Here is a 110,041-nt window from a genome sequence, read left to right on the forward strand (position 1 = left end):
TGATTGCCGACGTGGCCGATTACTCCGAGTGGAAAAATAATCGCCGCGCAACTGCAATTGTATTTTCAGCCATGATCCTCGGCTTAAAAGCCGGTTTAACCATCGGCGGCTCACTGGTTGCAGGTTTGCTCGCGCACTATGGTTATGAGGCATCGCTTACCGTACAAAACGATGCAACCATCGAAGGCATCAAAACTGCTGTCAGTATTTTTGCATCCTTACCGTTTTTTGCTGCTGTTGCCTGTATGTTTTTCTACGCGATTAATAAGCAACAAGAATTACTTATCGAGGCGGATTTAAACAGCCGTCGCCGAGCAGCGAACCAATAGTCGCAGTTATTTTTTAACACTTTTTGTATAGCAGTAGTGAGACATAGTTATGGCAGAAGAAGAGTTAGCACCCGCGGTTATCGCCGACTTAAAAGCGCGCGCGATTTCCCAACCGCTGGTTGAACACATCTACACCGCCGACCCGTCGGCGCATGTGTTTAACGGCAAGATTTACATTTATCCATCGCACGATATTGAAGCGGGCATTCCGTTTAACGACAACGGCGATCATTTCGGCATGGAGGATTACCACGTAATCTCCCTCGACTCGCCCGATAGCCCCGCTGTTGATAACGGCGTGGCTCTGCATGTAAAAGATGTGCCCTGGGCCAAACGCCAAATGTGGGCGCCCGATGCTGCGCATAAGAATGGCAAATATTATTTATATTTCCCGGCAAAACGCGCGGATGATATTTTCCAAATTGGTGTCGCAGTAGGCGATTCACCCATCGGCCCATTCAAAGCCGAACCCGAAGCGATCAAAGGCAGCTACACAATCGATCCGGCGGTATTTGAAGATACAGATGGCGAGTACTACATGTACTTCGGTGGTATCTGGGGCGGCCAGTTGCAGAATTATCGCGACAATCAATACGACGCAAATCGCGGCGAACCCGCAGATAACGAGCCAGCACTCGGCCCAATCGTTGCGCGCATGAGCGATGACATGTTGCAGTTCGCCGAAACACCGCGCGAAATTAAAATCCTCGATGAAAACGGTCAGCCAATCTTGGCCGGCGATCACGACCGCCGCTTCTTTGAAGCTTCGTGGATGCACAAATACAACGGCAAATATTATTTCTCTTACTCCACCGGTAACACCCACTTTTTGTGTTACGCAACCGGTGACAACCCCTACGGCCCGTTCACCTATCAAGGCCGTATTTTGGAGCCAGTAATCGGTTGGACTACCCATCACTCAATTGCCGAATATCAAGGCCAGTGGTATTTGTTCTATCACGATTCAGTATTGTCCAAAGGCATCACTCACTTGCGCTCGGTGAAAATGGCTCCGCTTAATTACAATGCAGATGGCACAATTCAGACGATTACACCCTATCGCGACAAATAAAATTGAATAGATCTATTTGTTGAGTACCAAATAAAAAAGCTGGCGAATTTGCCAGCTTTTTTATTGTTACTACATCTGCGCCACAGCGTTATTGCATCGGGTGTTTAATCAAAATATTGTCTACATTAAACCCTGCTTGCAACGCAGGGGAAACAGCCGTTGCGTTAACGCGCATCGCCACGTACTTCCAATTGCCATAGGTTGCAGCAGATAAAGGAACTGAAATTTTATTCCACTCGTCCGGCTTCATATTGGCAACAGAAAATGTCGCGCCGGAAATATCTGTCCAGCCCCAATCCCTATCCACAAAGGTGAGAGTGAAAGTCATATTGCCATCCGCTACCAACGCCGCCGGAGTATAAATTTCCAATGACAGCGTACCCGCAGCAGAACAATCCGGTAGGGTAAATGGATCGAGCAAGTCGCCAGTTTGATAATTCATCGCACCGGAGAACATATAGAGCCACTCATTGTTGAGCAAACTCCAATTTGGCGTAGTGGTAACCCAAGGGATTACACCTTGTGTTAGGGTCATCAATGCATCAACTGGAATAGGCTGACTGAGCCCCGTTACCGAAACACCAACACCACTTACACCGCTATTCCAAGGTGTATCAAAGAAATTTGAATAGCAGATATATTCGCGCTTCGCCGGCGCATCGCCTTTTACCCAGCGAATATTATCCACCTGATAATGTGCACCAGCCTGTTTCGCCCAGGTAGGCAGCAACATAAAACCCATGGAGGTGCGTTTGATATCCAACCCGCGATCAATCATTTCCGCCACCGAAAACTCGTAAGTTTTCCACTCATTCAATACGTCAGCACGAATAAATTTAGGCGTACTGGTGCAAGGCCAACTGCAATCCAAATTAAATTCCAGCGGCGCATTAGCAGTACCATGGCTAATGACTTTTAAATCAAAAATGATTTTGCCATTCGCGTAGTCGCTCATATCCAAAGCATTGTTTTCTGACTCAGGCACACGAATCCGCACCGCACTGAAAAATTCAGGCGCAGCAAGATATTCAATATCCAACACCTGGCTGCGGCCAGCATCAGACGATTGGATAATATTGAAACGCGCCCCACCACCAGCATTGCCATCAGTAATTTCATAGGCATTTGTGTAGTCAGCATAATTTTGTTCATAGGCTGACACCGGGCGCCAAGGTGCGCATACTTCATCAAAGAAAACATCGCCAGGCTGTTCTCCGCAGGCAACGGCGGGCACAGAGGAAGAGCTACTGGATGATGAACTGCTCGATGACGAATTGCTGGAGTTTGATTTGTCTACCACTTTGTATTTCACCGTGATAGTCGCCGGGCTGCCTTGATATTGCGTAGAACAATCCGGGCTAGTGCACGCCTTGACCAATAATGTTCCAGTATTTTTACCCGCTGGTAACTTGGCAGCGACCTGGGGGTTTAAAAATATCTGTGCACTGCTTTTGCCTGTCGTGCTGATACTAGTGGACTTGATCAGTGACGTATTGGATTCGACTACAAAATACACTTTCGACTTGGCATTTTTCACATCAGCGGTAATCACTACCGGAGCCGGCGCAGGAGCGCCCACTTTACTGGTGAAATCCACCTTCTTGTGACTAAGGGAAAGGCTTTCTTTCTTATTCTGCGCATTGGCGCCACTCGCAGCAATTGCGAAGACGGCTCCCAACACCCACACACATTGATTAAACATCCTCATTTTGTACTCCGGGATAAATTAAAAGTCCGATTAAGTCCCGATAGATTCCTACATACACCAAGGTTCCATCGCGCTCGCATTCTTCCATAAGTTCAAGACAATAGCCGCTAATCAAAACCCGGTTTTATAAAAAATTACCTTTTCCTGCGCCCCCCCCCAGCGCGTTAATACCTGAAAAATCAAATTAAAGGATGACTAGACGAGATCATCGCCTTACAATAGCCCCACTCGCCCCTTGACGTGGGAAGATCGCAAGAACAACCCTTCAGGTCAGGCGATTGGGGTCGATTTGGATTCGACGCTGGTAACAAAGTCTTAGGTGCATGTCGTGAGGGTAGCCAATCACGTAAATCCAAAGCTGCAAACTTACAGTTGCCAATGATGACAACTACGGTGCCCAATTAGCTGCGTAAGCAGCTTTTGAAAGCACCATTTAGCGGTTCGCCGCTAACGGTCTTTAACAAGGTGCCAGTACCGCGTTAACGCCCGTCATATAGAACTGGATCGCAGTGAAGCCTGCCTGGGGTGGATCAGCTAAAACTTATCAGGATCGCGTTTTACGTCCCGCCCGCTGGGCTGTAAAGCGTTAAATCAATAGGCGGTTCTAAACATGTAGAGCCGAGGATGGAGTGCTGGCGGACGGGGGTTCAAATCCCCCCGGCTCCACCACATAACGAACCCCAACATATTGATTATGTTGGGGTTTTTTATTTTACAAATATCATAAATTGAAAAATGCCTACAGTTTACCTACTTGACGCTGCTTCCCAAATATAAAGCCAGCATTTATAGTCATTTAAAATACAACTAGTGAGAAAACAATATGGAAAGCACCGAAGAAAGAGAAAGCTTTGCAAGTGTGAGTCTCGTGAGACAGGGCGATCATAAATTCTATTCTTTGACATTACCGAGCGATCTACTTGCAGAGACCTGTTTTGTTGTCAGTAGAGACGAAGATCCGGTCAAAGGTTTTCAGCGTGTACTGGACGAAAAGCGAGCCAAAGAAATTGCTGCTTACATTGATAGTGGACTCGGGACGATTCCCAGCTCGATTGTTTTGTCTGCCCAGGAAGACGCCGATTTGGCTTACTCAAGCAGTAAAAAATCAATTAGTTTTAAAAAAATAAGAAAAGCGTTCATGATTATCGATGGACAGCACCGAGTGTACGGATTCAGCTTAGCTAAAAAAGCATTTCGTGTACCTGTAGTCATCTACTCTGGCCTGTCAAAACGCGATGAAACAAGATTGTTTATCGATATAAATTCCAAGCAAAAAGGTGTCCCTCCTGAGCTTTTGCTAGACATAAAAAAATTAGCTGATTATGAAAATTCTCAGGAAGAATTTCTTCGAGGAATATTTGATCTATTTTTAGAAGAAACAGGTAGTGCACTTTACGGAAAACTTTCACCATCCAGCAAAATTAAAGGAAAGATAACTCGAAGCACATTCAACACCGCGATAAAACCCTTAGCAAAAATTTTTGGCGGGAAAAGTGAAAGCGAGATCTACGGAATTTTAAATAATTATTTTATAGCATTCAGCGAAGCAATCCTGACAAAGCATGACGCCACAGAATACCTATATTCTGCCACCTTTTTTAAAGGTGTATGTGGCTTTTTCCCTATAGTCGCAGAAAAGGTTAAGGATAGATTTGGTGCAATATACAACGCAGATAATTTTTTTCATTTTTTGGAAAAAGTAGGTAGAAACATCAAAGCATCAAAATTAAAAATATCAGGGTCTGCACATGTGCCTTTAGTAGCCATTTTGGAGTCATGCCTCAAAGACGAGTTTAAGCTCTGATGAACGCAATCCTTAATGTACTGACTCAACATTCAAGGCTCAAAGTATTCGAAGAAAAATCACACTCGCAAATAGATGTGAAAGGTTGGCTGGCAAATCAAGGCTACTATGTTGACGAAAACATTGAACAAAAAGAGTTTTCATTAAGACCTGCGAATCCCACGCTGCTAATCAATGCAATGACGAATGAATGCAATAGAATGTCTATTGCAGCGATTGAAAGTATCATTGGTGTTTATTCAGACTCAGGACTCAAGAAAAGTGGTGCCTGGGGCATAATTAGATGCTATTACGCTGCTTTCTTTGCCGCACATTCTATACTCAGAATGTTTGGATATTCATTTACGCAGCTAGATCCGCAACACACCCAAAAAATATATGAGCTTGCAGCATTGTTTGAAAAAGCTGGTGATATAACTAGGATTGATAAAGGCTTCTATTTGGTTTCGACAAATAATACTTTTACAGATGTAAAAGTAAAAAAGCTGTCTGATAGTCATGCCGATCTGTGGGCATCTTTTCTTAAACTTATAAATTCACTCATAGAATCAACACATGCAACGGAAACTTTGTCTAAGTTCAAACTAGAAACATTAGAAATTTTGGAATCTATAAAGACAGGAATAACTTACTCGAGATGCACTGAGAAGGGAAACTGGCTTTCATCAATTAGAAATGATGTCAACTACAAGCATACACATGGGGTTTGGTATCCGCACGATGTCAACGTGGATATAGAAAGACGATTGTCGAAAATATCCACTGACTGGGAAAAGTATCCTATCGAATTCACATCACTAAAACCTCCAAGCTCTGATGTAGATTATTTTTTTAATGTTTCTTTATCTATCATGTCACTTTTCAGGGAGCTGCTAATTTCCTCCGCCAAAAAAACAAAGAAATTAAATGATCCGTTTAAAAACGGAAGCATACGTATTTTAAATTCATATAAAGTAAACTAAAAAGCTATTGCATTTTTAAGGACTGCATCACTCAAATGCTCCACAGACAAATGTGAATACCTCATAGTAACCGCTATAGTCGAATGCCTCCACTTAGGGAGGCGTTTTAGCATTACAACTCATAACATGTTTATCGCAAAGGAAGAGCAACAATCGAACTAAGCAACTGTTCCGCACGCCGATTATTTAACTCAGCAACACAAGCGAATCGTCTTACATCAAGCGCATTACCAATTGCCCCACCGCCAAGCGACAAGGCAAATTGACACTGCGCCTCTCTGTACTTAATAAACTCTTCATTAGCACTTTTAAACTTGGCTTTTGCAGCACTAATATATTCAGGATCTTCATCCCATTTTTCCAAGGATTGACTCACTTTGCCTTCGGCACTTTTTAGATTAAGTTCGCTCGACTTCAATTTTTTCTGTAGACATTCACGAATGCCAACTGGGTCATATGAGCACTCATCACGAAGCTCAAATTCACTTTTGATTTCACTGTTAGCTAAGGACGAATGACTTAATGACAACAAAATCCCAAGCCAAAATATAATTACTAATTTGCGCATACAGCTGCTTTTCCTTTGCGTATTAGGGATAAGGCGTAGTCTAGTTTTTTAGCGTAGTTGGGGTCGCCGCCGCCGTTATAGCGCTGGGCAATGGCTTGGGTTGATATTGGCCTCCAGCCAACGATAACTCTTTTTACAGATGCCTTTTGATACTTCAGCACCTGTCCTTTCTGTAGCAAAATAGCGGAGGGATTGTGGTTGGTTAATACTTCAATTGTAGTGCCATGAGCTTTGGCAATTTTATCGAAACTATCCCCAGCCTTTACAGTGACTTCATAAATGTTTGTATCTGTATCAGCCACACTACGATATTCATAAGTAGCAAGTTTCATCAACAGATAACCAATACCAGCGCGAATGTTATGGACAGGATTAACTCTGACCGAACTAAGCGTGAGTCTACCCCTCCATGCTTGTGGCAGTATTAAATTACCGCCCTCATTACCGGAAAGAAAAGAGGTTAGTCCGGGGTCGCTATATACCCCAATTCTCATAGGCTTGATATTCCACTCAGAAGACCCGGCACCAGTCTCCGTCCAGAGCATGGCCTTAATGAATAACCAATCAAGGGATCTATATCCTGCTACGCCCGATAAATGCCGATTGTATTCATTTACCGCTATTTGAATTTCACAATCCCAAGCATTCCACCGCGCATCACCAACAGCTTTTTTTAGCCCGTCCTGCCACTTTTCAAAGCCACTTTTGGGGGGAGTTAATACAGTCATATGCAGTCCTTTTTGTTATGCGCCCATCAGTATTTATTAGCGCACGCGAAGGATAGCGAAACAGCATTTTTAAAAAGTATCGATTTTTCACAAATAGAAAATGTGGCATCTATTACCGCATAAAAGGATCGCAATTCTAACCACAAAAACCATGTTCGCTTTTTATGAATCACCCGAGAGAAAAGAATCAGAACGACAGCCATTTTGAACCCAGCTTCAAATCCTCCCGCACCTTATTTATGGATGCCGGTTCAACTCCTCATTTTTTATATAAACCACCCCAAATGACCCACAAATTTGGCACGCCAACGCAATCTACAAGGGTGCTGAAGGCTTAAAAATCAATGAGTTAGGTGTATCCGGGAGCAAATCCCCCCGGCTCCACCACATAACGAACCCCAACATATTGATTATGTTGGGGTTTTTTATTTACTCATCCAGTTACAATTTGGTATTGCCTACAATTTGCCCACTCGATAATTAACCCCCAAATAAAAACCCCGATCAGTAATGACCGGGGCTTTTGTCGTTTGGTCAATATCTACCGAAGGCAGGGCGCCTCCTGTGGATGTTGTTTGCACTTACTGCGGATTAGTCAGAATCAACGAGTACATCTCCAAGGTTGAGCTATCCCAAGTTGTGGCATAGCGACCTTCGGCGAAGTTTTTCGCAACGCATACAGAGTTGGTGTTGCCTAAATAATCGACTTTCGAACAGGTTTGAATATACAAGCCAGCTTTGTAGTAGCAAGAACCTGAAACACCGACCATTGCAATATCTTTACCTGTTGCAGGGTTGCGGGTGTCTTTGGTTGCACCTGTGCGGAGATTTTTGTAAACAACACGCATGCCTGATGGCGTAGTGGTTACATCAATAGTGTGCTCATCACCCAGCTTGTAAGCAGTATCCAATACTACGGTAGTTGTATCGTTATTGAAGCGGGCTTCCATTACTCCGGTATCGGAGACGCCATTGGCTCCAGTGGCTGGACCAAAATATTTCACCATCAGATTGTCGTTAGACGCATCGTGAATTTGCGCCACAGTTGCGTTAGGCGAGTCAGTTTTGGTGGTGGTTAACAATTTTTGACGAACGCTCATGCCATTACTCGTGCCAGTACAATTCCACGCAGCATTGGTAGTGCCGTCGCTTTGCATTTCGCGTAATTCAGAGCGCGCATAAGCGGTGCCAGTACTGGTGCGGGCGCCACCGGCGATGGACTTAAACACAATGCTGGTGCCATTGGCGCCAAGTGTGAAGTAATCCGGATGACTGTAGGTTTTCAGGGTGGGATGCTTGATTTCACCGGCTTTATTGGAGTCATTAGTGAAGCTGATCGGCAAGGTGATTTTCCAATTTTTCAGGAATTGCACATCGGAAAGATCAGCCGGTACACCATTGGGATTGGCGGAGCTGGATGCAACTGAAGAAGCCTGGCTCGATGAACTGCTGCTAACTGCTACGGATGATTTAGATGAGCTGGCAACAGAAACCACGCTTGAGGCTGCACTAGAAGCCACGATGCTAGACGCTGCGCTCGACGCCACTACGCCACCGCCAACCAATGCAAAGCTGTCAAAGCGACCTTCGCCACCATTGTATGCACCTGCAATAGTCACTGAAGTTGCAGAACCAGTACTGAAGGTAAGGCTTTGCTTGGCCCAGCTGCTGGTATCGCCAGCCTGTGTGTAAGTGGTGCCATTAAGGGTTGCAGTCAGCTTGCCCTTGCCCAGCAAATAGGCGCTCAGGGTGTAAGTGGTGTTAGCAGAAACACTTAAAGAGCGGGAGAAAATACCGCTGGATCCATCGATTTTTGCCGACTTTGCGCCTTCATAAACATCGCTGGTTGAAATGGCGGCGCTGCCACTGCTGGTCCAATCGGCCCAGCTGCTTTCAAAGCCAGGGTTGGTAAAGGTTTGCGCTGCCGCTGCGGAAGAGGCTGCACTTGAGGCAACAGAAGTCGCTACCGATGATGCCACCGAAGAAGAGGCAACGCTGGTTGAATCCAGAGTGAACGCATCGAAACGACCTTCACCACTGTTATAGGTGCCGGAAATAGTAATACTAGTGGCAGAACCAGAGTTAAAGGTCACCGTTTTTTTAGTCCAGCTGCTGCCGCTATGAGAGGCAGTATAAGTAGTGCCATTAACCACGGCATTCAGCTTACCCTTACCCAAAATATACGCGCTCAGGCTGTAATTGGTGTTGGCCGATACACTAACCACACGCGAAAAAGTGCCTGAAGAGGAAGACAATTTTGCCGATTTACTACCTGCGTAAGCATCGCTAGTAGAGATGGCCGCACCACTGCTACTAACAGTCCAGCCAGTCCAACTGCTTTCAAAGCCATCATTACTAAGCGATACAGAAGCTGCATGAGACAAAGACGCAGGGAGAATGCAAATGCCGAGTGCGGCAATTGCGTGTTTATAGTTCAACATAGATAGTTACCTGTGATTTATTAGAAATTATTGTGGGTTGCCTTTAATCCATCAGTAGGTGTTCGACCACTTCAGTTGTGTTCGTCAACAATATTAAACATCGCCCACAACAAAAACCAGACTCATTGGTAATTCTTATTTTCATAAATTGGTATTACCAAACAGAGGAGCTTGTCGAAAAACACAAAAAAGTGGGTGCCGCTTTTCCAGATCAGTATTCTTTTTGGATTTTTTATTTCGCCGTAAAGGCATTGTAATTACTTGTAAAATATAACTTTTTATTAATTAATAACTTCTTTCAAACAAAAAAACCGGACTTGTATTTCAACCATATTGATGTTTTATGGCACGATTTTCTGAGTGTAAGAAATGTGAAAAATTCCCCTAAATTTTTTAAATAGTAAAATTGGTAATAACAATAAATGTGTACTTTAGTAACCATGGCAGGGATAAACAATAGAAAATTGGAATGACCAACAAATTAAATGGTATTACCAACAAAAAGGAGACAATAAGCTGCGCGATAAAAATATAGGCTGGGGAATAAAGTGAGGGGGTACAATGCCCAACCTCCCAACCCCTCTGGGATTAGAGGCGATCAAACGCCCCCACTGAGACAGTATCCAGACCATGTCCTCCTACACCATCCTCGCCGACGCAATCGAATCTGCCACTGAAGAAAAGAACAGCGATTTTTTAACCTTTCTTCATCCCGTGACTTCACGCGAAGAAGCGATTGCACATGTTGATGCCTACCGCAGACAGTATCCCGATGCCAACCATGTGTGCTGGGCTTATGTGATTGGCAATACGCGGCAGCCACAAACCCAGGCCTTTAGCGATGACGGTGAGCCATCCGGCACGGCGGGAAAACCTATGCTGCACGTGCTGACTGAGCGGGAGGTAGGCAATTCGCTCGCCGTAGTGGTGCGCTATTTTGGTGGAGTGAAGTTGGGCGCGGGTGGTTTGGTGCGCGCTTATTCGAGCGCGGTGTCTGCGGCGGTCAATGCGGCGCAATTAGTTGCAGTAACACCGAGTGTACATATGCAAGTGGCGGTGGATTTTGCGCGGGAAACAAAAATCCGCCACCTTGTTGCGCTCTATCAAGGGCAAATTTTACAGGTGGATTACGCCACCCAAGTCACCTTGGAAATAAACTTGGCGGCAGCACAAGCAGAACGATTTGCGCAGCAAGTTATTAATGAAACGGCTGGAGATGCAGTTGTCGATTTCCCCGATACTCATTCGACTAGGGGATAGCAACAACCAATCCCGATCCTTAACGCTAGCCTATAAAGGAAATCCAATATGAAAGTGATGGTCATGGTAAAAGCATCCCCGGGTTCAGAAGCGGGGAAAATGCCGACGGAAGCATTAATGACAGCGATGATGAATTTTAATGCGGAGCTGGTGAAAGCCGGCATTATGGAGTCCGGCGACGGACTAAAACCCAGCAGCCAAGGTGTGCGCGTGCGCTTCAGTGGCGATAAACGCCTAGTGACCACTGGCCCATTTACCGAGACCAATGAATTAATCGCCGGCTACTGGATTTGGAATGTAAAGTCGATGGAAGAAGCGGTCGAATGGGTGAAGAAGTGCCCCAATCCTATGGACGACGAAGATTCCGATATCGAAATCCGCAGTTTTTATGAGATGGACGATTTTGCCGCTGCAGACCCGGATGGCCAAGCTCGCGAAAAAGAAAACGCGTTACGCCAGGCGATTGCAATGCAAAAAGTAGAGGTGAATAACTATTTATTTTTCTCAGGCCGCTGCGACGAAGCGCTGGCGTTTTATCAACAACATTTGAGTGCCGAGATTAAGTTTTTAATTCGCTTTAATGAATCGCCCGAGCCAATGCCGGAAGGTATATTACAGCCAGGCTTTGAAAACAAAGTGATGCACGCAGAAATTAGCCTTGGCAACGTGCGGATGATGGTGTCGGATGGCTGTAATGACGCAGACAAATTCAGCGGTTTCCGCATCGCATTAAATGTACCCAGCGCAGATGAAGCCCAGCGCATTTTTACCGCACTGGCGAGCAATGGCGGCAAGGTCGATATGCCGTTAAGCAAAACCTTTTGGTCGCCGCTTTACGGCCAGGTAACAGATCAATTTGGAGTGGGCTGGATGGTGATGTTACCGGGTGATGAACCGGCACAATGAGTTAAGCCTAGCAAAATGGCAGTCGCATGATGCGCATAAACGGTATCGCGTGACTGTCATTTTTTGTGCAAATTACTGGGTTTAGTTTCCCTTCTTCAAGTGGGTGAGCCGCCACCAAGTGAGCAGTGCCGCCGCCGCAGGAACAGTAAAGACCAACAAAAAAACAGGCAATTCTTCAATAAAGGTGTAACCCGCACGGTTGATACCGAACCACATATTGACTGCAGTAATCACCAGCCAGAGTGGGATAAAAAACAGCTCTGCTTTGGCCATAGGTTTTACCCCGGCACCCGCAAAGACTCGCGCGAGCAACTGGCAAAAAAACAGCAAAACAAAACCGCCAACCAAAACCATGAGTGTGTGCATAGCAACTCCTACTTTCTTAGTTATGTTGTAGATTTAACCCCAGTGTAACCAATTCCACCATGGCAACCAATTCCTTGCTTAGTTTATCAACCGATGCCTGATGCCATCCACCTGCATGTAATTCTTGCTCCAGGTTAAATGCACAAATTTCCAACTGATTCATGCCCAAGCTACCGGCAAGGGATTTTAACGAGTGCACCTGATTGAGCGCCTCCGCTACATTGTTTGCTAACAATAGCGGTAACTGCGCTGGAAATTCGGCGCGCTCCCGCGCAAAACGCTCCAGTAAGCGGCGGTACAGTGCTTCATTGCTCATTAAATTATGCAGTGCACGCGCTGTATCAATTCCACCATTGTGCAAAAACTCGAAGCTATTGGCCTTGGGTACCAGATCATCGGCCACACGACACACATTCCCCCACTGTTCCAAGATACGATGCAGCTGCCTGGGATCAATAGGTTTGGACAAATAATCATCCATACCTGCGGCCAAATAGGTTTCTTTGTCGCCCGGCAAGGCATTGGCGGTCACTGCAACAATCGGCAGGCGCTTCCCTTCGGGCAAGGCGCGAATGCGCGCCGTGGCTTCAACACCATCCATACAAGGCAGCTGAATATCCATTAATACCAAATCAAATGCCTGCTGTTGGATGATGGCAATCGCTTCCGCGCCGGAGCCGACACAAGTAGCAGTTGCATCCATAGACTCCAGCAGCGATAAAATAATTTCCTGATTCAGCAGATTATCTTCCACCACCAAAATGCGGCAATCGCTTAACGCTAATTTTTTAGGCTTGGGATCAATCTGCAATAGATCCGGCGCAGAGGTGTGATGATATTTTTCCAACTTCACCCGCAAGCGAAAACAACTGCCCTGCCCCGCGGTACTTTTGACATCGATGCGCGCCTGCATCAAATCGGCAAGGTTTTTACAAATCGACAAACCCAAGCCGGTGCCTTCAAAGCGGCGCGCACTGGAGGCATCTACTTGTTGGAATGGCTGAAATAAATTTTTCATTTTTTCAGTGTCGATACCAATGCCGGTATCTTCTACTTCAAATAACAATTCGACTCGCTCCTGCCAATCGCGCACTTTGGTGACACGAATACTGATGCTGCCCTGATCGGTAAATTTCACCGCGTTGGCGCAAAAGTTAATCAGGATTTGCCCCAACCTGAGCGCATCACCCAACAGCAACTTGGGGATTTTAGGGTCGATATCCACATTCACTTGCAAGCCTTTTTCCGAGGCTTTATCCCACACCAAATCCACCGCTTTATCGACCAACTGATCGATGGAAAACTCACTGTGATCCAGCGTAAGCTTGCCTGCTTCCATGCGTGAAAAATTTAAAATATCGTTAATGATTTGTAATAGATGTTCACCTGAATCGCGCATTTTTTCCAAATAGGTGCGCTGTTTAAGTTCAGACTTGTTGGCCAGAGCGATATGCGCGAGGCCGATAATGGCATTGAGTGGTGTGCGAATTTCATGGCTCATATTGGCGAGAAATTCGGCCTTGCTTTGAGACGCGGCAAGCGCCGCATCTTTAGCAGACATAAGTTCATGGGTGCGCTCAGTGACCATCTGTTCCAGATTTTGATTGACCTCTTCCAGCCGCTGGTTGGCCACAACCCGCTCGGTGACATCCACCCAAATTCCCGCAAACGCCTGTGGCTCTTGTCCCTGGGTATAGGTCACCGGGAAACGTGCAATGCGAAAATAACAGGGAGTGCCGTCGGGCATGCGCAGCTCGGTAATGTAATCTTTCCGGTATGACTCGGCACCCACACGCTCTTCCGCTTGTAGCAGCGGTTTAAGCCACACCGGCAAGGGCAATTCATATAGCGATCGCCCCAACAACTCATGCTCAGCCATTTGTACAATTTCGCAAAAAGCAGGATTAACCACGGTTAAGACATGATCGAGCGAGGTCATATGAATGGGCGCGGGCAAATTATCCAGCAGCGAGTGAAAGCGACCTTCACGCATCAGCGCATTGCGACGGTTAATAATTGCAGTCATGGTCAGCAACACAATTAACAGAATCGCCGCCGCACTCAATCCGACAATAATATTGCGCGAGGCTATGTAGGGCTCCATCGCTTCATCTACATCCTGTTCGATGATCACCCCCAACGCCATCTCATCAATCCAGCGGCCCGCCCCCACAACGGCAACCCCGCGATAATCCGGATAGCCCACTTTGATCGATTCGCTTTGGTGATGAATTAAAAAGTCCACCATTTCGGTGAAGGATCCCGCTTGCCCACGGGTACGCGGGCGCCGTACTTCTGTGCCTATCCGGGTCATTTGCGGCTGCAACGCACCCGCTGCGCGCTTGGAATCTGCCAGTGGAAAACGTGCGGGAGTTATAAATCGGCCTCGATTATCAATGGCATAAATTTCCCCTGAGCGCCCGGTACGAGCGTTAAAAAAGATGGGGAAAAAACTCGACTGGGTATTAAAACGCAAACAAAAATACCCTGGCTCCGCCCCGTCTGATTCAAGTAATACACACATGTTTTGCATGAGGGTGCCCGCCGGTTGCAGGCCGCGCGGGCCATCCAATGGGTAGATTGCCATTACCGGGCGGGAGATAGCCGGGCGATTAGCTAAAGCCTTATCCAATACCTCACGGGTTTCCGCCAACCGCACCGGCTGTTTTATGTAATTTTGGGTACTGGCCGCTACCAGCGTACGCTGGTGATCAATCACCGAAAAACCATCAAAGCCCATCGCCATCAACGCCGGATACAACCATTCGCGCAGTGCGGTATGTGTAGCCAGATTATCACCCTGCTCCTGCAGCACTTGCCGCAATAAAATTTTGCCCTGTGCCGAATTGGCCAGCATTTGAATCGCTGCAAGATTTTGCTGCTGCCAGAACTGGATAAATTCACTAAATGAATTGAGCGAGGTTTGCAGATGCTCCCGTGCAATCTGCTCCTGACTGGCGTGGATATGGCGCAATGCGAGGCTGGTGAAAAAAAACAGCAGCACTATAGCGAGTGCTGCTGACAACAGGGTGGGATTAACCAGCGAGAGAAAGTGAACGTATTTGTTTACCCGAGACTTTTTTGACATATGGTTTGTTTAGGTTGCAACTCTTGTTCGATCCAGCCCATCAGCTCGCGCCCAGGCATGGGCCGCGCCAGCAGGAAGCCCTGCGCCTGTTTACAGCCCAGGCTTTTAAGCAAGTGTAGCTCGGCTTCGGTCTCTACACCTTCTGCAACCGTAGTAATGCCTAATCGCTGACCCATTTCGATGGCAGATTTCAAGATATTGCGAATATATTGCCGCCCAGGTGCGCCCTGAATAAATGAGCGGTCGATTTTTAGCTCTGAAAAGGGAAAACGCGACAGCTGTTGCATGGATGAAAAACCGGTGCCGTAATCGTCGATGGAAATGCCAAAGCCTTTTAACCGCAAACGGCTGATAGTGGCGAGCGCGGATGGCAAATCCATCACCAAGGCACTCTCGGTGATTTCAAACGTCAGAAAATTCGCGGGAATTCCCTGGCGAATCACGCGCTGGATAATCTCGTTAGCGAGGTTAAATTCCGCCAGGGATTTGGCCGAGAGGTTAATGGCCACTGGAACATACTGCCCCTGCTCCCACCAGCCATTCATATCCTGCAATACTTGCTCAAGCACCGACAGGGTTAAGTCGCCAATTAGACCATGCTCTTCTGCCAGAGGAATAAATACGCTCGGTGGAATCCAATCGCCCTGCTGATTTTTCCATCGCGCGAGCGCTTCAACACCGGCGATTTTCATCGATTCAAGATCAATTTTAGGCTGGTAATAAACTTGAATAGTGGCGCGATCCAAAGCGATTTTTAATTGCTCGGCATCCGTATCTATCGGACGATTAAAGTGAGTGAGCGGACCGCCGCCGGTATTGTAGCTATTCAGTGCATCCGCCAAATCTACCGGGTTAACTGGCTTGCGAAATGCGCCCAGTAAACTAATGCCCAGCGCCTCGGCCATAGTCGCCACCGCGCTAATTAAGACTTCGTCGGAACTGCTGGCCAATACCACAGCGGGTTTATGCTGCAATTGTGCAAGTTGTTGCAATACCTCAATGCCATCCATCACCGGCATTTCCAAATCCAACAACATCACGGCAGGCATTTGCGTTAATTGCGCGAGCTGCTCTATGGCCAATTTACCATTGGCCGCTTCGTACACCTGATTGATCCCGAAGGTGCGCAAGCAGAGGTGTGCGCTGTACCTGTGCATACTACTATCATCTACAACCATCACCCCCTGCTGCTGAATATCGCTGTGCAAATTGAGTAGCGGTGTTTCATTGATCGAAGTATTAAGTGAAATCATATATCGCTCACAGGCTCCGGAAGACTGATAAAACTACAGGTTAAGCGCGTGCGCCGACTCACCCTTAACTCGCGATACGCCGAAATTCTGGCACTACCGCTGCTGGCTTGCGGTAAATTGATGGGCTCACAGTTTTTATTCCAAAATTCAACCCCTGCAAACTCTCACAGTGACCCAAAATCAACCAGCCACCTGGGCGCAGTGAACGCAACATATTTGTGATCACTTTTTGTTTGGTCTCGTTATCAAAATAAATCAGCACATTGCGCAAAAAAATCACATCAAATTGTTCATTGGTAGTGCGCGGATGCAAAAGATTGTGCTGTTCAAAGGTAATGCGTGAGCGCAGCGACGGCACTACCGCCAACATGCCTTCATATTCACCAATCCCGCGGCGACAGTAATTTTTTAAATAATCAGCGGGAATGTGATTGATGCGCTCTGCGCGATACACGCCGGTACGCGCATGATCCAATACTTTGCCAGAAATATCGGTGGCCAAAATATCCCAATCGCATTTACCCAAGGTATCAGCCAACACCATTGCAATGCTGTGCGGTTCTTCACCGGTAGAGGAAGCAGCGCACCACACACGCATTTTGTGATGCCCCTGCTGCGGAATAATTACATCGCGCAGAAAATCAAAATGCGCGGGTTCGCGAAAAAAATAGGTTTCGTTCGTGGTGAGCAAATCGAGCATAGTGCTGCGCTCTTGTGCACCCGCAGGGCTGCAAACATAAGCAAAATAGGTTTCGTAATCTTTGTGCCCCAACAACTCCAACCGGCGCCACAACCGGCCTGTGACCATCGCCGTTTTTTCCTCACCAATAACAATGCCAGCAGTGCGATACACGTAATCGCGGATTTTATGGAAGGCAAATTGGCTAATGTTGGAATGTGTACTCATAATCCTGGCCGCTACTGGGTTCGTCATGGTGGGCACTCGGTGCCGTTATGGTGAAAATATCCTTGATGACACAGTCTGGTGATTTGCCTTGGCAAAGCACCGTCATTGGTTCCCAGTGTGCGGGTTTGGCAAAAAAGTGGTGAGAGTAAAAATACTCAGGCGGGGTGAGGGAGAATACCTAAGGGGATGGAATACAAACCATTAGACTAGCCGATGATAGCCAAGGCTAACGCCTGGCTGCTGGCAGCATAAAATCACGCATTAGCTCCATGGCAGAATTGACGCGCAGCTTTTCCATAATGCGCGCGCGGTGGTTCTCTACCGTGCGCACGCTCAGGTTAAGTTTGCTGGCGATATCTTTACTGGGCAAGCCATCGAGCACCGCTTGCAGCACTTCTTGCTCTTTGGGTGTTAACAGCGCAATACGCGCCTCGCGGGTGGCTAGCTGCAAACGCTGCTGATGCAGCTGGCGGCTCAGTGCAAGCGCGGCCTGTAACTTTTCCAAAAACTGATGGCCATTAATAGGCTTCTCAACAAAATCGAATGCGCCCTGTTTCATCGCCTCTACCGCAGCGCTGACTTCAGCATATCCAGTCACAATAATCAGCGGCGGCGGCACTGGATAGCGTTGCTGCAACACCTTATGCAACTGCAGGCCACTCACTCCGGGCATGCGCATATCGGTAATCACACATTCGCAGGGGCGCGGGGAATATGACTCAAGGAAAGCTTCAGCACTGGTAAAACACACAGGCTCCACCCCTATGGGCTCCACGATACCGCTCATTAACTCAAGGGTAATGCTGTCATCATCGATAAGATATGCGGTTGCTATAGCCATTCTATTCATTGAGCACTCGTCATTAAACACGCTTAATTGATTCCTTGATGCCATTTGAGTGTAGCAGAGCGCGCCAAATTTACCTTTTTGCGGCCTTGCACTCAGGCCGTATCTCCGCTAAAAAGCGCCCTCCTTGCCTCATACCATTTTTTTACGACATTTAGCTTATGACCAGATCAATAACCCCCGACTACTTACAGCGCTTTAGCGGCCTCGCCCGGCTCTATGGGCAGGATGCGCTCGCGGCACTGACCAATGCCCACTTTGTGGTGATAGGTTTGGGTGGTGTGGGGACTTGGGTGGCTGAGGCGCTGGCTCGTTCCGGTGTCGGTGAACTGACGCTAATCGAGATGGATGAGGTGTGTGTAACCAATACCAATCGCCAGTCCCATGCGCTGAAATCCAATATTGGTCGCTCAAAAAATCAGGTGATCAGCGAGCGCTTGCGCGATATCAACCCCGAGTTGATTATTCATTCTATCGACGATTTTATCGACGAACACAATATGAAAACGCTGGTGGGAAAACAGCATCACGTGGTGATCGATGCGATTGATGCCGCGCATTTGAAAGCGCGGTTAGTCGCCTATTGTTTGGCGATCAAAGTGCGTTTGATTACCGTGGGCTCATCGGGCGGTAAACGCAACCCGCAAGCGGTAACGGTAGATGATTTAGGCCGTTCAATCAGCGACCCCATGCTCGCCAAGGTTCGCACCCAGTTATATCGCCACCACAATTTTGCGCGCGATAAAAACCGCAAATTCCGCGTCGATGCCGTTTATTCAACCGAGCAGATGGTTTACCCACAACCTGACGGCTCCGTGTGTATGGATAAACAAACACTGACCGATGGAGTGAAATTAGATTGTGCCGGAGGTTTTGGTTCAAGTGTGATGGTGACCGGCACCTTTGGCTTTATTGCCGCAACAAAAGCGATTGAGCGCTATTTGAATAAACAAAAAAACGCAGCTGAACAATAACAGCCTAATCAGTAGCCAGCGCTAAAGCTCGCTCCATAATCCGTTTAAAACCATTATTGCGCGACGGTGTAAGGTGTTTATCAAAACCCAACTCAGCCAGTGTGGAGGGTAAATCCAGCAGCGCAATCTGCGCCGACGATTTGCCATTGAGCTGCACCAACAACAGCGCCGTCAACCCATTCATCACACTGCTTTCAGAATCAAACGCAAAATAGTGTTGCTCGCCCTCTTGCTCATGCACCAACCACACCGGCAGTTCGCAACCTTTAATCAGATTTTCAGGCACCCGTATTGCCGGTTTTGGCTGGATTAATTTGCCCCACTGAATAATCAGTCGATACTGCTGCTGCCAATTGTTTGCAGCCATTAATTCAGCAAGGATTACACCACCAAGATCATCGCGACTTATCACACCGACATACCCGAATACAGAAAGAGATTGCAATTATAGGGGCAAGTGTAAACTTTAAAAATCTTTACCCGCATACAACCACTTATCTGGTAAACCTGAGGTTAGAATAGAATCACACACAATAATTGCTGCACGACAGCAAAACGCGCTTACCACGCCTCCCAGCTCTCGCGAATGATAAATAATGAATTTGTCCACCGAGGGATGTTTATGAAACTGTTTATCTCCATCTTTAGCACAGTTATTTTTGCTATTCTGCTCAGCGCGTGCAGTGCACCGCAAACCGCACAATCGTCTATTGAAGAAAATAGATCATCCAGCAAAATTATTGCCTACTATATGGGCGATGGCTCGGATTTACAGCGCTATAACTTCAACCAAATGACGCATATCATTTATAGTTTTTTGCATTTGAATGGCAATGAATTATCGTTTGATGGCGACCAAGACAAGCAAGCGCTACAGCGTTTAGTCGCGTTAAAACAACAATACCCTCATTTAAAAGTTATGCTGTCGCTCGGTGGCTGGGGCGGTTGTGAGACTTGCTCTGACATTTTTAATACTGCGGAAAATCGCCAGGCTTTTGCCAAATCTACACTTGCGATTATCAAAGAGTACCAAGCGGATGGTATAGATCTGGATTGGGAATACCCCACCATTGCCGGTTTTCCCGGCCATAAATTCGCACCGCACGACCGAGCCAACTTCACCGCGCTGATTCAGGAATTGCGCACAACATTTGGCAATCAATACGAATTAAGTTTTGCTGCAGGCGGTTTCGATACGTTTTTAGAAACGGCAGTTGACTGGGATGCGATCATGCCGCTGCTGGATAATGTCAACCTGATGACCTACGACATAGTCAATGGCGCAACGCCGCACACCGGCCACCACACCGCACTCTATTCCACTGCAGAACAAAAAGATTCCACCGATAACGCTGTGCAATTTTTATTGCGCAAAGGTGTAGCGCCAGAAAAAATTATTATCGGCACCGCGTTTTATGCACGGGTATGGGAGCAGGTTGCTGCGACTAATCATGGTTTGTATCAACCCGGTGTACATATCGAGGGCGCTGGTTTCAAAGAATTTTCCACCCGCTTTAATCCCGCAGATGGTTATATCTACCACTGGGATGACGTAGCAAAAGCACCCAGCGCTTACAATCCAAAAACTAACGTATTTGCCACCTTTGATGACCAGCGCTCGCTCGGTGAAAAAGCTCGCTATGTGCAAATGCACAAGCTGGGCGGCATGATGTTTTGGCAGCTACCGCACGATACCGACAGCGATGGACTAGTCGATAGCATTTATAAAAACCTGAGCAATAAAGTCAAATAGACAAAATGAAACTCTGTTTTACTGCAAGTTTTCTTCTGGGTTTGCAGTAAAACCCCTTTAAAAGTTATAAGCACAACAAGAGTTCCACAAGTTTCTGTTAGCCAAACAAAAACTGTGCTTTACTTACGGTGACTTAACAAATCAACCGCACCTATCATGACTATCCAGCACGATATTTTAAAAGCAAGGCTGCTTGGATTACTCATTATTATTACCTTTGTAGCCCTCGCTTTTCAGGCGTATGGGCCGCAAAAAGTATTGTCATTAGAACCTGGAACTGACTATCACGTAGAAGTCATTGATGACCGGGGCAATGGTGGAAAATCCGTTGCCACATTAACTCAAGATGCCGAAAAATTTATCCTTAATTGCGACATGATTCAATCCGACTACCCTTGGCCTTACTGTGAAATCAGCTTTATTCTGATTGATGACAAGGGCAACGGAAAGGATATGAGCAATTATCACCAAGCCACGCTCTGGGCCAAATACAGCACACCACAACACTTTGGCATACGCTTTCAGCTAATTAATTTTAACCCGGCCTACTCAACAGCAGATGATCCAAACACCCTCAAATATAACGCAATTGAATTATTTGATACTCACGAGCGCTTTCCGCAAATCATCCAAATGCACCATATGCAAGTACCCACCTGGTGGCTGAGCCAAGGGAAAATTGCGCCCGATTACTGGGGGCCAGAATTTAATAATGTGCGCGGGGTACAAATATCTACCGGTGAAGGAGCCAAGCCGGGGAAATACCAAATGATTATTGATCGGGTAGAAATCAGCGGTAAATATATTAATGACCGTACATTGTATTTTGGCCTCTTATGTATTTGGACTTTATTGGCGGCCGCATTTTTAATAGATACATTGCTTAAAACCAAAAAAGAGCTCAACACCAATTTGCAGCGTCAAAAACAATTGGAAGCCCTTAACGCCCTACTCAACAAAGAGCATCGCCAATTGGAAGATCGTTTGACCCGCGACCCGCTGACAGGCGTATTAAATCGCGATGGTTTGGCACCGATTTTTAAACAAAATTGGAGTACAGATTCAACACCTTTGCTGTCGCTTATTTTTATTGATATCGATCACTTTAAAAAAATTAACGATACCTACGGCCACAATGTTGGCGATCAAGTGTTACTGGCGTTTGCGCAAACCCTTAGTGAAAACACGCGCTCACAGGATTTACTGGCGCGCTGGGGTGGTGAAGAGTTTGTTTTGGCTTGCCCTGATACGACGCTGGAAAAAGCATCGGGTTTGGCGGAAAAGTTACGCCGCTGCATCGAGGAAAATGAGTGGCCTAAAGCATTGCAAGTTACCGCCAGTTTTGGCGTTGCGCAAATGTTACAACAAGAATCACCTACAGATTTTATCGCGCGCGCCGACAAAGCGCTCTATGTGGCAAAAGCCCAAGGGCGCAATTGTGTGCGCGTCTCTAATCAACCCCCTGCCGTTTTAACTGCGGTGAAATAAACCCATCGCATTGCAGCTAGTAGCTACCGCAATCTCATCAATACTAGTACCACGCAGATCTGCCAATACCTGCGCCACCTGTGGAATATATTCAGGACTATTGCGCCGCCCTTGTTTTCCCTGCAACGGCATATCTGGCGCATCGGTTTCCAACAGTAAATATTCCAGGGGGATTTTTGTTACCGCTGCACGGGTTTTTTGCGCGCGTTCATAGGTAATTGTGCCCCCCACACCAAGATAGAACCCCAACCCAACATACTGCTGCGCAATGTCATAACTGCCGCTAAACCCATGAATCACCCCGCCCGCTTGCGGTTTATTTTTTTTGAGCAAAGCGATCATTTCATTGTGCGCGTGAACACAGTGAACAATCAGCGGTTTATCGCATTGATTTGCCATATCAATATGGATATTGAGTAGTTGCTCTTGCAAGGCCATAGGTGTGGCGATGCGTTTATCCAACCCGCACTCACCAATCGCTACACAATGTGTTTTGCCTTCGCGATAGGATTGCAGCAACGCCTCATGCATGAGGGTAATAATTTTTTCCTGCATCGGCATATCGAGTAAACCTGCCGCATTTCTTGCAAACCACAGCTGTTGCTCAATCCAATGTGGATGTATGCCCACCGCATAATACAATCCCTCATATTGGCCACATAGTTGCGCTGCAGTATGCCATTGCTCAGGCGCCACGCCGGGCATTACCAAATGAGTCACCCCCAAATCCCGGCAAGCATGCCAGAGCGACGCTCGATCTGCGTTAAACTCCGCAAAATCAAAATGGCAGTGACTGTCGAAAAAGCGCATGGCGTTTCCTTGAATTAGTATTGCGCAAAACCGCCAATTAACGGCTATGCTGTGAACTATAAAAAGCGGTGCCGGTTGAGTACTGTAAAAAAATTGAAACGGGAGAATTCGCCGGCATTATGCTGACCGACTTAAAAAACAAGTTCCAGCGTGGAATGGTATATCTATTTGCTATTCTCGCCAGCCTGCTGATCGCGCCTTTTTGTGTGATCCGCTACCTTAATGGCGAGGTAGCCAATGCGATAGTGGACTTGGCTATAGTAATCGCTGCACTAAGCAGTGCTATTTATACCTACAGACGCGGCCAAGCGACACAGCTAATCTCCAATATCACCGCCCTGCTTTACTCCTCAGGTGCGGTTGCAGTGGCCCACCTGAATGAACCTATCTTCGTGTTTTGGCTTTTTCCGGCACTAATCGCCAACTTTTTTTTACTGAGCGCCAAGGCAGCTTTAATTGCCAACCTATTGACCATAGCCGCCATTCTGCCAATTGCATTGCATCTGAAAACCATGACCGAGGCCTTTGCCATGATCGCCTCTTTGTTAATGTGCGGCAGCATGGCCTATGTGTTCGCCTTACTTACTCACAAACAGCAGTTACTACTGCAGGGTTACGCCACACAAGATGCGCTCACCGGGCTGGGTAACCGCCGCGCAATGGATGAAGAGATGCGCTTGAGCATGGCGGACTTTGCCCGTAAACAAACCCCTGTCACCTTGATACTGCTGGATCTCGATTTCTTCAAAATGGTGAATGATAAATTTGGCCACAATACGGGCGATGTGGTTCTGGTAGAGCTAGCTAATTTGCTCAGTAAACGTATACGCAAAACTGATCGGGTCTTTCGCTTTGGGGGCGAGGAGTTTGTGGTGATTGCACGCAATACCGCGATGGCCGACGCACTAATCATTGCCGAACAGTTGCGCGTACAGATTGAAGTCGAACTAAGCGATCCAGACGGTGCACTAACCGCCTCCTTTGGCTGCGCCGAACTACTTCCCGATGAAACATTGGAGGAATGGTTTATCCGCGCGGATAAAGCGGTTTACCAAGCCAAACAGCAAGGGCGCAATTGTGTAGTGGCGGCCGATTAACACGCCACCGCAAGCGAACTGGCGCTGACTTTGCGATTCTTAATCCCCGCTCAATATTCCTCTGCGTTATGCTCCCAGCTGAACTTATCGATTATCAGGGTTATCCATGCAGTCACTGATTAACACCATCATTGAACAAGTCGATCAAATTGTTTTAGGTAAAGATCAGCAAGTGCGTCTGTCGCTTGCCTGCCTGTTCGCCGAAGGCCATCTGCTTATTGAGGATCTGCCCGGCATGGGCAAAACCACCCTCGCCCACTGCCTCGCCAAGGTGCTCGGTTTGAAATTTGAGCGGGTGCAGTTCACCAGCGATTTACTGCCCGCCGATATTCTCGGTGTAGCGATTTTTGAACGCGAACAGGGGGTGTTTAAATTCCACCCCGGCCCGGTATTTACCCAAGTGTTATTGGCCGATGAAATCAACCGCAGCTCGCCCAAAACCCAAAGCGCCCTATTAGAGGCGATGGAAGAAGGGCAAGTGACGATTGAAGGTAAAAGCCGCCCACTGCCCAAGCCGTTTTTTGTGATCGCCACGCAAAACCCTTTATCCCAAAGCGGGACGTTTCCGCTGCCGGAATCGCAACTCGACCGCTTTTTAATGCGCATCTCCCTCGGCTACCCCAGCCCTGCATCCGAACGCATGCTGTTTGAAGGTGTCGATCCGCGCGCGCGCATTCGCCAGCTCACACCCATGGTTACCCATGAACAGCTGGCCAGCATTCAAGCCGCCGTACACAAGGTTAAAGCCAGCGATGCATTGCTCGATTATGTACAGCGCCTGATCGCCTTTACCCGCAGCGATAGCCAGTTTGCCTATGGCTTATCGCCCCGTGGCGCCCTGGCATTGTTGCGCGCGGCCAAAGCCTGGGCATTGATCCACAACCGCGAGTATCTGGTGCCGGAAGATGTGCAAACCGTACTGCCCGCCGTAGTCGGCCACCGGGTGCGTGGCCGCGGGCACAATCAGGATTGGGAGCCGCTGGTAAAACACCTGCGCGACAGTGTAAACGTCTTGGGCTAAGCCATGAGCAGCTATCTCGCGGGCTGGCGTGCAAACTGGGAGCGACGTTTTTATCGTTGGATCGACCAGCGATCGCCACGCGCACGCCAAGTGCAACTCACCCGCAAAAATCTCTATACCTTCCCCAACTTCACCGGCCTGTTGTATTTGGGGGTCACCCTGGTGATTTGGCTACTGGGCACCAACTACCAGAACAACCTGATTCTGGGGTTGAGCTATTTGTTGGTCAGCATTTTTGTGGTCAGTATTCTCCACGCCTTTGCCAATCTCGCCGGTATCACGGTCCGCTTTGTGGGCGCGCGCCCGGCGTTTGCCGGTGATCCAGCCAGTTTCATTCTGGAACTCAACTGCACCCACAAATCCGGTTGCGACAATCTGGAACTGCGCTGGCCGGGCGGTGAAACCCAAGTCATCACCCTCAATCAGGCTGAGCCGCAGCAGGTCATAGTGCGGGCGCAAAGTGAGCAGCGCGGCTATTTACGGCCGGGGCGATTGCTGGTGCAGAGCCGTTTTCCCCTCGGCATTATCCGCTGCTGGACCTGGCTCAATCTGGAGGCAACCGCACTTATCTACCCAGCCCCCATCAGTTGCGATGAACCCCAAGCCCAAGCCAGCGATGGCCACGAAGAGGGCGGCACCAGTCAGCGCGGCGGCGATGACTTTAGCGGCCTGCGCGACTATCAAGCGGGCGACCCGATCAAACACATCGCCTGGAAACAATTCGCGCAGGACAAAGGTCTGTTTACCAAAGAGTACGAAGCCTACTTTTCAGCAGAAAAATGGCTCGACTGGAACGGCCTCAACCAAACACAAGAGCTGCGTTTGTCTGGCCTGTGTTACTGGGCGCTGGAATACGAGCGGCGGCAAATTCCCTACGGCTTGCGCCTGCCCGGGCTGGAGCTCGCACCAGCATTAGGTGAACACCACCAGCAAGCGGTATTGGCGGCACTGGCCGAATTTAATCTGCCGCGCGATCAGCGCCGGGAGCAGAGCCATGTTCGCTAAACGGTTCAAAACCCATCCCCTGCGCAAACCGCAGACCGAATACCTCGCGCGGGACAAACTCGCCTGGCTGTTGGTCATGCAAGCCCTGCTAATTTTGCCCCTGCTGTTCAGCCTGCCCTTCTGGCTCTGGCTGGTGTGGGCGATCACTGCCCTGTGGCGCACACAGATGTTTCGCGGCCGCTGGGGGGCGCCCGGCAGCTTGGTTAAAACCCTGTTAGCACTGATTTGCGCGGGCGGCTTGTTCGCCAGCTATGCGGGCAAAACCGGCACCGAAGCCATGGTGGGTTTGCTGGTCTGCGCCTTCTCGCTCAAGCTGCTGGAAGTCAACTCCGCGCGTGACGCCCAATTGCTGGTGTTTATCGGCTTTATCATCACCGCCACCCAATTTCTGTTTAACCAAAGCCCGCAAGCTGCTGCTTACGCGATTCTTTGCGTGGTACTGTTGCTCGCCAGTTGGCGCTCGCTCTACCTCACCCATACACAAACTACCGGTCTGCGCCTTAAACGCGGGGCAATGATCCTGTTACACGCACTGCCGATCATGCTGGTGCTATTTGTGGTGATTCCACGCCTTGGACCCCTGTGGGCGATCCCCACCCAACAAACAGCCAAAACCGGTTTTAGCGATAGCCTCTCCCCCGGCGATTTAGGCAATCTCGCGCTCAACCGCGCACCGGCATTTCGGGTGGAGTTTAGTGACCAACCACCCGCCCCGAGCCAGCTTTACTGGCGCGGCCTGGTATTGGATAGCTTTGATGGCCGCACCTGGCGTATGCGCGATAGTTGGGGGGTACAACCGCGCAACTCAGATGAAACCAGCATCAAACGCGAAAAAACCAATTACAGCGTGATCGTTGAACCTCACGGCCAACCCTGGCTCTTCAGTTTGATGACCCCGCAGCGCGTGAACAACCCCAGCAACTCCATCCTCATCACCGCTGACTCTCTATTGATGAACCAGATTCCCGTCGCCCAGCGGATGCGCTATGAAGTGACCTCGGCACTGCAAATCGACTGGCCAGAGCCACCGCAACTCCACAAAATGCAGCGCGACTTTTACACCCGCCTGCCGCGCGACAGCAATCCGCAAACTCGCGCACTGGCCGACAGTTGGCGCAGCCAAAATCTGGGTGATGAGCAAATAGTTGCTCGAGCCTTAGCGCTGTTTAATCGCGAATTTACCTACACCTTGCAACCGCCACTGCTGGGCGAACACTCGGTCGATGAGTTTTTACTGGTCAGCAAACGTGGCTTCTGCGAGCACTTTGCCAGCAGCTTTAGCTTTTTGCTGCGTGCGGCAGGCATACCGGCGCGGGTAGTCGTTGGCTATCAGGGTGGGCGCTGGAATCCGGTAGAAAACTACCTGCTGGTCAGTCAATCCGATGCCCATGCCTGGACTGAAGTGTGGATTGAGGGCAAAGGCTGGCAGATGATCGACCCCACCGCCGCCGTTGCGCCCAACCGTATCGAACAAGGCATGAATGAAGCATTAGGAGAAAGTGATCAGGAGTTAATTGCCAATGCCTGGCAATCATCGCAGCTGCTATACCAACTGCAGCTGCGCTGGGACGCAGCCAACTACACCTGGCAGCGCTGGGTATTGAATTACGACACCGACGCGCAAGAGGGTTTGTTATCGCGCCTGCTCGGTGGCAGCGAACCCTGGCGCCTCACCCTCTGGCTGATTGGTTTGGGGTTAGCCGGCGCGGCACTATTTGCGTGGGCATTACTGCACAACAACCAAAGCACCGAGCTGCGCCCGGAAACTCGCGCCGTTAAAAAACTGGAACACAAACTCACCCAGTTGGGTTACCAACGCAAACCCGGCGAAACACTGCGCGATTTTATCCAGCGCGTGCTCTACAGCGAACCGCAATTCAAAACCGGGTTGACCAACATCGCCCAGTTGTTCGAACAGGTTGCATATCAAAATCGCACGGAACAGTTGGTGTTTTTGGAGCAGGCGATAAAACAATTTCCGCGTTGATTTTATTTACCTTAATTTCCTCTTAAGTTTCATTTTCTAGTCTGCATGCTAAGAAATCCCATTCTGAGGATGCAGCAATGAAACACCTGTCCACGGCCCTGCCCGACACCTCTGCTAATAGCTGGCATATGCCGCGCTTACCGCAGATTCGAATTCCCCGTTTTGGCTTGCAAACAACCGGCTCGCAAGAGCGCGCGGCGGTTGAGGCTTATATCCAACAACGCTTCGCAGCAGTGCATAAAGCGCAGGTCAATCATTTCCTGCCCAACATTATCAGCCTGCGCTGCGGCGGCGAATATTCTGCAGCGGTGGGTTTGGCGCCGGCCAGTAATGCCCAGGTATTTGCCGAGCAATATCTGTATGCACCGGTTGAGCAGGTCATAAGCGAAAAACTAAACCTGCAGGTAGCGCGCGACCAAATTGTCGAGATTGGTAATCTGGTATCCACTTGGAAAGGCAGCAGCTTGTTATTGTTTATCGTGATTGGCGAAGTAATGGAGCGCCTGGGTTATCACTACGTGATGTTTACCGGCACCCGCGAAGTAAAAGCCCTGCTCGCTCGCTTGCGCTATTCACCCATAGTACTGGCCGATGCCGACCCAGCGAGATTAGCCGACGGCGGCGCAAGTTGGGGCAGTTATTACCAGAACAAACCACAAGTCATGTTTGGCGATAACCGCCCCGCTATGGCTGCGGCACGCAAGAATCCCATGTATCGCGCAACCGTGGCAGCGATCAACCGCCCGATTGAAAAAATCTGCACCCAACTGCGTGCGAGCAATCAGCCTACCACCCTGCCGCAGGAATAAGATGATGAATAAAATTCTCACGGCGATTTATCAACACGCGCTTACCACCCCAGAAAAAATTGCCCTCTCTGGCCAGACAAAACAGCTGACTTACGCGCAACTTGTTACCCAGATTGAGCAGTTAGCCGATTGGTTGATGGCGCAACATATTGGGCGCGCCGGCTTGTGGGGCGAAAATTCAATCGAGTGGATTGTGGCTGACCTCGCGGCCTGGAAAGCCGGCATCACACTGGTACCACTGCCACGCTTTTTTTCCCGCGCGCAATTGCAACATGTGATTGCCCAAGCGCAATTGCCCTGTTTATTAGTCTGTGGCGACATGGAACAAGTCGCCGCTATAAGCGAACGAAAAATATCGCCCATCGCCACGATTTTTCTCGATCAATTAATCGCTAATGAAAACACTAGCGCCATTGATTCAGTAGCCAAAATCACCTTTACCTCGGGCACTACCGGTACACCGAAAGGTGTGTGTTTATCCACCACTGCGTTAGAAAAAGTCACTCTCGCATTGGCTGAACGAATTTATCTCGCCATTAATTCCGTCACTGACACCACTCGCGACATTAATAGCCATTTAAATTTATTGCCATTAAGCACACTGCTGGAAAATGTTGCCGGTGTTTATGTACCGCTTTATCTCGGCAAACGCGTCATCGTATTGGCTGGTGCATCATTGGGTTTAACCGGCAGCTCACAATTATCGCTGCCAACACTGTTGCAAGCGCTGCATCAACACCAACCCAACAGCCTGATAGTCCTGCCACAAATTCTGCAAGGTTTTGTTGCGGCGAGCGCGCAGGGTTTTCACTTGCCCGCTTCAATAAAATTTATCGCGTTGGGCGGCGCGCGCACACCAGCGGTATTAATTGAGCAAGCGCGGGCGATGGGCATTGCGGTTTACGAAGGTTATGGGTTATCTGAATGCGCATCGGTGGTGAGTTTGAATGCGCCCCTTGCCGATAAAATTGGCAGCGTCGGCCAAGCACTTGAGCACGTCGAGATAAAAATTGCGGACGGTGTTATTAATGTGCGCGGCAATGTATTTAGCGGTTATCTAGGCCAAACTACAAACCAGCAGAATGAATGGTTGGACACAGGTGATTTGGGTTATATCGACGACGAGGGATTTGTTTTTATCACTGGCCGCAAAAAAAATCTGTTGATCAGCAGCTTCGGGCGCAATATTTCTCCCGAGTGGATTGAAGCAGAGCTATGCCTGTGCCGCGCGATTGCACAGGTGATGGTTATCGGAGACTCACAGCCGTTTTGCAGCGCAATTGTCGTTCCTGCGTCGGCGCAGATTACGGCTGAGCAAATTGCGCACGAGATTCGCGCCATCAATCAACACCTGCCCGATTATGCGCAAATACAAAAATGTATTATTGCGGCAGAACCTTTTACGCCCGCCAATCAATTGCTAACCGATAATGGGCGTCTGCGCCGCGCTGCAATTTTCGAGCGCTACGGCGATGCAATCACCGCGCTTTATTCTGCCGCTAACGCTCACTCATCCAACCTATCCTCAGCCATGCAATATGCAGGAGTTGTGTATGACATTTTTTGATCGCTTACAAACCGAAACCCAAGTAGAACGCAATTACTTATTAAGTGCGCCGATCATTCAACGCTGCATTGGTCTCGGCGAATTTAGCTTGGATGAATACCGCGAATTTTTAACTCAAGCCTATCACCACGTAAAACATACAGTTCCACTGTTGATGGCCGTAGGCAGCCGTTTGCCCGCAGAGAAAGAATATTATCGCGAAGCAATCGCCGAATATATTGAAGAAGAATTAGGCCACCAAGAATGGATTTTAAATGACATAGCCGCCTGCGATGCCGACAAAGAAGCCGTGCGCAATGGTCGCCCGAATCAGGCAACTGAACTCATGGTCGCTTACGCTTACGATACAGTGATGCGCAACAACCCTATGGCGTTTTTTGGCATGGTGTTTGTGCTGGAAGGCACCAGCATTAATTTAGCAAGCCAAGCGGCAGACATTATTCAACAGCACCTGGGTTTGCCCAATAAAGCCTTTTCTTATTTGCGCTCACACGGCAGTTTGGATTTGGAACACATGGTATTTTTTGAAAAACTCATGAATAGTCTTTCCGAACAAAAAGATCAGGACGATATAGTGCACGCAGCCAAAATGTTCTTCACTCTCTATGGCAATATTTTCCGCTCGATTGCACCGCATTCCATCGCGCAGGCAGCATAATGAAAAATCCACTCACCTTGAGGGGGGCAAGATGAAACTCAACGGAAAACTGATTTTATTAACCGGCGCCAGTGGCGGCATTGGTCAAGCAATTGCACGGCGCCTTGCGGCGCAGGGTGCACGGCTTATTTTAGTGGGCAGATCAACACCACAACTCAACGCATTGGCGAGCGAATTACATTTATTGGCCAATAAGGGATTTATTTTGCAAGCCGATATAGCCAGCGCCAGTGGCCGCAATACCATTCGCACCGCGCTGATCGCATTGCAGGAACCATTAGATGCGTTAATTAACTGCGCAGGAATCAATCTGTTTGGCATGTTGGCAGAGAATGACCCCCAAGCGATTGAAAAATTAATAACAACCAATATCACCGCAACCATTTTATTAACCCAATTAACGCTACCGTTTTTAAACAACAGCAGCGGTCGCATCATCAATATAGGTTCAAGTTTTGGTGGCTTAGGCTACCCTGGTTTTAGCGCTTACTGCGCGAGTAAATTTGCACTGCGCGGCTTTAGTGAGGCGCTGCGGCGCGAACTGAGCGACGGTGCCATTCAGGTTGCCCACCTCGCACCGCGCGCCACGAACACCAGCCTCAATAGTGACGCGGTGTGCGCAATGAACCGAGAATTGGGAACCGCAATGGATGAACCCGAGGTTGTCGCTCTCCAACTGGAATTAATGTTGACGGCAAAACACATGCGCGACCGCAACATCGGTTGGCCTGAGCGTTTATTTTTGCGCATCAACAGTATTTTTCCGCGCATTATCGACAAGGCTTTGCGCAGTCAATTGCCCATTATTCGACGCTATGCACAAACACCATCCAAACCTGCAACAGGCTTAACATCTGCAGCTGCTATTTCAATTCGTCCATCCCGAGGCTGACCCCATGAACAGATTACATTTACCCAAGATTGCTGCCCATAAACTGTTTGCCCACTGTATCGCACTGATTTTACTCAGTGGTTTTGCACTGTTTGGCTATGCCGATGAAACAACCGATATCCAACAACTGCAAACACGTTGGGCAGATATCAAATATCACACACCGGAAGCGGAACAAGAAAAAGCATTTGTTGCATTAGTTACCCAAGCGGAACAATTACGCAAAGCCAATAGCAGCGCGCCCTATTTAATTTGGGAGGCAATTATTCGCTCTACCTACGCTGGCGCCAAAGGCGGCCTTGGCGCTCTAGATGAAGTAAAGCAGGCTAAAAAATTATTAGAGCAGGCGATCAAGCTCAATCCAGCGGCAATGAATGGTTCAGCCTATACCAGCCTCGGCTCGCTTTATTATCAAGTTCCCGGCTGGCCAATTGGTTTTGGCGATGATAAAAAAGCCAAAGAAATGCTATTAAAAGGCTTGAGCTATAATCCTGATGGCATAGACTCCAATTACTTTTACGGCGATTACCTGCTGGCGCAAAAAAATTATCAACAGGCGATTGCCGCATTTGAAAAAGCACTCAAGGCAGCGCCTCGCCCCGGGCGTAAATCTGCCGATGCAGGCCGCAGATTAGAAATCGAAGCAGCCATGATCAAAGCGAAAAAACATTTGTAATGGATAAAAAATACTATGCAGATATTGTTGGTAGAAGACGATGAACTGCTCGCCGAAGGCATAGTCAGTGCCTTATCGCGCGCAGGTTTTGCCGTCAATTGGTTGGCAACTGGAAAAGCGGCTTGCACTCAGGTAGTGGCAGAGCCGCCAGATATTATGTTGCTTGATCTCGGCTTGCCCGATATGGATGGTATAGACGTTTTAAAACTCGTAAGACAAAAAAAATTAACGACCCAAGTATTAATTCTAACCGCGCGCGACAGTACCAACGCAAAAGTGATCGGTCTTGACTCAGGTGCCGATGATTACCTCACCAAACCCTTCGAACTAGATGAATTGCTTGCGCGTTTGCGCGTGCTTGAACGGCGTTTGGGTAACGCGACCACATCTTTAATCAATGTCGGCCCATTGAGTTTAAATACTGCACACCATGAGGTGCTGCTCGACGGCGCTGCGCTCATTTTATCCCGGCGCGAATATATGCTGTTAAAAGCACTGGTCGAACATGTGGGTGTTATTCAAACTCGCGAAGGGCTTGAGGCAAAGTTGTATTCCTGGGGCGACGAAGTCGCCAGCAACGCGATTGAAGTACACATCCATAATTTGCGCAAAAAATTGCCCGCTAATTTTATTCGCACCCTGCGCGGCATTGGCTATATGGTGCCCCGCCCGTGAAATCCATCCGTGGATTTTTAGTCATCATCTTATTGGCGATTGTCACTCTCGCTAATTTTGCAGCGGTATTGCGCGGCTATTTAGGCAGCATGGATGAAGCCGAGCGTTTGTTTAATCAGCGCATGTTGCAGCAGGTTGATTTACTTAATTACACCTTGCCTCAATTGCTAACCACAGCCGAACAACGCAGCGAGGCGCGAGTATTTCCTGCGCGCACCCTGGCCACTGAAGCATCACTGGAATTCCAGTGGGTTGCTCTCGATGGAACCTTGCTTGCCCGCTCCAACGCAATGCCTGAGCAGCCAGTAGTACCGCTTGAACAAGGATTTCAATTTGCCAACTTTCACAATTATCGCTGGCATTTATTTGTCACCCCCAGCAGCGACAAATCCAGCTGGTTTATTGTGGCGGAGCGCGCCGACCAGCGCTATCGTCTGGCGGAGTCGATGATCTTGCAAGCCGTCTATCCCATGGTATTTGCCATCCCCATTATCGGTCTGATTATTTGGTGGATCATTGGTGTTGGCTTAAAACCCATCGCCAATCTCGCACGGGAATTGCGGCAGCGGGAGGCAACTGACTTGCGCGCTCTGGAGCAACAGGATATGCCGGTAGAGCTCATTCAACTGGCGCAATCAGCGAATGACTTATTGCGGCGCCTTGATTCCTCGTTCGCGCGCGAAAAACGCTTTTCCGGTGATGCGGCGCATGAATTGCGCACCCCTATAGCGGCATTAAAAATTCACTGTGAAAATCTATTACATGAATTACAACCAGCGCCCGCATCAGTGCTGAAATTAAAACAAGGTATTGAGCGAATGAGTTATTTGGTTGAACAAATTTTATTGCTCAACCGCACGGCGCCCGATCATTTTATGGGAAATTTTGAAACCGTTAATTTAACGCAACTGGTAAAACAAACAATTGTTGAGCAAAGTGCGGCACTGGAATTAAAACACCATCAAATTGAATTTAACGGCGATGAATGCTGGGTTTCCGGTGATCGCACCGCACTGACCAGCCTGCTAAATAATTTATTAGGCAATGCTATTAAATACACGCCAGATGGCGGACAAATTGCAATTAACACCTGGCTGCGCGGAGGGGATGTGGTGTTGGAAGTAATGGATAACGGGCCGGGCATTCCCGCCACTGAACGAGAGCGTGTGTTTGATCGATTTTATCGGCTGGGCGGCGACCGCCACAGTTCCAAAACCACTGGTTGCGGCTTGGGCTTAGCCATAGTGCAACAGGTTGTAGAGTTGCACGGCGCGCGCATCGCGTTGACACAATCCCGTTATGAACAGGGGCTATTAATTATAGTTACTTTTACCGCCTGCCTCGCCACATCCACAGAATCGAAACCTCTACATTTGAATCAACTACTTGATCACAAGGTCGGTGACCATGAACAACTCCATTAAATATACCTTGTTTGCATCCCTCTTGTTAGGCGCGACAACAAAAGCAGAAGTGCCGACGTTTACTCTTGAAATTCGCGATCATTTATTCTATCCGGCACAATTGGTGGTCCCGGCCAACACCAAAGTAAAACTGATTATTATTAATCGCGATGCAACGCCGGAAGAATTTGAAAGCTACGAGCTCAATCGTGAAAAAATTATTATGGGCGGTGCTAAAGCCATTATTTTTATTGGCCCACTGCTGCCGGGTGATTATCCTTTTTTTGGTGAATTTAATCCCAAAACTGCACAAGGCCTGATTCGGGTGGAGAACTAATATGCTCGACGCAGTCCTGTTAATCTTACGTGAAGTGCTAGAGGCGGCATTAATTTTGAGCCTATTACTTGCGCTTAGCCAGAAACTCCATTTGCAGTTTCGCTGGAGCCTTATCGCCGTAACCATCGGCACCATAGGCTCCTGGTTACTTGCGCACTATGCTTATGAGATTGCCGACGCAATGGATGGGACAGGCCAAGAATTATTAAACGCAGCGTTGTACTCAGTGGTCATTTTGAGTGTCATCGCACTTGGGCTATTTATTTGCCCACTGGCATTTAAGTCGCATCTAGAAAACAACCTAACCCAGAAAAAAATATTTGCTTCACCTTCAGGAAAAAAATTGATTTACCGTTTATGTATTGTGATTGTCAGTTTTTCCTTGGCAAGGGAGGCATCTGAAATATGGATTTACCTCTCGGCTTTCACGCACGACACAGAAATGCTTTCATCCGCACTAATTGGTTCTGCTATTGGCGCAGGTATTGGGATGAGTTTGGGCGCCAGCACTTACTATGCATTTACCTTCATGCAAAAAAGCTATTTTATTCCTGTTTTTCTTGCAATCATCACCTTGCTTGCAGGTGGACTCTCGATGCAAATTGCCAAACAGTTAATGCAAATTGGCTGGCTCGATTCAGCAACCCCTCTCTGGGACAGCACTTTTTTAGTAGATGAACACTCCTGGGTAGGGGAATTGCTGTATGCCTTAATAGGATACGATTCTCGCCCCGCACCAATCCAAGGTATCTTTTATTTATTAACTATCACCCCAGTAGTATCTGCATGCGCATGGCATGCATGGCAGCTGCGAGTAAAAACTCATGAATAAATTCAGCATCCAATGTGGGCTGCTTTTATGCACACTTAATACGCTACCCGTTTACGCAGAAATGAATCGCGTCTACCACCCCTATGTTGAGCAATACGAACGCGAGCTGGAATACGGCTTCACGCTGCGCGATTTCAACAACGAAAAAGAGCTGCTTAATCGCGCAGGCATAGGCTATGCGTGGAACGATAAAATCTTTACCGAAGTTTATCTACTAACCGAGTCCATCACCCATGAGGGCAAACAGATTCGCGGTTATGAAGCGGAAATAAAATGGCAACTCACTGAGCAGGGTGAGTATTGGGCTGACTGGGGTTTACTGCTGGAAGCGGGTACCGCCAGGGAAATCAGCAGCCATGAAATTTCGCTAGGCATCTTATGGGAAAAAGAATTAACCAACCGCTGGGTGGCAACCGCCAATGCCAGTGCAGAATATGAATACGGCAGCGATATTGTCGACGAATTTGAAACTGCGTTGCGCGCGCAGCTGCGCTACCGCTACAGCGTGACAATTGAGCCTGCGATTGAATTTTATTTAGATGATCAGGATTGGGCAGCAGGCCCGGCACTGATGGGTACAGTAAAATTATCTGGCCGCAAACAAATGCGCTGGGAGCTTGGCCTGTTATTTGGTTTGGATGAGGGCACGCCGGAAAATACTGTGCGCGGCGGTTTTGAATTTGAGTTTTAGAAAGCACTAACAAAAAAGGCGACCGCAGAAACTGGTCGCCTTTTGGAATGAATTTTTACAAAATTTACTTGCGGATATTTTTCTTTCTAATCAATACCAAGCCGCTTAAACCAATCAGCAACATTACCAGCGGGCTAGATTCAACTACATTGGCTTTTGCAGTCACTACCACATTGTCCAAGAAGTTACCCAAAGTACCCGCATCGTAAGTAGTGAAGGTGATTTTACTGGTGCTATTGGTAGCAACAAAACTACCGGTATATTGCTTCCAACTACCCACCACATGATCATTCAACAGTGCAGAAAGAGTGCCCACATTGAAATAAAACTGCTCGTTATTGTTCACGCGCGCCCGGTAAAGGAATGACACATCGTAAGTTTGGCCAACAACAGTAGAGAAGTTTTGGAAGATGGAAAACACAGAACCTTTAAATGGGTGCGCATTCAGCTCTGCGTATTGGGTACCTTCAAGTGCGATTACGCCTGCATGATTATCCCAGATTTCAATATTATCGCCTTCCCAGCCATTGACCGCTGCAGATGAAAAATAGGCCCACTTACCCGTGGCAACATTGTTATCCTCAAAGCCGCCATTCACAATAAGATTGGCGTTTGCGCCTAAACACATAAGACTCAACATTAAGCCAATGCAAGACGCGTAAATTGATTTAAAAGACATGTAAATTTCCTCGGTTGATAAAGTTATAGGCGGTCGATCAGCAAAATCATCCACTTGTCGTTAAAATTTGCAAAATGCGCGCCATAATTTTTTTTGTCATCACAATCAACAATTTAACGATAACCACGTCACAATAACAAAGACTAAAGCGTAAAGAAAATCGACACACAGCGATCACCACCAAGGAATTGACGCTTTAAATCGTCTAATTATTGGCACCTAAGCGACCCGGAATCACCAATGGAAACACCACATGAATGCAGCTGATCAAAGCGAGCTAATTCGCACCGCACAAGGCGGTGATAGCCAAGCTTTTGCGCAGCTACTGGCAAACCAGTACGACAGCATTTACCGCTTTGCCTACCGCTGGTGTGGCAACCCAAGCGATGCAGAAGATATCACCCAGCTCGCCTGTATAAAACTCGCGCAAACTATCGCGCAATTCCGCTTTGAGGCTGCCTTTAGCAGTTGGCTGTACCGCTTGGTAATCAATTGCGCGAAAGACTGGTACAAGAGCCAGAATCGTCACCAACACGACAATATCGATCATTGGATCGAGCCGGAGCGCGCGCCAGACCAAACTGCGGAGAATAGTATTTATCTGCAACAGCTATTAGGCCTACTCGACCAAATGGCCGAAGGCTTTAAAGAAGCAGCGCTATTGGTGCACGGAGAAGGCCTGAGCCACGCAGAGGCCGCCGCAATCCTGCAAGTGAAAGAATCCACCGTCTCCTGGCGGCTTCACGAAATACGCAAACAACTTCAGCTTCTGCAACAGCAGCCCGATGGAAGCTGGGAGCTCTCGCTATGAACAAAACGCCTATGAACGAAGATGACTTGAAGCAACTGCTGCAACAGCAGCCGCCAGCGCCAGATGCGGAAACCAAAGCCCGCCATATGGCGGCAGCTATGGCCGCATTCAGTGCGCAGCAAAAACCAGAAGTGGAAAATTTATCGACAGTGGCAACACCAGCCAATGAAACCTGTGCCAGTGAAAAAAAATCCAATATCCTCCAAGGATTTTTCCAGCGCCTTCGTCTTACCCGTGACACCAACCATCACGGGACCAAACCTATGAACACCTCCTCATTTGAACAACGCCCCTTCTGGCAAAAACCAGCCCTGATTTCCGGCATTGCCGCATCCAGCCTTGCCGTATTGGCGGGATTAACCTTTATGCAGCACTTAATGATTAACTCAGACCAGGAAGAATTAGCCGCGCGCATTGCAGAGCAATCGCTTAGCAAAACTGTACCGTTGATTGTGCAAGAACCGGCCGCCGAGGCCTCAGTATCATTACAACGAGTGGAAAAAATTGCCATCTCGCCAAAAATGAAAGCCGAAGTGCAACCAATGGCGCTTGCTGCACCCGCACCAATGGTAGAAGAAATAATTGTTAACCAACCATCGCAAGAATTCCGCGACCGCTTTGAAGACTTTAAAGAAAACAGTGTTATCGCTACGAGTGAAAACCCTGTCTCGACGTTTTCTATTGATGTGGATACCGCCTCTTACAGTTTTGTGCGGCGTATGCTCAACAACGGTCAATTGCCGGAAAAAGATGCGGTACGCACGGAAGAGATGATCAATTATTTTGATTATGCCTACCCATTACCACGCGACAAAAAGACGCCCTTTGTTACTTATACCAGCGTAATAGATTCACCCTGGAAAGCAGGCAATAAATTAATTCATATCGGCATTCAGGGTTATCAACTGGCAGCGAGTGAAATCCCGCAATCCAATCTGGTGTTTTTATTGGATGTTTCTGGCTCTATGGATGAACCCAGCAAATTGCCGCTGGTAAAACAATCCATGAGTTTATTGTTAGATACGCTCAAACCTGACGATACGATTGCAATTGCGGTTTATGCCGGTGCCGCCGGAACCGTACTTGAACCCACCAAAGTAAAAGAGAAAAGTAAAATTCTCGCCGCATTAAATAATTTGCAAGCGGGTGGCAGCACGGCCGGTGCCGAAGGTATCGCGCTTGCCTACCAATTAGCGGAGGCAAACTTTAATGCAAAAGGCGTTAACCGCATTATCCTCGCCACCGATGGTGACTTTAATGTCGGCCAAACCGGTGACGAACAATTGCAAGATTTTGTCGAGCGCAAACGCGAGAAAGGGATTTATTTATCGGTGCTCGGTTTTGGCCAAGGTAATTATCAAGACGCAATGATGCAAACCCTCGCGCAAAACGGCAACGGCACCGCAGCCTATATCGATACACTCAGCGAAGCGCAAAAAGTATTAGTCACTGAAGCCACATCGACCTTATTCCCGATCGCTAAAGATGTAAAAATTCAAGTGGAATTTAACCCCAACACCGTTAAAGAATATCGCTTGATCGGTTACGAAACCCGCGCACTCAACCGCGAAGATTTTAGCAATGATAAAGTCGATGCCGGTGAAATTGGCGCAGGCCAACGGGTAACGGCGATTTATGAAATCACACCAGTCGGTGCGCAGAGTGGATTACTGGAAGACAGTCGCTATCAACCCAAAAACAAAGTTGATGCTAGCAACAGCAGTGAATACGCCTTCTTGCGCTTGCGCTATAAATTACCGAGCGAAACCAAATCCAATTTGATCGAGACACCTATCGCTGTAGCACGTAAAGTTAAGATTAATGCGGAATATCAACAAGAAGTGAATTTCTCCATTGCCGTCGCTGGGTTTGCGCAGCTACTGAAAGGAAGCAACTACGCTGGCAATTTTACTTACGACAAAGTGATTGAACTGGCGCAAGCGAACAAAGGGAAAGATGAATATGGCTACCGCACGGAGTTTGTGCAGTTGGTGAGAAAGGCGAAAGTAGCCCAGTGATAATTCACTGCTGAAAACTAAAAAGCCGCCCTGTATTGCTACAGGTCGGCTTTTTAACTTCTTTTTGATTCGTTTTTTAAATCAGCTCTTGTAAGGCATGCTTCCAAGATAATCCTTCTTACCTACATCTACCCCGTTGTGACGCAGAATCGCGTAGGCGGTGGTGATATGAAAATAGATATTAGGGATTGCATGTTGGATGGCAAACTCGGTGCCGGTGAGATATTTACCTTCCCAGCGCGGCTGGCTGACATGGCGCTCAGCAGCGCCGTCGAATTCTTCAGGCTTAACACTGGCAAGATATTCCAACACCGATTGAATGCGCGCTTTCAATTCTGGCAAGGTCGTTTCGGTATCGGCATGCACCGGAGCGGATTCCACTTTGCCGATCAACCGCGCAACACCCAGCTTGGCGGTATCGCAAGCGATTTGTACTTGGCGAATTAAATTGAACTGATCGGGCGCAAGGCGTGAATTCAACAGTACTGACACATCAAATTTTTTCGCTTCCGCATGCGCCGCGCCTTTATCAAGAATGGCATTGAGGTTATTGAGCGCTTTGGTGAATTGCACCAAGGTGAGTTCGTAGAACATGGTTTTCTCCTAATTGAATGTAGACAGCGTTAATCGCCTGAGCGTGGCAACTGTAATCATGTGGGGGCAGATACCTACGTTTCAACGGGTACGGGAGTCGTCATGCCCGCCTGCGGGTATCCATAGAGCTTATCGGAAAACCAATAGCTGGACTCCCGCAAGCGGGAGTAACTCAAGGAGAATTGAAGTAAGCCATATTACTTTTTTGGCAGGATTTTTAGAGGTGCAGTATTGTGTTTGTGCGATCTTATTGCACTCGCGCTGCGTCAATTGCATCGTCCACTTCGGTGGGCGAGAGAATTTTCGGCCCGGTTGGCTTGGGCGGCGCAAATGCTTCACTACTTTTGATCAAGTGCGCACTATCAATTCCCACCCCACTACCGAGCGCATCGGCGACCGCTTTTTTCAGTACGATAATGGCGATGCGGCGGTTGATAGGATCACCCGGTTTGTCGACCATCAATGGCGCTGCTGAACCCATGCCTTGCACCGTTGCGACTTTGGCCTCGGGATAACTTCCCCCCAACAAAGCGCGGCGCGCGGAGTTGGCGCGGTCGGCCGACAACTCCCAGTTGGTGTAAGTAGCACCCGCACCATAAGGCGTAGCATCGGTATGGCCGGTGACACTGATTTTGTTTTGCACCTTATCCAGAATCGGCGCCAGTGCATGTAATACGTCGGACGACCACTTCTGCAGGTTGGCACTGCCCACATCAAACATGGGGCGCTGATCTTTATCCACAATCTGGATACGCAAACCTAACGCGGTGAAATCAATCAGGATTTGATCCTTGATTTGCTGGAATACGGAATCCAATGCATTGATTTCAGTTTCTAATTGCTGCTTCAAATCTTCAAGTTGCTGGGTTTCAATTTTCTCCAGTTCTTTTTGCAGCTGTTCTTCAGAGAGATCTTTTGATGACTCATCATTAGGCTCCTCTGCCTGCGTGAGCTCCAGAGGGCGATCCTGATCGATCAAGCCCAAATCCGCTCCGCCTTCACCCACAACATACTGGCTACCTGGCTCTTGGAAATAAGCTGAAATTGCTTTTTGCTCTTCTTTGGATGTACTGCCCAGCAACCACATCAACAAAAAGAAGGCCATCAGCGCGGTCATAAAGTCTGCTAACGCCACCTTCCAGGAGCCGCCATGGTGCCCATGGCCATGCCCCTTTTTCTTTTTGATAATAATAGGTTGCTGATTCGCGCCCTTTTCCATCGATAATTACCTTAAAAAATGGCCTTATTTCTTAGCGCGATACTGTTCTTCCAACTCTTTAAAGCTGGGGCGAACGCTGTGGAATAACACTTTGCGGCCAAATTCCACCGCAACTTGTGGTGGAACGCCATTCATAGACGCAACCAGCACCGCTTTAATGCACTCATAGGAGCGCGATTCATCGCGGTTCTTGCCATTGAGATAAGACGCAAACGGCGCAATAAAACCGTACGCAAATAGAATCCCCAGCAGGGTTCCCACCAAAGCCGCCGCTACCGCAGCACCAATCTCTGCTGGTGGGCCACCAATTTTACCCATGGTGATAATGACCCCCAATACCGCCGCAACAATACCAAAACCGGGCAAACCGTCTGCCGCGTTTTGAATGGCCCCGGGAATAACAGAGGATTCCTGATGATGGCCATCAAGCTCTTGCTCCATTAAGGATTCCAACTCATGGGGCGCCATATTGCCCGCCACCATAATGCGCAGGTAGTCGCAAATAAATTCCACAATATGGTGATCTTTCAAAATACTCGGATAGTTAGCAAAGAGCGGGCTGTTCTCTGGCTCTTCAATATCCCCTTCAATTGCCATCAAACCTTCGCGGCGGGTTTTATTGAGGATGTCATACAACAGCGTCAGTATTTCCAAATAAAACATTTTATTAAATTTGGATGGGGTCATCAGTGCCCCTGCCGATTTAATAACACCGATGGTAACGGACAGCGGATTACCAATAATCATTGCCCCAAACGATGCGCCGCAAATAATCAGCACCTCGATCGGTGACATCAACGCCATAGGGTTACCACCGTGGACGACGAAACCGCCAACCACACACCCCAGGACGACAATAATCCCTAGAATAATATTCACTCAAAAACCCCCAGCTCTGCGACAGGCTCAATTAAAACGGCAAAAATGCTCAAAAAAACAACACAACAGTGGCGACAACAGTATTGATACGGTTTGAGTATAGGCAGGTTGATTTGAGGTTCAAGCAAGCTCGATGAATTAGCTGCAATTGACCTGCCATGAGTGATCGCCCACACTGGCACACCCACACAAATCAACCACTTGCTTAATAACTATAGGTTAACGATGAAAATTGATGAACTATCGCCCGCCAGCCAACAAGCATTAGAAGCCGCCGCATTTCGCCGCCTGCTGCAACATTTGGACAGCCGCAAAGATGTACAAAATATTGACCTGATGAACCTTGCGGGATTTTGCCGCAACTGCCTGAGCAAATGGTATGTAGCCGCCGCCCAAGCAGAGAACATTGAAGTGGACTATGAAGACGCACGCGCCCGTATTTACGGCATGCCCTATACAGAATGGAAAGAAAAATTTCAGGTGGAAGCCAGTGCCGCGCAGCTGCAGGAATTTCAGCAAGCTACGCAGCAGGATAAATAAGTAAGCGCAACAAGGCTCCAGTTAAAATTGAATCCGCGCTGTATCGATTGAAGCCTCAAGTTCAATAACACCCTGCGCAAGCATCTGATTGAGGTTTTTATCGACTGCCGGGTTCATATCCAACACCACACCCGGTTTACTGGCGACGCCAACCCAGCAATCGCGCCCGGCATTTTTCGCGGCGTAGAGCGCGCGATCAGCTGTATCAACCACTTGCTCCCAGCTGAGAGTATTCGGCACTTGCGGATAAAACGGATAAGCCGCATAACCAATCGAGCAGGTTTTTTGTAATTGTTGCCCATCACCCAAGTCAAATACGTAATTCGCCACTGCCTGCCGAATGCGCTCGGCCATTTCCGGCGCCTCTGCACGCGAGCAAAAACGCGCAACAATTAAAAACTCTTCACCGCCCCAGCGCACCAGATAATCAGAATCGCGCAGCACAACTTCCAACAGCCGGCTCAATTGCTCCAACACCTTATCGCCCGCGCTGTGACCATAACTGTCATTGACAGCTTTAAAGTGATCGACATCGAGCAACATAAAAATCAAATCGTGGTCTTTTGGCAGTGGCGAGTGAATTTTATTGTCACTCGCTGCGCGCTGCGCCGCCAACCAGTTTTGATACTCACGCTCCGCCAAAGAGATATCGGCGCCGATAGATTTACTCAAAAACCGACGATTGTGTAAGCCGGTGAGCGGGTCAGACAAACTCGCCTCTTCCAATTTTAGGTAAGCGTTTTGCAGTTCTTGCTGCGCTTGTTTTAAACCTTCATTTTTAGCGCGTAACTCTTCGGTGCGTTCCGCTACTTTGCGATCCAAATATTGTGTGGCGCTGTATAACTGCAAATGCATATCGACGCGCGCAAGCAATTCTTCTTTAGTAATAGGTTTAATCAAATAATCGTTTGCGCCCACCTCAAAACCCATTACCAAATCTTGCGTTTGGCTGCGCGCAGTGAGAAAAATGATGGGCAACTCATAAGTGCGATAGGATTCGCGCAAGCGCTTACAGGTTTCATAACCCGACATTTTGGGCATCATAATATCGAGCAATACCAAATCAATATCGCCATGTTCCTGTACCAGTGCAAGCGCCTCTTCGCCACTGGCCGCTTCAGTCACTCGGTAATTGCGCAAGGCAAGATGGTTCACCAATACCAGACGATTAACTGAATCGTCATCCACCACCAAAATGTGCCCCTGATAGGTCTGATCGTTATCGAACTGGCGCGCTTCATTTAATTGCTGGGTTGGTGTTTCTACAAAATCGACAACTTGCTCATGTGTAGTGTCATCCGTATTCGCAGTCACCGGCAGTTTGAGCGACATAGGCAAGCTGAAACTGAATACTGAACCCTGCCCACTGTTGGATTGCACACGCAGAACGCCGCCGTGCAACTCCACTAATTGTTTGGAGATAGACAACCCCAAACCTGTGCCGCCGTAGACCCGTTCAGCGCGACCATCCACTTGATGAAATGGTTGAAAAATAATGGCGAGCTGTTCGGGGGCGATGCCAATGCCAGTATCGGCAATATGCATCCAAATTTCCTCGTCTTTTAATTCGGCATAAATATTAATGCTGCCCTCGTGGGTGAACTTAACCGCATTGCCGATTAGGTTATGCAATATTTGTAGTAAGCGATCTTCATCGGCATAGGCCGCAGGTAAATTTTCCGGAACCTGATTGTTTAACGTTATTGGTTTATTACCGACTAACGGGCGCGACAGTGTAATAACTATATCGACCAGCACTCGCAGATCTACTGCTTTTTTGTGCAGCGACACGCCCTGATTTTTTAATTTGGCGAAATCCAAAATATCATTTACTAGCGTCGACAAACGTTTGCCGCTGGCGGCAATCAATTGCAAGCTGTAACGCGTGTGTGAAGGCAACGGGCCATTCAAGCCATCCAATAAAGATTCTGCCAAACCAATAATACCGTTCAGTGGTGTGCGCAACTCATGGGAGGTATTAGCTAAAAATTCATCTTTTAACTTGTCCACCTGCTGTAGGCGACGCACCACCGAGCGCTCTTGCTCCACCTGCTGTTGTTCATAGCGCAGTTTTAATTGCTGGATGCGAATGAACCAATAGAACAGCAAAAACAAAACTAACAAATAACCTAGATAGGCCCACCAGGTTCGCCAATAGGGCGGCGCTACGTGAATCGCTAAACTCGCATATTTATCGCTCCACACCCCATCGTTGTTGCTTGCCTTTACTTCAAAGACGTAATGGCCGGGATCGAGGTTGGTGTAGGTTGCGGTGCGTTTTGCACCGGAAAAAATCCAATCGCTATCAAAACCTAACAACCGGTAGGCATATTGATTTTCGTCGGTCATTTGAAAGTTAAGCGCAGAGAATTCAAAGGTCACCACATCGTCTTCGTGAGTCAGGGAAATGGCATCAATGTGGTTGATGGCTGCAGTCAAAGGCGATCCTTTTGCGCTCACTGCAACCGGCTTGTTAAGAATTAAGAGATTGGTAAACACAATCGGCGGCGCGTACTGATTTGTGGTAACACTCGCCGGATTAAACACCACAAAACCTTTACTATTACCAAAAAATAATTCACCTGATTCCATGAGCACAGGTGAATTGCGATTAAACAAATTGTCACTTAGGCCATGGCGCTTATCAAAATTACGAAATTGTTTTTTATCAATATCAAAACGCGCAATGCCTTTTTGAGTGCCCAACCACAAATAGCCCCGCGCGTCTTCTACTATGCCGGCAACCACATCGTCCGCAAGACCATCGCGCGAGGTAAATGCGGTAAATTTACCGCTAGCGCGATCAAACAAGTTGATACCACCGCCATCGGTTCCCACCCAAAAATTACCGCGACTATCCTCGAAAATCGCAAACACAAAATCGGCACTTATGCTGCTGGGGTCAGCATCCAAATGGCGATAGCGGGTAAACTTTTCTGTCGCAGGGTCAAAAAGAAATAAGCCGCGAATACCACCGACCCAAATGCGCCCCTCTCGATCTTGATAGACCACTCTGGCATAAAGCGCCTTATCGCCATCGAGCTGCTCGGTATCAGGCACAAAATAACGAAACGAATCCGACTTGGGATCGTAACGGTTCAGCCCTTCTTCTGTTGCAATCCAAACATAGCCCTGCTGGTCGCGGATTACCGACCAACCCTCGCGGCCGCGAATTGCCGAAGGATTTTCAGGATCGGGCAGGTAACGGGTGAATGTTCCGGTACTGATATCCAAGCGGTTGAGCCCGCCAGAATAAATACCCAGCCATAATTCCTGCTCTGCCCCCAAGGCCATGGAAAGCACTGTATTGCCGCCAATACCTGTAGGATTTTCAGCGTCGTAGGTGTAGTTGGTGAAACGCCGGGCGCGAGGTTCAAAATAATTCAGACCGTAACCGGAACCGATCCAGAGATTGCCATGCCTATCTTTTAAACCGGAAAGCACACCGCCACCGGTCACACTATTAGGGTTATTGGGGTTGTGATGGTAGTTGTGGAAAATCGATGCTTGACGATCAATCACATCAACACCAGAGGGAAAATAACCGAGCCATATATCACCTGCCCTGTCTTCGAACAGTGTGTTCACCACATAGTTGCCCGGCGACGCGGGTTTGGTTTCGTCGTAGGTAAAACGCGTAAAGCTGGTTGCGCCAGGCGGGCGCACATAAACGGCACTGCCATCGCCCAGCCACAGGTTTTTTTGGCGATCTTCCAGCACTGCCATCACCATGGCACTTTTTTCCTGATTGTCATGTTTAAGCGCAATAAACTGCTCACGCTTGTCGTCCAACATAAAAAGACCCGCACCATAGCTGCCAGCCCAAAGATTATTGGCAGAGTCGACATAGAGCTCGCGAATATCAGCAGCAGCCAGCCCCTGCTCGGTTTGATAGCGACGCACCTCACCCGTATTGGGATTAAAACGACTGACACCACGCCCCAAATGGCCTAGCCACAAATTGCCTTGCTGATCTTTGGTGACCGTCCAGATCAACCCTTCCGCTTCCGCACTGGAAGATTCATCCTGCAGTGGGTGCAGTTGGAATTGATGAGTCGTGCGATCAAAACTGTACAAGCCACCGCGACTGGCGAACCAAAACCGGCCATCTTCCGTTTCCTCAATCGCCATAATGTCATCCGCGCTGATGAGCTCGGGGCCAGTGGCAATCTGGTAGCGGGTAAATTGGTCTAATTTTGCATCGTAACGATTGATCCCGTTGCGGGTTGCAATCCACAACTGCCCCTCTCCGTCCAGATAGATATCATTGACGTAATTGTTGCTCAGGCTATTCGGGTCCAGGGCATCACGGCGATAAATCACCAGATTGTAACCGTCGTATCGCGCTAGGCCATTGGCGCCACCGAACCACATAAAACCTTCGGAATCCTGCGCAAGAGTATTGATATAGCCGATCGCAGCAACTTGATCGGGCAAAATATGACTGAATGAATAATGAGGGGGAGCGCTCTGTGACCCAGGCGCGGTATTGGCGAAGCTGTTGGGTAATGCAAATAGGGAACAGGCTAGTAAAAAGACTATTCGCACAAGGTGCACAATAACCAGCTCACGCTGCTTACCTTGAGCCTTTCTCCTATCAGTGTAAAAACGCACAAGATCATCCTATGTAGCCGTGGGGGCAATGCACTGTAAATTATAATTTTGAAGTCAGCTTAGTTGATAGCGGCGGGCATAGTGCCACTTTCATCTTTATTAGCATAAGAAATTTTATCGCCAACCAAATCTGCGCAATCTGGTTATATCTATCTGACAAGCGGATAGTTTATCAACTATCCGCAGTATACGAAGGGAACAGGCTAACAGTTGCAAAGCTCAGGCTGGAGCGCCCCAGCCTGAGCCTCAACACTGCTACTTTAATTGGTAGGCAGTCACTGAATTTTTGAAAAAGTTAGGGACAAATACCTGCTGGGTATTAGGGTCATAGCCTATATCGGCGGTATTGATTTTGTCTGCCTGAGAGTCGATCAGCAGCTCAATCTTGCCGTCGCGGTACACGTAATACACCAAACCAGGCCAGCAAGAGACAATAAACTCACCGCGAGCCACCATCTCAATACCATCAATGCCCTGCGCAAAACCGGTCGCCACGCTCAGTGGTTTTTTATCCGCGCCCACTAACAGCAACTCCTTGCCTGCCCCCACAATCAAATTAGAACCAAAGACTTTCAAGCCATTTGCACTGGTCATATTCTCCAGATAAAGGCTAGGCTCATCTTTTTCAATACGATGAACTTTATTGGTGCGGGTATCTGATACAAAAACCACGCCGCTAGAATTGACTGTTACATCATTTAAAAATACCGAATCAGCAATAGGAATCTTTTTAATCACTTTTCGCTTTTTAATATCAATGACCACCAACTCGGTAATATCCGCGACATACAAACGGTTCTTAAATTGCGCCATGCCCTTGGGAGCATTGAGGCCGGTAAGCCAGTTTTTGTCGATCACTGTTCCATCAGTCGCCAAGGTTGCTATGCCACCTTTGCCGTCAACCCCATCGCCCTGACCGTCAATCAGCGCCACAAATAAATAGGGTTCTTTTTTATCCGCAACGTAAAGTACAGACTCGGGAGTGGGTAAATCGGGGGTTAGCCACAGAGGTTCAAGCTTGTGCTGCGCCTGCACCGCAACACTCACCAACGCGAGCCATGGCCATAGAAACAGAGTCAGGGGGGTAATGCACTTTCTCATTCAACACCTCAATTATTGTTGTGGTAGCGATATTTTATCTGCCGACTTGCCGCAGTCGGGCTGACTACACTTTAACCTTAGACTATGGTGCCATTGAGGATTTAGGCATCGCAAAATTCTTTACATAACCTTGCCTCACGCAACCGCAATGCGTTACTTGATGCTACAAATAAAATCAGCGGCAGCGAAATCATTGCGCTTGGCTAGCCTAAGCTCTACCCTAGCAACCAACCAACTCAATGAATATTGATAACCCATTGCCTGATAAGCCCAATAACTTATGAAAACCAGTGTCGATAAACACGCGCCCAAATCCAAAGCCACAATTAAAGATGTAGCCAAACTGGCTGGAGTCTCCTTTAAAACTGTATCGCGTGTAATCAATAAAGAAGGGACTGTAGGCCAGGAACTGCAAGACAAAGTAATGCAGGCGGTCAAGGCGCTGAATTACCAACCTAACTTATCGGCGCGCTTGTTGCGCGGCGCGGCCTCATCGATTGGTTTTATTTACGATAATCCCAACAGCAACTATGTGATCGATATGCAGAAGGGGATTCTGGGTGAGTGCCGTAGGCAGGGTTACGAGCTGGTCATCCACCCCTGCAACTCCAAAGCCGAAGATATTATTGACGAAGTGCTTAACATGGTAGATCGCAGCCAGGTCGGCGGGCTGGTGTTAACGCCACCTATGTCAGAAATGCCGGAAGTATTAACCGCTCTCGGAAAACGCAAAATTCCCTTTGTCCGCATTTTATCCGGCTCGCAGGCACCCGATAAAAAAGGCCCCTGCATTTTTATCGACGACCGCACCGCCGCCTACAAGATCACCCAATACCTGATCGATCTGGGGCACAAATCCATCGCCTTTTTAAGCGGGGAAGAAACACATAAATCGACCATTGAACGTCTCGAAGGTTACAAATCTGCGCTTAAGGCCAATAAGATTGTTCTCGATAAAAAACTGATTATTCCGGGCGAGTACTCCTTTGAATCCGGGGTAAAACGCACTCGCCAGTTACTATCTTCCAATTTAAAACCCACTGCCGTATTCGCCTGTAACGATGAAATCGCGGCGGGTACTTTGTTTGCTGCGCGCATTCAAGGCGTGGATGTACCACAAAATTTATCCATTGTCGGCTTTGAGGATAGCCCCTTCTCGCGCCAAGCCTGGCCGAACCTGACCACGGCACAACAACCCAATACCACCATCGCCGAACGCGCCACCGGATTATTGATTGATACGATTCGCGCCAACCGCGTCGTTGATAGTGAAGGTTTTTATCCGCAACTTATAGTGCGCGACTCGACTTGCCCGGCGCCGTCAAAACGTTAATTAAACACAAACTCAACGCAGCAAAAAGGCCGACTTGCAACCAAGTCGGCCTTTTTGCTTTATAGCCGTAACAATAAAAAATTACGCGCGACCTAGTCGCTCCAGTAATTTTTGGTTTTCAATTTCGATGTGTTTGTATAACTCAACATCCGAAAGCAAAGACGCAGCCGCTTCGTCAATTACCAATACCACTTGTTCGTGCAGTTGCAGCGCCGATGCCGGGCATGCGGCTGTCAGAGGGCCTTCTACAGTCGCTTTAATCGCTTCCGCTTTATTTTCACCGGTAGCCAACAGCACAACTTTTTTCGATTCCAGAATAGTGCCTATACCCATGGTGATGGATAAGTGCGGCTGATATTCATCGGGACCAAAAAAGCGTGCATTATCATCGATGGTCGCACGCGTGAGGGTTTTGATGCGCGTGCGCGACATTAACGAAGATGATGGCTCATTAAAACCTATATGACCATTGCGGCCGATACCGAGCAACTGAATATCGATACCACCTTTTTGTTTGATTGCCGTTTCGTACAGCGCACAAGCAGTAAATGGATCTTCCGCATCACCCGGTGGAACAAAAGTAGAGGCTTTATCTATATCCACATGATCAAATAATTGTTGATTCATAAAAAAGCGATAGCTTTGCGGATGATTCGATGGCAAACCCAGATATTCATCCAGATTAAAGCTGCTAACGTTCTTGAAAGAAACCTGCCCGCTTTTGTAAGCCTCAATTAATTCTTTGTAAAGTGCTACCGGCGTTGAGCCAGTTGCCAACCCCAACACCGAGTCAGGTTTGCGGCTAATTTGTTTAATAAAAATATTTGCGCCGTATTGAGCAACTGCAGCAGCATCTTTCAAAATAACAACTTTCATTGAACACTCCAGTGAGTGGTATTGACCGAATAAAAATGTAAAAAGTAAAAATAACTAAAACCAAACTTTCAAAAACCAAGCTTTTCAAAACTTCACCAAACCGAAAACCTCATCAAACCCGATACTCAAGTGTGACGTAAAAAATCACCCGCCACCCAGGTGTGGGTTACGCGGTAATCGTCGGTAAAGTGCACTAGATCCGCACGGAAACCGGGTTGAATTCGACCAAGATAATTATCCACTTGCATAAATTCGGCAGGATATAAAGCCGCCATGCGCAAACTTTCACTCAACTCCATGCCAACCCATTCGGTATTTAAACGCACCGCATCAATCATACCGATTGCACTACCCGCCAATCGGCCTTCAGCGTTTACCAGACAGCCGTCTTTTTCAAAAATCGTTTCACCGTAAATTTGAAATGATTTTTCTGGCGAGCCAACGGTAGACATAGCATCGGTTACTAAATAGATTTTACCTTTGGGTTTTGCCGCGCAGGCAATGCGCGCAGAAGCAGCGTGTACGTGATAGGTGTCGATAATAATTCCGCACCAACTGTTGGCATCTTCCAAAGCGGCACCGACTACACCCGGCTCACGGCCAGTAGTTGGGCGCATCGCATTGTATAAATGGGTAAAACCAGAAAGCCCTTCTTTTAACGCGCTCACCACTGATTCGTAATGCGCGTCTGTATGACCGGCGCAAACCACCACACCAGCGGAGGTTAATTGTTTAATTTGACCGGGCGCCGCATGCTCAGGTGCAAGTGTGAGCATTACTTTAAAACTGTGTTGGCCTTTTACCGAGGCCACCAGCCAATCAATATCTGGCTGCTCCATTGCGCGAATATAACGCTCGTTGTGCGCACCGCGTCGCGCCATATCAAAAAATGGGCCTTCAACGTGAACACCAAGCACACCTCTCATGCCCGCTGCTACAGCATCGGCAACAGCCTTGACACCCGCTTGATGTACTTCGCGGGTATCGCTAATGAGAGTTGGTAATAGTGATGTGGTACCAGTAGGACGATGACCATTCAACATAGTTTGAATCGCGGTTACGCTGGTATCGTTAGTAAAAAATGCACCGCCTCCACCGTTGACTTGCAAATCAATAAATCCCGGTGCAATTACACCACCATCCAACAAAATCTGCGGGATGGTTTGATCCAGCTCAGTAACAGGAACCAGCGCGGTAATCTGCTCGCCTGCAATCACTAGCGCATAATTATCCAGAAACTCTTCGCCGGTAAAAATGCGTGCGCCTACTAACGCTTGGTTCATAACAGCACCTTTAAACAACACCTATAAAAATACTTTGTCGCATCAAATTAATCGGAAAACTACAAGCTGATAATAATGTTACGCTTATGTAAAACCCATGCAACGAGCCATAAAACCCCCACCATTAACAGCGCAAAAAGTAGCGATGCAAAATAAGGATCGGCAATGCTACGGAACACGCCATAAAGCGCTGCATAGGCAGATTCGCCTGCCACAGGAATTAAATACAGCGTAGTTGCCAAAACACCGGACAACACATAAATAAAGAGCGGGTTTTTACCGATAATTTCAAAGAAGTGATACACAGGTTTGATCGCATTGGCTGCAGCTGACTGCTCAATCTTGACCAGTAAAATCAACAGCAAAATCGCCACACCGCAAGTCAGTAAAACAAACGAGCTGGTCCACAGGGATTTATTAATCGGGAATACCGTACTCCACAATATCGCTGCGCCAATTAACGCCAGTGCAGCCACAAATAATTTACTCAATGCTTGCTGCTTATCTTCACTTGCGAGCAAAACCCGCGCGGCTTCAAAACCGATAATCACATTTACTATGGAAGGAAAGGTACTCAAAATTCCTTCAGGGTCAAATGGCATGCCCTTGCCTTGCCATAAATGACTTGCACCCAGCACACTCAAATCAAACTGGCGCACAATACTGTGCTCCAAGCTATAAGGGTCAGCGGAAAGATTTAACAAGGCCCAATAGCCAACCAATAAAATGGCACTGATGATTACCCGACCAGTAAAACCAAAATACAAAATAATAAATGACGCAAAGGCATAGGCTATGGCGATACGCTGCAGAACGCCCATTACCCGCCACTGCGCAAGGCTTTCAGTAAATGGGTAAGCAGCGAGCAACACACCGATTAAAAACATCAGCGCAGCGCGGCGCAAAATCTTTTTGGATTGCTCGGCAAAGGTCAGTTGGCTCAGGCCACGCACTGAAAAGTACATGGCAGAGCCGACAATAAACATAAAGAAAGGAAAAACAAAATCGGTAGGTGTTGCGCCATGCCAATCGGCATGCAGCAACGGTGCATACACAAACTCCCAAGAACCAGGAGTGTTTACCAAAATCATCAGTGCGAGGGTCAAACCACGCATGACATCCAAAGCTAGAAAACGTTGCTTGACCATCGGATACCTCGCAGCTGATCTAATAGTGCTATCTGTGTGGAACAGTCCAGCGGAAAAATCCTAGGTAAAAACTATTTCCAACTGCGCAGTTTGTATCCTTTAGCTGCATAAAAGAGAAGAAACAGGTAGCAAGGAGTCATCACTATGTAAGCGGTTTGGCGATCCATAACGGTTGACAATGCGCCCATTATTACGGGCAATACCGCGCCACCGGCGATTGCCATAATCAACAGCGCAGAACCAGTTGCGGTGTATTTGCCTACACCACTTAATGCCAAGGGCCAAATGGCGGGCCACACAATCGCATTTGCCAAACCAAGCAAGGCAATACAAAGAATGGTATTCGGGATTGACGGGACGCCAAGGAAGGCAAACAGTGATGAAATTGAGGTTGATTCATTACTGCCAAACACAATACTCAAGCTAAGAAATACACCTAGGACGGAAGAAACAAGCAGCATGTTTTGTTGCGAGATCACGCGCGGAATTAACAATATTCCCAAAATGTATCCAAACACCATACAGGACATAGTGATAGAGGTGAGAATAGAGAAATTGCTAAAACCAATACTGCGACCGTAAGCACCAATGGTATCGCCAGCAATAACTTCAACACCAACATAAAGGAATAATGCAATTACACCCAATACCAAATTTGGAAATTGCAGTGCACCGCGCAGAGGCAATTTTTCCTCTTTATCTTCCTCTGATACCAGCTCGGGTAGCGAAGACAAACGTACCAGAAGCGCAACAATACCAATCACCAGCCCCATATAAATGTAAGGCATCACCAGATTATTGGCCATTTGCTCAATTTCTTCAGCCGAAGGAGTGGTAGTTGGATGACCTGTCATGCCCCCTAAAATTAAGGCAGTAAATACCAAGGGAGCAACAATGCCGGCAGATTTATTGAGGATTCCCATCAAGCTAATGCGACGCGCAGCAGACTCTTCCGGCCCCATTTTTACAACATAGGGATTTACCGCTGTCTGCACTAATGTCTGCCCGGCACCCATCATAAATTGAGCAATTAAAAATAAACCAAACCAGTGGGTTTTTGCTGCGGGGATGTATAAAAACGCAGCAGATGCCATCACTCCTAATCCAATTGCCATACCATTTTTGTAACCAACTTTACGGATAACCCAAGAAGATGGCAGCGAAAAAACCGTTACCGCAATATAAAAAGAAAACAAAATAAATGAAGCTTGAAATGGTGTCAGTGCCAATACAATTTCCAAATAAGGCATCAGCGAGCCATTCAGCCAAGTGACAAATCCGAAAATAAAAAACAACCCTGCAATCATCGCCAAAGGTAGCGCAGAACCTCTTTCATTAGTATGCGGCACGTGAACAGCAACAGCTTCGTTATTCATGATCTATTTCTCGCGTTAAATAGTAGTGGCTAAAACACTTTGATTATTATTGACTAGCTTGAAGCGCTGTTTGGCGAAATATACGGCGCCAAATTCCGGTTGATATAAAGCGGGAGAAAGGTGGGCAGACATCTCTGGTTCCATCCAGGGAATAAGACGCGGCGCAAGACCACCGATGATCGACATGCGCCCGGGATTGGTTGCCCAGAGCTTGCGCGCAACGCCACTCATATAAGCGGCACCTTCTTTAGCAATACTGATGGCAACTGCGTCACCGGCATCGGCGGCATCCACGACAAAAATCGCAAATTTGGCGTAATCGCCCTGCTTGGCACCAAACATGCGATCGACAATCATCACACCGGAAGCCTGCAAAAAATCACCAATGGATTTACTTAAACTGGTTTGCGGCCCCAAATCATCGGACGCAAGTAAAATCGCCTGAATGGCTTGCAACCCCATCCAGGCACCACTGCCTTTGTCGCCAATAGGGAAACCATGGCCGCCGATAAACAGCGATTGATCATCTACGTAAGAATAGCCGCAGGAGCCAGTTCCACAAATCATGACCGCACCTTCGTCGCGATTGTGAGCACCTAAGCAGGCAATATGAAGATCGGTGGTGAGATGCATTTCTTTAAAGGGATGCCCCCAAGCTGACATAACCTCATAAAGGCTGGGAACATTAACGCCGGCAAGACCAGCACCAGCGATTAAGTCGCCCATTGCTGATGGCGGCAAACCGGCATCGATCAACGCCAGCTCAGCAGCGGTGCGAATAGAATCTTTTGCTTGTTGGACGCCCTGAAACGGATTGGCAGGGCCGCCGACGCCGGTACCCAGCACTTGCAAATCTGCGGTCATGATACTTGCGCGGCATTTAGTACCGCCGCCATCAATCCCTATATACAAGGTTTGTTCGCCGAGTGGCATCTTTGCCATGATCTACCTCTTTATTTTTAGCGCAAATATCCAGTTACTTAGACAACAACCAGACATTCAGAATTCGACTCATCCAATGAACAAGATAGAGCTCTCAATTAAACCATGATGATAGCAGAGTGTTAAAAAAGGTTAGTGCCCCGCAGGACACTAACCACAAGACCACTACTACAGCTCTAGAGAACTCATGCCCCATGATACCTTGCTTGACAAGGAGAGTTATCAAGCCCGGCTTTCATCATCGGACAGGTTTAGATTACGCCCTGCGGACAACGTTGTCAAAGAGATTTTTGACTTTTTTACACTCAGTCAATCAAATGTAAAAAAACAGCCAGTGAAGAACCAAAAAAAGAAAAACTGCAGCCAACTTCAAACCAGTGCACAGTGAAAACAGACAACAATTTTACGCAAGAAAAACAACAATTAATTTTATTCGTCATAACTAAAAAATATATTTGCCGTTAAGCGCCCAACCTGAGGGTCAGGATCAAGGCTGAGACTTGATAGAATATTAGCTGAGTGCAATATATTGCCGCGATATACCACTAGGCGGTTAAATTTAGCAGGCACAAAACCAACCTTTGTAAAAAATTCGTTGGATTCCGAAAAATAGCGGCGCTCTGATTTCTTACTATTTAATTCATCGTAAGAGACATCAAGATACCGCTCTGAACGCTCAGGAGTGATGGCTTCGTAACCCGTGTGATTATGGCGATAGAATCCTGTACCTCCATGCTGCTCATCACATAGGTACAGAAGTGTTGCAAAAAAGTATGGGCTGCTCGCATCAAAATGCGGGATTCGCTGCAGCGGCCCCAGCTCTACTTCAGGCACCCTCATCATGCACATGGCGTCTTGCAGCGGTTTTATTTTTCGCTCTGCTGGAATTTCATATTCAGCTCTAACTATATGATCCAGATAATCCCTCATTTGCTCGCCCAAACCTATCGGTGCGGGAGTGCGCACACCAGGGTAACCTTTGCGCTGCACTGCTGCAGCGTAATGCGTAAACGTTGCATGCTGGGCAAATTCCACAAGTTGTGTCGGCGCTACAAGAAAATTATCAAAACAAAGTACTTTATTATTCTCGTCGCCCATACGCAGAATTTGCAGACTGAGTGAATCATTAACCATAGCGAGCCTCAAGGATAGTCTGTTATTTTACTTTGAAACCGATAATGGCAATTAACGGGAATCAAGCGCCCTTTTTAATTCTGTCAGCCATTGGCGATGCGATAATAAAGCATCGCCCATTTGCATAGATTTTTCTTGCACCTGCCGCACCAACTCTTGCGATCTATTTTTTTCTGGCAATGCCATTACCCCGGGACGGGTTGGATAGTTCATGCCGTAAAGAACAAATAAATAATTTTCTACTCCGAAAATATCAAACGCGCTAAAAAAGTCGGATTTTTTAGGCGGGGCGATAGTCCACATTGCCAAGCGCTCTTTCAAAATATCGGAAACTACCCCATTTTCAGTGCTCTCTCGCCAGAAAGAAGAGTCGCGCCTATCTGAAATCAAATAATGCAGCTGAACAAAATCAATCACACGTTCCCAGGTGTAGCGCATTACTTTATTGCAGTACTCAGCGACCAAGGGAATGTCATCTGCAAGCTTGGGAAAATTTCGCGCCAACTGCAATGCCGCAAAATCGGTCACTAAAATTGATGTTGCCTCCAAGGGCTCCACAAACCCTTGCGCCAGCCCCAATGCAGCGCAGTTTTTCAGCCAGAAAGATTCTCTATAGCCAATTGCCATAGGAATTTTTCGCAGATTGGCATTTTGCAGATCGCGCCCCATGTAACTCGAAAAGCTGGCGACCGCTTCACTTTCACTCATGTGTTGGGATGAGTAAACAAAACCAATTCCGCGGCGCTGAGTGAGCGGGATATCCCAAATCCAACCCGCACTATGCGCGGTGGCCAAGGTGTAAGGTTTTATCTCATCGGTCTCTGTAATCGGTTCCTGAAGCGCCAAGGCCGCGTCTGTTAATATTTGTGCGGATTTATCTAACAACGGAACCGCTAGCGTTTTCCCCAGTAACAACGATGAGAAACCAGAGCAATCGACAAAAAAATCAAACAACTCTGTTCTTCCATCGGCATAAACAAAACCATCGATATTACCATCTGATTTTATTTTTACTTGCTCAATAGTTTCAACTATATGCCTGACAGAAAATTTTTCGCGGGCATTTTTCGCTAATAAATCTGCAAATTTTACTGCATTAAAATGGTAGGCATAATCGACCGCTCCTACATAGGGTGGCGATGATTTTTGCTTGGGCGAGCGATTCAGCTCTGCCACTGAATAGATTTCCGACAATCTGGAAAACTCAAAATCAGCCGTATTGTTAAGCCAATAATTGGTGACATCGTATCCAGATGGGAAAGGGGAACTAAAGGGATGGTAATAGAAATGATTATGGCCGTGTTTATCTGCATCCATCCAGTTTGCAAACTTAATACCTTGTTTAAAGGTTGCATCGCAGCAGGAAAGCAAATCAACCTCTGCAATACCAAACTTTTTTAATGTCGCTTTTATTTGGGGAACGGTACCTTCGCCAACACCAATGATGGGAATGTCTTTGGATTCAATTAACGTAATTTCAATTTCAGGGTCACGGGCTAATTCCACCCCAAGATGATTTGCCGCCAACCACCCAGCCGTACCACCACCGACAATTGCTACGCGTTTGATTTTCATGGATCACCTGCCACAAATATTTACAACAAAAAAGCCCAGCATAAGCTGGGCTTTTTTAACTACTCAGCTAAAAACTTCAGCGATTAGTACTTGAAGCTTACACCCAACATGTAGGTTGCTTCGCCTTCAAATGACCAAGCTGGGAAGCCTTCCAACAACGGAGCCTTCATACCATATGCAGAGGTATAGGCTTCAGCCGCACCATACTGAACATCATCCTGCTCCAGAACGTTGATTGCTTCCAGGCTCAAGCTAATGCTGTCAGTAATATTCCAGCCGAAGCTCAAGTCAAGAGAACCAAAGTCATCGTGCATACGGTTGCCGTAGTAACCAGTTTCACGAATCATATACTCTGAACGCCAGTTGTAAGCCGCACGCGCGGAGTAAACATCGTTTTCCCAGTAACCAACAAGGTTCACACTGTCTTTTGATGATTCAGTGAATACACCTAAACGATCAGCATAGCTTTCCATTGGAGCATTAGCATTTACGTAAGTGTAGTTCAGCATCACACCAAAGCCGTTGTCGAATGCGTGGTTCAATTGCAATTCGATACCATCGATCTCGCCGCCACCAGCATTTTTCAGAGTGTTCACTTCCCAGTTATCTACACCGCTATCTGGGCTTACCAAACCGATAGATTGGTTCACTTGAATTTCGCTGGTTACGAAGTTGTTAACAGACTTAACGAAGTAAGTCGCAGACAACATATTGCCGTCACCATAGTAGTATTCAAGGCTAAGATCTGCCTGAGATGCTTTCATCGGCTTAAGACCAACGTTACCAATGGTCACACGCTCGTTGCCAGGCACAGTATCCTGATACCCCTGCTGAGTCACTGCAGTAAACATATCGTTGTAGTTTGCGCGGCTGATTGCTTGTGATGCAGTAGTACGCAACACCAAATCATCAGTCAGATCAAAAATTACGTTCAAGCTTGGCAATACATCATCGTAATCATCGCTGATAGATGTTTTGTTATTGCTGTAATAAGCATTTTGAGCCAGATCGCCAGATGCTAAAGGAGTACCATCCAATGCGTATGACTTGCCCGTAACGTCACTGCTGATATAGCGCAAACCGAAGTCACCTTTAACACCCTCAGTTTCGAAGGTAAACATACCGTACAGCGCGTCATTTTGTTCGTTGAGGAAAGCGTAACCTGAACGCTCTTCTTTCCAACCAGTCAGATCTGCCAAGGTTTTAGCAACCATTGCACCCAGGTTTGGCTTAGGCGCCGTCATACCGTGAGCACCTACCTGGAAAGTACCGCTATAGAACTCAGAGGTATTAACTTGTTGAACATTCGCTTTGGTAACACCACGCAGAGAAGACTTCTCAACATCGTGGTCGGTAGTACGGAAACCGGTTTTGAAAGATTTGATTGCGCCTAAATCCAGCTCAAACTCAAAATCTACTTGCGCGTAAGATTCTTCATCAGAGTTTGGACCTTTGCCAATCGCCCAGCTCTCTGGAGCTGCTGTTGGGCGATAGTTAGCCAGCGTCATGTTCAGGTCAGAGGTAGGGTTAATTTTGATTTGTTTGCCAGATGCATCAACGCTGCCAGCCCACAATGCCATTTTGTCATCGCCTAAACTGGCAAAATGCGAGAAGTTGGTGGTCAGATCAGTACCGCCTTCGGCTTTGGTGTTACCCGCACGCGCAGTCACCTTAAACTCATCGGTCGCGTACTCAACATCAAAATCGAGGGTGTCTGAGCTCATGCTCGCAATACGACCCCAAGTTTGGTTGAAAGTCTCAGTTCCCAACGCACCGCTTGCCCAACCCACAGCCAAGTTGCCACGTTTTGCAGTTTTGGTAGTACTCTTAACGCACACGCCAGCAGCATTGGTTTCAGAACAAGTGTAATTGCTGGCAGACTTATCCAAACCGGTAAACAGGTAAGTACTGGTGTTGGTGTTATTTGCTTTCAGATCTAACGACAGCGCGTGCAAACCAAAAGTTAAGTTGTCAGTTGGCGCCCACTGTGCAGTCACATCCAGTGCACTACGCTCACGCTCTTGAATGAAAGTAGTTGGAGAAACGTCATCCCACCAACGGTAATCTGCTTCGGTACCACGACGTACGTAGTCGAAATTTTCAGTTGCACCAGCAACCAGAATACCGAAAGATTCTGAATCATTTTTCCAGCTGTACAAGCCGGAAACCTCTGGAGACACATCATCACTGATAGTACCAGTACGCGCTTTAACACCTACATACACGGTGTTGGCGTCTGTATCCAATGGCTTGCGAGTTTTTACAATAACAGTACCACCAATACCACCTTCATTCAGGTCGGCTCTGGATGACTTGTACACATCCATACCGTTAATCAATTGCGAAGGCAGCAGCGAATAGTTAAAACTGCGGTCGATAGCTTGTTGGTCGTACCAACCGGTAGAAGCAACGTTTTGACCATTCAATTGAGTCAATGTCATTTGTGGTGCAGCACCACGAATAGATACTGAAGCACCCTGACCAAATGCACGACCAACCGTTACACCAGGAATACGGCCAAGTGACTCGCCGATATCAGAGTCAGGGAACTTGCCCACATCTTCTGCCGATACAGCATCTACTACCGCAGTGGAGTTACGCTTGATATCAACAGCGTTTTTCAACGCACCGCGAATACCAGTAACAATCACCTCTTCTGGCGCTGCGCCTGCATCTTGTGCATTAGCAGTAACTGCAAAACCCATCATGGCGACAGCGGCTACCGAACCGAGCATCAGTGCACTCTTATTGGCCAGCTTGATCGCATCACTTAACTTGTTACGCATGGTTATTCTCCCGTGACTTGGCAATTTGTGTGTATTAATAATGAATTAACTTTTCAACAACTGATGACACAAGACAACGTTGTCGATGGATTAACACTATCCCCACCAGACAACGTTGTCAACAACTTTGTAAGGCAAGGTAAAGTCGATTAATGCGCCTAAATTTGCTGTGTTTTTAGAAAAACTTAATTGAAATCAACGAATTGAATTGAAATGATGAAAAAAGCGACAGAATAAAAAAGTTTTTCCGCCAGTCAAAAAGATTACCAAAATACACACATTAAACTGGGGGCAATAAAAAAGCCGCACGGAGGCGGCTTTGATGGCTGAATGACGCCAATGAGTGGCGCACACCTATGTATCACTAATTAACGATGCGCGCCCGCAATTGGCGCAGACTTGCCTTAACACTGCGCGCATTTTCGGGGCCCATACGCAACATCAACTTATGGGTTTGTGGCATTGCTTCCAGTGCAGGATCGGCATATTGATAAAACACTTTCGGGCGCACTAACAACAAATCGCCCTGCGCATCGGGTGCGGCCAAAATGTTATCGATAGCGGCAACCATCACGCTGTGGAAGTTGGGTTTCTTTAAACCCAATTCACGAAAGGCCTCTTCCAACAACGGATAAAAGCGGCGATACACCGCGACTGCTGCGTCGCTATCAATCAATGCCAGTGTGGTTACATATGGCTCGTAGCGCTGAAAATTATTGGGAGAAACGCGCTCCTGATCTACCGCCGCCCCTTCAATCGTTACCGAGAAGGTTTCCGAGATAAACGGGAGTGGTGGCGATACCACCGGGCGATATTCGTGAATCACCTTGCCCTCGGCAACATTGTTTACTGCCAATACAAATTTGCGCAGCACTTCTTGCGGCACCAATAAATTTACCAGTCCTTCGCCGCGCAACTGTTGCAGCGCAGCCAAAATACTGCTGTCGCTGTCGCTTAACGCAGGCAAGGGTTCAACTTCAACAACGGGCTGCGGAGGAACATATTCAACCAGTGGCGCTGCTGAACTAGTGGCCACGGCGGCAACTTGTGGCGCTACAGCTACCGGCGTACTGACTGTTTGTGATGCAACCGGTGCATCATTACGTAAAAAGAAGAAGGCAGCCGCAACAGCAATCAAGGCCAGCACTACGATAACAATCATAGTGATCGATGAATTTTTGCGCGGTTGATAGTCATCACTCATAGCAATACCTTTTTAGTTGGCGACTTTTTATGGCAATTCCTGTTAATAACTAACAGAGCTGCGGGATTATGGCCTAAACGCTTATAAGGTGACAGCCTTCTAATGCACCAGTTCCGCGTTATTAGCTGTCGCCACTCGAATCATGACCGATCCGTATAGTGATTGAGCTCTTGATCAATGCACACAAAGTACACAAAAGCACCCAGTGAAAATTGCGGCTTAGGGGTAAATACAGTATCCTTCCTAATAATCACTCTCATTTACATTCGCGATGTGCTTACCTATGAATACTGCCGTGTTTGCCAATACGCACCCTCTTACACTTCGCCTTGATCAATGTCGCAAAGGGGCAACGGTGCGAGTAACAGGGTTGATTGAACAGCCGTTATTTGGCGCACAAGATGAGCGTGTCGGCCTGCGCTTAAAGGAACTGGGCTTTTTACCGGGGGCTCCGCTAAAGGTAATCGGCTTTGGGCTGTTGGGTTCAGACCCGCTCGCGGTGCAGGTCAACGGCACCAAGTTTGCCTTGCGCCGCGCAGAAGCCGCCAAAATCTGTGTTGAGCTGATTCAAGCCTAGCCATTTAATAACTAACCAGGCCTTTTTCAGGTAGCAATAATGTCCACCCCTATTCGTTTCGCGCTGATTGGCAACCCCAATTGCGGCAAGACCTCCTTATTTAATCGCCTAACCGGCGCCCGCGCCAAAGTTGCCAACTACCCAGGTGTGACCGTTGAACGCCGCTCCGGTATGGTGACTGGCTTAACACAACCCGCCGAGCTGCTCGATTTACCCGGCACCTACAGCCTTTTTGTCACCTCGCCCGACGAACAAGTCGCGCGCGATGTGATTCTCGGCCAACTGGCCGGTGAGCGCCGCCCGGATTTGTTGATCGCCGTAATCGACGCTTGCAATCTGCGTTTGGGCTTGCGTTTGGTGATGGAGCTTAAAAGCCTCAATCGCCCCATCATTCTTGCGCTGAACCAAATGGATGAAGCCAAACGCCGCGGCATCAGCATCAATACTGCGGCCTTAGCCAAAGCCATCGGCATGCCGATTATCGAAACTGTCGCGGTCAACAGCCAGGGCGTAGCCGATCTGCGCAAAGTGTTAGATGACTATGCCCAGCAGCCAGCAATGCCCGAAGGCGAGCAAACGCTCACTCTGAGCGACCGTCAGGAATCAGTAGAAGCGCTCTACGCCGAGATCGAAAGCATCATCAGTCAACATGTGATTCAACCGGCGCATTTACCGCGCTGGCAGGATCGCCTCGACTCGCTGGTAATGCACCCACTGCTGGGTTTAGTGGTGTTATTCAGTATTTTGTTGGTGATCTTTCAAGCGGTATTTGCTTGGGCATCGCCAGTGGTGGATTTAATCGACGCCGGCTTCAGTGGCCTTGGCGAGCTGGTCGCCACCTTCTTGCCCGATGGCATACTCAAGGATTTTATCGTTGAAGGAATGATTGCTGGTGTTGGCGGTGTATTGGTTTTTCTGCCGCAAATTATCATCTTGTTCTTTTTTATTCTGGTGCTGGAAGATACCGGCTACCTCACCCGCGCGGCTTTTTTGCTCGACCGCCCTATGCGCGGGCTGGGTTTGTCAGGTCGCTCATTTATCCCGCTGCTGTCCAGTTTTGCCTGCGCTGTACCGGGCATTATGGCGACCCGTACCATCGCCGACCCGCGCGAGCGTTTTATCACCATCATGGTCGCGCCGCTAATGACCTGCTCCGCGCGCCTGCCGGTGTACGCATTGATCATCGCCGCGTTTATTCCTGAGCAAGCAGCCTGGGGGATTTTTAACTTGCAAGGCCTGACCCTGTTTGCACTTTATTTTGCCGGTGTCGCCAGCGCTGCGCTGATCGCCTGGCTGATGCGCCGCCGCGCCAGTGGCCGCGAAGAGTATCCACTGCTGCTCGAATTACCTACTTATCGCTGGCCAATGGCGTATCACCTATTGTTGGGCTTGCGTGAACGCGCGTGGATTTTTATTCGCCGGGTAGGCACCATCATTCTCGCGCTCTCGATTGTGCTCTGGTTTTTGGCAAGCTTCCCCGGCGCCCCAGCAAATGCGACCCAGCCGGCGATTGAATACAGTTTCGCCGGCCAGCTCGGCCACTTGATGCAGCCGCTATTTGCACCACTCGGTTTTAACTGGCAGATGTGTATTGCGCTGATTCCTGCGATGGGTGCGCGCGAAGTAGCGGTGAGCGCCTTGGCAACCGTTTACGCCGTGGGCGAAGAATCGATTGATGTCGCACTCGGCTCCGCGCTAGCGGCAAGCTGGTCGCTACCTGTGGCTTACGCTTACCTCGCCTGGTTTGTTTATGCACCGCAATGTATATCCACCATCGCCGTTGTAAAACGCGAAACCAACTCGGCCAAAGCGACCGCATTTTTCACCATCTATTTATTTGCACTCGCCTACTTTGCCGCTTGGGCGACGTACCAGATCGCCAGCGCACTGGTAGGCTAATTGGAAACTGGGGGGAAGCACTATGTGGCAGCAAATCCCGTGGCAAGAAGTGATTGTTGGTTTATGTGTCATCGCCGCAGTGTACTTTTTAGTGCGCCGCTGGCTGTTCCCCTCCGCTAAAAAATCCGCCGCTTGCGGTGGCTGCGGCGGCTGCGATAAGACCAGTGAATCAAGTTGTGCCAATCCAACGGAGAAGGGGCAGCATTGATGCAATTCCACTAATCTATTCGGCTCATCTGGTGAGCCGAATAGATAATTTAATCGGCTCACGCCCATACCAAAATGATTTACTGTTCGCTTACCAACTTCGACAAATCAATCCAATAACGGGGATTATCAACCGGTGTTTCAGCCGGTAAATACGGATTTTTTAGTGTGATAATCCGACGGTTTTTTAATCGTTCCAGTCCCGAGCTGACTCTTGGATGATTGTAAAAAAACTGGTCAAATTTACCGTTATCGATCAGTAATTCCATACCCTTTTCGATGCGCTGCGCAAGCGCTTCATTGTTTTTATTCACAAAAAAGTAAATCGCCGAGGGATAGTAGATGAGCAAGTTGTCTTCTACTTCCAGGCGCGTCTCTTTGCGCTGCAGCAATTCAAACCAGGCTTCAGATACACCGCGCGGAAAATAATCAAAGCGGCGGGCATTGATCATCCGAAACAGCGATTCGGTTGTCTCGGCGGTAGTCAAACGCAAACCATTCGCTTGCAAAATTAACGTATCCGGCCAGTGAGTACCCTGCCCGCCAAGAAATTTCGTTAGGTGTTTCGGATTTTTTATGTGATCAAACCGTGCCTGCTCGTGTTTGCGAATTAACAGCACTCGGTAGCCAAACAGGCCTTTAAATAAGGGGATGCGTATAGGGCGCAACTGTTGCTCGCGCTCTTTATCAGTCATGGTCCAGATCACAAAATCACTGCTGTCGTTTTCCAGCATATTGATCCAGCGCGCTTGCGAGTAATCACGCGGGGAAAAAACTATATCAATCACTTCGTTATCAGCTTTGCTGGCATTCAGTGCCATCACTAATAAAGTCGTAAAGTAATCACTTGGCTGCTCCAGTGCAGTGCCCTGCACTTTCACTGGAATATGCACTTGCTCTGCCTTGGCCAAGGTTGCCAACAACAAAATAAAGGCAAATACAACGCACCGCAGCGGCATTCTGGCGCGCAATGCGAACAACCGACAATCAAACCTGAGCATAGGCATAAAGGCTCATCTGCAACAATAAACATCCACGAAGCATAGAAGAAAAGCGGCCATTCTGCCCAATAGCCTGGTTCAATCCCTGGTGGTGACACTCCACTCCTGCTCCCGTATAGTCAGCGCGATAACATCCGCACAGTTTCTTTAAGGATTAGCGCCATGCAAGAAAAATTGGAAACACGCACGTTTTTACTATTTTTGTTAATTATCACCGTTGGGTTTTTAATGATATTAAAGCCTTTCTTCGGGACGATTTTTTGGGCCTGCGCCATCACCATTATTTTTTACCCTATGCAAACGCGGCTGCTTAAGTACCTCAACGGGCGCAGCACTGTCAGCGCCCTGCTGACCTTAACCACATGCATACTGGTGGTGGTATTGCCCGTCACGCTATTAATTAGTTCGGTTGTATCCGAGGGTGCGGCCTACTATGGAAAACTCGAATCGGGCGAGGTCAATCCCGCCCAGTATCTGGATCAGGTGCGCACCGCCTTCCCGGCAGTACAGCAAACGCTGGAGCGCTTTGGTATCGACTTTGCCAAAATAAAAGAAGGCGTGCTAAGTGTAAGCATGAGCGGCGGTAAGTGGATTGCACAGCATGCCCTAAGTATTGGACAGAACACTTTCAAGTTGCTGCTGAATATCTGCCTGATGCTGTACCTGACGTTTTTCCTGCTGCGCGATGGCAATTACCTGATGGAATTATTAATCCGCGCACTGCCGCTCGGCGACACTCGGGAGCGCATGTTGTTTGCGAAATTTGGTGAAGTCACCCGCGCTACCATCAAGGGCAATATGGTGATTGCGATTGTGCAAGGCTCACTCGGCGGTCTGGTCTTTTGGGCACTGGGAATTCCCGGTGCGCTGTTGTGGGGAGTGGTGATGGCGGTGATGTCACTGATACCGGCCGTTGGCCCAGCGATTGTCTGGGCGCCGGTTGCCATCTACCTATTTGCCGCAGGCGACAATATCAAAGGCATGATTCTGGTTGGGGTTGGCATGGGTGTAATTGGTCTGATCGACAATATTCTGCGCCCGATTTTAGTGGGGCGCGACACCAAGCTGCCCGACTACATTGTGCTGCTATCCACCCTTGGCGGCCTTGGCTTATTTGGCATTAATGGCTTTGTGATTGGCCCATTGGTGGCGGCTCTGTTTATCGCCTTTTGGGAGATTTTTATCCGCGAAGTCAACGTACCCGATGCCGGCACTGAACCCCAAGCAGAACAAAAGCCCGAGGCATAGTGCGCTTGATCTGCTAGACTGCGCGGCCATTTTATCGATTGGAAGTTGATTTATGTCTAACCAATACAAGACTGTTGAAGAACTCGTAAGCTACGGCATTGGCCGCCAAATGGGCGATCAATTGGCAAGCAATCCGTTTGATGGCGTTTCTGCTGCTGCCGTTGCGCAGGGTGTTATGGATGCGCTGAATGGCGTGGCCATGCCTTACAGCAATGAAGAAATGCAAAATGCATTTGAAGTGATCAATACTCAAATGCAAGCCAAAGAAGCTGAAAAGCACAAGGCACTGGCGGGTGCAGGCGAAACCTTCCTGGCTGAAAATGCGAAAAAAGCCGGCATCACTGTGACTGCATCTGGCTTGCAATACGAAGTCATCACTCAGGGTACTGGTGCTGTTCCAAGCGCGACATCCAAAGTCAAAACCCATTACCACGGCACTCTGATTGACGGCACCGTGTTTGATAGCTCGGTAAATCGCGGTCAGCCAATTGATTTCCCAGTGAATGGCGTAATCGCAGGCTGGACTGAAGCATTGCAACTGATGCCAGTGGGTTCCAAGTGGCGTTTGTATGTTCCGCACAACCTCGCCTACGGTGAGCGCGGCGCCGGTGCCAGCATTGCACCTTTCTCGACGCTGATTTTTGATGTTGAGTTGATTGATATTGTTGGTTAATTTTCAGTTTGAAATAACCACCAGCATGGGTTTCGGTGTGACCTTTTTCGACTCGCCGTAAACCCATCCCTGGGGGCTCGGATGCGGCATCCATGCCGCATACGGTCTCAAAGATCACACCGAACCCATGCTTCATCGCAGCTATCCAGATATGCACCTCCTCCTAAATAAAAACCTATTCTGTTGTTGGATTTTCCATGTGGTTTAAAAATTTACGTTTGTATCGCCTGACCGAGCAGTGGACTCTTTCCGCTGAAGAATTAAATGAAAAGCTGGCCGAGTTTTGTTTTAACCCCTGCGGCAGCCTCGACCCTATGCGTTATGGTTTTGAATTTCCGCTGGGCCGCCACGGCAGTGAATATATTCATGTAACCAATGGCTACATTATGATTTGCGCCAAGAAGCAGGAAAAAATTCTGCCCGGCGGCGTGATCAAAGAACAACTGGAAGAAAAAATTCTCGCCATTAGCGATGCCGAAGCGCGCTCGGTCAGCCGCAAAGAGCGCGACACCTTAAAAGACGAGATTATCTTTTCCCTACTGCCAAAAGCGTTTACCCGCTCATCGCTGGATTATGCCTATATCGCACCGCAAGAAAATTTAATTGTGGTGAATTCATCCTCCGCCAAACGCGCGGAAGATTTGCTGAGCAAATTGCGCGAGGCGATTGGCAGTTTGCGCTGTTTACCTATAGCACCCAAGAATATTCCCACCCAAGTGATGACTCATTGGCTGCGCGAAAGCCAAGCGCCACACCAGTTTGAATTGGGCGAAGAAGTGGAATTACAAGCGGCGAAAGATGGCCGTATAATTCGCTGCAAAAAACAGGACTTAACCGCAAGCGAAATCCGCAACCATTTAGAAAGCGGTATGCACGTCAGCAAAATTGGTCTGGTTTGGAAAGAGTCGATCAGCTGCATCATCGACGATCAAGTCGCCGTTAAACGCGTAAAGTTTGAAGATGTGATTAGCGATAAAGCCAACGAGCGCAATCCGGAAAGCAAAGCGGAACAGTTCGACGCAGACTTTGCCATTATGGCGATGGAGTTAAAAAACTTTATTACTGCCTTACTGGCTGCTTTTGGCGGTGAAACAGAGCGCGAATAATTATTCGCGCTGCACGCCTCCAACCTCGCCACTGGCTATATCTTTGTTCGGCTCATCAACCAGTGTCAATTCAAAATAGAAACAAGCGCCGCCGCCCGGTGCTGGTTGATAGCCGATGCTTCCCTCCATCATTTCGATCAGTTCCTTGCTGATCGCCAAACCAAGACCTGTTCCTCCTTTTTTACGGGTAGATGATGAATCGACCTGAGAAAAACGTTTGAATAACTTACTCTGATCCGCCGGTGCAATACCCTCACCCTGATCGCAAACAATGACTTTTACTTGAGTATTAACCACCTCGATACTCAAGCTGACCTCAGCATTAGGTGGAGAAAATTTCACCGCATTAGACAACAGGTTCGCCACTACTTGCAGCAGACGAGAATCATCCACCTTAACTCGTAGCTCCTTCTCAGGTGCATCGAAAACCAAACGCACTTGATACTCTGCAGCATAGGGCTCAATTGATTCCAATGATTGTTTTAACAGTGCCACCAAATTGTGTTCTTGCAATTGAAATTGCATCTTGCCGGCGACCAGTTTTTCCATATCCAACAAATCATTTATCAAAAGCGATAAACGCTCGCCGTTTTGCAGAGCAATATTAATAATTTTTGTTGCGTTTTCATCGAACTCAGAAAAGCTGCCACTCGCCAACAATTTTAAACCGCCCAAAATTGAAGTCAGTGGTGTGCGCAATTCATGGCTGACCATTGAAACAAAATCCCGCTTTAAGTTATCCAACCGGATGCGCTCACTGATATCAATAATTTGCAGTGTCCAATGGGTTTTTTTCGCGGTGCGATAACAAATACCCAAACTCACCAAACCCATTAGGTTATCGGTAACGGGTGATGCCAAATGTGCTTCAAATTGCTTAAAGTGGGCGTTATTAATCACAAAGCTATTATCAATCTCCTGCATCGCAGCCAGCACACGCTCTTGCTCGGCCGAATCAAATAAATCCACAATTTTTTTGCCTTGCAACTCATCGGGTTGCAAACCCAGTAGCGCACAAAAACTGGGGTTCACTTCCAGCCACAGAGCATCGTTTTCTATTAATGCCATGGCTTGGGGCGATGCAGAAAACACGCGCTTAAACCGTTTTTGGCTGTCTTCCAGTGCGCGGTTGGCCTGCATACGCGCACTTAATGAGCGAATAAATTGCAGCAATAAATAGGCGCTGAACAAAGCCAACAACCACCCACCCCAACGCACAAGAGTCAAGCGCAATGGCATCTGCATCATGTCGGCACCCGCCACCAGATCCCATTGCCGCCCCACCACCGGAATCGCAATCACCTCTTGTAAATCACCGGAAACGCCATCGTTCCCCATCAACCATTGCGCCTGTTCACGGTCATAAATATTAATGCTCATTCCATTGCGGCCTGCTCGTTCCAGCAGCGCAGCAAACAAACTATCTGCGTTAATCGCCGTACTCACTACCCCCCAATATTGATTTTCATGTAAAAAAATAGCCTCGCGATAAACCAACCCGAGTCCGCCCTGACGCAATTGGAAAGGGCCGATAAGTTTCGGTTGGCGAGTTTCTATTACCGCTTTTACGCCCGGCCACTGCGCGGGCACATCGGGATAATAGAGCCCCAATGCCGCCTCGTTGCCCTCTAGCGGATAGATATAGGAAATACGATTATCGGGCGCCAGCGCAATATTGCGGATATGTGCCCCGCGCTCTTGCAACTCAGTCAGCCAAGGCGCCAAGGCTTTTTCATCCACATGACCGTCGTTTGTTTCCAAGTAGGCTTTTAAACCGAGGGTAAAATACTGCGCGGCATGCAGTTCATAGGTAAGAAGACTGGCCAAACTGGCCAGATCTTGATTTATCGCCAGCAAGCGCGTCTGACGATCTGATTGAAACTCGGCTCTCACTGCCAATTCAGACAGCGCAAGCAAAGCAATCAACAATGCAGGAGGTAAGATCCACCCCAACAATCTCACTCGCCCTAACGGGCTTAAAGAAAGGGGGTTACACAATCGGGACAACAGTTGAAACATGGATATTCCGCAGACTTGAAGGCTGAATAGATTTTCAAAGTATAGTCAGCAAATCAAACGGCGCGCCTTTCACCAAGGTTAATAAGCAAACCAGCAGGAATTATGCCGCTATAATGCCGGCCACTGTTTGATTTACCATTTTTACCGTCACAGGAATTACTCATGCTCACCTCACTAAACCATAGGTTTAACCCGTTTCGCACTCATTCAATTATTGCAATAACACTGATGCTACTAGCGCTCCTGAACAGTGCTTGTAGTAAAAGCCCAGAGATCAGCAAGATTTCCGGCTTCGCACAGGGCACCACCTACAACCTCAGTTTTGTATTGCCGCAGGACTCCAGCCCCCCCCTAACGACCGTTGAACAAGCGGTAGAAGCTGAATTTGCGCGCATCGATAAATCGCTCTCCAATTATCGCGATGATTCAATGATTGAAGCCTTTAACGCTCAACAGACCACCGATATTTATGAGGTTGATGCCGAACTAGTCGCACTACTGGAAGAAGCGCGAAAAATTCATCGTGCCAGCAATGGTTGTTACGATCTCACCATCAAGCCCTTGTTTGATTTGTGGGGCTTTAAAAAAGATGAATTCAGCCCACCGAGTGATGCCGATCTTGCCCAGACTATGGCAGTCATCGGTTTGGATAATGTTGAGACTATCGATGCAACACACTTGCGCAAACAAATTCCAAATTTGCGTATCGACGTATCTTCAATTGGCCAAGGTTATGCGGTGGGCCAAATTGTCAAAGTGCTTGCGCAATTTGGCGTACAACAATACCTGGTAGAGATTGGCGGCGAGTTAAAAATCAGCGGCAAAAAACCGAATGGCGAGCCGTGGAAAATCGCACTGGAAAAACCACTGCCGAACGAGCGCAAGATGCATAAAATCGTCAGCTTTGATTCGGGCGCACCTATGTCGCTCATGGCATCGGGCACTTATCGCCACTACTTTGACAGCAACGGCAAACGCTACAGCCATATTCTCGATGCACGCAGCGGCAAACCTGTCGAACACAACACAGTTTCTACGGCCATACTGCACGAAAACCCCACCATTGCCGACGGCTGGTCTACCGCACTGCTATGCTTGGGCAGCAGCGAAGGCTTAAAAGTCGCAAACGACAATAATCTCGCGGTATTGTTCATCGACCAACAAGGCGATGAACTGATAGAAACCCGCAGCAATGCGATGAATGAAATGAAGGGTGTGAGCCTCAACAATCCTTAACTCAACATGCACATTCGATAAGGCATCACTAAGTCAACATTTTTCAACGAGGGAGAAAATGACCAAAGACGTTCATGATCTTAATAATTTGCTGGGGAATTTACGCCAGTTGATTATCGATGCGCGTCGGCAAGCACTGCGCGCAGTTGACACTGTGCAGATTCGCACTTGCTGGGAAATAGGTCATCACATCGTTGAGTTTGAACAAAACGGACAAGCGCGAGCAGAATATGGCAAGCAACTACTTACGGATTTAGCGCAGCGATTGACGCAGGAGTTTGGTAAAGGTTTTGATTCCCGAAATTTGCGCCACATGCGAGCCTTTTATCTTACTTTTCCGATTTGGAACGCAGTGCGTACCGAATTAAGCTGGACGCATTACCGCACCTTACTCAAAGTTGAAAGTTCGTCTGCCCGCGAATGGTACATAGAAGAAAGTATCCGCCAAAATTGGAGTTCACGTGCACTTGAGCGCCAAATTTCCACGCTCTACTACGAGCGATTACTAACCAGCCAAGATCAGTCAGCCGTTGCACTTGAAGCAGCAAACTTAACCGAGCCGCTGAACAAAACACCAAGAGAGTTTGTGCGCGACCCAGTGATATTAGAATTTCTGGGGTTACCAGACGCTGGGCGCCTACTAGAGAGTGATTTAGAGCAAGGGCTAATGAACAAACTACAAAGCTTTTTGCTGGAACTTGGCAGCGGCTTTGCGTTCGTCGCCCGCCAACAGCGGATTAGCACAGACAACAAAGACTTTTACATCGATTTGGTTTTTTACAACTATCTACTCAAATGCTTCGTATTGTTCGACTTAAAAACCGGAGAGCTAAGCCATCAGGATATTGGCCAAATGGATATGTATGTACGAATGTACGATGACTTAAAACGGGGTGAAGATGACAACCCTACGGTGGGTATTATTCTATGTTCACAAAAAGACTCATCTGTAGTGCGCTATTCAGTCCTCAACGGAAGTGAGCAACTATTTGCCAGCCGCTATAAATTGATACTGCCATCTGAAGAAGAGTTACGGCAAGAGTTAGAGCGCGAACGAGCAGAATTGCTTGAGCAAACACAACACAACAAATAAAAGGCGCGCTTAGCATGAAACTCATCTACACCCACGAAAACCGTTTTCTGGTGGCAAATGCACACAACATCCTTGAACAAGCCGGGATTCGTGTGGTGTGGAAAAACGAATTTGCTTCCGGTGCGATTGGTGAAATTTCGCCGTTTGATAGCTGGCCGGAATTATGGGTGATAGACGACGCTGACTATGATCGCGCAATAGAAATTATTACTCACGCACTCAGCGCCGCTAACGCGCCAGACTGGACTTGCACGCACTGCAACGAACCGAACGATGCAGCGTTTGAAACCTGCTGGAATTGCCAAACAGAAAAACCGGAGCACACATGATGAAACAGATTTTATACAGCTTGGCTTTATTGATTTTCGCTACCAGTGCCTGGGCGCAAACCACTCAACTCAGTGTGATGAGCTACAACATTCGCTGCGGCTCTTGTGAAGCACCAGACAACATTAACAATTGGAAAAAACGTAAATATCTGGTGGGGCATTTGATCAAAATGCATAACCCGGATGTCATCGGGTTGCAGGAAGCGGAACTCAATCAAATTGAAGACTTGGTAGAAATGCTGGATGACTACTCCTGGATGGGTGTAGGCCGCGACGACGGCAGGGACAAAGGCGAAACAACGGCTATTTTATTTCGCACTTCACGCTTGTCACTGCAGGGGCAACAAACACTCTGGCTATCGCAAACGCCACTGCAACCATCGCGCGGTTGGGATGCAACCTATCGCCGCACACTCAGCATCGCCAAGTTACTCGATGCGCAATCCAAACAGTTTTTATATGTATTTAATATTCATTTGGATAACGAAGGTGAAGTAGCACGGCAGGAAGGCGCTAAATTATTAATCAATGAAATTGCTAAACTCGACGCTGCAGCCCCCGTTGTGGTCACTGGCGATTTTAATTTTACCGCGCCCGCACCGAGCTACGACATCATCACCGCAACCCTCGCCGATGCCGAAAAAACCTCATCCACTCCGGCAACGGGCGGCAACAAAACCTTTAATGGTTTTGGCGAAAATAAAGAGCCGGATAATAAAATTGATTTCATTTTTGTAAAAAAATCGATGAAAGTGCACAGTCATCAAATCGACACCACTATTTATAACAATCTCTACCCTTCAGATCATTTCCCACTCATAGTAACAGTCGATACGGCTATCACGACTGCAGACACATTAAAGAGCATTGAGTAAAACTGACAGTTCGTTGCGAATATATTTTTCTTCCACCCAATCGCCCAACTGCGCGTTCATAAACTCAATAAAATTATGTGCGGCGACCGGCAAACGCCGGTCGCCATGACGCACCAAATACCAATGGCTGGTGAGCGGAAAATCCCGCACATTAATAATCGCCACTTGCGCATTGGTCTGCGCCAGCGTGTGTTCCGAAATAACAGCTAAACCCAAACCCGTTTCCACACTCATCCGAATCACTTCGTTACTTTCGATTTGCAGGGTCTTATGCAACTGCAAATTATTTTCGCGCAGCCAATTTTCAAACATCATGCGGGTAGCGCTACCCGGTTCGCGCATTAAAAAACGCTCATTCACTAATTCTGCAAAATCTACTTGCTGTTGTTGTGCGGCCCAATGGTGAATGGGTGCAATAAGCACCAAGGGATTTTTGAGGAAGCGCCCACTAATCACATGTTCGCCGGTAGGTGGATGGCTAAATAAATACAAATCATCCAACTGGTTTTCAAAACGCTGCAATACACTGCTGCGGTTGCCGATATTCAAGGTCACATCCACTGCGGGATACTGTTGCGCATAGGGGCTGAGCAAACGCGGCAAAATATATTTCGCGGTGGTCACTACCCCAATACCGAAGTGGCCTTTGCTGCCCTGCGCGGCATCACTTAAAAAGCTATTGAAATCCTCGAAGCGCCCCAGTGCATCCAGCGCGGCGTGGTACAACTCAGTGCCCACAAAGGTGGGGCGATACTGACCATCGCGCACCTCCAGCAAAGCATCACCAATCGCTTCGGTCAGGCGTTTGATTTGCAGGGAAACGGTGGGCTGGGTGAGATGCAATTGCGCCGCCGCCTGAGAGATAGAACCGGTGCGTACCACGGCGATATACACCTGCAGCAGGCGGAAGGTGAGATGGCGAATATTCATAGGAACCCCTGTAGCGCACACTAATATAGATAATTATCTATTAATAAATACATAAACATTAATTATCATCTATTTCTCTAAGCAGCCACAATGCGCGCCAGACAAGTTCAACCATCTGGAGAGCGCCATGCCCGATATAGTTATTATGTTTTTCCTGCTCGGAGCCCTTGCCGGGGTTGCCAAATCTGACCTGCAGGTGCCCAAAGCCGCCTATGACACCCTGAGCATTTTGTTGATGCTGACCCTTGGTTTAAAGGGGGGATTGGCATTACACGGGCAGGTGAGTTGGCAGTTATTGCCGGAAGTGATAATCGTGATTCTGATCGGTATTGCGATCCCCCTGGCGGTTTACCCGCTGGTGCGCAAGTTAGCAGGGCTTAACCCGGCCGATAGCGCCAGCTTGGCCGCCCACTATGGCTCGGCCAGCGCCGGTACCTTTGCGGTGGCGCTGGCATTTGCCGAAGCCAATAACCTCGCGATAGCGCCGCAAACCACTCTGTACCTAGTGCTGTTGGAATTACCGGCCATCGTGGTGGCGATCATGATTTATCGCAAAGTCACCGGCAGCACGTCCAAAGCCAGCGCCATTTGGCACGAGGCACTGACCAGCCGTGGCGTAGTATTACTCGCGGGCGGCTTGTTGATTGGTTACTGGTACGGACCGGAAGGCAGCGCCGCGATTACCCCGCTGTTCCTCGGCGCCTTTAAAGCCTTGCTTGCCCTGTTCTTGCTGGAGATGGGTTTGTGTGTATCCAAACACCTCAACCCCTTCCCGCTCAAACACTGGCGCCTGATTGGTTTTGCCTTGATCGCCCCGCTGTTTCTCGCATTTATTGGCGTCAGCATTGGTGTTGCGCTGGGTCTTCCGCAGGGTAGCAGCCTGATTCTGGGTGCTTTGGTGGCGAGTGCATCTTACATAGCCGCCCCCGCCGCAATTCGCGGTTCCATCCCAGAGGCCGACGTAGGGCTTTCCATCTTCGCCTCGCTGGGTGTGACCTTTCCGTTCAATGTTTTGGTCGGCATCCCCCTGTATTACCAGCTGTTAACCTGGTTCAGCGCGTAAGCAGCCCTACAATTCCTTCTTGTCTTGCACCTCGACCAAGGTGCAAGACCCTGCGGAGTCTTTATGTATTCAACGACACACTTGCAGCAACTTGAAGCCGAAGCCATTTTCATCATCCGCGAAGTGGCCGCCAGTTTCGACAACCCCTGCTTTTTTTATTCGATCGGCAAAGACTCAACGGTGATGCTGCACCTAGCGCGCAAAGCCTTTTATCCCGCCCCCGTGCCATTCACGCTGTTACATGTGGATACCACTTGGGAATTCGCTGAAATGGCGCGTTTTCGCGATGCCATGGCCGCCAAACATCAGCTGAAAATACTGGTTCACACCAACGAAGAAGCCCTCGCGATGGGCATTCACCCGATTCGTTCAGGCTCGGTTAAATACAACGATTTGATGAAAACCCAAGCGCTAAAACAGGCGATGAAACAATACCGCTTTGATGCCGCACTGGGCGGCGCGCGGCGCGATGAAGAGAAATCCCGCGCGAAGGAACGGGTCTTTTCCGTGCGCGATGCCCACCAAGGCTGGGACCCAAAAAATCAGCGCCCGGAGCTGTGGGATATTTACAACTGCCAGATCGATAAAGGCGAATCGGTGCGAGTATTTCCCCTGTCCAACTGGACTGAGTTGGATATTTGGCAGTACATCCACAAAGAAAAAATCGAGTTGGTATCCCTGTATTTATCTGCCTCACGCCTGAGCTGGATCAGCGATGACGGCGGCCAATATTTGATTCTGGATGACGAACGCATGTTGCCGTTTTTAAGCGAGCGCGAACGCGCCAGTCTCGCCCATCGCCCGCTGCGCTGCCGCACACTGGGCTGCTACCCGCAAACCGGTGCCGTGTTGAGCGAGGCCACGCAAGTCATCGATATTATTGATGAATTGGTGCGCAGTAAAACCAGTGAACGCGAAGGGCGCATGCTGGATAAAGATCAAGTTGGTTCGATGGAAAAGAAAAAACGCGAAGGTTACTTTTAATGCAAAGCCGTTTTTCCAACAGCCAATTTGCGCTGCTCACTCGCCACGGCAAAGAAAAGATACTGGCGCCCCTGCTGGAAAGCCAGTTGGGGGCATCGCTGCTACTGACCGAGAATTACGACACAGATTTGCTCGGCACCTTTAGTGGCGAGGTTGAGCGCAAACTGAGCCCATTGGATTGCGCGCTAAAAAAAGCACAGCTGGCCTGTGAGCTTACCGGCCTCAACCTTGGGCTGGGCAGCGAAGGCAGTTTCAGCCCCAGCCATTACGGTTTTGGCACCGCCAATCACGAGCTGATTGCCTGTATCAATCGGCAAGCAGGCTGGTCGGTAGTGGGGCACTACTATGGTTTTAGTCGTGTTCGCCGCCAGCCATTAAATTCCATGGCAGAGCTGTATCAATTTGTGGAGCAAACCCCAGCCGATCAAGGCTTGTTATTGCGCAGCCCAGCCGGAGTCGCCAAGGGGCTTTATGGGTTAGATGCAATAGAAACCCAGCTAAAAGACTGGTTTGGTAACTACGCCCTACTCGGCTCGGCATTTGCGCAGGAGCTGGTGATTAGCGATGATCTGCGCGCGCACCACTGCCCAGAGCGGCGCGAGCACATCCAAAAGGCGATGGAAAATCTGATCGAGCGCTTGCAACTTGCCTGCCCGCAGTGCGATACCCCGGGGTTTTGGCCAGACCATGCCCTGCCCGGACTTCCCTGTCGCGCTTGCGGCTGCCCCACCCACAGCATTAAAGCGCGTACCGCGCGCTGCGGTCATTGTCATTTTGAACAGACCTATCCAGTCGCCGAACCCGAGGCTGACCCCAGCCTCTGCCCGCACTGCAACCCCTAAAGTCACGAGCATAACGAGAGTAATGAGAGCAGCGACCTATGCACACTGAATACCTGTTCGCCGATCAGCCCTTACAACTGGCGCGCGCAGCCCAACTGTTAATCGAGGGCAAACTGGTCGCGGTACCCACCGAAACCGTTTATGGTCTCGCGGCGGACGCCAGCAACCCAGAGGCGGTCGCCCGGATTTTTAAGGCCAAGGGGCGCCCAGCCAATCACCCGCTGATTGTGCATATCGCCGAACCTGAGCATATGCACCGCTGGGCCGAGCAAATCCCCGCCAGCGCCTTTGCCCTCGCCAGCCATTTTTGGCCGGGGCCACTCACCCTACTGCTCAAAAAAGCCGCCCATGTAGACTCTTGTGTCACCGGTGGCGAACCCAATATCGCCTTGCGCATGCCCACCCACCCGGTGATGCAAAACCTGTTGCGCATGACCGAACTCGGGCTAGCCGCGCCCTCGGCAAACCCCTACCAACAACTCAGCCCCACTCAGGCAACACATGTGGCCAAGGGGCTGTCGGGCAAAATCGCGGCGATTCTAGACGGCGGCAGCTGCCAACTCGGGCTGGAATCCACCATCGTCGATTTGACCCAATCCCAACCGCGCATACTGCGCGCCGGCCCCATTACCGCCGATGCCATCGCCCAGTGTTTAGGCCAGCCAGTGGCCGCACCGCAGCGCCATGAGGTAGCCATCTCGGGCAATAAAAAACAGCATTATCAACCGCGCAAACCGCTGCATATTTTCGCCACCGATGAACTAATGCAACAGATCAAGCGCAGTAGCCAGCGCATCGCCGTAGTTTTTTACAGCCAGGCCATTCAATCAGCGAGCAACACAATCGAAAACTTATCTGGCAGCACGCCAATCTATCGCGCCGCATCATCCAACAAATCACTTTATGCCCAAGCGTTATACAGCACATTGCACGAGTTGGACGCACTCGATATAGATGCAATTTGGATGGAACAACCACCGCAATCAACTGAATGGAATGATGTGAATGACCGCTTGGCGCGAGCGGCAACCAAAGACGATGGGAAGTGATAAGACGTGTTTAGCAAATTGCAGATAAGGCGCAAACCCACTATGGTTGCCGAACAACAAAAATACATTACCCAACAAACGCAACCTCTCAGCAGAATCCTAAACATAAGAAAGGAACAGGCATGAGAGTTTTACTCAAACATTATTTTTTATTCCCCGCGCTCTGCATTCATTTATTGGGATGCGGTGGCAATAGCGATGCAAAGATCACCTCCACTAGTTCGCAGGTGTCAGTCACAGCTTCAGCAGTTGCAACATCGGTAAACGCAAACAATTCCAGCGCGGCTGTTTTAGTAGAAAATTCTACTCAAGACTGCGTGATTGCAGCACTCAAACCATTTGCCGATCTACCCGAAATAGGCAAACTGCCCAATCCATTTATTTTTATGGACGGCACACCAGTATTGACTAAAAAACAATGGCCTTGTCGTCGCGCAGAAATTGCAGCACAGGCGCAAGCCTATGAACTAGGCGAAAAACCACCCGCCCCGCAACAGGTTGCCGGATCAGTTAGCAGCGGAAAAATTTCTGTAATTGTGCGCGACAAGGACAAACAAATCGCCTTTGATGCGCTCATCACGCTGCCCAGTACCGGCGTCGCACCCTACCCCGCAATAATTGGCATAGGCAATTCTTATTTGAATAATGACGAGCTATCGCGCCAAGGTATCGCCGTTATTCAATTTCCCAATAATTTGCTGGGTGAACAACACAATGGGCAATCGCGCGGCAAAGGTTTGTTCTATGAAATATACGGCAGCGATCACCGCGCCAGCGCCATGATGGCCTGGGCCTGGGGCGTAAGCCGTCTGCTCGATGTTTTACACAACACCAGCAACACCATCATCGACCCGCAGCGAGTAGGTGTTACCGGTTGTTCACGCAATGGCAAAGGCGCGTTAATCGCAGGAGCATTTGATGAGCGACTAGCACTCACCATCATGCAAGAATCAGGTTCCGGCGGCGCCGCTAGCTGGCGCATTTCTGACGCACAATTAGCCTCTGGCCAAAACGTACAAACCCTGCGCCAAATCGTGACTGAAAATGTATGGTTTACCGAACAATTTAAAATTTTCAGCGAAGCCGCAAACAAACTGCCCTTTGATCACCACAGTGTGATGGGCTTAATCGCTCCGCGTGGATTATTAGTCGTAGAAAACACCGGCATGGAATGGCTGGGCAATCAAAGTACTTACACTACTGCCGTTGTAGCGCGCGAAATTTGGAAAGCATTAGGCGCAGCCGACAACATGGGCGTAACCCAAGTAGACGGCCACAACCACTGCCAACTCCCCGCCAGCCAACAACCGGCAGTGAATGCCTTTGTGGAAAAGTTTTTATTGCACAACAACCGTGTAAGCACCCATGTACAAAAAACCGATGGTACTTTCCCTGTTGAAATTTCGCGCTGGGTGAATTGGGTGACGCCGATTTTGCAGTGAGTTGGCAATTAAAATTTCAAGCAGAAAAATCAGCTATTTACACTTTATCAGGTTCAAGTCACCACACAATTGTCTGGAACGGCGGGAGGCGGGTCGATAGGCTCGCCGAGCATTTCGCGCAGGGATGATTCAATAGTATGAGTCATCGCATCCAGCGCCAGATCATTTGGCTCTGTTCCAAACGGGTCTTGCAACTCTTCGGCCAGCGCTTCTAATGCCAAAAAAGTGTAGGCGACAAAAGCGATAATTACCGGTGTCATAAAACCTAATGTTGCCGCCAGCCCGAGTGGTAGCAGGAAACAATACGAATAAACCGTGCGATGCAAAATCACCGAGTATCCAAACGGCACTGGCGTGCTGGCGATGCGCTCACAACCGCCCAAACAAGCACTGAGTTGCGACAAATGCTGATCCATACGCGCAAATAAAATCGGGCAAAGCTGTTCTTGCTTACGCATAGTGCGCAACTGTTGCGCCGCATCCAGTATCACTAACTCCGGTTTGAATCTTCCCTGAATAACTGTCTCCTGCACTTCTGGGCGCAACAGTTTTTGCAGCGCAGGCGTTGCGTCTGTCTCGCGCAATTGCGCGCGCAGTGCGTGTACAAAAGCAATCAGGGTGTAAACGAATTGGCGATTTTGCTCATCGCTTGCATCTGCTGCGGTCAGTTGCTCGCGCGTCAGCGCGCGGGTTTCATTGAGCACACCACCCCATAATTTGCGCGCCTCCCAAAACCGGTCATAGCTAACCGAATTGCGAAAGCTCAAGAAGATCGCCAAGGCGATCCCCAACAGGGTGAACGGAATGGGCGTAAGATCAGGCAGTAGATGCGGATAATCTTGCCGCACAAATACAACTATTGTCGCCAGAACTACAAGCGTAAATAAACGCGGCAAAATGCGGGATAACAATGAGCCACGCCATACAAACAGCATGCGAAACCAATGTAATTTTGGGCGGATAATCATAGGAGGTCGTCACACTGAAAGAAGAAAGGAAATGGAGCTCATGGTAAAACCAGACTTTAAAAATGCCCAGTGCCCCCATGCTAATACCCCATAAAATTTGCCTCAGCCAAGCGCTGACCCCATGAGCCAAAGCCCTGTCATGCTTAATTTGTAACCATCGCCGCCATTTGGATTGTTTGTGCTAATATGCGCGCCTTTTTTCCGATTCTCGCCCATTCCCATAGGGTTATGGGGTAATTCAGATAGGTTTAGGCACAGCTATGGCAAGAAAAGTTGCAGTGATTATGGGTTCCAAGAGCGATTGGGCCACTATGCAGGCGGCAGTAGAAATACTGGAGCAGATGGGTGTTGAGTACCATACTGAAGTGGTGTCTGCCCACCGCACCCCGCAGAAGCTGACTGAATTTGCCGAAACAGCGGTAGATAATGGCTATGCAGTGATTATCGCCGGCGCTGGCGGCGCGGCGCATTTGCCCGGTATGGTCGCAGCGCATACCCGCTTGCCGGTACTGGGTGTGCCCGTGCAGAGCAAAGCCTTGAGCGGTGTAGACAGCCTCTATTCTATTGTGCAGATGCCCAAAGGTGTTGCGGTTGGAACTCTGGCGATAGGTCTGGCCGGTGCGTTTAATGCCGGTTTACTGGCCTGCCAAATTCTGGCGGTGACTGATCCGGCGTTGGCTGCCAAAATCGAACAATTCCGCCACGACCAGACGCAGGCGGTTCTGGATAATCCGGACCCTAGAGATCAATAGCAAGAGATCAATAAGTCATATTTGATAGTTTCCCTTGGTAGTCAGTAAGCGCTTTTTGAGGTTAGGCATGAGTCAACGAATTTGGGTGTTAGGTGCAGGTCAATTGGGTGCGATGCTCAAGCACGCCGGTATGCCATTGGCGCTGGATGTGTGCCCGGTAGATATCAATGAAGCAACCGCCCCTGCACTCGCGCCAGATGACTTGGTCACCGCCGAGCGCGAGCAGTGGCCAGAAACCCTGGTGACACACGCCCTTGCCCAACACCCGCGCTTTATTAATCAGGCGATTTTTGGCCGCTTGGCCGACCGCAAAACCCAAAAAGAACTCATCGATTCACTCGGGATCGCCACTGCGCCTTGGCGCAATGTCGCCAACGATATCACCGCCAACGAATTGCGCGACCAACTGAGCGAACACGTTTTACTCAAGCGCCGCACCGGCGGCTATGACGGTCGCGGTCAACACTGGCTGCGCACCGATGAAGATGAAGTGCCCGAGGATTGGCAAGGCGAAGCGATCGCTGAACAGGCAATCAACTTTGATGAAGAAGTATCACTGGTTGGCGTGCGCAACTCGCAAGGCGAGTGCGTGTTTTATCCACTCACCTTGAACCTGCATTTAAGTGGCATTCTTTACGCTTCAGTCGCGCCGCTCGCGCGTTTGCAACCGCTGCAAGCCCAAGCTGAAGAAATGCTCGGCAAAATTTTAAATGCGCTGGATTATGTGGGCGTCATGGCGATGGAAACCTTCCGCGTGGGCGATCAATTGCTGATTAACGAATTGGCACCGCGGGTACACAACTCTGGCCACTGGACGCAAGCGGGTGCAAGCATCAGCCAGTTTGAATATCACTTGCGCGCGGTAGCCGGAATGGCGACACCAGCAGCACAAGTGATTGGCCAGAATGTGATGATCAATCTCATCGGCACCGACTACAATCCCGCATGGCGTGACCTGCCCTGTGCCCGCACCTATTGGTACGGCAAAGAAGTGCGCGCTGGCCGCAAGGTGGGGCACATTAATATCGTCAGCACCAATATCACCGAGATCCGCGAGACACTGGTGTTGCTCGGCGATTCATTGCCCGAACATCACTACCGCGAAGCGATCGACTGGAGTTTAAACGCCCTCGCAGCAGTCTGATAAATAAAACCAGCCGCAATCAACAAAGCCAGCCTCGCGCTGGCTTTTTGTTAGGTTTGGTTAATTCTTGCATCTTATTTGTGCACAACTGTGATAGCGTTTACTCCCCGTGCGATTAGCTCACCACAAGGAGTTCACCAATGCTTACGCTGCATATCGCCAACAAAAATTATTCATCTTGGTCGCTGCGCCCCTGGGTGTTAATGCGCACATTGAATATTCCTTTTAGCGAACAAATTCATCCGTTAGATACCGGCAGCAGCTGGGACACTTACCGCACTTTTTCTCCCAACGGGAGAGTGCCCTGTTTGCAAGATGGCGAGTACACCGTATGGGATTCGCTCGCCATTACTGAATACCTGGCCGAAACCTATCCGCAGGTTTGGCCCGAAGACAAAATCGCTCGCGCCTGGGCGCGCTCTGCCAGCGCTGAAATGCATTCCGGTTTTCAAGCACTTCGCAATTCCTGCGGCATGAGCTGCGGCCACCGCATTCAAATGCATGAGATTTCCCCTGCACTGCAAAAAGATATAGCGCGCATTGATGAACTCTGGAGCGAAGGTTTACGTAAGTTTGGTGGAGCATTTTTAGCAGGCAATGCTTTTACCGCTGTCGATGCGTTTTTTGCGCCAGTTGCATTTCGTTTTCAAACCTATGGTTTGCCATTAAGCGGTCCAGCAACAGAATATTTAACACGCTTATTAACTATTCCCGCCATGCAAGAATGGTATGCCAGTAGTTTGGCAGAAACCTGGCGCGAACCAGAACACGAGCAAGAAATCCTCGCAGCAGGAACAGTGCTTGCCGATTTACGCCAATCAACTTCTAACTAACTTTTAACATTTAACTTTTAAAGAGTGACGCTAATTGCCCGACATCGATCTGAAAATAACCCACTGTGATGCTTACTTACACGTAGAAGTGCGCGGTATGGGCACCTATGAGAATGCTGAATATATGTGGCAAAGTGTGGTCAATGCCTGCGAGCAATACCAATGCTACAAAGTACTTGGCGAGCAATACTTGTTTGATTCGGTATCTACTCTGGAGGCCTTTGATCACCCTGCGCTATTCAAAAAAGTCGGCATCACCCAAAAACATCGTTTTGCTTGGGTGGATAAAAATCCACGCACCCGCGAAACCACACAGTTTGTGCGCGATGTGCTCGCCAGCCGTTCGATTGGCTACGGCAGATTGTTTACCGATACGGAGTCCGCCAAAACGTGGCTGCTCAGTAAAAATTGATTTCACCTTGCCCTCAGGTTGAGTAGTTCTACCCAACCGCCGCTTTTTGACAAATATCACTCTGCTTACTAAGGTTCATAGCATTCCCCAAGCACTCATTGTCAGGTGTTCGGACTCTATTTCATTAGTAAATTGGTAGCCCCACCACAGCCTTGATTATCCAACATGGCCATGGCACAAGCAGTCAAGGAGTACACTATGTTTAGCAATATGAAAGTTGCCCTACGCCTCGCAATACTCGCTGGCACTCTCGTTGTTCTTATGGTGATTATTGGCGTTTTGGGTATACAGGGAATGCGCGATGCCAACCATGGTATGCGCACAGTGTATGTTGACCGGGTCGAGCCCATGCGCGACCTCAAAGAAGTGATCGATAATTTTGCATTGATATTGGTAGATGTACCGCAAAAAACAGTGAAAGGAATTATCACGCTGGAAGAAGCGTTGCAAATCACCCAAGAAACTCTGCCCGCAACCGATGCTCTTTGGGAAAACTATCTCACAACCTATTTAATTGACGACGAAAAAAAACTCGTCAAAACCGCCACCCCGTTAATTAATCAAACTCATCAACAACTGAAAGATTTACAGGGCTGGTACAGCAGCAAAAATATAGATGCCATTAATAACTTCACCCAGACTGGCATCTACCCTATTTTTGATCCGCTTAATGAAGTGTTTACTGCGCTCAATAAACTTCAGGTCAATGTCGCTAAAGAAGAATACGACCTTTCCACCCAGCGCTATGAACGTACCATGATGCTCAATAGCATTATTATTTTGGTTAGCATTCTGATTGCGATTGGGTTGAGTTTTTTAATTACCCGCAGCCTGCTCAAACAATTAGGCGGAGAACCCAACTACACCGCCGATGTTATTTACCGCATAGCTCAAGGCGACTTGTCGGTAGAGGTAAATACCAAAGCCCAAGACCAAAGCAGTATTTTGTTTGCGATTCGCCAAATGGTCACCAAACTCTCAGAAATTATTGGCGATGTCCGCTCCACTGCCGATTCACTTTCATCCGCATCAGAAGAACTCAGTGCCACCGCACAATCGCTCAGCCAAGCCGCAACACAACAGGCGGCGAGCATTGAAGAAACCAGCGCATCCATGGAAGAAATCACCGCCTCTATCGGCCAGAACAATGACAATGCCAAAGTCACCGATAGTATCGCCAGCAAAAGCGCAGCAGAAGCACATCAAGGTGGCGATGCGGTTAAAAATACCGTTGATGCCATGCGCAAAATTGCACAAAAAATCAGTGTGATTGATGACATTGCCTACCAAACTAATTTGCTCGCACTCAACGCAGCAATTGAAGCGGGTCGCGCGGGCGAACATGGTCGAGGGTTTGCTGTGGTAGCGAGTGAAGTGCGCAAACTTGCTGGACGAAGCCAAAGCGCTGCAAAGGAAATTGGCGAACTGGCGGGCGGCTCAGTAAAACTTGCTGAAAGTGCTGGCCAATTACTGGATGAAATTGTTCCGGCAATTCGCAAAACGGCAGATCTGGTGCAAGAAATATCTGCCGCTAGCGATGAACAAACCATGGGCGCCAACCAAATCACTATCGCCATTTCACAAATCAGTGTTGCCACTCAACAAAATTCATCATCCGCCGAGGAGCTTTATTCCACCGCTGAAGAGCTCACCAGCCAGGCAGTGCAGTTGCAGCAAATGATGGAATTTTTCAAAGTGAAATAAAAGGGCCTGATTAGGAAAAAACCCGTCAATTGTATTTTGCTCAATTCCCCATGAATGTCATCCCCGCGTGCGGGGCTCCATAGGTTATAAGATCAAACACTCCCGCAAACGGGAGTGACAATGAACTTAGCTGAGGCGCTTTGCTGGAAGATTTATTTTTACTATAAAATCCAAACCTCAACCCTGCGGTTCATTCTGCGCCCCCCCTCCGATTTACTACTCGCCAGTGGTGCCACCTCCCCTAAACCGCGAGCTACTAGCGGATAGATGCCGCGTGCAATTAACTGCTGCTCTACCACTTGGGCGCGGCGCAGTGAGAGGGCAAGATTTTCAGCCTTATCACCTTCGCTATCAGAAAAACCAAATAATTGAACGCGCTTGGGTGAATTGATTTCTACATACTTCACCAAACGATCAAGATCTGAAATACCTTTGGTATCCAATTCGTCGCTGCCGTCTTTAAAACGAAAATTAATCGATAACCGCTGCGAGCGCGCGGTAAGGCTGCGCATTTCTTCCGGGTAAAAATTATTGTTGAAGGGCTGGCCAGTTTTAATATTTTGCGACACCAAACCTATATCCTCAACGATACTCTGGCCGCGTTCAGTTGCACTAAAGCGGACAAAATCTTCTGCATCGTTATTGATATTTTTCTGCGGCAAGTAAAAATATAACCGGCGCGCGAGCGGATAATCTTCTGTGCTCACGGTGAAGTGCGTCGGCAATATAGCTTTGGAGCTTTTGGTCGCAGAAATTGCCATCAATTTTGCACGGCGCACATAGGGCAAACCAATAAAGCCAATGCCACCCTCATCTTTCGCAACCGAGTCTGATAAGACTGTACTGGATTCAATCCGCTTTGCGGTTAACGCAAGGCTCGCAGAAGCGGGCTCCAGCACCATACTTTTAAATGAATCCCAGGTACCGGAATTTTCATCTCGCGCATAAAGATTGATCGGTAAATCCCTACCTCCCAAAGCCGACCAATTAGTTATCTCGCCAGAAAATATTTTAACCAGCTGAGGAATTGAAAGTTTAGTAAGCGGGTTTTTAGTGTTGGTAATAATCGCCAAACCATCCAACCCGATAATATGCTCGCTACCTGCTTCTGTTAGATCACCACTTTTAGCCAACAGCAATTCCCGCTCTTGTTCTTTTATCCGGCGCGACGACATACCCAGTTCGGCACTGCCTTGCAACAAATCGGTAAACGCAGTACTCGATCCATGTGCATGAATTTCAATAAACTCAATGCGTCCATTAAGCTGCGCAGTGACTGCTTTTTCAGTCTCTGTACGACCTTGTTCAGTTTTAATGTCAGTTGCGCCGCGTGCCATCAAATAAGACTCCACCAGGCGCGGCGTTAATTTTTCGCCAACAGTGTTGGATCCATGAACACGAAATAGCGGTTTGCCTGCGCGCACCACTGGGCTACCGGGCACGTACTTAGGCGCGGCCACAGGATTCACCGCCGAGGTGACTCGAGTGTCAGTAATGGCTTGCAATACAAATACTTCACCTGCATCCAACGGCAAAAAGGAGCGCAATAAATAGCCACTCAAAATTAACAATAATGAGCAAGCTGCTGCAGCAATAAAATTCAACTTAATACTGTACCGCGTTTTTTTGCGCGGCTTAAATTCATCCCCAGTGTGGGTTGCGGTGACTATCGCATCTTCCATATGGCGCACATCCCACACCAATTGGGTTAGCTCATCGTTATTGGCCAACAGCGCCTTTTCTAATAACTCGGTACGATACTCTTCATCCTTTAACACCATATTTAACGGAATGTGCATTTTCAGATGGGTTTCGCACAAACGTTTCAAATTCCATAACTTATCAACCAAGGCCACGTTGTAATGCATGTGTTTATGGGATTTTGGGGACATAAAAATTCTCGCCAGATAAAGAAGGCCTGCACTATATGACGGGATTATTACAGCGGGATTACACCTCATTACACCTATAATTAAGCAACACCATTCTTGTTATGATGCGCCACTAGAACCCACTAAACCACACCAACAAGGCAGCTACGTGAACACACCTCCCGCTCCTGTAACACTCTGGCAAGCATTAAAGTTTTGGTTAAAGTTGGGGTTTATCAGCTTTGGCGGACCCGCCGGACAAATCGCCATCATGCATCAGAAATTGGTCGAACAGCGCCGCTGGATTTCTGAGCAGCGTTTTTTACACGCACTCAATTACTGCATGCTCTTGCCCGGCCCCGAGGCACAACAACTCGCCACCTATATTGGCTGGTTAATGCACCGCACTTGGGGTGGGATTATTGCAGGGGTCTTATTTGTCTTACCGTCACTCTTTATTCTGATTTTTCTCTCTTGGCTCTATATCGCCTATGGCCACTTCACCCTGATTGCCGGAATTTTTTATGGTATTAAACCGGCGGTGGCCGCGATTGTGGTGCAAGCAGCCCAGCGCATAGGTTCGCGCAGTTTAAAAAATAATTGGCTATGGGGAATTGCGATTGCCGCCTTTGTCGCGATTTTTGCGCTGCACTTACCCTTCCCATGGATTGTCTTGAGTGCTGGAATTATCGGCTGGCTGGGTGGAAAATTTGCGCCGCAATTATTTAATGCAAGTGCCAAACATCAAGCCAAACAAGTGCATTACGGCGCGGCGATTATCGACGATACGACCCCCACTCCCGCGCACGCAATATTTCGCTGGTCGCGTTTAATATTGGTCATCTGCAGCGGCTTATTACTCTGGGCTTTGCCCATGTTGTTGCTCCACTCACTCTTTGGTTGGCAACACGGTTTTACCCAAATGGCATTATTTTTTACCACCGCCGCACTGCTCACTTTTGGCGGCGCCTACGCGGTATTGCCCTATGTGTATCAAGGTGCTGTGACCCATTACCAATGGCTCAGCCCTGCGCAAATGATGGATGGTTTAGCTCTGGGCGAAACCACCCCCGGCCCCTTAATCATGGTGGTCGCTTTTGTCGGCTTTATCGGTGCTTACACACAAGAGTTTCTCGGCGGCGAATCGCTATTTTTAGCGGGCGCAATCGCCGCCACACTGGTGACCTGGTTTACTTTTTTACCCTCGTTTATTTTTATTTTAGCGGGCGGGCCCTTGGTCGAATCCACCAAAAGCAATCAGCACTTTACCGCACCACTCACTGCCATTACCGCTGCGGTGGTGGGTGTGATTATTAATCTTGCGCTATTTTTTGCGTATCACACTCTCTGGCCAGAAGGAGCTAATAGTGGATGGATTCAATCGCTCGATAAAATCGCACTGTCAATTGGAATAGTCGCCAGTGGATTATTGTTTTATAAAAAGATGAGCATTATTCGAGTGCTGGGCGTTTGTGCGCTGCTGGGTGTTGCAGTAAAAACTTTGGTCTATTAAACAACAAAGGCACGCTGAGTGCCTTTGTTTATTGCAACGATAAAATGTGCACTACTTATCGATTAGGTTTTACCGAAGTGCAGTCACTACTCAACCATGTACCTGCTATTTTAAATGCCATTGTGTGTGACTTACCATCAATAGTTTGATTCATCTTACCGGTACCGGTGTAATGCTTTGGCGAATCAAATACAACCTCACTCTCACCCGATGCTTGCTCATCGCCTGCACAAAAATGGGTAGATTTAAAACGATTTTTGCTCAGTTGTTTTAGTGTTGATTTGCAGCCGTCAACTTCATCCGGCAACTCACCACGGTCAATTTCTGCTTGCGTTACACAGGATTTTGCAGTGGTACCCTGAGTAGATATTTGCACCTGATCATTCTGAAAACTTACATCCTCATCAGATACTTTTATCCCCATCTGCGCCGTAATCACTTCCATTTGTTTGCGCTGCTCCGGCGGCATATTGGCAAACTGTTCTTTCATCTGCGCCATAGCGTATTCCATTTGATCGGCCTGCAGGGCCTGTATTTCTTTAGCGCTATCCACATCCCAGGTCATCGTGTTTTCCCACAAACCCGCTTTCATATCCACTTTAACTGGCTCAGCTTGAAGAGGAACGACGGCTACACCTAAAGCAATAACAAACACCGAGAGTAAAGTTTTCATGAATTTATATCCTTGAATAGATTAGTAATCGTCTTATACGCTTTTGCAATAAACACAGAATTAACACGCGCAAGCTTGGAATTCTCATGAATTGGGGAAAACCACCCAAATAATATATACTTAAGCTGATACCACCACTCAAGAGCGGTACCGTATTTTTTCACCTTTTCAGCCGCACGAAGTGTCGATAGCAACGTTTGGAAAAATAACACTACACTAAAAGCAAGGTAATGAATTAGAAGGCTCACCGCGCGATTTAACTAAATACTGAAATGCGGTATCTTAAGTCACTAATCTAATATGAATGTAAATTTGTTTTTTACCCTATCGGTTGATACCGGTCTTCCTTCAGAAAATCGAGGGGCATAACGAAATTTTAATGCCGCTTCCAATGACGCTTTTTGTAAGCTCCGACCGGCCGATGCCTCAACTACTTTTGGACCAATTACAAACCCCATCTCGTCAACAGTATACTCAACTACCACATATCCCTGATCTCGAATCTTCAATGCTTCCTCTGGGTATTTAGGCGCTCGCTTTAACAACGGCGAATATTCTTTGTTTGGATCGTCTGGCGTCATAGATCCAATTGCAAGGCAATGTTTGGTTGCTGCATCCCGTTGATTTAAATTTTCATAGGCTACAACCAAGAATGCGTGTGTGCTTAAGCCGAACCGATTATCAGGCCCCGTTTTTCCCTCGAAACCTAGTAATGCTTTATTGAAATATTCAATAGCTTCTAAATTTTTTTCTCTTGCTAAATAATATTTTCCGAGATTAAAAGTCACAAAAGCAGTTTTTGGATTTTTTTCTCCTAATTCATTTAGAAAAATATCATAGGCTTCACCCGCAATGGATACTGCCTTTTTTTCATCATAATCACGTCCTAGCAGCATTACGTTACTAACTGCCATGAGATTCTCCGCATGAGCTACGGATTTCCCGCCATACAATTTTGCAGAAAGTTGATTGATCCTAAACCAGAGGGCATCTTTGGCTTTATCTTTACCATCAAAGTCTATCTCAATAGCGTTCAAGTAATTAAGGAGAATAAGTACCTCCTCTGAGTCAGCACCGAAAGCTTTCTCATTCAAATCTAGAGCCAGTCTAAGATGCCTGTAAATAATTGACTTATCTTTCGAATACTTCATTAAAGCTACAGCATGATTAGCCGTCAAATTGGCGATATTTTTCCCTTGCGCGGGAAAAATTTCTTTTCCTAATTCAAGCGTAACCGCAGCAGCATCCAGCGCGCATTTAGTATCATCCTTAGAGATGCATTCTTGATACCTATTGTAGGCCGCTGTGAATTCAGCCTTCCCTGTAACAGGATCGGCGACACATAGAGCAGTAGGCGCAAAAAATAGAAAGGCCAAAGTCGAATAATAGACTTTTAAATATAAAAATTTTCTGTTACTAGAAAATAGAGACGCTGCTGCCCTCCATTGCAATCGTTTAAAGACGGGTAGTGATTATGAAGCATAACGTCATGTGAGTATGTCAAACCCTGGGCTTTCTGCCAAGTTGCACCAACAACCGCCAGGTCAAAAGACTATTACTGAATCTGCTTTTGCAATTCCTAGGGCATCAGTGATCTTGACTAGAAGACCATAAGTATACTCATAATATTTTATAATATATTGAGTCGATCTATTTCGTCGAGCAACAAAAAAATAATTATCCTAAAAAGACGCACGATACGGCGAATCTGCCTTACTTTAACAAGCGCTGCAAATGTGGCTCTAACGCCGCTGCCCACAACTCGTAGCCCTGTTCATTTGGATGTAATAGATCCGGCATTATATCTTTGGTTAACACACCCTTTTTAGTCAAAAATACAGAATTGATATCGGCAAAAAATATTTTTTTATTGTCGACAAAGCCTTTGATGATTGCATTGACACCATTATTAATTTGACGCAACTCACCATCGGGCTTTTCATCGCGCGGGAAAACAGCTAATAGCAAAATTTTAGAATTCGGTAAGCGCTGCTGCAATTCATTGAGCAGATTTTTAATACCGGCAGCGGTAGTCGCCGGGTTTTCCTGACGGTGCCCGGTATTGTTGGTGCCAATCATCATCACTACCAGCTTGGGCGACATGTTTTCAACCGCGCCATGTTGCAAACGCCACAGCACGTTTTCTGTGCGGTCGCCGCCGAAGCCGATGGCAAAGGCATTGCGTGTTGCATAGTTTTTCTCCCATACAGGAGCGCCTTCTTTCTCCCACCCCTGGGTGATGGAGTCGCCAATAAACAGCAAATCAATTTTTCCGCCTTTGGCTTTAATGGCTTTTGCATCGGCCAGTTTTTGCTCGTGACGCGGCAACCACCAATCAATTGACCACCATTCATTTAACATGCTGGGTGTGACCGAAACGGTTTTGTAATCAGGACATTCAACCAAGGTCACATTTTTTGGAGTATGAATCAGCAACTGCACGTTGGCGACAGCCACTTCACCGGCGCCCCCCACTTCCAATGCAAAAGGCATGGTCGTCGCTGAGAAATTATCTTGCTCTTGTTTAAAGCAACTCAGCGGGACATAAATTTTTTGCCAACCTTTGCCAACCAAATCCCGCGCTGCCATGGTAAACGGCACTATGCGATCGCAGCCCTGTTTTTGGCATTCCATTTTGAACGATACGCCGCCTTTGGCCAGCTCGTTAATATTTAAATCGACTGCCAGCACACCAGTTTTCATATGCACGGTTAAATCCAAGGGCTCTCCGGATTCCAGTGTCAAGCCCGCGCGCCAGGTATCTTTCCAGCTAAATACCAATGCATCTTGCTTTGCATCTTTTTCACCAAGCTGCGCCTTAACATCGCCTTTTGGCAATACAACTGAATCGCCACTGAGCATTTTTTGTTGCTCGTAATTTTCAATAAAAATATTCCATGAGGGCAATGGCTGTGTTTGATAAAGCGAGATATTGGAATTGAGTTCAGCCTGCGCAGAATAATTTGCTGAAAAAATAGCAGCGGCGATAAAACCCAAAACTGCAAATTGATTACGTTTTTTCATTGAGTTGCTCTAATGTAAGCCTGATTTTATTGTTGGGATTCGTTATTTTGCGTTTACCACAACCTGCTTTTGCACCCCCATTCCCTCAATGCCCAACTCCATCACATCGCCTTCATTTAAATACACAGGTGGTTTTTGCCCAAGGCCGACACCTGGTGGTGTGCCGGTGCTGATTACATCGCCCGGCTGCAAACTCATAAATTGCGAGAGGTAATGCACTAAAAAAGCGGGACCAAATACCATCTTATCGGTAGAGCCATTTTGAAATGTTTTGCCATTTACTTTTAGCCACAAATTTAATTTGAGTGGATCGGGCACTTCATCTTTAGTAACTAAGTAAGGGCCAATGGGGCCGAAGCTGTCGCAACCCTTACCTTTATCCCACTGCCCGCCCGGGCGCTCCAATTGAAAATTGCGCTCGGATACATCGTTAATTACGCAATAGCCAGCGATGTAATCCATAGCCTCAGTTTCAGACACATAACTCGCGTGCTTGCCAATTACTAAACCCAACTCGACTTCCCAATCCAGCTTAGTGGAATTGCGCGGTTTGATTACATTGTCATTGGGACCAGTGATTGCACTGGTTGCTTTCATAAACACCACAGGCTCTGCTGGCACAGCAACACCTGACTCAGCGGCGTGGTCAGCATAATTTAAACCGATACAAATAAATTTACCCACGCTATTAACACAAGCGCCGAAACGCACCGGCTCATCAACAATAGGGAGGGAGTTGATATCCAGGCTGGCAATTTTTTTCAACGATTCTTCACTCAGTGTTTTACCGTTAATATCGGAAATAACAGAGCCCAATTCTCGTACTTTACCCTTGCTATCCAAAATTCCCGGACGCTCTTGACCCGCAATTCCGTAACGAAGTAATTTCATATTAAAGCCTCCAAAAAATTAATTACTCCAGCCGCCATCAATCACATTGATAGTGCCGGTGGTAAATGCCGATGCATCACTCGCCAAATAAAGTGCAAGCTCTGCCATTTCACGTGCAGTACCCAAACGCCCCATTGGTTGGCGCGCGACAAAATTTTTATAGGCAGTTTCATAATCGCCCGTTGCATACAAACGCTGTTCAAGTGACGGGGTTTGAACAGTGCCCGGGCAGATTGCATTGCAGCGTACACCCTGAGTGACAAAATCGGCCGCAACTGCTTTGGTTAATCCGATCACTGCCGCTTTGGTCATGCCATAAGCAAACCGATTGGGTGCACCTTTGATTGAACTGGCCACCGAGGACATATTGATAATCGAACCGCCACCCCGTGCGATCATGCCCGGTAAAAATGTGCGGGTCATGCGATACATAGAGCTCACGTTTAAATCGATGGAAAAATTCCAATCCTGTTCATCGCAATCCAAAATCGTTCCGCTGTGCACATAACCGGCGCAGTTAAATAAAATATCTATGCTGCCAATTTTTTCGCACAGGGATTGAATCTCAGCTTGTTTCAGTACATCCAGAGCATAGACTTCGCAATTCGATAATTCGCTCAGCGCCGCTACATTAATATCGGTAGCAATTACGCGCGCACCTTCTGCGGCAAACAATTCTGCGCTCGCACGGCCAATACCTTGGGCAGCAGCGGTAATTAATGCGGTTTTACCTTCCAGACGCTTCATCGTTTTTGTCTCACTGGATTTGTCTCACCGGCAAACAGCTTGGACCAATCGGTTCAAAGGCCTTGTAGGTCAAAATAAATTCCTGATGCCCAAGCTCTTCCGACACACTGCGTTTTCCCGCTGCGACAGCAATTACGTTTTGTAAAATTTCTTCACCTACCTGATCCAGTGTTGCCTCGCCTTCCAATATGCGCCCTGCGTTCACATCCATATCTCCTGCCAAGCGGCGATAGGTCTCAGGATTGGCGCAAATTTTTATCACTGGGGAAATCGCCGAGCCCACCACCGAACCGCGCCCGGTGGTAAATAAAATGACGTGAGAACCGCAGGCAATTAATTCGATAATTTCAGCGTTGTCGGAAATATTGGGAAAACCAAAACGCGGTTCGCCATCGGGGACCACATCCAACAGATACAAACCACCCGCAGGAGGAATATCGCCCGGTTTAATTAATCCGCTAATCGGCGATGAACCAGATTTGGAATAGGCGCCCATGGATTTTTCTTCGAGTGTAGTTAAACCACCATCGGCATTGCCCGGTGCAAAACTGCCAAAACCCATGACGCGATAATAGTGTTCCGCTTTGGCCACGCAGGCTTCAATTTCTGCGCCCAACTCGGGCGTAACAGCGCGATCTGCCATAATGGTTTCGCAGCCGATTAACTCGCCGGTCTCTTCAAAAATACAAATTGCGTCGGCTGCAACTAAGGCATCAAAACAGCGACCAACGGCCGGATTGGCGCTAATGCCACTGGTGCCGTCGGAGCCGCCACAAATTGTCCCCACAATTAATTCATTTAACTGCATGGGCACTCGCGCCACTGCTGCAGCTTCACTTTGCAAACGCTTTACTGCAGCAATGCCTAATTCAATTGTGCTTTTAGTGCCGCCCTCTTCTTGAATGACTAATAACTCCGCAGGGCGACCACTCGCGAGAATGTCACTCAATAATTTCTCGCGATTCATACTTTCGCAGCCGAGCGATACCAATAAGGCACCGCCAACATTGGGATGGGTACATACGGCACGCATCATGTCGTAGGCGTATTGATTGGGATAACAGCCGGGGAAGCCAATTAAATGCACATCCATATCATTGACATGATTCACAATTTTTCGCGTAACGTGATGGGCGCATTCCACTAAATAAGCCACCACAATCACGTTGCGGATACCTTTGCGCCCGTCGGCACGCTGCCAACCGGAAAAACTGACTGCCTGACTCATGCGTCACTCCTATCTTTATGTTGGCGGCTGCGGGTGTGACTGGGAATGTAATCACTTTTCATATTGTGCATATGCACATGCTCACCTTTGGCAACGGCCTGAGTCATTGAGCCGATAGGCGCGCCGTAGCGATAAACCTTATCGCCCGGCCGTAAATTGATGCGCGCAATTTTGTGACCGACAGCTATGTCAATGTCACTCAACAATGTTTCGCCGTCGATCGTGATTTCATCGCCCGGATGAAATTGTTTTACACACACCAAAATATTGTCGTCCGGATGCAGCAGTATCACGGGTGCTATCGCGGTTTTTTGCGGTGCATTGGAATCAGTGGATTGCGTCATGCGGCACCCTATTAGAAAAAAGAAAGTTCACGCAGGGGTAGCGGCAGCGGGGTGCAACAATTCGCGGTCACGCAGCCGCTGCCAAAACTCATCGGGAATTGGAGTGTTCATCCAGGAAACAGCTTGTTGTACTTGCGCATCGCTGGCAAAGCCGGCTAATACCGAACAAATTTGGGCATGGGCCGCCGGAAATTGCAGCGCGGCAGCAGCGAGCGGAACGGCAAACTCTTCGCACACCGATTCGAGCTGTGCGACCCGATCAATAATCGCTTGCGGCGCCGGTTCGTAGTTGTAGTGCAATGGAACCTTGCCGCTGGCGATAGCAGCGCTTTTTACACCGGTCGCCAAAATGCCGGAATTAAATGGCCCACCCAAAATCACCGAGGCGCCGCGCCGCGCACAGAGCGGCAAAAACGTTTCGCAGGCGCCTTGCTCCAATAGGGTGTAACGCCCCGCAAGGAGGAAACCGTCAAAATCACCGTGTTTTAATGCCGCCTCGCAGATTTGCCATTCGTTGGTGCCCAAACCAATCGCCGTCACCCGGCCGGCGGCTTTTAACTCGCTCATGGCGCGATAACCGCCGTCCATAAATTCGCGAAAGCGCGCGGGGTGATCCGCACCGTGGGTTAAGGGCCCTAGATCGTGAGCCAGTAATAGATCGATATGCTCGCGCTGTAAGCGCTGCAAGCTACTTTCAAAACTGCGCATCACACCGTCATAGCTGTAATCAAACTGTGGCTCCAGCGGTGGGGCATCCACAAAGCCATGGCGCACCGATGCTCTGGAACTGGTCGGCACTAATAGACGCCCAACTTTAGTTGAAACAATCACCGATTCAGCGGCAGCAATATTGCCAAGTGCCGCCCCCAAACGGGTTTCACTCAGGCCAAAGCCGTAATGGGGCGCTGTATCAAAGTAGCGAATGCCAGACAACAGAGCAGCTTTCACTGCGCGGCCAGCCTGAACACCGGTTATCGGTTGATATAAATTGCCAATGGGTGCGGCGCCAAAACCCAATCGGGATAAGCTCAGCGAACTGCGCCCAAACTGGCGCCGGGGAATAGCAATTGAACTGCCCACAGAACCTCTTTTTTATAATTAGCTTTTTATATTTGGCTTTTCATTTTTAAAATAACAATCGCCAATAAAAATCATTTTATCTTAAGAAATCAAAAAATGACATATAGTTATTTAGACTTTTTGTCTTGGTGTGTGTCAACCCCCAACCGAGTTGCACTGACTTTCGGCCCATAAAAAAAGCCGACTGAGTTAGTCGGCTTCTTGATGGGTGGAAACAGCTAAAAATACTAATCGATCAACCCGTGGGAGATCTTATCCGCCGCTTGTAGCAAGCGCTCCAGCACTCGCTCCTGGGTAATCGCTTGGGATTTGATATGGATAAACGGAATAATCATCACCGCAGCGGCGCCATGCACACCAATAATCGGCACACAAAAATCGGTAACGCCATCGACAAAATCACTCGCCAGCTGGATATAACCCTGATCTACCCCTTTGCGCGCTTTGACCAGAAAACGCTCAATACGCTCCAAATCGACAGTTGCCGATAACAGCGGCAACCAGCCCGCTTGCACATCCGGTGTGGCAAAACCGTAGAGCAAAGCGCCGGAATTGGTGTCGATCAGGCGGCGGCGATAACCCACACGCACAGAAAAGCCGAGATCCATTGGGCTCTCAAGGCGCGCAACCACCACTATTTGGTCCCCCGATGGCACAACCAAATGACAGGATTGCCCCAGCTCGCGCGTCAGCTCTTTCATTACCGGCAGCGCCACTTCGAGCAGGGTTTTGGCCGTCCCCTGGGATATGCCCAAGGTGAAAAGTTTATTGGTAAGCATATAGCCGTCACGGCCATCGGGCATTTGGGTGATAAACCCGCGATATTCGAGCGCGAGCACCATGCGGAAGAGTTCACTAACCGAGCGCCCAAGCGCTGCAGCCATCTGCGAAGTAGTCATTGGCGACGAGTTGCGCGCCAGTAATTCAAGGATATCCAACCCTTTTTCCAGTGCCGGTGCGCGGTATTTACGCTCGGCGTCATCTGCCATGTCTGCCAATTCATTGTCGATTTGTTTGTTCATAGTAGTTGTCATAGTCTTTTTCTCATTATTCGTTATCACCGCTAACCCCCATTACTACACATTCCGATAAGCCACATTGATAGCGCTTGAATGTCTGTGCCTGTAGAGTCATCCAGATTCTACCTGCAGAGTTTGGCGCCAATCGTTCCACTTTACGTAATTCGGTAAAAACGCAAACTTGTACCTATGAAAACACTTTCAAAATCACTTGTTTTGCACCCAGCAAGTGCATGATTCACAAGACTAAACCAGTTTTTATAGCTGGATAAGTGTTTATTTGGCGCCAAGTGAATGACGGGCCAATCGCTACCCCACATTAATCGCTCACTGCCAAATACTGCCAACAGGTACTGAAGGTAGGGCAGCAACTCAGCTTCGCCCTGATTTTTTCCCGCCTCAGTGACCACCCCGGATAGTTTGCAATACATATTTGGGCACTGGGCAATCGTCGCTATGGCACTACGCCAGTCGTCCGCTGGACGATCATGAGCGCTAACTGCAGGCTTGGCTGCGTGATCGATCACTATGGCCAATTCCGGGTGGCGTTTGGCAAACACCTCCAGGTGCACCAAATGGCGGGTATACACCAAGGCATCCAAACTCAGCTGGTGCTGTTTCATTGCCGCAAGCGCCGGCTCCAATTCCGGGCGCAGAATCCAGTCATCCTCTGGCAGCTCTTGCAACATAGGGCGCAAACCGCGCAGTTTGGGGTGTTGCGCCAACTGGGCGATACGCGCTGGCGCGCCGGGTGAGGCCAAATCCACCCAGCCCACTACCGCCTTGACGAAATCCGATTGCTGCGCAAGCGCTAATAAATAGTCCGTGTCCGCATCGCTAGTCTGCGATTGCACCAGCACCGAGCCGGTGACTCCAAGGCGATGCGCCAGCGGCAGCAAATCCTCCAGCACAAAATCGCGGTAGATCGCGGCAAGCTCGGGCGTTGGCCAAGTGCAATCATGCTGGCCAAGCTGCCAACAATGCTGATGTGCATCAATCACTTGAGTGCCACCTCGGCCTTATCGCAGCGGCGAGCATAGAGTGCGATCACCACAAAACACACCAGTGGCACCGCGACTGCCACGTGAATCGAGGCCATATCCGATATAAACCCCATCACCGCCGTCAGTACTGCACCGCCAATAATCGCCATAATCACTAGCGATGAACCCACTTTGGCCAAAGCGCCGAGGTTTTTAATACTTAGGGCAAAAATCGTGGGAAACATGAGCGACATAAAAAAGCTGGTGGCCGCCAGTGCAAGTAAACCGGAATGGCTGGGAACAAGAATGGCATAGGCACACAGAGCGATATTCGCCAGCGCATAAACCCACATTAACCAGGCGGCACGGAAGCGCCCCATGAGTGCAGTGGCGACAAAGCGCCCCACCATAAACACTACAAGTGAACCCATCAGATAACTGGCGAGGGTTTTCTCTCCCGTACCCGGCACCGCCTCTTGCCCGTAACGAATCAAAAAGCTCCAGATACAGACCTGCGCGCCCACATAAAAAAACTGGGCAGCCACGCCAAACATAAACTCGCCCTTGCGCAGCAGGGTTTGGTAATCCGCCCAACTGCCCAGACCATCGGCGGCGGCCTCGTCTTTATCGATGTGGGGAAACTTAACGATAAACACCAGCAGCGCCCAGAGCAGCACCAGACAACCAATCGCCAGATAAGGCCCTTGCACCGCTTGGGATTCAAACTGGTAAAACTGCTCCAGCTGCACAGCACTCATCGCCGCCAGTTCTTCCGCCCTTGGCTCGTGGCCGGAGAGAATAAATTCGCGCCCGATCAATATCCCCGCAATGCAGCCAAACGGGTTAAATGACTGGGCAAAATTCAAGCGCCGCTCGGCGGTGGCCGGGTCACCCATAGCAACAATCAGTGGATTGGCCGAGGTCTCTAGAAACGCCAAGCCACTGGCGATCACAAACAGGGCGCCGAGAAAGAGCGCATATTCGCGCTGCGCGGCTGCGGGGTAAAACAGAAAGGCGCCAGTGGCATAAAGCAGCAAGCCAAACACCACGGCGGCTTTATAGCCAAACCGTTTCATCCAGAGCGCTGCGGGAATGGAGAAGACAAAATAGCCGGTATAGAACGCGGATTGCACCAACCCGGCTTTAAAGTCGGACAGGGTGAACACCTTTTTAAACTGGGTGATAAGAATATCGTTGAGGTTATTGGCCATGCCCCATAAAAAGAACAGGCTAATAATCAGGATCAGCGGCAGCAGCAAGCTGGCCGACTTAGGTTTGTTATACATTAAAGCTCCACATTGTCATTATTAGGATGGAGATTGCCCGTTATCGATCAGGCTTAAATTGACTCTAGCAACGTATCTTCATTACGTCACACAGATTGCATATAAAAAATAGTTTATACATAAAAGATGCTAACATAGAGTCCATAAAACTATAACACTTTTTAACACTAGGTTAATCGCCATGATCCTCGCCAATGTTGACGACTATCGCACCCTCGCGCGCAAGCGCCTGCCCCGTTTTTTATTTGAATATATCGACGGCGGCGCCTTTAGCGAAACCACCCTGCGCAATAACCAGCTCGACCTGCAGCAGATCGCATTGCGCCAACGGGTGCTGCGCGATGTCTCCAGCATCTCCACTGCAACAACACTATTCGGCCAAACATTTAAGCTGCCGCTGGGTTTAGCGCCGGTTGGTATAGCCGGGTTAAACGCGCGGCGCGGTGAAGTGCAAGCGGCGCAGGCGGCGGAAGAAGCAGGCATCCCCTTCTGTTTATCGACCGTATCGGCTTGCTCGATTGATGAAGTGCGCGCCGGGGTCAACCAGCCCATCTGGTTTCAACTCTATATGATCCGCGATCGCGGCTTTTTGCGCGAAATGCTCGCCCGCGCCAAAGCCGCTGGCACCAACACCTTGTTATTCACCGTGGACATGCCGGTACCCGCCACTCGCTACCGCGATATGCGCTCGGGTTTATCCGGCGGCAGCCTGCTGCAGCGCAAGCTCACCCGCGTCGCACAGGTACTCACCAAACCTCACTGGGCCTGGGATGTCGGGCTGCTGGGCCGCCCCCACTCGCTGGGCAATATCGCCCCCATCCTCGGCGAAAAAGCAGGTATCGATGAATTCTGGAGCTGGTTAGGAGCAAACTTTGATCCCACCGTCACCTGGGCGGATATCGACCGCATCCGCGCCGAATGGGACGGCCACTTTGTCATTAAAGGTATTTTGGATGCCGCTGACGCCAAGCAAGCAGCCAGCATCGGCTGCGATGGATTGATCGTCTCCAATCACGGCGGCCGCCAATTGGATGGCGCGCTTTCATCGATCAAAGCCCTGCCCCGCATTGCCGATGCGGTGGGCGATAACCTGAGCCTGATTCTGGATTCCGGTGTGCGCTCGGGTTTGGATGCAGTGCGCGCGCTGGCGCTGGGCGCCAAAATGGTGATGATCGGCCGCCCCTGGGTTTATGCGCTGGCAGCGCGACAAAAACGCGGCGTGAATGAGATTCTCGACATCTTCGCCAAAGAGATGCGTGTGGCCATGGCGCTCTCGGGCTGCACCAAGGTTGCCGATATCAATGCTAGCATGCTGGAAAAATAGTTCCCTATCGCGTCAAACCGCAACTGCAAACCAGAGAAATCTTGCGCTTATTCCACGCTTCTCTTCGCTTGCCCAAACGCTGGTAAAGACCAGAAACCGCACATGGCGATTTCTGTTCTTTTGTTTGTATCACTCGTTTGCTGCTGGCTCGTCGGGCGCAACCCTGGCCACCTCAGCCACAGGTGCAGTTTTACCAAGGGTTTTGATATCCAACCAGAGCTCAGGGCGATCCAGTGGTGTCTCTTTAGGCAGGGTTGGGTTGTCCAGATGAAACTCCAAGCGCTGGCTGAGATTGGCCTTTGCCAACACGTCCTTAACCATCGGATCATTGAGAAAGACCCGATCAAAACTGCCGTCAGCAATGGCGCGGTTCAGCCCCAGCTCAAGGTCTGCCGCTAATTTGGTATTTTTCTTGTTGGTAAACAGATACATAGGCATGCGGTACACCAACATAATGTGCTTTTCTACCGTCAGTGGCAGGCTCGCGTTGTTGATTAGCTCCTGCCAAGGCTCCTGCACTCCGCGCGGAAATGCATCAAAACGCCCCCCCTCCACCATGTAAAACAGGTTTTGGTATTTGTTGGTACGAATGACCTTCAGGCCGTTACTCGCCAAAATATCCGAATCAGCCCAAGTAGTGCCCTGCCCAAAGGTAAACTGTTTTAAATCCTCAAAGGTTTTGACCCGGTCAAACTTAGCTTGAGAGGCTGGGTTAATAATAAAAATTCGATGCCCGAGCATGCCTTTGTACAAAGGGATACGTACGGGCAACAGCTTGTTTTCCATATCCTGATTAGTGGCCGCCCAGAGTAAATCCGACTTGCCATTGGCTACATCTTCGATATTGCGCGCCTGACTGACTTCCGAATTATCTAGCTCAAACTTGTACTTAGTGTCGATTTTACTAAATGCTAAATTGACCATCTGCATGGCATAACGGCCATTGCCATCGGTAGCTTCATTGACACGCACTATTGTTTGAGCAGAAATAAACGGTGCGCTTGTAAGGGATAACGCCAGAACGGCAGCAAGCAAAGCCCTGCCGAAAAGAGAGTTGTTCATAATTGACCTATTTGACCGTGTTTGCCGTGGACTAGAGCTGCCCCGTAAGCGGATACGCTCCGTTTTTTTATATGTTGTGCTTATAGAGTGTAGCACTAGGAAAATACGACACCGCGATCATGGCTAAATAGATAAATATCGCAACTGAGTGAGCGAGTTCGAGAAAAAAGCATTTCAAGTTATAAACAAGCCGCCATAATGGCGATGTCATTCTGCTAATCGAATCCACCTACATTGGCGAGCGCGCTTTGTGCAGCCACTATCCGGAGTTACCATGCCCAACCTACGGGAGCTTTTACCTCTTGTCTGCTGTATGAGTTTATTGTCTTGCGCGCAAACCCCCAGCAGTACAACAAATCCATCTAGCACCGCAGCTTCAACAATATCTACCCCTGCAATCACAGCCGCAGCCGATGCACCGGTCATCACCCCGGCACCCATGCTCACCGAAGCCGAGTTTGCCAGCTGTATCCAGACCTTCTCTGCCGATGCCAAAAAAGCCGGCATTAGCGCGCCGATAATTCGCGCCAGCCTCGGCAAGGCCAGCCTCAGCAAACGCGTATTGGAATTGGATCGCCAACAACCGGAGTTCACTACCACCTTTGCCGACTACTTTAATCGCCGCGTAACCGAACAGCGCGTGGCACAGGGGCGCGCACTTTGGGCAACGCATCGTGCATTGCTGGATCGTGTTGAACAAACTTACGGTGTACCGGCACCTTACCTGCTCGCCTTTTGGGGTTTGGAAACCAACTTCGGCGGTTATTTTGGCAATATGAAAGTGGTCGATTCCCTCGCCACCCTCGCCTGTGATCCACGCCGCAGCACTTTTTTTACTATCGAATTAATGAATGCCTTACGCATTCTCGATGAAGGTGATATCGCCCCCGAGCAGATGCTCGGCTCCTGGGCTGGTGCCATGGGCAACTTCCAATTTATGCCCTCGTCTTACTTAAAAAATGCCGTGGATTACGATGGCGATAACAAACGCGACCTGTGGCATAGCAAAGCCGATGCGTTTGCATCCGCCGCGAAATTTTTACAAAGCTTGGGTTGGCTGGGCGATGAACGCTGGGGGCGCGAAGTAAAATTGCCGCGCAACTTTCCGTTTTTGGAGGCTGGTTTAAAAAATCACAAAACGCTTACCGAGTGGAGCAAGTTAGGGGTAACCCGCGCCGACAATAGCCCATTACCGCAAGCGGAGATGAATGCCTCACTACTGGTTCCCGCAGGCCACCAAGGCCCAGCGTTTTTGGTGTACGACAATTTCAATGTAATTATGCGCTGGAACCGCTCGGAGTTTTACGCCATTGCCGTCGGCCAATTGGCCGATCAAATTGCCGGTGGCGGTGCGCTGTTGCAAACACCACCCATCGATGCACCGCGTTTGCATCGCCAGCAAGTAATGCAATTGCAAGCACAGCTCAATCAAAAAGGCTTTGATGCAGGCAAACCCGACGGCATTTTTGGCCCGGGCACACGCCGCGCGCTGAGTGAATTCCAACATTCACAAGGTTTGGTTGCCGATGGTTTCGCCGATCACACCGTGTTAAAACTACTGGGCATTCAAAGCGCACCGGCAAGCAACTAACCCTGTGAAATTAAAATCGAAGAACTGGAGTCAGCACCGTGGATTATAAAAAAATCAGCCAGACACTCGTTGATCTGCATACACAATGGACCGATCTGCTGCAGGACTCCAGCACCTATTATCAACTGCTACTAGTGCTGGCGATTTTTTTATTCTCCTATTTAATCAGCCGGCGTATTCGCAAACATGTACCGCTATTTTCACCCTATGCCGATGCGTCGGCGGCTACACTGCGAAAATTCAGTTCCAAATTAGGCGGTTTAATTTTTCCGCTGATCACCATTATCATCATGAGCATGGCGATTGAACTGAGCAACCAGCTGCTGGGCAAATCCTGGCTGATACGTACCGCACTGGTTGCTTCATTATTGCTGTTTTATAACACGCTTATTCGCGATTACATCAAAAATGATTTTGTCGCGTTTAGTTTTCGCTGGGTGGGTTTGCCGCTGCTGTTTTTACACTGGGTAGATTTGCTCGACCCCACTATCGCCATTCTTGAAGCTATGCAAGTTACCGTCGGCAATATCAACGTGTCGGCCTATGGTGTGGCCAGAGTGATTGTATTTGGCTCGCTGCTGTTTTGGCTCGGACGCATTTCCAGCACTACCGGTCAGGAAATTATTCGGCGACAAGAAAAGTTGGATTTCAGAACCAAAGAAGTCTCGGCAAAATTATTAGAAGTCGCGATTTTTATTTTATTTATTTTATTGTTGCTGCAAGTCATGGGCATCAACCTCACCGCCCTCGCAGTCTTTGGCGGCGCACTCGGTGTTGGGCTGGGTTTGGGCTTGCAAGCCATCGCCTCCAATTTTATTTCCGGCATTATTATTTTGCTCGACCGCTCTATTTCGGTGGATGACTATATCGAGCTGGAAGATGGCAGAACCGGCGTAGTACGCGAACTCACGCTGCGCTCAACCACACTGGAAACTTTTGATGGCAAAGACATCATGGTGCCCAACGAACGATTTATGACGGAAAGTTTTACCAACTGGACGCACAAAAATAAAAAGCAGCGCTATAGAGTCGATTTTTCGGTGGCCTATGACACCGACATTCGCAAGTTGGTAGAAATCATTAAAGCCACTGTCGCGTCCCACGAACAAGTGATCAGCGGCGATGATGTACCCATCGAGGAGCGCCCCGATTGTGAAATCAGCGGTTTTGGCGATTCCGGTGTAAATATGTTTGTAGAGTTTTGGATGTACGGCATAGACGACGGCAAAAATCGTGTCGGCGGTGATTTAATGTTAATGATCTTCGAAGCCATGCGCGAACACGGTTTTCAAATTCCGTTTCCGCAGCGCGAGGTGCGCATCCTCAACGAAAAAAATCCCGGCTAATTGCATCGGCGATTTATTTTTTTTCCACAATCACCAGGGCGATACCACCCAGTATCGCCACCGAGGCCAATACCAAACGCAACGTGAGCGCTTCGCTGAGCAAAATCACACCACCCACCGCAGTAATCACTGGCACACTCAATTGCACCGAGGCGGCAGTTGTCGCCTTTAACGCGGGCAATACGCCATACCAGATGGCATAGCCAACACCAGACGCTAAAGCGCCAGACAAAATCGCATACACAATTCCAGCATTGCTAAACATGGCGCCGCTAAAAAAATTATCACCAAAAAACACGCTACTTTGCAGCAATACGATTAACAAGAACGCCATTGGAATCGTGCGCACAAAATTTCCCGCAGTCACCTGTAGCGGGTCGCCAACCGCTTTGCCACGCAGTGAATAAATCCCCCAGGCAATACCGGCACCCACCATTAATAGTGAACCCCACAATGGCGGCGCGGAAAAACCGGGCGCAAGCAATACCACCAAACCCACTAATGCCAATGCAAGACCTACCCGCTGCAATCTACGCAATTGTTCGCCCGACCAAATGCCATATCCAATCATGGTGGCCTGCACCGCACCAAACAATAACAATGCACCCAGTGCGGCAGGCAAACTTAAATAGGCAAATGAAAAACCTGCCGCATATACAAACAGCGCCAATGCCGACCACCAATTGCCCTGCACGCGCGCAGAGCGACGATGCAGCAATACAATCAACCACAAAACCAAGGCGCCAGAGAGCAAGCGAATACTGGTAAAACTCGCTGCATCGATGCTGCCATCTTTAAGCGCAAGGCGGCACAAAATAGAATTGCCCGCAAACGCCAGCATCGCCAAGGCAGTCAGGACAATCACACGAACATAATTCATTTCAAGTAATCCATGTCAATTAACACTTCAAGCGAAGCCCCTTTATTCTAGTTTGATTCGCAGCGGAGGGGCGGTTTACAGCGCGACAGTATTGAACCAGCAAGCAAAAGGTGGCGATGGGATCGAATTAGGTCACCCGCCCATCAACGATGGCCGCGATTGAGCACTGTTGGTAAAAAACTCAGCTTAACTCAGCGCCTAGCGGAATCTAGCTCAGCGCATATACTTGAATAACTCGCATCACCGATAACGCTGCTCAACAAGCGCAGGGAATACTTATGGTAAAGATGACCCATTCAAGCAAGATTCTGTTGCTCGCTGTTTTATTGTTTTCACCCTGTGCCTTGGCGATCGATACCCTAAGGTGGCCAGATACGGGCGATATGAATTCAGCAAAAGAAAAATATAAATTCAACATCGCCAAGATAGCGATGGAAAAAACCGTAGCACAATATGGGCCATTCAAAATTGAAGCTGTACCAATTGAGATGATGACGCCAATCAGAGCCAAAGAAGTATTGCGCGAAGGAATAAAAATCAATGTTTACACTGCCTTGACCACTAACGACTGGGAGCTCAACACCATTCCGGTGCGCATACCAATTCGCCGGGGCATACTGAACTATCGCTTATTGCTTGTGCACAAAAATAACACCTCCCTGTTTACAAACGTCCATACGCTAGAAGAATTGAAGCGCCTAAAAGTTGGCTCCCAGCTTGGCTGGGCGACAACCGAAACATTAAAAGCAGAAGGCTTCAATCTAGTGCGCGGCAAAAAGCCAGATGGCATGTTTTATATGTTGGACGGCGGCCGTTTTGACTATTTGCCACGCGGCATTAATGAAGTATTTAACGATATAGAACAATACAAAGATAAACTCGAAATCACTGTGGCGCCGAATATCGCTATAAATCTACCAGCACCAACCTATTTTTTTGTTTCCCCTAGCGAACCGGGTCTGGCAAAACGTTTAGAAGCAGGCTTGGAAATTATGGTTAAAGATGGCTCACTCAAAGCATTATTTAATGAAGCCTATGGTGACTCACTGCGAATGGCGGATCTTAAATCGCGCAGAATTATCACCGTTAAAAATTCAAGCCTCCCTCCCCTAACGCCATTAGATCGCAAAGAATTATGGTACGACCCATTCGAAGAAGAGGTTCCCCCTGCCGACAGTGAATCATCATCTAGCCCTGCGCTTTAACCCCGAAAGCTTTAAGTCGCTCTAATTTTTGAATCGATTTTTTTAATTCAGATTATTGTGCAACCTGAGCGGTCACGCTTTTGGCGGACACAACCCATCCGCCGCTTGGGCATAATCCACCGCATGGGTAAACCTAGCGCAAGGCGTTTCATTGATGCGCACAGACGCGCGTTCAAGCAGCGAGTATTCAACCGACATCGCACAACCTAATCCAATGAACAGGCTTGTATTTTACGGCTAAAGCAACGACTGATGGGTTTATGTGCAAGTAACTTATTAATTCTTTACCGTGTAATGGGCGGTAATTACATTAATAGATGAAATTTGTTATTTAGCCCATCTGTGCTTCAATCATGAGATTGATTTTGTAGGGCGCTTCGTGAAGCAAGCCGCCGAATATCGTAGAATCCGGCTAAAGATGATTGCGGTTGAGTTTACGAACTACAACGGATTTTAAGGGCAGCAATGTGCCCAAAGCGGAAGTTTGTGATTAGATGTGGAGCGGGCGCCATGTTGGATAACTCTGTTAAATGCCTATCCTTCAGAGGCTAATATTGACAAA

General features: G+C 48.5%; 97 protein-coding genes and 1 other RNA gene (1 of these 98 running past the window's edge). 53 read left to right on the top strand and 45 right to left on the bottom strand.

Going from position 1 to position 110,041, the window contains the following annotated elements:
• Positions 1–329, top strand: partial view of an MFS transporter gene (locus tag AWU77_RS11260; RefSeq protein WP_062063382.1) — the 3' portion only. The gene continues 1,150 nt to the left of window position 1, outside the view; the window shows 329 of its 1,479 coding nt (coding positions 1,151–1,479); the start codon falls outside the window, past its left edge; it ends in the stop codon at positions 327–329.
• Between the two features lie 49 nt (positions 330–378).
• Complete coding sequence (locus tag AWU77_RS11265; protein WP_062063384.1) at positions 379–1,401, top strand: glycoside hydrolase family 43 protein; 1,023 nt, start codon at positions 379–381, stop codon at positions 1,399–1,401.
• Between the two features lie 88 nt (positions 1,402–1,489).
• Here the strand turns inward: AWU77_RS11265 and AWU77_RS11270 are convergent, their stop codons facing one another.
• Positions 1,490–3,109, bottom strand: coding sequence for a hypothetical protein (locus AWU77_RS11270; protein ID WP_152625340.1), 1,620 nt, complete (start codon positions 3,107–3,109; stop codon positions 1,490–1,492).
• A 280-nt stretch (positions 3,110–3,389) separates the two neighbouring features.
• Between AWU77_RS11270 and ssrA the strand changes: the two genes are divergently transcribed.
• The 3 genes from ssrA to AWU77_RS11285 all read left to right on the top strand — a co-directional run bounded on the left by ssrA (position 3,390) and on the right by AWU77_RS11285 (position 5,875).
• Positions 3,390–3,778, top strand: a transfer-messenger RNA (tmRNA) gene (gene ssrA, locus AWU77_RS11275).
• Positions 3,779–3,932: 154 nt separating this feature from the next.
• Entirely contained in the window at positions 3,933–4,913 is a 981-nt protein-coding gene (locus AWU77_RS11280; protein WP_062063388.1) for a DGQHR domain-containing protein, read from the top strand.
• On the top strand, positions 4,913–5,875 hold the full coding sequence (locus AWU77_RS11285) for a hypothetical protein (RefSeq protein WP_062063390.1): 963 nt from the start codon (positions 4,913–4,915) through the stop codon (positions 5,873–5,875). Before AWU77_RS11280 ends, AWU77_RS11285 begins: the two co-directional genes overlap by 1 nt.
• Before the next feature lie 130 nt (positions 5,876–6,005).
• On the opposite strand, the gene AWU77_RS11290 is transcribed toward AWU77_RS11285, so the two are convergent.
• The 3 genes from AWU77_RS11290 to AWU77_RS11300 all read right to left on the bottom strand — a co-directional run bounded on the left by AWU77_RS11290 (position 6,006) and on the right by AWU77_RS11300 (position 9,612).
• Positions 6,006–6,443, bottom strand: coding sequence for a lysozyme inhibitor LprI family protein (locus AWU77_RS11290; protein ID WP_062063392.1), 438 nt, complete (start codon positions 6,441–6,443; stop codon positions 6,006–6,008).
• Positions 6,431–7,171 carry a LysM domain-containing protein gene (locus AWU77_RS11295; protein WP_062063394.1) on the bottom strand — a complete coding sequence of 247 codons (741 nt, stop codon included), beginning with the start codon at positions 7,169–7,171 and terminating at the stop codon, positions 6,431–6,433. Before AWU77_RS11295 ends, AWU77_RS11290 begins: the two co-directional genes overlap by 13 nt.
• Positions 7,172–7,752: 581 nt before the next feature.
• A complete protein-coding gene (locus AWU77_RS11300) occupies positions 7,753–9,612 on the bottom strand; it encodes a polysaccharide lyase family 7 protein (protein WP_062063397.1) in 1,860 nt (619 codons plus the stop codon).
• Between the two features lie 630 nt (positions 9,613–10,242).
• On the opposite strand from AWU77_RS11300, the gene AWU77_RS11310 reads away from it, so the two are divergent.
• Positions 10,243–10,872: a YigZ family protein gene (locus AWU77_RS11310; protein ID WP_062063401.1), complete on the top strand. Its 630-nt coding sequence runs from the start codon at positions 10,243–10,245 to the stop codon at positions 10,870–10,872.
• Positions 10,873–10,920: 48 nt separating this feature from the next.
• On the top strand, positions 10,921–11,778 hold the full coding sequence (locus AWU77_RS11315) for a YciI family protein (protein ID WP_062063403.1): 858 nt from the start codon (positions 10,921–10,923) through the stop codon (positions 11,776–11,778).
• 81 nt (positions 11,779–11,859) lie between these two features.
• Here the strand turns inward: AWU77_RS11315 and AWU77_RS11320 are convergent, their stop codons facing one another.
• The 5 genes from AWU77_RS11320 to AWU77_RS11340 all read right to left on the bottom strand — a co-directional run bounded on the left by AWU77_RS11320 (position 11,860) and on the right by AWU77_RS11340 (position 18,242).
• The gene (locus AWU77_RS11320) at positions 11,860–12,144 is read right to left on the bottom strand and encodes a hypothetical protein (protein WP_062063405.1); all 285 of its coding nucleotides are present in this window, start codon (positions 12,142–12,144) and stop codon (positions 11,860–11,862) included.
• 16 nt (positions 12,145–12,160) lie between these two features.
• Complete coding sequence (locus AWU77_RS11325; RefSeq protein ID WP_062063407.1) at positions 12,161–15,232, bottom strand: ATP-binding protein; 3,072 nt, start codon at positions 15,230–15,232, stop codon at positions 12,161–12,163.
• The gene (locus AWU77_RS11330) at positions 15,211–16,485 is read right to left on the bottom strand and encodes an EAL domain-containing protein (RefSeq protein WP_062063409.1); all 1,275 of its coding nucleotides are present in this window, start codon (positions 16,483–16,485) and stop codon (positions 15,211–15,213) included. Before AWU77_RS11330 ends, AWU77_RS11325 begins: the two co-directional genes overlap by 22 nt.
• 64 nt (positions 16,486–16,549) lie before the next feature.
• Entirely contained in the window at positions 16,550–17,392 is an 843-nt protein-coding gene (locus AWU77_RS11335; RefSeq protein WP_062063411.1) for a protein-glutamate O-methyltransferase CheR, read from the bottom strand.
• A gap of 226 nt (positions 17,393–17,618) precedes the next feature.
• Positions 17,619–18,242: a response regulator transcription factor gene (locus AWU77_RS11340; RefSeq protein ID WP_062063414.1), complete on the bottom strand. Its 624-nt coding sequence runs from the start codon at positions 18,240–18,242 to the stop codon at positions 17,619–17,621.
• 158 nt (positions 18,243–18,400) lie between these two features.
• Between AWU77_RS11340 and tcdA the strand changes: the two genes are divergently transcribed.
• Entirely contained in the window at positions 18,401–19,213 is an 813-nt protein-coding gene (tcdA, locus tag AWU77_RS11345) for a tRNA cyclic N6-threonylcarbamoyladenosine(37) synthase TcdA (RefSeq protein ID WP_062063416.1), read from the top strand.
• 4 nt (positions 19,214–19,217) lie between these two features.
• On the opposite strand, the gene AWU77_RS11350 is transcribed toward tcdA, so the two are convergent.
• Positions 19,218–19,625, bottom strand: coding sequence for a SufE family protein (locus tag AWU77_RS11350; protein WP_152625341.1), 408 nt, complete (start codon positions 19,623–19,625; stop codon positions 19,218–19,220).
• A 210-nt stretch (positions 19,626–19,835) separates the two neighbouring features.
• On the opposite strand from AWU77_RS11350, the gene AWU77_RS11355 reads away from it, so the two are divergent.
• Positions 19,836–20,966, top strand: a complete 1,131-nt coding sequence (locus AWU77_RS11355) for a glycoside hydrolase family 18 protein (RefSeq protein ID WP_238582393.1) — start codon at positions 19,836–19,838, stop codon at positions 20,964–20,966.
• Positions 20,967–21,122: 156 nt separating this feature from the next.
• Positions 21,123–22,454 carry a GGDEF domain-containing protein gene (locus AWU77_RS11360; protein ID WP_062063418.1) on the top strand — a complete coding sequence of 444 codons (1,332 nt, stop codon included), beginning with the start codon at positions 21,123–21,125 and terminating at the stop codon, positions 22,452–22,454.
• Here the strand turns inward: AWU77_RS11360 and AWU77_RS11365 are convergent.
• Positions 22,437–23,264, bottom strand: coding sequence for a TatD family hydrolase (locus tag AWU77_RS11365; protein ID WP_062063420.1), 828 nt, complete (start codon positions 23,262–23,264; stop codon positions 22,437–22,439). The genes AWU77_RS11360 and AWU77_RS11365 overlap by 18 nt on opposite strands.
• A 119-nt stretch (positions 23,265–23,383) precedes the next feature.
• Here AWU77_RS11365 and AWU77_RS11370 point away from each other — a divergent pair, with 119 nt between their 5' ends.
• The 14 genes from AWU77_RS11370 to AWU77_RS11435 all read left to right on the top strand — a co-directional run bounded on the left by AWU77_RS11370 (position 23,384) and on the right by AWU77_RS11435 (position 36,914).
• On the top strand, positions 23,384–24,361 hold the full coding sequence (locus tag AWU77_RS11370; protein ID WP_062063595.1) for a GGDEF domain-containing protein: 978 nt from the start codon (positions 23,384–23,386) through the stop codon (positions 24,359–24,361).
• 106 nt (positions 24,362–24,467) lie between these two features.
• Positions 24,468–25,382: a MoxR family ATPase gene (locus AWU77_RS11375; protein WP_062063422.1), complete on the top strand. Its 915-nt coding sequence runs from the start codon at positions 24,468–24,470 to the stop codon at positions 25,380–25,382.
• Positions 25,383–25,385: 3 nt separating this feature from the next.
• Positions 25,386–26,387 (top strand): DUF58 domain-containing protein, encoded by a 1,002-nt coding sequence (locus AWU77_RS11380; RefSeq protein WP_062063424.1) that lies wholly within the window; start codon positions 25,386–25,388, stop codon positions 26,385–26,387.
• On the top strand, positions 26,377–28,374 hold the full coding sequence (locus tag AWU77_RS11385) for a DUF3488 and transglutaminase-like domain-containing protein (protein ID WP_062063426.1): 1,998 nt from the start codon (positions 26,377–26,379) through the stop codon (positions 28,372–28,374). The genes AWU77_RS11380 and AWU77_RS11385 overlap by 11 nt, the downstream gene beginning before the upstream one ends.
• A gap of 77 nt (positions 28,375–28,451) precedes the next feature.
• Positions 28,452–29,183, top strand: a complete 732-nt coding sequence (locus tag AWU77_RS11390) for a thermostable hemolysin (protein ID WP_062063428.1) — start codon at positions 28,452–28,454, stop codon at positions 29,181–29,183.
• A 4-nt stretch (positions 29,184–29,187) separates the two neighbouring features.
• A complete protein-coding gene (locus AWU77_RS11395; RefSeq protein ID WP_193747528.1) occupies positions 29,188–30,750 on the top strand; it encodes an AMP-binding protein in 1,563 nt (520 codons plus the stop codon).
• On the top strand, positions 30,737–31,408 hold the full coding sequence (locus AWU77_RS11400) for a TenA family transcriptional regulator (RefSeq protein ID WP_062063432.1): 672 nt from the start codon (positions 30,737–30,739) through the stop codon (positions 31,406–31,408). Before AWU77_RS11395 ends, AWU77_RS11400 begins: the two co-directional genes overlap by 14 nt.
• A gap of 31 nt (positions 31,409–31,439) precedes the next feature.
• Positions 31,440–32,300: an SDR family oxidoreductase gene (locus tag AWU77_RS11405; protein WP_084618300.1), complete on the top strand. Its 861-nt coding sequence runs from the start codon at positions 31,440–31,442 to the stop codon at positions 32,298–32,300.
• Positions 32,301–32,304: 4 nt separating this feature from the next.
• Positions 32,305–32,976, top strand: coding sequence for a tetratricopeptide repeat protein (locus AWU77_RS11410; protein WP_062063434.1), 672 nt, complete (start codon positions 32,305–32,307; stop codon positions 32,974–32,976).
• 15 nt (positions 32,977–32,991) lie between these two features.
• Positions 32,992–33,651 carry a response regulator gene (locus AWU77_RS11415; RefSeq protein ID WP_062063436.1) on the top strand — a complete coding sequence of 220 codons (660 nt, stop codon included), beginning with the start codon at positions 32,992–32,994 and terminating at the stop codon, positions 33,649–33,651.
• A complete protein-coding gene (locus tag AWU77_RS11420; protein WP_084618302.1) occupies positions 33,648–35,075 on the top strand; it encodes a HAMP domain-containing sensor histidine kinase in 1,428 nt (475 codons plus the stop codon). Before AWU77_RS11415 ends, AWU77_RS11420 begins: the two co-directional genes overlap by 4 nt.
• Complete coding sequence (locus AWU77_RS11425; RefSeq protein WP_062063438.1) at positions 35,059–35,391, top strand: cupredoxin domain-containing protein; 333 nt, start codon at positions 35,059–35,061, stop codon at positions 35,389–35,391. Before AWU77_RS11420 ends, AWU77_RS11425 begins: the two co-directional genes overlap by 17 nt.
• A gap of 55 nt (positions 35,392–35,446) precedes the next feature.
• The gene (locus AWU77_RS11430) at positions 35,447–36,223 is read left to right on the top strand and encodes a hypothetical protein (RefSeq protein WP_152625342.1); all 777 of its coding nucleotides are present in this window, start codon (positions 35,447–35,449) and stop codon (positions 36,221–36,223) included.
• Entirely contained in the window at positions 36,216–36,914 is a 699-nt protein-coding gene (locus tag AWU77_RS11435) for a hypothetical protein (RefSeq protein ID WP_062063444.1), read from the top strand. Before AWU77_RS11430 ends, AWU77_RS11435 begins: the two co-directional genes overlap by 8 nt.
• 64 nt (positions 36,915–36,978) lie before the next feature.
• Here the strand turns inward: AWU77_RS11435 and AWU77_RS11440 are convergent, their stop codons facing one another.
• Positions 36,979–37,593, bottom strand: coding sequence for a hypothetical protein (locus AWU77_RS11440; protein WP_062063446.1), 615 nt, complete (start codon positions 37,591–37,593; stop codon positions 36,979–36,981).
• Between the two features lie 253 nt (positions 37,594–37,846).
• Between AWU77_RS11440 and AWU77_RS11445 the strand changes: the two genes are divergently transcribed.
• Positions 37,847–38,404: an RNA polymerase sigma factor gene (locus tag AWU77_RS11445; RefSeq protein WP_062063448.1), complete on the top strand. Its 558-nt coding sequence runs from the start codon at positions 37,847–37,849 to the stop codon at positions 38,402–38,404.
• On the top strand, positions 38,401–40,422 hold the full coding sequence (locus AWU77_RS11450) for a VWA domain-containing protein (RefSeq protein ID WP_062063450.1): 2,022 nt from the start codon (positions 38,401–38,403) through the stop codon (positions 40,420–40,422). Before AWU77_RS11445 ends, AWU77_RS11450 begins: the two co-directional genes overlap by 4 nt.
• A gap of 81 nt (positions 40,423–40,503) precedes the next feature.
• Here the strand turns inward: AWU77_RS11450 and AWU77_RS11455 are convergent, their stop codons facing one another.
• The 3 genes from AWU77_RS11455 to motA form a co-directional block, all read right to left on the bottom strand.
• Positions 40,504–41,016, bottom strand: coding sequence for a DUF1993 family protein (locus AWU77_RS11455; protein WP_062063453.1), 513 nt, complete (start codon positions 41,014–41,016; stop codon positions 40,504–40,506).
• Positions 41,017–41,263: 247 nt separating this feature from the next.
• Positions 41,264–42,235, bottom strand: coding sequence for a flagellar motor protein MotB (motB, locus tag AWU77_RS11460; RefSeq protein WP_062063455.1), 972 nt, complete (start codon positions 42,233–42,235; stop codon positions 41,264–41,266).
• 24 nt (positions 42,236–42,259) lie between these two features.
• Entirely contained in the window at positions 42,260–43,114 is an 855-nt protein-coding gene (gene motA, locus AWU77_RS11465) for a flagellar motor stator protein MotA (protein ID WP_062063457.1), read from the bottom strand.
• A 225-nt stretch (positions 43,115–43,339) separates the two neighbouring features.
• On the opposite strand from motA, the gene AWU77_RS11470 reads away from it, so the two are divergent.
• A complete protein-coding gene (locus tag AWU77_RS11470) occupies positions 43,340–43,654 on the top strand; it encodes a DUF1244 domain-containing protein (RefSeq protein ID WP_062063459.1) in 315 nt (104 codons plus the stop codon).
• A gap of 21 nt (positions 43,655–43,675) precedes the next feature.
• Here the strand turns inward: AWU77_RS11470 and AWU77_RS11475 are convergent, their stop codons facing one another.
• Positions 43,676–48,268 carry a two-component regulator propeller domain-containing protein gene (locus tag AWU77_RS11475; RefSeq protein ID WP_062063460.1) on the bottom strand — a complete coding sequence of 1,531 codons (4,593 nt, stop codon included), beginning with the start codon at positions 48,266–48,268 and terminating at the stop codon, positions 43,676–43,678.
• Positions 48,269–48,523: 255 nt separating this feature from the next.
• Complete coding sequence (locus AWU77_RS11480) at positions 48,524–49,369, bottom strand: GTP-binding protein (protein WP_202966644.1); 846 nt, start codon at positions 49,367–49,369, stop codon at positions 48,524–48,526.
• A 280-nt stretch (positions 49,370–49,649) separates the two neighbouring features.
• On the opposite strand from AWU77_RS11480, the gene AWU77_RS11485 reads away from it, so the two are divergent.
• The gene (locus tag AWU77_RS11485) at positions 49,650–50,702 is read left to right on the top strand and encodes a LacI family DNA-binding transcriptional regulator (RefSeq protein WP_062063462.1); all 1,053 of its coding nucleotides are present in this window, start codon (positions 49,650–49,652) and stop codon (positions 50,700–50,702) included.
• An 81-nt stretch (positions 50,703–50,783) separates the two neighbouring features.
• Here AWU77_RS11485 and nagB read toward each other — a convergent pair whose 3' ends face one another.
• From nagB to AWU77_RS11535, 9 genes are all read right to left on the bottom strand, one after another.
• On the bottom strand, positions 50,784–51,578 hold the full coding sequence (gene nagB / locus AWU77_RS11490; protein ID WP_062063464.1) for a glucosamine-6-phosphate deaminase: 795 nt from the start codon (positions 51,576–51,578) through the stop codon (positions 50,784–50,786).
• A 125-nt stretch (positions 51,579–51,703) separates the two neighbouring features.
• Positions 51,704–52,861, bottom strand: coding sequence for an N-acetylglucosamine-6-phosphate deacetylase (gene nagA / locus AWU77_RS11495; RefSeq protein WP_062063466.1), 1,158 nt, complete (start codon positions 52,859–52,861; stop codon positions 51,704–51,706).
• Positions 52,862–52,920: 59 nt separating this feature from the next.
• Complete coding sequence (locus AWU77_RS11500; protein ID WP_062063468.1) at positions 52,921–54,009, bottom strand: acyltransferase family protein; 1,089 nt, start codon at positions 54,007–54,009, stop codon at positions 52,921–52,923.
• Between the two features lie 71 nt (positions 54,010–54,080).
• Positions 54,081–55,385 (bottom strand): N-acetylglucosamine MFS transporter NagP, encoded by a 1,305-nt coding sequence (nagP, locus tag AWU77_RS11505; RefSeq protein WP_062063470.1) that lies wholly within the window; start codon positions 55,383–55,385, stop codon positions 54,081–54,083.
• A gap of 15 nt (positions 55,386–55,400) precedes the next feature.
• Positions 55,401–56,327 (bottom strand): N-acetylglucosamine kinase, encoded by a 927-nt coding sequence (nagK, locus tag AWU77_RS11510; protein WP_062063472.1) that lies wholly within the window; start codon positions 56,325–56,327, stop codon positions 55,401–55,403.
• A 429-nt stretch (positions 56,328–56,756) separates the two neighbouring features.
• On the bottom strand, positions 56,757–57,461 hold the full coding sequence (locus AWU77_RS11520; RefSeq protein ID WP_062063475.1) for a DUF6445 family protein: 705 nt from the start codon (positions 57,459–57,461) through the stop codon (positions 56,757–56,759).
• A 51-nt stretch (positions 57,462–57,512) separates the two neighbouring features.
• Complete coding sequence (locus AWU77_RS11525; protein WP_062063477.1) at positions 57,513–59,036, bottom strand: tryptophan halogenase family protein; 1,524 nt, start codon at positions 59,034–59,036, stop codon at positions 57,513–57,515.
• 83 nt (positions 59,037–59,119) lie between these two features.
• Positions 59,120–61,822: a TonB-dependent receptor gene (locus AWU77_RS11530; RefSeq protein WP_062063479.1), complete on the bottom strand. Its 2,703-nt coding sequence runs from the start codon at positions 61,820–61,822 to the stop codon at positions 59,120–59,122.
• Positions 61,823–62,186: 364 nt separating this feature from the next.
• Positions 62,187–63,026, bottom strand: coding sequence for a DUF3014 domain-containing protein (locus tag AWU77_RS11535; protein ID WP_062063481.1), 840 nt, complete (start codon positions 63,024–63,026; stop codon positions 62,187–62,189).
• A 283-nt stretch (positions 63,027–63,309) separates the two neighbouring features.
• Between AWU77_RS11535 and AWU77_RS11540 the strand changes: the two genes are divergently transcribed.
• Genes AWU77_RS11540 through AWU77_RS11550 form a run of 3 tightly spaced genes read left to right on the top strand, consistent with a single transcriptional unit; the run spans position 63,310 to position 65,710 of the window.
• Positions 63,310–63,603 carry a FeoA family protein gene (locus tag AWU77_RS11540; RefSeq protein ID WP_062063483.1) on the top strand — a complete coding sequence of 98 codons (294 nt, stop codon included), beginning with the start codon at positions 63,310–63,312 and terminating at the stop codon, positions 63,601–63,603.
• Between the two features lie 39 nt (positions 63,604–63,642).
• Positions 63,643–65,502, top strand: a complete 1,860-nt coding sequence (locus AWU77_RS11545; protein WP_062063485.1) for a ferrous iron transporter B — start codon at positions 63,643–63,645, stop codon at positions 65,500–65,502.
• A 22-nt stretch (positions 65,503–65,524) separates the two neighbouring features.
• Positions 65,525–65,710 (top strand): FeoB-associated Cys-rich membrane protein, encoded by a 186-nt coding sequence (locus tag AWU77_RS11550; protein ID WP_062063487.1) that lies wholly within the window; start codon positions 65,525–65,527, stop codon positions 65,708–65,710.
• Between the two features lie 79 nt (positions 65,711–65,789).
• Here AWU77_RS11550 and AWU77_RS11555 read toward each other — a convergent pair whose 3' ends face one another.
• The gene (locus AWU77_RS11555; RefSeq protein ID WP_193747529.1) at positions 65,790–66,668 is read right to left on the bottom strand and encodes an ABC transporter substrate-binding protein; all 879 of its coding nucleotides are present in this window, start codon (positions 66,666–66,668) and stop codon (positions 65,790–65,792) included.
• 204 nt (positions 66,669–66,872) lie between these two features.
• Here AWU77_RS11555 and AWU77_RS11560 point away from each other — a divergent pair, with 204 nt between their 5' ends.
• The 3 genes from AWU77_RS11560 (at position 66,873) to rdgC (ending at position 69,737) form a co-directional block, all read left to right on the top strand.
• Entirely contained in the window at positions 66,873–67,958 is a 1,086-nt protein-coding gene (locus AWU77_RS11560) for an AI-2E family transporter (RefSeq protein WP_062063492.1), read from the top strand.
• A 52-nt stretch (positions 67,959–68,010) separates the two neighbouring features.
• A complete protein-coding gene (locus AWU77_RS11565; protein ID WP_062063494.1) occupies positions 68,011–68,631 on the top strand; it encodes an FKBP-type peptidyl-prolyl cis-trans isomerase in 621 nt (206 codons plus the stop codon).
• A gap of 197 nt (positions 68,632–68,828) precedes the next feature.
• Positions 68,829–69,737 carry a recombination-associated protein RdgC gene (gene rdgC, locus AWU77_RS11570; RefSeq protein WP_062063496.1) on the top strand — a complete coding sequence of 303 codons (909 nt, stop codon included), beginning with the start codon at positions 68,829–68,831 and terminating at the stop codon, positions 69,735–69,737.
• On the opposite strand, the gene AWU77_RS11575 is transcribed toward rdgC, so the two are convergent.
• Positions 69,738–71,756 carry an ATP-binding protein gene (locus tag AWU77_RS11575; RefSeq protein WP_084618304.1) on the bottom strand — a complete coding sequence of 673 codons (2,019 nt, stop codon included), beginning with the start codon at positions 71,754–71,756 and terminating at the stop codon, positions 69,738–69,740.
• A gap of 162 nt (positions 71,757–71,918) precedes the next feature.
• Between AWU77_RS11575 and AWU77_RS11580 the strand changes: the two genes are divergently transcribed.
• From AWU77_RS11580 to AWU77_RS11595, 4 genes are read left to right on the top strand one after another with little or no spacing between them, the layout of a single operon-like run.
• Positions 71,919–72,992, top strand: coding sequence for an FAD:protein FMN transferase (locus AWU77_RS11580; protein ID WP_193747530.1), 1,074 nt, complete (start codon positions 71,919–71,921; stop codon positions 72,990–72,992).
• A 58-nt stretch (positions 72,993–73,050) separates the two neighbouring features.
• Positions 73,051–74,085 carry a YhcG family protein gene (locus tag AWU77_RS11585; protein WP_062063500.1) on the top strand — a complete coding sequence of 345 codons (1,035 nt, stop codon included), beginning with the start codon at positions 73,051–73,053 and terminating at the stop codon, positions 74,083–74,085.
• A gap of 14 nt (positions 74,086–74,099) precedes the next feature.
• Positions 74,100–74,414 (top strand): DUF2007 domain-containing protein, encoded by a 315-nt coding sequence (locus AWU77_RS11590; protein ID WP_062063503.1) that lies wholly within the window; start codon positions 74,100–74,102, stop codon positions 74,412–74,414.
• Positions 74,411–75,289, top strand: a complete 879-nt coding sequence (locus tag AWU77_RS11595; protein ID WP_084618306.1) for an endonuclease/exonuclease/phosphatase family protein — start codon at positions 74,411–74,413, stop codon at positions 75,287–75,289. The genes AWU77_RS11590 and AWU77_RS11595 overlap by 4 nt, the downstream gene beginning before the upstream one ends.
• On the opposite strand, the gene AWU77_RS11600 is transcribed toward AWU77_RS11595, so the two are convergent.
• On the bottom strand, positions 75,272–76,219 hold the full coding sequence (locus tag AWU77_RS11600; RefSeq protein WP_062063509.1) for a LysR family transcriptional regulator: 948 nt from the start codon (positions 76,217–76,219) through the stop codon (positions 75,272–75,274). The genes AWU77_RS11595 and AWU77_RS11600 overlap by 18 nt on opposite strands.
• A 127-nt stretch (positions 76,220–76,346) precedes the next feature.
• Here AWU77_RS11600 and AWU77_RS11605 point away from each other — a divergent pair, with 127 nt between their 5' ends.
• The 5 genes from AWU77_RS11605 (at position 76,347) to AWU77_RS11625 (ending at position 81,599) form a co-directional block, all read left to right on the top strand.
• A complete protein-coding gene (locus AWU77_RS11605) occupies positions 76,347–77,282 on the top strand; it encodes a sodium-dependent bicarbonate transport family permease (RefSeq protein WP_062063511.1) in 936 nt (311 codons plus the stop codon).
• A 63-nt stretch (positions 77,283–77,345) separates the two neighbouring features.
• A complete protein-coding gene (gene cysD / locus AWU77_RS11610; RefSeq protein WP_062063513.1) occupies positions 77,346–78,266 on the top strand; it encodes a sulfate adenylyltransferase subunit CysD in 921 nt (306 codons plus the stop codon).
• A complete protein-coding gene (locus AWU77_RS11615) occupies positions 78,266–79,108 on the top strand; it encodes a DUF6671 family protein (protein ID WP_062063515.1) in 843 nt (280 codons plus the stop codon). The genes cysD and AWU77_RS11615 overlap by 1 nt, the downstream gene beginning before the upstream one ends.
• 38 nt (positions 79,109–79,146) lie before the next feature.
• The gene (locus AWU77_RS11620) at positions 79,147–80,157 is read left to right on the top strand and encodes an L-threonylcarbamoyladenylate synthase (RefSeq protein WP_062063518.1); all 1,011 of its coding nucleotides are present in this window, start codon (positions 79,147–79,149) and stop codon (positions 80,155–80,157) included.
• Positions 80,158–80,279: 122 nt separating this feature from the next.
• Positions 80,280–81,599, top strand: coding sequence for a hypothetical protein (locus tag AWU77_RS11625; protein WP_062063520.1), 1,320 nt, complete (start codon positions 80,280–80,282; stop codon positions 81,597–81,599).
• A gap of 53 nt (positions 81,600–81,652) precedes the next feature.
• On the opposite strand, the gene AWU77_RS11630 is transcribed toward AWU77_RS11625, so the two are convergent.
• A complete protein-coding gene (locus tag AWU77_RS11630; protein WP_062063522.1) occupies positions 81,653–82,567 on the bottom strand; it encodes a bestrophin family protein in 915 nt (304 codons plus the stop codon).
• Between the two features lie 260 nt (positions 82,568–82,827).
• Between AWU77_RS11630 and purE the strand changes: the two genes are divergently transcribed.
• The 5 genes from purE (at position 82,828) to AWU77_RS11655 (ending at position 87,412) form a co-directional block, all read left to right on the top strand.
• The gene (purE, locus tag AWU77_RS11635; RefSeq protein WP_062063524.1) at positions 82,828–83,319 is read left to right on the top strand and encodes a 5-(carboxyamino)imidazole ribonucleotide mutase; all 492 of its coding nucleotides are present in this window, start codon (positions 82,828–82,830) and stop codon (positions 83,317–83,319) included.
• 67 nt (positions 83,320–83,386) lie between these two features.
• Entirely contained in the window at positions 83,387–84,463 is a 1,077-nt protein-coding gene (gene purK / locus AWU77_RS11640; RefSeq protein ID WP_062063526.1) for a 5-(carboxyamino)imidazole ribonucleotide synthase, read from the top strand.
• Positions 84,464–84,603: 140 nt separating this feature from the next.
• Entirely contained in the window at positions 84,604–85,296 is a 693-nt protein-coding gene (locus AWU77_RS11645) for a glutathione S-transferase family protein (protein ID WP_062063529.1), read from the top strand.
• A 34-nt stretch (positions 85,297–85,330) separates the two neighbouring features.
• Positions 85,331–85,708, top strand: a complete 378-nt coding sequence (locus AWU77_RS11650) for a hypothetical protein (RefSeq protein WP_238582395.1) — start codon at positions 85,331–85,333, stop codon at positions 85,706–85,708.
• Positions 85,709–85,906: 198 nt separating this feature from the next.
• Positions 85,907–87,412, top strand: coding sequence for a methyl-accepting chemotaxis protein (locus tag AWU77_RS11655; RefSeq protein WP_062063531.1), 1,506 nt, complete (start codon positions 85,907–85,909; stop codon positions 87,410–87,412).
• Between the two features lie 161 nt (positions 87,413–87,573).
• Here AWU77_RS11655 and AWU77_RS11660 read toward each other — a convergent pair whose 3' ends face one another.
• Complete coding sequence (locus tag AWU77_RS11660) at positions 87,574–89,304, bottom strand: phosphate ABC transporter substrate-binding/OmpA family protein (protein WP_062063533.1); 1,731 nt, start codon at positions 89,302–89,304, stop codon at positions 87,574–87,576.
• A 148-nt stretch (positions 89,305–89,452) separates the two neighbouring features.
• On the opposite strand from AWU77_RS11660, the gene chrA reads away from it, so the two are divergent.
• On the top strand, positions 89,453–90,796 hold the full coding sequence (chrA, locus tag AWU77_RS11665; protein WP_062063535.1) for a chromate efflux transporter: 1,344 nt from the start codon (positions 89,453–89,455) through the stop codon (positions 90,794–90,796).
• Positions 90,797–90,851: 55 nt separating this feature from the next.
• Here chrA and AWU77_RS11670 read toward each other — a convergent pair whose 3' ends face one another.
• The 11 genes from AWU77_RS11670 to fucP form a co-directional block, all read right to left on the bottom strand.
• Positions 90,852–91,469 (bottom strand): DUF3617 domain-containing protein, encoded by a 618-nt coding sequence (locus tag AWU77_RS11670; RefSeq protein WP_062063537.1) that lies wholly within the window; start codon positions 91,467–91,469, stop codon positions 90,852–90,854.
• 290 nt (positions 91,470–91,759) lie between these two features.
• Positions 91,760–92,845, bottom strand: a complete 1,086-nt coding sequence (locus AWU77_RS11680) for a TonB family protein (RefSeq protein WP_062063541.1) — start codon at positions 92,843–92,845, stop codon at positions 91,760–91,762.
• Between the two features lie 337 nt (positions 92,846–93,182).
• On the bottom strand, positions 93,183–94,493 hold the full coding sequence (locus AWU77_RS11685; RefSeq protein ID WP_062063543.1) for a putative glycoside hydrolase: 1,311 nt from the start codon (positions 94,491–94,493) through the stop codon (positions 93,183–93,185).
• Positions 94,494–94,535: 42 nt separating this feature from the next.
• On the bottom strand, positions 94,536–95,384 hold the full coding sequence (locus AWU77_RS11690; protein WP_062063545.1) for a fumarylacetoacetate hydrolase family protein: 849 nt from the start codon (positions 95,382–95,384) through the stop codon (positions 94,536–94,538).
• An 18-nt stretch (positions 95,385–95,402) separates the two neighbouring features.
• Positions 95,403–96,131, bottom strand: a complete 729-nt coding sequence (locus tag AWU77_RS11695; RefSeq protein WP_062063547.1) for an SDR family oxidoreductase — start codon at positions 96,129–96,131, stop codon at positions 95,403–95,405.
• Between the two features lie 10 nt (positions 96,132–96,141).
• Positions 96,142–97,359 carry a UxaA family hydrolase gene (locus tag AWU77_RS11700; RefSeq protein ID WP_062063549.1) on the bottom strand — a complete coding sequence of 406 codons (1,218 nt, stop codon included), beginning with the start codon at positions 97,357–97,359 and terminating at the stop codon, positions 96,142–96,144.
• Complete coding sequence (locus tag AWU77_RS11705) at positions 97,356–97,703, bottom strand: UxaA family hydrolase (protein ID WP_062063551.1); 348 nt, start codon at positions 97,701–97,703, stop codon at positions 97,356–97,358. The genes AWU77_RS11700 and AWU77_RS11705 overlap by 4 nt, the downstream gene beginning before the upstream one ends.
• 27 nt (positions 97,704–97,730) lie before the next feature.
• Positions 97,731–98,783 (bottom strand): aldo/keto reductase, encoded by a 1,053-nt coding sequence (locus AWU77_RS11710; RefSeq protein WP_062063553.1) that lies wholly within the window; start codon positions 98,781–98,783, stop codon positions 97,731–97,733.
• Positions 98,784–99,010: 227 nt separating this feature from the next.
• Positions 99,011–99,817, bottom strand: coding sequence for an IclR family transcriptional regulator (locus AWU77_RS11715; RefSeq protein WP_084618308.1), 807 nt, complete (start codon positions 99,815–99,817; stop codon positions 99,011–99,013).
• Positions 99,818–99,957: 140 nt separating this feature from the next.
• Entirely contained in the window at positions 99,958–100,803 is an 846-nt protein-coding gene (locus AWU77_RS11720; protein ID WP_062063555.1) for an amidohydrolase, read from the bottom strand.
• Complete coding sequence (gene fucP / locus AWU77_RS11725; protein ID WP_062063557.1) at positions 100,800–102,071, bottom strand: L-fucose:H+ symporter permease; 1,272 nt, start codon at positions 102,069–102,071, stop codon at positions 100,800–100,802. Before fucP ends, AWU77_RS11720 begins: the two co-directional genes overlap by 4 nt.
• A 181-nt stretch (positions 102,072–102,252) precedes the next feature.
• On the opposite strand from fucP, the gene AWU77_RS11730 reads away from it, so the two are divergent.
• The gene (locus tag AWU77_RS11730; protein WP_062063559.1) at positions 102,253–103,395 is read left to right on the top strand and encodes an L-lactate dehydrogenase; all 1,143 of its coding nucleotides are present in this window, start codon (positions 102,253–102,255) and stop codon (positions 103,393–103,395) included.
• 129 nt (positions 103,396–103,524) lie between these two features.
• Here the strand turns inward: AWU77_RS11730 and AWU77_RS11735 are convergent, their stop codons facing one another.
• Complete coding sequence (locus AWU77_RS11735) at positions 103,525–104,457, bottom strand: transporter substrate-binding domain-containing protein (RefSeq protein WP_062063561.1); 933 nt, start codon at positions 104,455–104,457, stop codon at positions 103,525–103,527.
• A 274-nt stretch (positions 104,458–104,731) separates the two neighbouring features.
• On the opposite strand from AWU77_RS11735, the gene AWU77_RS11740 reads away from it, so the two are divergent.
• Positions 104,732–106,048: a lytic murein transglycosylase gene (locus AWU77_RS11740; RefSeq protein WP_084618310.1), complete on the top strand. Its 1,317-nt coding sequence runs from the start codon at positions 104,732–104,734 to the stop codon at positions 106,046–106,048.
• A 38-nt stretch (positions 106,049–106,086) separates the two neighbouring features.
• Positions 106,087–107,394 carry a mechanosensitive ion channel family protein gene (locus tag AWU77_RS11745; RefSeq protein WP_062063564.1) on the top strand — a complete coding sequence of 436 codons (1,308 nt, stop codon included), beginning with the start codon at positions 106,087–106,089 and terminating at the stop codon, positions 107,392–107,394.
• Between the two features lie 13 nt (positions 107,395–107,407).
• On the opposite strand, the gene AWU77_RS11750 is transcribed toward AWU77_RS11745, so the two are convergent.
• Complete coding sequence (locus AWU77_RS11750) at positions 107,408–108,274, bottom strand: DMT family transporter (protein ID WP_062063566.1); 867 nt, start codon at positions 108,272–108,274, stop codon at positions 107,408–107,410.
• 278 nt (positions 108,275–108,552) lie between these two features.
• Here AWU77_RS11750 and AWU77_RS11755 point away from each other — a divergent pair, with 278 nt between their 5' ends.
• Positions 108,553–109,479 carry an ABC transporter substrate-binding protein gene (locus AWU77_RS11755; RefSeq protein ID WP_062063568.1) on the top strand — a complete coding sequence of 309 codons (927 nt, stop codon included), beginning with the start codon at positions 108,553–108,555 and terminating at the stop codon, positions 109,477–109,479.
• 72 nt (positions 109,480–109,551) lie between these two features.
• On the opposite strand, the gene AWU77_RS20845 is transcribed toward AWU77_RS11755, so the two are convergent.
• Positions 109,552–109,677 carry a hypothetical protein gene (locus AWU77_RS20845; protein WP_255353643.1) on the bottom strand — a complete coding sequence of 42 codons (126 nt, stop codon included), beginning with the start codon at positions 109,675–109,677 and terminating at the stop codon, positions 109,552–109,554.
• Positions 109,678–110,041: the final 364 nt, after the last annotated feature.

Source organism: Cellvibrio sp. OA-2007 (assembly GCF_000953825.1).
Taxonomy (GTDB): Bacteria; Pseudomonadota; Gammaproteobacteria; order Pseudomonadales; family Cellvibrionaceae; genus Cellvibrio.

Excerpts from the sequence above, each read along its gene's own strand:
- AWU77_RS11580 (WP_193747530.1), top strand. The coding sequence starts at position 71,919 with ATGCTCACCTCACTAAACCATAGGTTTAACCCGTTTCGCACTCATTCA.
- AWU77_RS11530 (WP_062063479.1), bottom strand. The coding sequence starts at position 61,822 with ATGCGTAACAAGTTAAGTGATGCGATCAAGCTGGCCAATAAGAGTGCA.
- AWU77_RS11705 (WP_062063551.1), bottom strand. The coding sequence starts at position 97,703 with ATGACGCAATCCACTGATTCCAATGCACCGCAAAAAACCGCGATAGCA.
- AWU77_RS11380 (WP_062063424.1), top strand. The coding sequence starts at position 25,386 with ATGAGCAGCTATCTCGCGGGCTGGCGTGCAAACTGGGAGCGACGTTTT.
- AWU77_RS11575 (WP_084618304.1), bottom strand. The coding sequence starts at position 71,756 with ATGTTTCAACTGTTGTCCCGATTGTGTAACCCCCTTTCTTTAAGCCCG.
- purE (WP_062063524.1), top strand. The coding sequence starts at position 82,828 with ATGGCAAGAAAAGTTGCAGTGATTATGGGTTCCAAGAGCGATTGGGCC.
- AWU77_RS11325 (WP_062063407.1), bottom strand. The coding sequence starts at position 15,232 with ATGTCAAAAAAGTCTCGGGTAAACAAATACGTTCACTTTCTCTCGCTG.
- AWU77_RS11500 (WP_062063468.1), bottom strand. The coding sequence starts at position 54,009 with ATGGTCAAGCAACGTTTTCTAGCTTTGGATGTCATGCGTGGTTTGACC.
- AWU77_RS11400 (WP_062063432.1), top strand. The coding sequence starts at position 30,737 with ATGACATTTTTTGATCGCTTACAAACCGAAACCCAAGTAGAACGCAAT.
- AWU77_RS11280 (WP_062063388.1), top strand. The coding sequence starts at position 3,933 with ATGGAAAGCACCGAAGAAAGAGAAAGCTTTGCAAGTGTGAGTCTCGTG.
- AWU77_RS11525 (WP_062063477.1), bottom strand. The coding sequence starts at position 59,036 with ATGAAAATCAAACGCGTAGCAATTGTCGGTGGTGGTACGGCTGGGTGG.
- AWU77_RS11700 (WP_062063549.1), bottom strand. The coding sequence starts at position 97,359 with ATGAGTCAGGCAGTCAGTTTTTCCGGTTGGCAGCGTGCCGACGGGCGC.
- AWU77_RS11285 (WP_062063390.1), top strand. The coding sequence starts at position 4,913 with ATGAACGCAATCCTTAATGTACTGACTCAACATTCAAGGCTCAAAGTA.
- AWU77_RS11360 (WP_062063418.1), top strand. The coding sequence starts at position 21,123 with ATGACTATCCAGCACGATATTTTAAAAGCAAGGCTGCTTGGATTACTC.
- tcdA (WP_062063416.1), top strand. The coding sequence starts at position 18,401 with ATGACCAGATCAATAACCCCCGACTACTTACAGCGCTTTAGCGGCCTC.
- AWU77_RS11410 (WP_062063434.1), top strand. The coding sequence starts at position 32,305 with ATGAACAGATTACATTTACCCAAGATTGCTGCCCATAAACTGTTTGCC.
- AWU77_RS11520 (WP_062063475.1), bottom strand. The coding sequence starts at position 57,461 with ATGGTTAATGATTCACTCAGTCTGCAAATTCTGCGTATGGGCGACGAG.
- AWU77_RS20845 (WP_255353643.1), bottom strand. The coding sequence starts at position 109,677 with ATGTCGGTTGAATACTCGCTGCTTGAACGCGCGTCTGTGCGCATCAAT.
- AWU77_RS11670 (WP_062063537.1), bottom strand. The coding sequence starts at position 91,469 with ATGAAAACTTTACTCTCGGTGTTTGTTATTGCTTTAGGTGTAGCCGTC.
- AWU77_RS11415 (WP_062063436.1), top strand. The coding sequence starts at position 32,992 with ATGCAGATATTGTTGGTAGAAGACGATGAACTGCTCGCCGAAGGCATA.
- AWU77_RS11540 (WP_062063483.1), top strand. The coding sequence starts at position 63,310 with ATGAATACTGCCGTGTTTGCCAATACGCACCCTCTTACACTTCGCCTT.
- AWU77_RS11565 (WP_062063494.1), top strand. The coding sequence starts at position 68,011 with ATGTCTAACCAATACAAGACTGTTGAAGAACTCGTAAGCTACGGCATT.
- AWU77_RS11740 (WP_084618310.1), top strand. The coding sequence starts at position 104,732 with ATGCCCAACCTACGGGAGCTTTTACCTCTTGTCTGCTGTATGAGTTTA.
- AWU77_RS11315 (WP_062063403.1), top strand. The coding sequence starts at position 10,921 with ATGAAAGTGATGGTCATGGTAAAAGCATCCCCGGGTTCAGAAGCGGGG.
- AWU77_RS11390 (WP_062063428.1), top strand. The coding sequence starts at position 28,452 with ATGAAACACCTGTCCACGGCCCTGCCCGACACCTCTGCTAATAGCTGG.
- AWU77_RS11440 (WP_062063446.1), bottom strand. The coding sequence starts at position 37,593 with ATGTCTTTTAAATCAATTTACGCGTCTTGCATTGGCTTAATGTTGAGT.
- AWU77_RS11270 (WP_152625340.1), bottom strand. The coding sequence starts at position 3,109 with ATGAGGATGTTTAATCAATGTGTGTGGGTGTTGGGAGCCGTCTTCGCA.
- AWU77_RS11685 (WP_062063543.1), bottom strand. The coding sequence starts at position 94,493 with ATGAAAAAACGTAATCAATTTGCAGTTTTGGGTTTTATCGCCGCTGCT.
- AWU77_RS11375 (WP_062063422.1), top strand. The coding sequence starts at position 24,468 with ATGCAGTCACTGATTAACACCATCATTGAACAAGTCGATCAAATTGTT.
- AWU77_RS11590 (WP_062063503.1), top strand. The coding sequence starts at position 74,100 with ATGAAACTCATCTACACCCACGAAAACCGTTTTCTGGTGGCAAATGCA.
- AWU77_RS11330 (WP_062063409.1), bottom strand. The coding sequence starts at position 16,485 with ATGATTTCACTTAATACTTCGATCAATGAAACACCGCTACTCAATTTG.
- AWU77_RS11455 (WP_062063453.1), bottom strand. The coding sequence starts at position 41,016 with ATGTTCTACGAACTCACCTTGGTGCAATTCACCAAAGCGCTCAATAAC.
- AWU77_RS11595 (WP_084618306.1), top strand. The coding sequence starts at position 74,411 with ATGATGAAACAGATTTTATACAGCTTGGCTTTATTGATTTTCGCTACC.
- rdgC (WP_062063496.1), top strand. The coding sequence starts at position 68,829 with ATGTGGTTTAAAAATTTACGTTTGTATCGCCTGACCGAGCAGTGGACT.
- AWU77_RS11750 (WP_062063566.1), bottom strand. The coding sequence starts at position 108,274 with ATGAATTATGTTCGTGTGATTGTCCTGACTGCCTTGGCGATGCTGGCG.
- AWU77_RS11550 (WP_062063487.1), top strand. The coding sequence starts at position 65,525 with ATGTGGCAGCAAATCCCGTGGCAAGAAGTGATTGTTGGTTTATGTGTC.
- AWU77_RS11655 (WP_062063531.1), top strand. The coding sequence starts at position 85,907 with ATGTTTAGCAATATGAAAGTTGCCCTACGCCTCGCAATACTCGCTGGC.
- AWU77_RS11545 (WP_062063485.1), top strand. The coding sequence starts at position 63,643 with ATGTCCACCCCTATTCGTTTCGCGCTGATTGGCAACCCCAATTGCGGC.
- AWU77_RS11405 (WP_084618300.1), top strand. The coding sequence starts at position 31,440 with ATGAAACTCAACGGAAAACTGATTTTATTAACCGGCGCCAGTGGCGGC.
- AWU77_RS11585 (WP_062063500.1), top strand. The coding sequence starts at position 73,051 with ATGACCAAAGACGTTCATGATCTTAATAATTTGCTGGGGAATTTACGC.
- AWU77_RS11395 (WP_193747528.1), top strand. The coding sequence starts at position 29,188 with ATGAATAAAATTCTCACGGCGATTTATCAACACGCGCTTACCACCCCA.
- AWU77_RS11645 (WP_062063529.1), top strand. The coding sequence starts at position 84,604 with ATGCTTACGCTGCATATCGCCAACAAAAATTATTCATCTTGGTCGCTG.
- AWU77_RS11425 (WP_062063438.1), top strand. The coding sequence starts at position 35,059 with ATGAACAACTCCATTAAATATACCTTGTTTGCATCCCTCTTGTTAGGC.
- AWU77_RS11470 (WP_062063459.1), top strand. The coding sequence starts at position 43,340 with ATGAAAATTGATGAACTATCGCCCGCCAGCCAACAAGCATTAGAAGCC.
- AWU77_RS11265 (WP_062063384.1), top strand. The coding sequence starts at position 379 with ATGGCAGAAGAAGAGTTAGCACCCGCGGTTATCGCCGACTTAAAAGCG.
- AWU77_RS11620 (WP_062063518.1), top strand. The coding sequence starts at position 79,147 with ATGCACACTGAATACCTGTTCGCCGATCAGCCCTTACAACTGGCGCGC.
- AWU77_RS11600 (WP_062063509.1), bottom strand. The coding sequence starts at position 76,219 with ATGAATATTCGCCATCTCACCTTCCGCCTGCTGCAGGTGTATATCGCC.
- AWU77_RS11295 (WP_062063394.1), bottom strand. The coding sequence starts at position 7,171 with ATGACTGTATTAACTCCCCCCAAAAGTGGCTTTGAAAAGTGGCAGGAC.
- cysD (WP_062063513.1), top strand. The coding sequence starts at position 77,346 with ATGTATTCAACGACACACTTGCAGCAACTTGAAGCCGAAGCCATTTTC.
- AWU77_RS11605 (WP_062063511.1), top strand. The coding sequence starts at position 76,347 with ATGCCCGATATAGTTATTATGTTTTTCCTGCTCGGAGCCCTTGCCGGG.
- AWU77_RS11290 (WP_062063392.1), bottom strand. The coding sequence starts at position 6,443 with ATGCGCAAATTAGTAATTATATTTTGGCTTGGGATTTTGTTGTCATTA.
- AWU77_RS11690 (WP_062063545.1), bottom strand. The coding sequence starts at position 95,384 with ATGAAATTACTTCGTTACGGAATTGCGGGTCAAGAGCGTCCGGGAATT.
- AWU77_RS11695 (WP_062063547.1), bottom strand. The coding sequence starts at position 96,131 with ATGAAGCGTCTGGAAGGTAAAACCGCATTAATTACCGCTGCTGCCCAA.
- AWU77_RS11435 (WP_062063444.1), top strand. The coding sequence starts at position 36,216 with ATGAATAAATTCAGCATCCAATGTGGGCTGCTTTTATGCACACTTAAT.
- AWU77_RS11630 (WP_062063522.1), bottom strand. The coding sequence starts at position 82,567 with ATGATTATCCGCCCAAAATTACATTGGTTTCGCATGCTGTTTGTATGG.
- AWU77_RS11445 (WP_062063448.1), top strand. The coding sequence starts at position 37,847 with ATGAATGCAGCTGATCAAAGCGAGCTAATTCGCACCGCACAAGGCGGT.
- AWU77_RS11370 (WP_062063595.1), top strand. The coding sequence starts at position 23,384 with ATGCTGACCGACTTAAAAAACAAGTTCCAGCGTGGAATGGTATATCTA.
- AWU77_RS11535 (WP_062063481.1), bottom strand. The coding sequence starts at position 63,026 with ATGAGTGATGACTATCAACCGCGCAAAAATTCATCGATCACTATGATT.
- fucP (WP_062063557.1), bottom strand. The coding sequence starts at position 102,071 with ATGTATAACAAACCTAAGTCGGCCAGCTTGCTGCTGCCGCTGATCCTG.
- AWU77_RS11310 (WP_062063401.1), top strand. The coding sequence starts at position 10,243 with ATGTCCTCCTACACCATCCTCGCCGACGCAATCGAATCTGCCACTGAA.
- AWU77_RS11355 (WP_238582393.1), top strand. The coding sequence starts at position 19,836 with ATGAAACTGTTTATCTCCATCTTTAGCACAGTTATTTTTGCTATTCTG.
- AWU77_RS11560 (WP_062063492.1), top strand. The coding sequence starts at position 66,873 with ATGCAAGAAAAATTGGAAACACGCACGTTTTTACTATTTTTGTTAATT.
- AWU77_RS11735 (WP_062063561.1), bottom strand. The coding sequence starts at position 104,457 with ATGAACAACTCTCTTTTCGGCAGGGCTTTGCTTGCTGCCGTTCTGGCG.
- AWU77_RS11625 (WP_062063520.1), top strand. The coding sequence starts at position 80,280 with ATGAGAGTTTTACTCAAACATTATTTTTTATTCCCCGCGCTCTGCATT.
- AWU77_RS11715 (WP_084618308.1), bottom strand. The coding sequence starts at position 99,817 with ATGACAACTACTATGAACAAACAAATCGACAATGAATTGGCAGACATG.
- AWU77_RS11320 (WP_062063405.1), bottom strand. The coding sequence starts at position 12,144 with ATGCACACACTCATGGTTTTGGTTGGCGGTTTTGTTTTGCTGTTTTTT.
- AWU77_RS11365 (WP_062063420.1), bottom strand. The coding sequence starts at position 23,264 with ATGCGCTTTTTCGACAGTCACTGCCATTTTGATTTTGCGGAGTTTAAC.
- AWU77_RS11480 (WP_202966644.1), bottom strand. The coding sequence starts at position 49,369 with ATGAGAAAGTGCATTACCCCCCTGACTCTGTTTCTATGGCCATGGCTC.
- AWU77_RS11555 (WP_193747529.1), bottom strand. The coding sequence starts at position 66,668 with ATGCCGCTGCGGTGCGTTGTATTTGCCTTTATTTTGTTGTTGGCAACC.
- AWU77_RS11450 (WP_062063450.1), top strand. The coding sequence starts at position 38,401 with ATGAACAAAACGCCTATGAACGAAGATGACTTGAAGCAACTGCTGCAA.
- AWU77_RS11485 (WP_062063462.1), top strand. The coding sequence starts at position 49,650 with ATGAAAACCAGTGTCGATAAACACGCGCCCAAATCCAAAGCCACAATT.
- AWU77_RS11615 (WP_062063515.1), top strand. The coding sequence starts at position 78,266 with ATGCAAAGCCGTTTTTCCAACAGCCAATTTGCGCTGCTCACTCGCCAC.
- AWU77_RS11300 (WP_062063397.1), bottom strand. The coding sequence starts at position 9,612 with ATGTTGAACTATAAACACGCAATTGCCGCACTCGGCATTTGCATTCTC.
- AWU77_RS11660 (WP_062063533.1), bottom strand. The coding sequence starts at position 89,304 with ATGTCCCCAAAATCCCATAAACACATGCATTACAACGTGGCCTTGGTT.
- AWU77_RS11335 (WP_062063411.1), bottom strand. The coding sequence starts at position 17,392 with ATGAGTACACATTCCAACATTAGCCAATTTGCCTTCCATAAAATCCGC.
- motB (WP_062063455.1), bottom strand. The coding sequence starts at position 42,235 with ATGGAAAAGGGCGCGAATCAGCAACCTATTATTATCAAAAAGAAAAAG.
- AWU77_RS11755 (WP_062063568.1), top strand. The coding sequence starts at position 108,553 with ATGGTAAAGATGACCCATTCAAGCAAGATTCTGTTGCTCGCTGTTTTA.
- AWU77_RS11340 (WP_062063414.1), bottom strand. The coding sequence starts at position 18,242 with ATGAATAGAATGGCTATAGCAACCGCATATCTTATCGATGATGACAGC.
- nagA (WP_062063466.1), bottom strand. The coding sequence starts at position 52,861 with ATGAACCAAGCGTTAGTAGGCGCACGCATTTTTACCGGCGAAGAGTTT.
- AWU77_RS11385 (WP_062063426.1), top strand. The coding sequence starts at position 26,377 with ATGTTCGCTAAACGGTTCAAAACCCATCCCCTGCGCAAACCGCAGACC.
- purK (WP_062063526.1), top strand. The coding sequence starts at position 83,387 with ATGAGTCAACGAATTTGGGTGTTAGGTGCAGGTCAATTGGGTGCGATG.
- nagP (WP_062063470.1), bottom strand. The coding sequence starts at position 55,385 with ATGAATAACGAAGCTGTTGCTGTTCACGTGCCGCATACTAATGAAAGA.
- AWU77_RS11730 (WP_062063559.1), top strand. The coding sequence starts at position 102,253 with ATGATCCTCGCCAATGTTGACGACTATCGCACCCTCGCGCGCAAGCGC.
- nagK (WP_062063472.1), bottom strand. The coding sequence starts at position 56,327 with ATGGCAAAGATGCCACTCGGCGAACAAACCTTGTATATAGGGATTGAT.
- nagB (WP_062063464.1), bottom strand. The coding sequence starts at position 51,578 with ATGAAAGTTGTTATTTTGAAAGATGCTGCTGCAGTTGCTCAATACGGC.